Here is a 115343-nt window from a genome sequence, read left to right as displayed (position 1 = left end):
AGCGAGTGCGTAAGGGCGATTGTCGACGTACCGAATCCGCTTGCGGGCCACAGCCAGGCCACCATCAGGCAGGGCAAGCGCATGACGGACGTGTGGGGGCGGCTCGACGATGGAGACGGTGATCTCCTGCCGAGGGGACTGCCCATCTAGCGCTATGGCGCTTGCCCACTGGTCACCCGCCGTCTGACCGTCGATGGCGTTCTCGTGGCGACTCCGACTTTCCAGAGTCGACCAGTTCCACACCACAGGTGGGTAGTTCTCGCGGACGTATTTTCCCTGACCCCACCCGGTGACGACCAAGCCCTCTTCAACAAGGGCCCGGACGCCGGCGCGTACGGTCTCGCGGCTGTAGCCGTAATGGCTCATCAACTGCGACTCGCTAGGTAGCACAGCCCCAGGGGCTAGCTCTCCCTGCTCGATCTGCCTGCGCAGGTCAGCCGCGATCTCCTGCGCTTTGGTCATTCCGCGTCGCACGGGCATCTCCAACCCTTCTGCTCTAGCTCCTCCGTACAAGTTAGACGAGAAGGCTTGACTAGCCAAGGTGGCACTGTGCAGACTCAGAGCACGGCACTCCTCCAGACAAGTCGTACGGGGTGTCACGTACGTTGCTGTGCCTGCTTGGTGCGGCATGCACGACCACAGAGCGCCCGGCGGGTCTCGTGAGGACGAGAAAACCCCTCTCACCAGGGATTACCGCGCTTGTCGGGGAGCGACTGGCTTTTGTTGAGAACTGAACAGTGAACTCAGGCGAGGTGAGAGTCCTCGCTCCCGTGGCGGCCGGGTGATGTCGTCGGCAGTGGTGCGGCGCGTCGGTGCCGTACGCACGATCCTGCGGCCCTGGAGAACACCCCCGGGTGCCACCCGCAGTGAGCTGCCCTGCTGAGTGCCAGGCAGAGACATGGCGCATGACCTTCGCGGCAGTTGCTGCGCCGGTTGCCTCCCCCGCCCGTCCGGGCCCCTCGCGGGCCGCGTACGGGCGGGGTGGCAGGGAGCCGGACGACGACTCCAGCTGTGGAAGCACAAGGCAAGGCGGGCCCGGTGTTGCAGCACCGGGCCCGCACCCCGCACACCTTCCTGCCGTTCATGAGGAGCCACGATGACCGTTTCCACGTTCGCCGCCGTGTTCGTCGCCCTGTACGTCGCTCACAGCGTGGGTGACCACTGGGTGCAGACCTCGTGCCAGTCCGCGAACAAGGGCAAGCCCGGCTGGACCGGGCGCCTGGCCGGTGCCCGCCACGTCGGCACCCTGACCGCCACCAAGCTCGTCTTACTCCTGCCCGTCGCCGCGCTGCTGGGACTGGACCTGTCCCTGCTCGGCCTGGTCGCCGGTATGGGCGTGGACGCGGCGACGCACTGGTGGGCCGACCGCCGCAGCACTCTCGCGTGGCTGGCCAGGGTCACCGGCAAGGCGGAGTTCTACCGGCTCGGTGCCCCGCGCGCCGGCCACGACGACAACCCGCACATCGGGACCGGCGCCTACGCGCTCGATCAGTCCTTCCACCACCTGTGGCTGCTGATCGCCTCGGTCCTCATCGCCACTGTCTGACCCACCACATCCCATGAACGGCGCACGGCCCCGGTGTTCGAGCACCGGGGCCGCAGTTTCGGGCCGTCCCACGACTAGGAGAAAACGACCCATGAAGACCATCGCTGCACTTCAGAACCTTGTTACGGCGGCCTCGCTCGACGGTGAGCCGTCGGCGGCTGAGCTGGACGCGATCGAGGCGGAGATGCCGCTCATCCGGGCGGAGGTCGAGCTGCTGGACGCGCAGATCATGACGCTGGACCGGGCCCCGACCGAGCTGGACGAGCGGCGCATCCGGCGGGCCCGCCGCCGGGTCCTGGCCGCGCGCCGCACCCTGGCGAACACCACCGCTGGGGAGGTGGCGTGATGCTGCCTCAGGCATCCATGGCCACGGGGGTGTACGGCACCTGGGAGCTGTACGTCGTCACCGACGCCCGACCGGTGGAGTGGCCCAAGTACGAGTTCCGCCACCTCGCCTCGGTCCCGACCCCGGAGGAACGCGCACAGGCGCTGGCCGACCTCGGGTACGTGACCGAGGACGGGGCCGAGTGGGAGTGGCGCGAGACGCGCCCCACCCCAGTCGCCTCGGTCCTCATCGCCTCCATTCCGGTCCGGCCCCTGGCCGACCGGCCCGGGGCGGGTTCCTCGGGGGTGGCGTGATGACTTCGTTCGCCGAGGACCGGCGCGCGGACCGTGCGGCCGAGGCCGAGCAGCGCAGGATCGACCAGGCCGCAGCCGAGGCCCGCCGAGTGGAGCGGGTGCGGGAAGCGGATGAGCGGGCGGCCCGGCTGCGCGGTCAGCAGCGGGCCGAGAAGGACGCGGCCCGTAAGGCGAGGGCGGAGCGGCGTGCGGAGCTGGGCGCCTCCCTGACGGCGGGCAACGTCTACCGCAAGGGCACCCTCGCTCTGGTCACCGCTTCCGCGCTCGGTTCCCTGCCCGCTCAGGTTCTCCACTTCGCCGGTATCTCCCCGATGCTGTTACCGCTTCCCCTGGCGATCGAGGGTGCGGCGTGGGTGATGGCGGCCGGTGTCGCCTACGCCGACGAACGGGGTCTGCCCGGCTGGGTTCGCTGGTTCCTGCGGCTGCTCGTGGTCGCGGCGGCCGGTTTCGCCGCGTCCATCAACTACGACTACGGCACGCACCTGCCCGGCCTGTCCGCATCGGACGCGCGGGCCGCCGGCATCGGGCTCGCAGCGGTGACCTTGCTCGGTCCGCTTCTGTTCGAGATCCGGCAGTGGGTGACAACCCTGTCGGCCAAGGCCGGTAGCACCGACGACAAGGCGCGCCGCAGGCACGACCGGAGGCGCCGCCGCCAGCACCGATCGATCGCCTTGCTGGCCGACCGGTTCGTGTCGGCCGCACCGTTCGGTGAGCTGTCTTTTGAGGACGCGTTCGCTCACGCATGGGAGATCGAGACCGGTACCGACACCCCCGGCATGACACCCAAGCTGCACCGCCGAGCCGTCCGTCCGATCGATCGCCGCTCTCGCGGATGCCCAGCGCCCATCAGCCATTCGGCCCCGCGTCGGAGGGCGGCGCGGCGGTTGGTTTCTTCGGCGCCGACCGATTGACCCCGACTCCATCACTGAATCGGTCGATACATCAGCAAATCGGTCTACCGTTGACCTGGAAGAGTCGACCCCGGCCCCCGTCGTGCCGATCGAAGCTCCGGTGGCGCTTCCCGCTCCGGTGGTCATCGATCTGAAGAAGGCAGTCGAGCCGGTACCAGTCGGCGCGGTCGCTGCTGAGTCGGTTCGACCGCGTCGGGCGACTGGCCGCGTGCCGGATGTCGCCCGGTCGAGTCGCACCGTCCGGACCGCTGACGAACTCCTCGACGAGGCCCGATCGGCTACTGCCGACTGGTCGATCGGGGAGCTGACAGCGGAAGGCATCCGCAAGGCCGTCCGCACCTCTCCCGCCAAGGCACGCGTGCTGCGCGAGACCCTGCGCGCGGAGCGGTCGGCCGGCACGGATGAGGCGGCGGCGTGATGGCCGCGCTCCCGAAATACGCATGGCGGCTGGCCCCGGACGGCTACGCCACCCGCCGCCAGCTCCGCGCTCTGGGGCTTCGGCCCGGCGGCCAGGGCGTCGCCGCCCAGCTCGAACGGCCCCGACGGCGCCGGGGCCCGCTGGTCGCCTACCTCTACCGCATCGACCGCGCCAAGCCCGTACGGCCCATGACACCGGCACGCCGGGCGGCGCTGGCCAAGGCCATGCTCGCCCGCCGAATCTGCCCGAACTGCCGCCGCGATGCCGGGTACTGCATCCCGCGCTCACTCGGCATGTGTGTCCCCTGCGCCTACCCCGAAGAACAGCGCGCCGCCTGAAACCGCTGCTCAAACCGTGTTCCACACCTCTGAAGGAGAACCCAGATGTTCCGCAAGTCTGACAAGCGCTGCGCCCAGATCGCCGTTGCCGCCGCGATGGCGGGCCCGACCGACGCCGACACCCGGTTCCTGGTCGGCCAGACCCTGACCCGCGACGAGATGCGGCGCGCGAAGGCGTACATCGAGTCGGGCAAGCCGATCCGCGGCCGCGCCTGACCCTCACCGCCCTGGAACACGCCGGCGCCGGATCGAATCCGGCCCAGGGCACTCCCCGCACCACTTCCACGCCGACGCTGCTTCCGCCGTCGGCGGTCCCACTCCTGCCCGGATTCGAGGAGACCTGTGTCCCGCGACGAAGAGTTCATCGCCTACATGCGCGCGTTCGAGGCGTCCACGACGCACCTCGGTTCCTGCGCCGCCTGCCAGAACGACCAGCCGTGCACCGACGGCGCCCCGATCGATGCCGAGTTCATCGCCCGTCAGGACGCCTGGAACGAGCGCATCCGGACCGAAAGGAAGCAGCCGTGAACAACATCCCCGAGCCCGTCCGGGCGGTCACTGTCGTCCAGCTCCCGGACGGCACCTACACCTACGCCGACGCGGCCCACCTGCCCGCACCTCAGCAGGCCCAGCCGATCGTTCAGCACATCCACCAGGCCCCGCCCGACCGCACCGTCCAGCGCATCGCGCTCGGCTCCGGTGTCGGCGCCGGGGCCGTCGCGGCCGGTGTCTACTTCGGTCCCCTCCTCGTCGGTGTCCTGACCGCCATTGCCGCCAACCTCGCGATGCTCGCGTTCCTCGCGGCCGTCATGGCCTGGGGCGTCGTGACCGTCGTGAAGTCGGTCGGCGGCAACGACGGCAAGACCGCCACCAAGTCCCTCACCAAAGCCCGTCGTCGCTGACCCGAAAGGAGCCCGTCATGCCGTTCACGGCAGGCGACAAGGTGCGGATCGTGTCATGTCAGGACGACCCGCGCGCGGCCGGCAGAACCGGCCGCATCGTCGACGCAGCACCGCCCGGCCCGCTCACCGAGGGCCGGTGGACGGTGAACCGGATCAGTCCCCTGATCGGCACCGTCCTGTGCCACACCCACGAGTTGCGGCCCGCCTGACGGTCCTCTGCCCGCCCGGTCTCGTACCGGACGGGCTGAGGACCGGACAGTCCGGCCCGACCGAGGAGGACACCGTGGAGAGCTACACCCCCGCCGAGAAGCGCGAGCGCAACCGCCTGTTCCGCAAGGGCTTCCGCCAGGCCCTCGCCGACTGCGTCGACCCGAAGGTCGAAGCCGCGATCGAGCGGATCGACCAGCGCGCGGCCGAGCGTGGCGCGCAGGAGCTGCGGGCGCTGCACCAGGTGCAGGCCGACGCCCGGCAGACGCTCGCCAACGCCAAGGCCGCTGAGCGGACCGCCGCTCGCACCGACCGCCCCGCCGCCCGGCAGGCCCGCAAGCAGGCCGAGGACGCCGTGCGCCGCGCCGAACGCGCCGTGCTGCGTGCGGAGCGCTGAAGAGACCACAACCCGTCACCCGATCCAGGCAGGAGCACAGTCATGACCGAACTCGCCACCGAGGGGGCCGACATGGGCACCCTGCACCACCTGGACGACCACCGCACCGCCCACGTGGACGCGGGCCCGGTCGACCTGACCAAGACCGCCCCCGATCCCGCGCAGGACGAAGCCCCGGTGGTCAAGGCCCCGGTGTCGCGGTGGGTGCGGTCCGGCCGCGCAATCCGGCGGGCGGTCACCCACGAGCGGACCCGTACCGCCGGGCGTCTGACGGTGCGGCACGGCATGTACGTCGTGGGCGGGGGCCGGATCGTGGCCCGCCGCACCTGGGAGGGCCGCACCGCCGCCCGCTACGAACGGATGCTCCGGGCCGCCGAAGCTGCGGGGAACCTGGACCTGGCCACCGAGTGGGAGGAACGCGGGGCAAAGTTCCGTGCCGCACGCCACCAGCGGCGCATGGACCTGCTCACCGCCCCGGTGAAGTTCGCCAAGGGCGCGGCGGCAGGGGTCGGGGTGACGGCCGGCGGGCTGCTCCTGCTCGGCATCATCCTGGCCATCGCGAACAAGGACTTCACCGACCTCGCCACGCCGACCATGGCGTTGATCGAACTGGTGCAGTGGATCGTCCTGATCATCTCCGTGGTCTGGGGGCCGCTGGTCACCCTGGGCCCGTGGGCGGCCGTGCTGGGCCTGTGGGCGGTCGGCCGTCACCAGAAGGCCGCCCCGCAGTGGGCCCTGCCCGCCAGGGACCGCAGCGGTGAAGGGGCGCCGATCACTCCGTCGATCGTGGTCACCGCCATGCGGGACCTGGGAGTGGCCACCCTGAAGAAGGCCATCAAGGAGATGGGCGACGTCGGGGCGCAGATGCTCAGCCCGATCGTGATCGCCGGGTGCGGTGTCGAGGTCGATGTGCACCTGCCGTCCGGTGTCAGCACCGAGGAGATCCAGAACCGTCGCAGGAAGCTCGCGGAGAACCTGAACCGCCACGAGCACGAAGTGTTCATCACCATCCCGCCGTCCCCGCGCACGGTCCGCCTGTGGATCGCGGACAGCGGCGCCCTGGACGAGCCGATCGGGCCTTCCCCGCTGGTCACCGACCCCGACGTGAGCGCCAACTACAAGACCGGGCGAGCTCCGTGGGGGCAGGATCTGCGCGGTGACGCCGCCCTGGTCAGCCTGTTCCAGCGGATGCTTCTCATCACCGGCCTGTCGAACCAGGGCAAGACCGCGTCCCTGCGGGCCCTGGCCCTGTGGCTGGCGTTCGACCCGAAGGTCGAGTTCCGTATCGGGGATCTCAAGGGTGTGGGTGACTGGGCCATGTTCGGCGGCCTGGCCAGGGTCCTGATCCAGGGGCCGACCGACGACCACGTCCTGAAGGTGACGGAGATGGTCGAGGACGCCGCCCGGGAGATGAACCGGCGACTCCAGCTCAAGGGCGAGACGTTCCCGCCGCTGGTCGTCATCGTCGACGAGGCGCAGGTCGCCTACGGGTCCGGGGCGGTCGACAAGAACAAGATCCCCCTCGGGGGAGCCAAGGCCACGTCCCGGTACTTCCGTGCCATCAAGGCGATCCACGACCAGGGGCGGGCGGTCAACGTCACCACCTGGGAAGGCACGCAGGACCCGACGAACGAGAACCTTCCCAAGCGGTCCCGCGAGGGCAACCACATCCGGTCGTCGCTGGTTCTCGGGACGGAGTCGCAGGCCCGCATGGCGATCGGGGACGCGGCCATCGACGGCGGTGCGGCACCGCACAAGCTGCGGCAGGGGCTCGACAAGGGCACGGTCGTCGTCGCGGGCGACGGCCTCAAGCTCGCCCCTGGCCAGACCTCGGTGACCGTGCGCACGCACTACATCGACACCGACCAGGCCGCCGAGATCGCCGACCGGGCCAAAGCCGCACGCAACGGTGTCACCACCCTCCACGTCGTCGAGCGGGACGAGGAGCGTGACCCGCTCGCCGACATCGCCACCGTGCTGGGCAGCGACGCCCGCGTGCGTACCCAGGAGGTCATCACGCGGCTGGCCGCGCTGGACGAGGACGCCTACAGCGGTTGGTCGTTCATCGACCTCAAGCGCGTCCTGGACGACGCCGGCGCCGAGCCGTACAAGTCCGACGGCCGCATGGTCGTAGCCCGCGACCGCGTCACAGCAGCCCTCGCCAACCGCGACGGCGACGGTTCCGCTTCCGCCTCGGAGTAGAGGGAGGCGGACCCCCACGGGCCAGGGAGGCAGGGAGAACTCCCTAACCGCCTCCCTGCCCCGCCTCCCTGGCTCTGACCAGCACAAATGATCAGACAGGGAGGCAGGGAGGCGCGCACGTCAGCGCCCCTAAATCCCCCTCTGCAGGCACCCCGGCAGGGGGTGCCCCAGCCTCCCTGACCGACTCGCGGCAGGGATTCCGCATCACGCCGGACAAGCCGAGAGCGGCCCCCCTCTCACGCCAATGAATCGGGGCCGCTCTCGTCTGCCAGCACACACAGAACTGGAGACACCCAGCATGACCCATTCGATCCCGATCCGGCGAGACGGCCGTCACCTCGCCACCGCCCTGTACCTCGCAGCGGGCAACGTGCCGGTGCTGCCGCTGCGGGCGGGGAAGGGCCCGTTCGGCAACTGCCCCGACTGCGCCGACAACGCGTGCGGCGGCCGACCGAACATGAAGACCCCCGGCACCTGCCGGTGCCCGCAGCCATGCCACGCCTGGGCCGCCGCCACCACCGCCCCCGCCACACTCCAGTCCCCAGCCTGGGCCAAGGCGTGGCGGCAGGCCCACGCGGTTGCCTACCACCCCGGCGGCGCCGGTCTCACCGTCGTTGACCTCGACAACGCCGACGCGGTCACCTGGGCCCGCGAAACCCTGCCCGCGACCAGGACCGTGCCCACTACGCGCGGGGAACACTGGATCTACCGGGGCGCCATGCGCTCCGTGAACGGCGTCCGAGACGGCGTGGACATCAAGTCGTCCATGTCCTACGCCCGGTGGCTCGGTCCCGGCGCCGGCACCATGACCGATCTGCCCGAAGCCGTGCGCGCCCTGGCAATCATGGAGTCCTCCACGGCCCGGGAGGCGCCGCAGGCTATCGCCATGCCCGCACGGGCAGGGGATGGCGAGTGCCCCCACCGCATGCCCGCCTATCTGGACCGTGGCATCGCCATGGCCGAACAGCGCATCACCGAGGCCCGCAGCGCAGTCCACACGACCGTCTACCGGACGTTCCTCGCCGTGCTGTCCGCCCATGGCCGGTGCGGCTGCCTCACCGACACCCACATCGCGCGGCTGTTCACCGCCGCTCAGGCCAAGGGCGAGGGCCCTCGGCACTGCGCGGACGCGTGGGCCAACGCCCGCACCGCACTGGGGATGTGAGCCATGTCCGAGGACGAGAAGACCCCGGCCCGCGAGATCATCACCGAGTACGCGCAGGCGCACTTCCGGTACTTCCGCACCACCGAGGGCACCGTCTACGCCCAGCGGATCGGCCACCCCGTGGCCCGCCCGATCCGCTCCCAGGGCACGACCGGCAGCCACCGGCAGGAACTCATGGTCGACCTCTTCAACGACGGGGTCGGCGTCTTCAACGGGACCTCGCTCAAGGAGGCGTTGGACTTGATCGAAGCACTCGCACTGAGCCAGGACGTGCAGCCCACGCACATCCGCGTCGCCCCCGGGTACGACGGGGCGACGTGGCTGGACCTGGGCCGCGACGACGGGCAGTCCGTCCGCATCCACCCCAACGGCTGGACCGTCGCCGTTCCCGACCCGCGTGAGGTGTGCTGGCGGCGCACCCAGCTCACCGGCGAACTCCCCCTGCCGGCCAAGGACACCGAGGGCAAGGGCATCGATCAGCTGTTGCGGCTGACGAACTTCGCCACCGCCGAAACCGAGAGCCTGGCCCTGGCCTGGCTGATCGGCTGCCTCGGCCCGTCCGTGCCCGTCCCCGCCCCGTTCCTCACCGGCCCCCAGGGCGCGGGCAAGTCCACGGCGGGCCGGATGCTGGTGCGGATCATCGAGGGCATGACCGGGGACCTGCGCCGGGCCCCGAAGGACGAGGAGAACCTGATCACGGCCGTCGCCGCCGGATGGGTCACCGCCCTGGACAACCTGTCCCACCTGGCTCCGGACCTGTCCGACCTCATGTGCTGCATCGTCACCGGAGCCGAGAGCATCAAGCGCGCCCTCTTCAGCGACGGCGACGTCGTCCGCTCCCGCTACCGCCGCCCCCTCCTCCTGACCGGCATCGACGTCGGCGTCATCCGCCCCGACCTCGCCGAACGCCTCCTGCCGCTACGCCTGGAGCGGCCCAGCGTGCGGCGGACCGAGGCGGAACTCTGGCGGGAGTTCGAAGCAGCCCTGCCCGTCATCCTCGGCTCCCTCCTCGACCTCACCGTCAAGGTCCGGGCGACCGAGGCCGACATCCCCAGCGACCTGCGGATGGCGGACTTCGCGCACCTGTGCGCGCAGATCGACGCCGCGACCGGCTTCGGCACGCTCTCCGCCTACCGCAGCAGCCTGGACGACCTCAACGACGACGTCATCGAAGGCGACCTGCTCGCGCAGACCGTCCTCAAGCACGCCGCCACCCTCGACCCCGGCACCGAGACACGGATGACGTCCTCCGAGTGGCTGCAACGCCTCACCGGCCTCTACACGGGCGACGACTGCCGCCCCCTGCCCAAGGGGTGGCCCACGACCGGGAAAGTCCTCTCCGACCGCCTCAAGCGCCTTCAGCCCACCCTCGCCGCCCGAGGCGTCCTCATCGACTGGGGCCGCACCAAGGAAGGCCGGTACATCGAAATGACCCGACGTCCGGCCCTACCGCCTCACGAACAACAGTCGTTCTGACCGGCACTGGCGACCGGCACGGACAAGCAAGAGGAGCACCCCAGCCAACGGGGGGCGGGTGCTCCTCTTGCTGTTCGGCGGAACGCCGCCCTGTGGTCGCGCCGCGAAGCGGCTCCCCATTCACGCCCTGAGCCGCACCACACCACAACAGACACCCCCTCTCTTTTTTCTTAAGAAAGGGAAGGCTGCGTCACCCGCGTCACCAGAGACCCCGAAACGGCCCCTGAGCTGCCGCAACGGGGATGACGCAGGACGGCTTCGGCTGCGTCACCCCGCGTCACCTGCGTCACCCCATGACGCACGCCTGCGTCACCGGTGACGCACCCCCAACTGCCTGCGTCACCACGTAACCGCAGGTCAGAGGCCATGAGTGACGCAGATGACGCGATGACGCAGAAACCACAGCCTCGGACAGGTGCGGCCCCGAAGAGCCCTGGCCCGAAGCCTCCGGCATCAAAGCGATGGACGACAAAAGGAGCGCCACATGGAGACCGCCCGCCTCGCTCAGGGCGATGACAGCACCCTCGTTCTCCTCACCGTTGAAGAAGCCGCGCGCCGCCTCCAGATCGGCCGCACCACCTGCTTCACCCTCATTCGCGCGGGGGCTCTGGAGTCCTTGATGATCGGCCGACTCCGCCGGGTGCCTGCCGACGCCCCGGCCGCGTATATCGCGCGCCGCCGTGCTGAGGGCTTCGCAGCCTGACCTGCTCAACGCCGGAGCGCCGCCACCCACTGGGGGCGGCGCTCCGGTCGTTCCACCCCACCGACTCCAAGGAGATGCCGCCCGTGGCGGAGAAAAAGCGCACTCGCCGGGCGAACGGCGAAACGGCCGTCTACTTCGGCAAGGACGGTCGTTGGCACGCCCGGGTACCGATGGGCTACAAGGACAATGGCGAGCCCTACCGTAGGCACATCACCCGCCCGTCCGAAGACGCCTTGGCCGCAGAGGTCAAACGGCTGGAGAAACAGCGTGACCAGGGGACTGCACAGCAGCCCGGCAAGCTGTGGACGGTTGAGAAGTGGTTGTGGCACTGGGTCGAGAACATTGCCAAGGACGTCGTTAGCGAGAACACCTACGACGGGTACGAAGTAGCAGTTCGCGTGCACCTCGTGCCCGGCATCGGCAAGCACCGCATTGACCGTCTGGAGCCGGAGCACCTGGAGAGCCTGTACCGCCGGATGCAGAAGAACGGCAGCAAGGCAGCCACGGCTCACCAGGCTCACCGCACCGCCCGTACCGCCCTCGGTGAGGCAGTGCGCCGTGGCCACGCCGCGAAGAACGCTGCCGCCCTGGCCAAGCCGCCACGCGTGGAGGAGCCGGAGGAGGAGATTGAGCCCTACTCGGTAGAGGAGGTGCAGAGTCTGCTCATCGAGGTGAACAAGCGCCGCAACAGCGCCCGTTGGATGCTGGCGTTGGCGCTCGGCCTGCGGCAGGGGGAGACCCTGGGTCTGCGCTGGGTCGACGTGGACCTGGACCACGAGTATCTGAAGCTGCGCCGGAACCGGCTGCGCCCCAAGTACGACCACGGGTGCAAGGAGGCAGCTCCCTGCGGCCGGAAAGCCGGTTACTGCCCGGACCGCAAGCAGGTACGGCGCGAGACGAAGAACACCAAGTCGCGCGCCGGCCGCCGTGCGGTTCCCCTGCCAGGCCCCCTGGTCGTGATGCTGCGAAAGCACAGGGAGGTCCAGGCCCGGGAGCGCAAGACCGCCGGCAACCTGTGGACCGAGTCGGACTACGTGTTCACGAAGCCGCTCGGTGGCCCGCTCAGCCCGAACACGGACTACCACGACTGGAAGAGGCTGCTGGAGGACGCCGGGGTGCGTGACGCGCGGCTGCATGACGCCCGTCACACCGCTGCCACCGTCCTCATGCTGCTCGGTATCCCGGACCGCGTGATCGACCAGATCATGGGCTGGGAGGCAGGCACGTCCTCCCGGATGCGCGCACGGTACCTGCACGTCCCCGACGCCATGCTGAAGGAGGTGGCACAGAAGCTCGCGGATGCCATCTGGGGCCCCGCACCGAGCGCGCCTGTGGACAAAGACCAGGACAACGAGGGCTGAGACAACGCCGAAGGGCCCCACCGCGAACGGTGGGGCCCTTCAACGTATTGCCCGGTGAGAGCAATGGCGGAGGATACGAGATTCGAACTCGTGAGGGGTTGCCCCCAACACGCTTTCCAAATGTTCGTCTGGAGGTACACCGTTGGTCAGAGGTGTTCTGGCCAGCGGCGCAACCCTCGTGGGAATGGGTCGTGAACGGGGCTGGACAGGCGTGAATGAGACTCGAACTGAGACCACGCTCCCGCCGCCTTATTGGGTAATCGCTGACGCCTCCATGAGCGTCGCGGGTAGCGTTGATGACCCGAAGTAACTAGCGGCCCCGCTGACAGGAATGCCGGAGTGACCGTGGCCGAGCCCTTCCTACCTCAGCAGCCGTCATGGTCCCCGCTGGACGAGTGCCTCTGTCACTCGCCCGGCGCCCCGTGGTCGCCACAACGGCAAGACTCGGGTCTGGTGATCGGCTGCAGGACTTCGACACCGCTGCCTCGCCGACCTCGCGGACAAGGGATACATCGACCGCGCCGGCCTTTCCCGCTCCTACGCGGACACCGAACAGGCCTTCCGTGACGGCAAGGGCGCGATGCAACCAGTCGCTCCGAAGTGCCTCAGACGCCGGAGAGCAGCGCCGCGCTCACGGCCGTGACTGCTGGCAGCAGCATGAGGACGGCGCCGTGCACGCATCTGTTCTTGGTACGGGCGATGCGGCTGGTTACTGTCAGGGCACGGAACAGGCGGGGGTGCGGATCGGAGCTGCTCAGGAGGAGTCCGGACGACAGTTCCGCACGCTTCTCCGCCCGGACCACGTCCTCGTAGTAGGCGAGGATGCGGGAGCTCTCCCTGAGTCTCGGTCCGTGGCGGGGCAGCAGCGCCGCCAGGAGAAACAGCAGGGCTACGGTAGTGGTGACCGCCGCCGTCCACCACAGCGGGTGGGGCCAGGAGGTGCCGGGCGGGCGGCGGATCAGGAGGAGTCCGAGCATCGATCCCCCGGTGGCGAGCAGGACGGCGGCCTTGCCGTCCGCCCGGCCTATCTCAATGTGGTTCTGGGCGATCAGCTCGCGTGACAGTTCCACCACGTCCTCCGGCTCGGCCGCTTGTGGCGGGCGGCGGGCGAAGGGCAGGCGGGGGATCACCGGTGATCCCCGTACGGGCCGTTCCCGTCCTCCGCCGCGTCGGTGTGGCCGATTCTGCGCAGAATCTCGTCGCCCTGCGGGACCCCCACGTCACTCAGGACACGCGCCAGGTTGACGCCGACGAAGCCCCGGTCCTCAGGTGTCAGTGACTGAAGCGTCGCCGCGAGGGTGCGTTCCCAGCCGTCCCGGTCGGAGAGGAGATTGCGGTGAGTCACCGTCCAGTCGAGCACGTCCCTCGCCTGTTCCGGCTGGTGCAGGAGCCAGAGGGCCGCCAGGCTGACGGGACCGCCCGCGACAACCTCCTGGTAGAAGCGGTACGCCTCGCGGTGGGCTTCGCCGAAGCCCGGCGGAAGGGTGGGTTCCGCACCGGTGCCGGGGGTAGGCAGAAGCGCGGCCGGCGGGTCCAGAAACCAGTACGTGAGGCCGAAGTCGTCGATCACCTGTGGCCGCCCGGGCGGTTCGACCTCGGTCGTACCGAAGTGGGGTGGGGGCTTCCGCAACGGGTCGGCGGTGCCGGGCAACGTGGCGTTCTCGCTGATGTGGCCGACCACCAGGTGTCGGGCCCGTTCCTCGGTTATCCGGTTCCTCGCCGCGATGACCGGGTTGGTGATCTTCCAGGCGACCCCGTAACGGGCAGGGGGTTTCGGCGGCCGGCGCGGGATGTCGACCGAAATCCGCCGTTCCGCGAGCGAGACCCACACGATGTCGAAGAAGTCCCCCTGACGTACCGCGCGCGCTGTCGGTCGCGGATAGCCCCAGTAGTCGCCGCCGCGGGGCGGCACCATTCCATCGGCCCCGTCGTCCGCGAGAAACACCAGGGCGCGGTCCTCCGGGGAACCGAGGCGCAGGCGGAACAGCTGCCAGGCCGGCGAGGAGTTCAGAGGTGTGATGAGCGGGCCGGTCATGAGGCGAACCCTTCTGCCGGGGAGGCCGTACGGACGCGATGGCGGCGCAGGGCGAATCGCATGACGCCACGGTGGCTCCGGGCCTTGCCGGAGAGTGAAGCGAGGAAGTGCGGGAAGGCAGTCCGGTGCCGTAGGTCCGGGTCGCTCTCGATCAGGGACAGGCCCGCCGCTGTCGCTTCGTGGGTGGCAGGGTCGTCCAGGGCTGTGACCACGAGGTCGAAGGCCAGCTCGGGGTGGTTCACGAGCAGGTCGGCGAGACTCACGCGCCGTACGCCCGGCGCGCCGGGCCGGGGGAAGGCCGTCTGGCTCATCGATTCGATGGCATGCACCGCCATGGCGTGACGCTGTGTGCCCGGATCGGCCCCCTGCCACTCCCGCAGGCGGTCGAGGACTGGGGCGTGGTTGGCGTCCTCGGAGAGAAGGGTGCTGAGAGCGAAGGACACCGCTGTACGCAATCCGCGCTCCAGGTCTTTGTCCGACTCGTCGAGTACGGCGTCCAGGAGTTTCAGGGCGACGGCGGGCCGGGCCAGGCCGTAGCTGCCGCCGCAGGTCTCGGCCACGGTACAGCGGAGGGTGACGATGGTGGCCCGGCTCCATTGCCGTAACTGATCCCGTACCGCGCCCGTGAGGGCGGGGTACTGGACCATCTCCCCGAGCGCGTAGGCCACCAGACGGCGGCGCCAGCGCTTGTCCGACGCGGCGAAGGGGTGCAGCTGGCGCAGAGTGTCCGGGCCGGTCGCGTGGGCCAGTACCTTCCCGATCGCCTGACCCGCCGCCAGTTCGATGCCGGAGCGGTGGGGGGCCTCGTCCAAGGTCCTCCACAGCAGGCCCGCCATGCCCTCGTAGTCCAGCCACAGGCACCGGAGCAGGGCGTCCGACCGGTGCCGGCCGGAGAAGACGACCGGCTGGACCGGATAGCGCTCGAAACGGGGCGGCAGCAGGCGTGCGCCGACGGCCGCCAGTCGGTCCTCGAAGGCCGGTCCGAGAACGTCGCGCCGCGTCTGCGGCCCTTCCGTGACCAGTCCGCGCGTATCGATACGCTCCGGCCGCCCGGCGGTGACCGGTGCCGGGCCGCCGCGTTCGTCGATGTGGGGGCGGAGAATCGCGCTGAACTCCTCAAGGACCGTACGGTCCTGTCCGGACAGCAGCGAGATCGCAGCCATCAGGGAGAGACTGTCGGCCCGGTGGCTCGATTCCGCCAGCGCTTTGCGGGCCGCCGCGGGACTGCCGGTTTGCAGTTCGTCGAGTACGGAAGCGGCGGGCTTCCCCGACACGACGAGGTCACGCAGTCCCTCCGCCACGTCGACACCGTCCCGGGGCAGCGGGTGAGCGTGCAGATAGCCGGTGAAGTCTGGGGAGGCTAGGTGTCCCAGTGTGTCAGCCCCCTGCTCAGAGGTGAGCTCACCCGCCTCGGCCATGGTGTTCAGGCGCTTCGTGGCCACCTCGGCCGACGGCGGCGGGCGGTGCACAACCTGCCAGGGCACCGTGTCGCCGGGAAGCGCCATCTCCGCCCGGACGGTGACGACCAGATGGGAGCCCGATCGACGCAGCAGCGCGGCCAGCGCGGTGAGCGCGACTTCGCCGAGCGAGGCGGCGGCCGCCGGGGACAGACCCTGGAGCAGATAGCCGCGCCCCTCCTTGGGGCGCCAGCGTGAGAGGTCATCCGGTGAGTCCAGGCCGGTGATGCCGCCGGCTCCGTACCGTTCTGCCAGCAGTGCGAACGCGGCGGTGCTCGCGCCTGTGCCGCTGCTGGCCCTCAGCATCAGGATGTGGCAGTCCAGCACCTTCCGGCACTGTGCGTAGGCCGGTGGCTCGACGAATCCGCGCAAGCGGGCGTGGACGTCGTCCGCAGGGTACGGACCTTCCCGCAGGCGAGGTTTGACGATGTGGTCCGTGGCGGTCTCGTTGAGCGGGGCGCCGATCATCACGGTGACGTCGCCGGCGATTCCGCCCATGACCGCCATGCCCTGGTCCAGCCGCTGCTGGTTGTCGCGGTAGGAGTTCCTCGGATCCGGTCGGCCGTCGGCGTCCGGACCGTCCGGGCCAGGAGAGGTGTCCGCGTCGGCGCTCACCGGTGGTCTCCGGCTCCGCCGACCCGCTTGTCGCCCGCCACGTTGTCGCCGCCGCCCCAGTGCTGGTTGGTGCCGCGGTACGAGGTGGAACCGCCGGTGTACGTGATGTCCCGTCCGACGTCCCCCATCACGGCAGCGCCCTCGCCCACATGCTGCGTGTTGCCGCTGTAGTGCGTGCCGGGCCGCGTCACCGGGTCCTGTTCCTGATCGGTGGATGCGCCGGCCGGTGCTACGGATTCCTCGCGCGGTCGCACACCGGCCTGTACGAGGTTTCCGGACGGCGACGGGACGTACAGCCATGCCCGCTGCGAGAAGTTCTTTCCCTCCACGGTGGCCGGGACCTCCACACAGCGGTCGGGGTGCAGCCCGGTGTACGCGCCGAGCACGACGTCCTCGTAGACGCGCTGGGAGATGACCGCGGCCAGGTGGGTGACCTGCTCACTCGCCGCAGCCAGGATGGCCTTGACCGGACGGGAGTCCAGCAACCGGTGCGTGTCGTTGCGGGCGGTGCCGTTGCCGTCGCCGGGACCGCCCGTGTCCGGCAGCGGCCCGACGTGGACGCTGGCCCGGAGCCGGATGCGAGGGCCCACGCACTGCCTGTTGTACGCGCCAAGGATGTCGTCCAGCACGCCCAGGAACGGCCAGAGGACAAAGGGCAGCAACGCCGGATCGAAGCCGAACACCACGCCGTCCCCGGTGTTGGCCGGAAACTGCTTGGAGTCGCGCAGCTCGTGGAGCCCGGCTCGCTCCAGCGCCTGGTCGACGAGTTCGGGGATCAACTGGCTCACCGGACCGTGCTGCACGGCGGGAAGACCGGTGAAGTCCTTTGCGTCGACAGCGAACAGGGCACGGTAGGGAGGAAGCGGTCGGCTCTCGGTGTACGGGGCGGGAACGGGCGTGGACATGCGTGATCTCCTCGTGGACGGTGGGACGGCGACGAAGCCGGTGGCCGGCTGATTCGAGGTTCCGTCGGTTCGGTCCGTCCGACTGCACAGCGCAGGGCACTCCGCGGGTGTCCCACGTCACAGCGTGGGCATGCTCAGGCGACGGTTCCCACTCCCGGCGCAGGCGCGTTCATTCAGCCGGGGGCGGCGAGAAGGGTGACGCGGGCGTGGTCCTCGGTGCGGTCGTCGCCCAGTCGCGCAGCGCCCTCATGTCCTTGATGACGATCACTCTGCGGGCCGTCTCCACTGCGCCGGACTCCCTCAGCCGTTGCAGTCCGGTGGTGACCGCGTTGCGGGTCACCCCGGTCGCCTGGGCGATCTCCTCCTGGCTCAAGCCGGTCAGGCGTACGACATCCGATTTGGTGCCGGGCGCGGTGAGTTCGGCAAGGCGCAGGAGTGCCCGCGCCAGCCGGACGACCAAGGGAAGGGTCAACAGTTCGGTGCGGTGGGCGTCGGACTCTCGCAGTCGGGAGAGGGCCTGGCGCATCAAGTCCATGACGAGCCCACGCTGTTCGACAAATCGGCGGAACCGTTCCGCCTCCAGCACGACAGCCGTGCAGGGGGTGAGTGCGACCACTTCCGCCGTGCGCGGGGTGCCGTGGAAGACGGACACCTCGCCCAGCAGGTCGCCCGGCCCTCGGAAGGCCAGCCAGGTCACGACTCCGTTCGGTTCCCGGCACACGACCTTGGCGAGGCCGTCGGTGAGGGCGAGCAGGTGCGTTCCCGCAGAGCCCTGTCTCAGCATCACGCTGCGTTCGCGAAAGCTGCGGGTCGCACCTTGGTCCCGTAGCTCGCGCCACGTCTCGTCCGACAGCACTCGTCGCCTTCCCTGTCCGCCCTGTACGCGGCCTCGCTCTGCCCGTACGCGGCCTCGTCGGCCTCGCCCACCGTCATAATTTCTACGTCGGGCCGGCCGCTCCCGCCGCCAATCGGGCGACCTTGTCCGAGAACGGCTGCCCGTCCACACGCCACCACGCACAGGTGCGCGCGAGTGTCGAACAGTCCGGCGGCTGGCAGGAGATCTGCACCCCGGACGCCTGAGGACAATCTCGCGCGAGGCCGCCCTCGCGTCATCAGCAGACGCAGGGATGGCCTCGTGCGACTGGCCGCTGTCAGCGCCGACCTGTTCAAGGTTCTTTTCCCAAGCTCTCTGCGGCGAGCGGGTGTCACGGCCGGTCAGCGAGGGAGGCAGCCGATCGCGGCTGGATTGAGGACTGCCTGCATGCTCGAAAAGTTGTGGGATGCGCTGTCCGACACTGCGCTTGTCGCCGTGCTCCTGGTGATCGCGGGGCGGCCGACCTGCGCGCGGCAACTGCGACCACGCGACGCCGCAGGCTCGCTGACACATGGGCCGAGTGTGCGATGCCCGCTCAACTTGCTGCCACACCAATCCGGGCGTACGTGCTCGCGATCGCTCGCCACTTGGGTGGGAAGGTCCTGCGGTGCGTACTGGTCCAGCACATGAGTCTCGGCAACTCGGGATGCTCAGTAACCTTGGTGGCCTATGCTGATGACCGGTCAGACGGGCGGGGGGCGATGGCAGCGCCGGGTGAGACGAGGCCAGAAGCAAGGGCCGAGCGACACGAGTTCGCACTAGAACGGTACCGGTACATTCTGCAGCAGATCCACGCAGTGAATGAGAATGCGCACCGCTTCCTTGCGATCTATCAGACGCTTGCTACCACTCTGGTCGGCGCGACTCTTGCCCTGTTCGTTGGGTACCGCAAGTGGGGGGTAGCGCCAGCCACCGCGCGGGGCGGAGTGATTGGGTTACTGACCCTCACTACGGTGGTCGCTGCATTCACCATCACGCTGATAGTGGTGGGTGCCTTCGCCTGGCTCGACTACCGCAACGAAGAGTGCGACATCACCGATGAGATGGTCGGGCCCGGCTTTCGTAAGCGCCCACGTCCAGGCAACCTCACGCGTTGGTACGAAACTTACGTGCTGTTGTTCATCACCGTCTCGGTGATCACTATGTGGGTGCTCGCCGGATTCTTTGTTCTGCCGGCAATGAGGTGACCGTTCCCAGTGTCCGAGCACGACTTCGCCAGCACACCCCTGTGGCAGGAGACCCTTGCCGTGCGTCCGCGCAAGGACGATCACCACAGCCAACGGGAGCGATTGCGCGCGTCGTATCTGACGCTGCGAGACAATGCGGCTTTACTGCTCGCGGAGAATGCGCGTAGTTTGCCCGACTTCACGGTCCACGACATCAGCCACGTGGACGCGCTGTGGGAGACGGCCGGTCTCATGTGTGGTAACCAGATCGGGCTGAACCCGGCTGAGGCATACGTGCTGGGCTGTGCCTTCGTGTTGCACGACGCCGCGATGGGGGCGGCGGCATACGGGATGAGTGTGCCCGAAGCGCTGGGCCAACAGCGGTGGCGCGATCTGGTGTCAGTCGCCTACTTCCACCGGCAAGGATGTTGGCCGGATCAGGAGCAACTGGACGCCCCGCCTGCCGAGATCGCCGAAGCGTGTCAGGCCACCGCGATCCGCGAAACGCACGCGGAGCAGGCCCGGCGGCTGGTGGATCAGCCGTGGCGGTCCAGTGCGGGCAACGAGATCTTCCTCATCCAGGACGTTCAACTCCGCGAAGCGTACGGTCCGCTAATCGGCGATCTGGCAGCCAGTCACTGGTGGTCGGTGGACAAGCTTGCCGATCAGTTCCGCCAGCCGAAAGGCTCGCTGACCTGGCAGCCAGCGGAGTGGACCATCGAACCGCTCAAGCTGGCCTGCATCCTGCGGCTTGCCGACGCAACCCAGATCGACAGCCGCCGTGCCCCGACGTTTCTGTTCTCCCTGCGTAAGCCGCAAGGTATTGCCCGTGCACACTGGCGATTCCAGGAACACATCAGCCGCCCGCACCTGGACGGCGACCGGATCACTTACACCTCGCTGCGCCCATTCCCCCCACACGATGCTACCGCCTGGTGGCTGGCCTTGGACTACCTGCGCAGCGTCGACCAGGAGTTGAAGAAGGTCGATGCCCTCCTGTACGACCTCGACCGCAACCGACTCGCGGCTCGCGCAGTTGCCGGAGTTGATTCCCCCGAGCGCTTCGCTGAACTCTTCCCGGTGTCGAACTGGCGGCCCATTGATGCCACCGTCAAAGTCTCCGATGTCCCTGCTCTGGTAGAAACACTGGGCGGAGAGCAGCTATACGGCAAGGAACCAGAGGTGGCCGTTCGCGAGCTGATCCAGAATGCCCAAGACGCCATCCTCGCTCGCTACGCTGTAGAACCTGACTTCACCGAGGGCTGCATCGACGTACGTCTCACTGAGACCGACGGCTCCTGGTGCCTGGAGATCTGCGATAACGGCATCGGCATGGACGAGGAGACCCTCGTCCGTGGACTGCTCGACTTCGGCACTAGCGGCTGGAGTTCCACCCGCATCCGCAGTCGGCTCCCCGGCCTGGCCAGCGGTGGATTCCAGCCCACGGGTCGGTTCGGCATCGGCTTCTTCTCTGTCTTCCTGCTCGGCGACCAGGTCGAACTGATCACCCGTCGCTACGACGCCTCCGTGGCAGACGCGCGCCGACTAACCTTCGACAGCGCAGCTCGGCGGCCGCTGCTTACGCCACTGCCCGAACGCGGCCGTGCTGCGCCGGGCACAACTGTGCGCGCAACGCTCAAGGCGAATCCCTACGATATCCAGGGGCCCCTCTCCAGGACCAGCGACGACAGACTCGGTCAGCTCATCCGACGGCTGGTCCTGGAGAACGCTGTCCCAATCCGTATTTGGGAGCCCGGCGCGGCCGAACATGAGACGGTTCTTCCCTTCACGCTGGACTCGGGATCACCGGATGAAGTCTTCGATCGCCTCTACCCATCCCTGACAGACAGCTGGCGCGTTGGGCAAGAGAAGCAGCGCCTACAATTGCGCGACGCCTTCGCCGAACGGGCAACCGAAGTGCTGGACGAATCGGGGCGACGCATCGGACTGGCCACGCTCTGGACTGACCTGAATTACCAAGGGCGAGGCGACTTCCGTGGGATCGTCCCAGTCAACGGCTTTCTGGCTGACCAGACGTACGCCTTCGCGGGATATCTCGCCGGTCAGCCCAGCCGGGCCTCGCGGGACAAGGCAGGTCTGGTCGCCAATCAGGACCAGATTCGTCGATGGCTGCACACCCAGGAAAAGAAGCTGCGCGATATCGGGCACTTCGGCGACGCAGTTCAGCTGGAGCTGGCCGGAATGCTGCACAATGCTTTCAAACGCCTATCCGACGACATCGCCTTTGCAATAACAGCGCAGGGCCTGCTCCGCCCGGCGGACGTCGCCGCATGGGCCACACAGCGGAACGAAGTCTTCATTGCCTCAGGACCGAACGTGGCCGTCAGAACCCGCCCTCCGCAGGTTTATCGCTACCTGTCCGGGAAAAATGTACTGCTCCCTGATAATTGGGTCGTTCTCTCCCAAAGATCGGCCTATCCGCCATTGGCTGATGCATTCCCAGATGTCCTGAATCGTGATGCTGAATATGAGTTCGCGCGCAACCACCCTTCGCTCACGTGGGAGAAGCTCTGGTGGCGAATGTCAGGCGGCCTTTATGCGCCGTTCATGCATGCCCTATGCAAAGCATGGTCGTGCACTATCGAGGAACTCCTTGCCCCAGTTGAGCAGCGCCACTGGTCGGACTCCTGCTATCTGGATGATGAGGAACTAGATCCTGTATGGGGCTATCTGCTCCATCGACCTACGATCGCCAGCTGAAAGCAACTGAATTCGGTCGTCTATATGCGTGTGACGGGGCGCTCCGTGGCGGCCACCCCGGTCCCCGGCCGTCAGCGATGCGCGGCTGTAGGTGCAGGGTTGGCCGTGTGGCTGAAGTGCCCCGGGTTCTCGCTGACCCACCCGCCTCCTGTAGCAGCTCATCCCAGTCGGTCTGGGGCAGCCATGTTGTGTCCGCGAAGCGGGCCGCGTCCACAGGACGAGGTCTGCCCAGCCGCGACAGCGGTGGACTTCGATGGCGTACGCGTTGTGGCTCGCCCAGAATGAAAACTCGGGTGGCGCCGTCTTGGTCTTCCCGTTGCTGTGTACCCAATGGCTGAGAACGCAGGGGACCGGACAGTCTTCTGGACTACGCGGGGGCCATCTGGGCAGAATCCCGGTCGTGGATGGATCGATGGTGGGCTGGGCGATACGGGTCGGTGAGACGGAACTCAGTTCTGTGCTTCCTCGGCGATGGGCGCATTCCCAAGGGGTCGCGCGTCGCGTGGCCGGCCTCGGGAGGATTCTGGGGAGTGATTCCGGCCTTCTGGCTGCTGCCGCCGCGCTCCACGACGTCGGATACGCGCCACGCCTGGCGGCTACGGGATTCCACCCTCTCGACGGTGCGCGGTTCCTCCGTGACGCTCACTGTGCCGATAGGCGGCTGGTGCGACTTGTAGCGAACCACTCATTTGCGGCATTGGAAGCCGAGGAACGCGGACTGAGGGACGTGCTTGAAGCTGAGTTCCCAGTTCTTGAGGATCAGCGGCTCGTGGATGCGTTGGTCTACTGCGACATGACGACGACGCCCGACGGCGAGCGGACCACCGTGCAGGACCGGGTGGCGGAGATTCTGGGCCGCTACGGGGCCGACAGCGTAGTGGGGCGATTCATTCGTCGGGCGAAGCCCGAGATCTTCGCTGCGGTGGGACGGGTGGATGGGGAACTCGCGGCTCAGCCCAGGTAGGGGTAGGTGCCGGCGAGGTAGTCGCCGATTTGCTGGCGCATGCTGGGGTGGATGTCGTACTGGTCCAGGTCGGATGGCTGGACGTAACAGACGCCGTCAGCTTCGTCGTTGATGGTGGGCTCGCCACTCACTGGGCGGCCGATATACGTGTTCTCGTACTGCTGGCGGATCTCACCATCGGTGTAGGCCACGATGTGGTTGGGGTTCGTATAGACCCCCAGGAAGCCGGTGATCTCGGCGATGATGCCGGTCTCTTCGAGGCATTCGCGCACGGCGCACTGTGCCGCCGTCTCCCCGATGTCCTGGGCGCCGCCCGGCAAGGCCCACTGGCCTGTGTCTCGACGGCGCTGGAGCAGGATGGCGCCGCTGTCGTCGACGACGAGCAGGTTGTTGGCGGGAATGAGCGTGTTTGCCTTGGGGGCCTTGGGATCGTTGTAGTACTCAGTCCTGCCCATGTGACGAGGGCCCCTCCTGGTCTGGCGTCCAAGGCCGCGCGGTGGCCCAGACAGCTTCGAAACTCTGAGCGTAGTTGTCGAACCACCCTGCAGCATCGGCTCTCTTGAGATGGAGCAGAGGGTTGGCACTGGCTGGCTGGCCCCAGACATGCGGGTTGACCAGAAGGTCGTCGTCGTAGCGGAACAGGGAGGTGTAGAGGGTGGTGTCGTGCAACCTGACCTCGCAGCCGGCCTCAGCCAACAGGGGACGGTAGTAGGTCAGGGAGGCGCGAATCTTTGCCGCGAGCGTGTCGCCAATGCCCTCCTCGCGCCCTCGGATCGCCGCCGCGTGCCCCTTCGAGTCACCGAAGCAGAGCCGTACTTGAATCCCGGCTGCCGCGCGCTCGGCAAGCATTTTTGCGACATGAGGGTTGGACTGGGCAAAGAAGGTGCCGGAGAAGACGAGCACGCTGATCTGCTCCTGGGCCCCTTGGAGCAGCGAGAGCCACATGTCGCGGGGCACGCTGGCGCGGTTCTGATAGGTCCCGACCAGCTCCACCCCTGATCCGGCGCTGGGCTGGTCGGCGCTCGGCACGGGTGCCGGCCACAGGAACAGTTCCTCCACCCGCAGATGTTGGGCAACCCGGAACCGGTGGCGCGGGTGGGGAACGCGCCCACCAAGCCATCGACTGACCGTCTTGGGATCCACCTCGCAGGCTTCGGCGAGTGACTCTGGCGAGACCCCACGCTGGGCGAGTACGGAGTGCAATCGCTCGTTCACAGTCGCCATCCAAGCCGAGGCGGCCACGAGCAGGCAAGGACGTTACGGGACCTTCCTCGGCCCGAGGCTTCGACCACGGAACTTACGCTTCTTGGTATGGAGCTCATCGTCCTGTGGGATATCGACCACACGCTCATCGAAAATTCCGGGGTCAGCAAAGAGATCTACGCCGCCGCCTTTGCAGCGCTGGCAGGAGCCGACCCTGCTGAGCCCGCGCGAACGGAGGGACGCACGGATCGCCTCATCATGCGCGACATGTTCCAGCGGAACGGCCTGCCCGAGCCCTCCTGGGCTGTTGTCGAGGCGGCCCTTGCCCGCGCAGGGGAGGATCGCCTTCACGAGCTCAGTCGGCGTGGGACGGCGCTGCCCGGCGTGCGCGACGTTTTGAAGGAAGCTTCGGTACGGGAAGGCTGGGTGTCCTCGGTTCTCACGGGCAACATTGCGGCCAACGCTCGCGTGAAGGTGTCGGCCTTCGGCCTTGACCCCTTGCTGGATCTGTCTGTCGGCGCGTACGGCGCTGACTCCCTCCAGCGTTCCGGATTGGTCGCTGTGGCTCGGGAGCGTGCCCAACGTCTGAGGGGCGCGCGAAGTGACGTGCCCGTCGTGCTCGTAGGCGATACCCCGAGGGACGTTGAGGCAGCCCTCGACTCCGGATCCGGGATCGTTGCGGTGGCCTCTGGCCTGCATGGTGCCGAAGAGCTGGCCGATGCAGGCGCCCGCGTAGTGCTGCCCGACCTGACGGACACTGCGCGTGTGATCGGAATCCTGGAGACCTTCGCGGCGCACTGAAAACGTCCCAGGACGTCCTCGTAGCGTCCGGATACGCGGTGATGCGGTCCGAAGCTTTTCCGCGAACATCAGGTCTCCTACCAGGCAACTGCCAGAAGGAGACCCACGTGATCGGGGAAATCACCGGGATCCGCAGGATCCGGATGCTGTACCTCCAACTGTTGTACCGCTGCAACTTCGAGTGCCTGCACTGCTTCCACGGCAAGCGGCTCCAGCACGCCGATGCCTTCACCGCGGATGAGGCAATCAACCTCCTGACCCTGATGCGCCAGCAGTACGGCACAGAGGCTGTCACCCTGCTCGGCGGGGAACCGTTCGTCTACAAGGACCTCGCCCAGGTCGTCCGGTACGCCAAACAGGACCTGGGCATGCAGGTCGAGATCTGCACCAACGGCTACCGGATCGAGCGCCGGCTCGCCGAGATCGCCCCTCACCTGGACCTGCTGCGGGTATCGCTGGAGGGCATCGGCTCGACCAACGACCACATCCGCAAGTTCGGGAGCTACCAGAGTGCGCTGAGCGCCCTCGACATCGCCCGGGGACTCGGGGTTCGCACCGGCGCGACCATGACGGTCACCTCCCGCAACATCGACGAGGTTCTCCCCCTGGCGCGCACCCTCCAGCACTACGGGGTAGAGCAGTTGAAGCTTCACTGCCTCCGGCCGGTCGGCAATGCGGCAGACCACCCCGAGCTCCTCGTCACCGACCCTGCCGCCTATGTCCGCCTCCGAGACCAGCTCCAGACCGCCCAGCTGACCATCGAAGTGATTGTCGACGAGGACTTGTCCGAGCACGGCGCCCCGGAGATCTGCGCCCCTGCGGGCGGCCCGAAACAGATCGAGCGGATCGAGGCCGACCCGCGTGGCGCTCTCACCATGTCCTGCAAGGCGGTCGGCCGGGACTCACACGCCTTCTGGTACGACAAGCTCGCCGACCACATCGCCCACCGACCGTCAGACAACGACGAACTCACACTCGCCGTCCCGGACGTGGTGTACGGACGTGCCTGACCAGGCACCGTTCGAAAGCCTCGAAGGACTCCGCGGCACCGGCAAATCAACCCTCGCCCCCATGCTTGCGGCCGCACGCGGCGCCGTGCTGGTCCCGACCGTGCCACCCATCCACCAAGCCCTACGGCGCGAGGTGGACCGGATGGGGAATACCGAAGCCCGAATGTGCTTCTACCTCTCAGCCCTGTTCACTGCGGCTGATCAGATCCAGCGCTACCTGTCTGCCGGCACCCCGGTCGTCGTCGAAAGCTACTTCGCACGCTGCCTGGCCAACCACCGCGCCTTCGGAGCCGAGCTCTCCGTAGTCCTGCCGGCTGACCTACCGCACCCCGTCACCTACTACCTCGTCTGCGAAGAAGGCGAGCGTCAACGCCGCCTCGCCAGGCGTGAGAAGCCCGTCTCCCGTTGGGACGCCCTCGCTGAAATCACAGCCGATCAGATCACCGACGCCTACACCTCGTTCCAGATGCACCGCGTAGAGACCACCGGACTCAACCCTGACGAGGTACTCCAGACCGTCCTGACCACCAACCCGAAAGGAGAGCAAGCCAGTGCAGACACCAAGCATGTGGCGGCACACCCTCACCTTCTTCCCGCAGTTCCTCGCCGCGCTGAAGGAGCATGCGGAGCCTGACTCCACCGTGACGGTCATCGGCGCGAGTGACGGCAGACTCGTCGTGCCGCTAGCCGCCGCCGGCTACCGCGTCATCGCCATCGAACGCAACCCGATCGCCCTGCACGGCGGCGAGGTCCAACTTCCGGGTGATAAAACCGGTCACGCAGTGGGGCTGATCGACCGGCTGAAGCACGAAGGGCTCTACGACCGCGTCCAGGTCGTAGAGGACGACTTTCTCGCAGCCGAGCCCGCCGCCACGCGCTGTGATGCGGTCTGGACGAGTTGCTCGTGGCACTACAGTGCCAACCACCACCAGCCGTTGGGCGAGTTCGTCAACCGCATGCAGCGTCTGGTCCGGCCCGGCGGACTGTTCGGCGCGGAGTTCATGATGCCCATCACGCAACGCCACCACATGCTTGAGCACTACACCTCCCCCGAGAGACTCCGGCAGTACTTCATCGGCGACTGGGACGTCCTGCTCACCCTGCGGACCAACGAATTCGCCGAACAGGCACACGTCGGACAGCTGCAGGACCACACCCACCGCATGGGCCTCCTCCTCGCCGCCCGCGCATCCACCCCCTCCTAGAGCTACAGGAAGAAGGACACATGAAGCACGAGTACGAGGCGAAGTTCCTCGCCATCGACGTCGACGGTCTCCAGGCCAAGCTGACCGCCCTCGGAGCCGTCCAGGCGTTCCCGCGCACGCTCCTCACCCGGAAGATCTTCGAGAACGACGCCCTCGAAGGTGGTGCCTGGATTCGACTGAGGGATGAGGCCACCCGCTCCACGCTCACGCTGAAACAGGTCACCGACGCTACGACGATCGACGGCACCACCGAGATCGAAACCGAGGTCTCGGACCTCCACGCCATGGCCGAGATCCTCCGCAACGTCGGACTGCGCGAGGTCCGCTACCAGGAGAACTACCGCGAGGAATGGCGCCTGGGCGAGGTCGCTTTCGACTTCGACACCTGGCCGGACCTCCCCACATTCGTCGAGATTGAAGGACCCGACGAGGCATCCGTCCGACAGGCAGCAGACCTCCTCGACCTCGACTACTCGGAAGCTCGCTTCGGCAGCGTCGACGAGATCTACAAGAGTGAGGCAGGCCGGGACATCCTCGCCGAGCCCACTCTCCTCTTCGCCGACGCGGGCAAGCAGGAGTCGGCCAAGGCGGCTGCCCCGAGCGAGTGATCGTGAGTACTGAGCTGTGTTTATGGAACTGGCCGTGACGCCTCAGGTCATACCCGGCATCGCCGAATTCGCGCGGGGCGGTCTGCCCGCGGCAGCGGACACCGATGACGGCAACACGTGGACTGACGGGTACTGCTGGCTCTACTGCGGGCAGCGGTGGACCCGTGTTCTATGGATTGGCCCCGTGAGTGTGGCTGGCGCCCAGGCAGCGATGTACGCCTGTGGCCCGTGCATCCGGGCCCTGCAAGAGCAGGTCTGGCAGGCCATCCTCCTCCACGATGAACCGACGTGTCCGGCCCCGTTGAGAACGTTCACGACGGCCGAGCAACCTGGCGGACGCCGCGTTGGGAAGCATCGCGCGCGGGGCAGCCTGTTGCGTCGTGGATGAGGCCGATGGGCTGAACTCAATAAGTCCGTAACGCCTCTTCACGACGAAGGCCCCGCGACAGAAGTACGTCGGCTGCTGGGCCGGTCACCATGCGTGGTGACCGGCCCAGCAGCCGTTGTTGCTACGGCGTCTTGCCGCGGCCTTCTAATGACGATGACGGCGTTGTCGATGTGCGGCTGCGGCAGGGGCCTTCGCTGCGGGCTCTGGCTTTGGGGCCTGCACCACGGCCGCCTGTGTCGTGGTTCGGCGGCGGGCTGCTTCCGCGCGGCGGTTGGGGGCGGGGTGGCGGCCGGTGTGCTGGATGCGGGTGATCAGGACGCGGGCGGGGCTGTGGGCGGTGCCGAGCTCGCGGCGGGCGGCGGCTTCCTTGAGAAGCTGATGGGGCTTGTGGCCTCCGTCTTCGGCGTCGGCGAGGACGGTGGCGAGGGCGGGCCAGCCGGGGTCGGCGAGGATCCGCTCGGCGTGTTCGGGAACGGCGGCGCGTACATCGTTGGCCAGTGCGCGACAGGTGTCGTTCTTGGGGCGGCGGGCTTCGAGGTCGGTGAGCGTCGGAGCGAGCGCGTCGTCGGCTGCTGACTGGAGGTGCTGGACGGCTCGGCGGGCGGCGTTGGTCTGGTGGGCGTGGCCCTTCGCCTCGTGCCAGCGTCCGGCGAGGACGGCGGCCCAGACGAGTGCGGCGACCAAGGCTGCGAGCGCGCTGCCGTCGGGGCCGGTGGCGGTGTTGGCGATGTCGCGGGCTGCGGTCCGCAGGGCGTGGGCGGCTCGGTCATCTGCCCGTATTTGAGAGCGCTGGGCACGGGCGAACGCCCGGCTGGCCGATTGCAGTTGGGAGCGGAGGTCGGCGGAGGCTTTCTGGGCGGTGGCTTCGATCAGTACGCCCAGGGCGGTGATGTGCGCCTGTGCCCGTGCGTCCCCGCCGCCGTCGGCGCTCGTGCCCGTGATCTCTGTGTGGAGGGTGTCGAGGGCCTCGGTTGCCTGATGCCAGGGAGTGATGGGTCGGTTGCGACGGGCTGTGGGGTGTTCCTCGGGCCCGCTCGTCTCCAGGCGTGCCTTCAGCTTGGGCAGGGACAGGTCGGGGGCGATCTTCCCGCCGGGGTGGTAGATCTGCTCGCCGTCCTTGTTCAGGTCGCCGGGCCGGCCGACGGCGTAGCCGAGTAGGTCTCCGGACGGACCGTGCCGGGGCTTGACCAGGATGTCGCCGGCTTCGAGGTAGGCGAGGAGTTCCTCGGCGCTGGAGGCGTGCGGGATGGCGGCGCGGATGCGGTCCTGGAGCCACTCGCGGCTGGTCTGCTCCCAGCCGAGGCGATCGGCTTTGTGCATCTCGGCCTGAGTGGGCCGCCGGGCGGCGGTGCGGTCGCCCTTCTTCAGGCGGCGCAGCCCATAATCCTGCTCAATCTGACGGCACTCGTCGCCGATGCGGATGCCGCTGTCGTGCAGCTTGGGGCGGCGGCCGTCTTCGCGGATGGTGGTCGCGAGGATGTGGATGTGGTCGTCGGCGTGGCGTACGGCGATCCAGCGGCAGGCCAGATCGTCATCGGCGGGGGCGATACCGGCTGCCTGGACGATGCGCTGGGCGATCTCGCCCCACTCGGCGTCGGAGAGGTAGCGGTCTTCGGGTGCGGCGCGGACGGGGCAGTGCCAGACGTGGTCGGTGACGGGTTTGCCGAACTCGCTGTTGCGCAGACGTACGGGCTCGTCGAGGTAGTGGCCGAGTTCGGTCAGGGTGGCGTTCTCGTCGCGGCCGGGGTCGGGCATGCCGAGCATGGCAAATCCGGCGACGAGGTGCGGATCGAGGTGTTCGTCGTGCCGACCGGGGCCGTAGAGGTAGGCGAGCAGACCGCGGGTGTTGGAGCCGGCGGCCTTGATGGCGGCGATCACGCGGCCTGGTCCTTCCTGGGGTCTGCCGGTTCGCGCAGTGCCTCGGCGATCAGCTCCAGCAGGCGGTGCAGCTCGTCGAGGCGCTGGCGGATGTCGGGCGGGGTGTAGTCGCTGTTGAGGGCGCGGGCGATCTGGTTGACGTTGACGCCGGTGCGGTTGAGGGCGCGCAGGACCTGGGCACGGAACATGTGGGTGCGGCGGCGATCCTCGGACAGCGGCAGGTTCGCGGTGAACCGACCGGATACGAAGGCGAGGACGATGTCGGCGGCGAAGCCGGATTCGCCCTTGTAGCCGTGCTCTGCTGCGGCCTCGCGTAGGCCGGTGCGCTCGTCGTCGGTGAAGCGCAATGGGCCGACGCGCTTGATGCGCTTGTCGCCGGTGAACCGGCGGATCGTTGGCTGGACGCTCTGCACGGAGGGCTCGCTGAGGGCGGGGGAGTCGGTGCGTATGGGGCGGAGGATCGCTTGCTGGGCGGCGTGAAGCTTGTCCGGGTCGAGGCCGCCCTCGGTCCCGACCATCTGGTCCGGCGCCCCCTGGCGCTGGGCCGTCTCCGCCACCCCCGGGGCGGAGATCCCCGAAGACCGGCCTTGAGTCGGACTCGGGGTACTACTGGCTCCGCCAGGGGCCGTCCGTCCAAACGCCCGCTGCAAACGTCCCAGCAGCGTAGGTGACTTCGCCAGTGACGGCAGCACGCCGGGGTTGTGATCGGTGTGGTGAGGGTCGTGCGTCACGATCGGGTTCTCCGGGAGGGGTGGGAGGATGGACGAGGTGGGCGTCAGCCGTCGCGGGAGGCGCTCAGTTCGGCCTTGACCGCGCGGACGATGGAGCCGGCGTCGTCGCTGGCGACCCTGTATCCGTCGTTGCGTACGGCCTGCTCCAGGAGGTCACGGGACAGGCGGCTGTGCTCGTCGTGGAGACGGTGGGCGTAGTCGCGAAGGATCTCGTCGGTGGCGCGGGGCTTGCGGTTTGGCCGCTTCGATTTCGGCGAGGTGGGCTTGGCCGGTGGGGTATGTGAGCCGCTGCCCGTGGGCGGCTGAGCCTCCTCTTGCCGGCGGGCTGAGCCTTCTGTGCGGGCTGTCGATCCCGGGCCGGAGCGGGCGGTGGGATTCGGGCGGGCGGATCGCGGACGGGCGCCCGGGCGGGATTCCTCGTCGCCTGGATCTGATGGGTGCGGGCGGGGCCAGTCTTCTGCCCGCCCGTCGCCTTCCGCCCGCTCGTCGGCGTCCGCCCGGGAGTGGTCGGGCTGCACTGCGGGCAGGCCGACAGGCTGCCCGGCAGGCGTGATCCATCGCCCAGGCAGGCCGATGGTCGCCAGGGCGGCTGCTTGGCGGCGGGTGGCGAGCTGGCGCAGGAGTTGCTCGTTGCGCCGCGGGTCGGCGTCGATGCCGGAGCGGGCGAGGGCCTTGGACAGGCGGCGCACGGTGCGCTGGTCGGCCCGTCCGGTGCGCTGCTCGGGCGTCATCTCGGCAAGGCGGGCGGCAAGGGCGACAGCCCGCTGAGTGGCCCGGTCGCGGATGATCTGGGCGGCGCCCTGGTCCTGCTCGACGATCCCCAGGCGGGCGAGCAGCCGCTCGCGGGCGTTCCGTGCGAGGACAGCGGCGAGTCCGCGGGAGGTGGCGTCGGGGGTCCGCTGGCGCAGTTCGATGCCCATGGCCAGGTGCCACAGCACGGCCGCCATCACCGGGCCGGTGAAGGCGCGCACGGTACCGCCGACTGGGCCGGCCTCGGCGTAGGCGGGGATGGTCTGTATGGCGGTGATCACCCAGACCAGGGCTCCGGGCAGGCCGGCTGCCTGCCTCGGTCCGTGCAGGTTCTGGCGGGCCATCAGCGCCATCGAGAACAGGGCGAGTTCTGCGGCGGCGAACATCGCGGTGCGTTCGGCGGTGTTGCGCATGTCGAGGTAGTGGGTGGCGAACCGCCAGCTTGTGTCCGCGCTGTAGGCGGTGCAAACGAGCGCCGCCACGGCGGCGGTGACCACTGCGGCCGAAAGGCGCCGCTTCCGATCGTGGGCGCGGCGTCGGCTGCGCCGGGCCCTCAGGCCCGCAAGCAGAGCGCCGGCGGCGACGGCCAAGACGGCCACGAGCAGGAGCGGATTATCGGCGTACGGGAGCGAAGTGGTGGCGAGCGTTTCGGATATGACGGGCGGCATGTACGGGTCTACTCCGAGGGAGGGGCTGGGAAGGTGATCACGGCGTTCACGGAGGGGGCGTACACGCGGGCCCCCTTCTAAAGGGGGCCCCGCGCGTGATCGCTTGGGTGCGTGTACGGCGTGGACGCTCGTGTGATCGCTCTACCTGCGGTTTTGCGGTGAGCGTGTGCGCTGTGAGCGGTTCACGGCGGTGTGCGGGCGTGGGGGCCGCGTGTACGGTCGCGTGAACGCTTCGAGGGGGGTGGTGAGGGGCTCAGCCGACGGAGGTGAGGTGGCGGGCGGAGGCGTAGTAGCGGGCCTGCTGGCCGCCCCCGGCCCCTCCGGCGACGCCGTCGGCCTTGGTGGCCAGGCCGCTGTCGACGAGGCGGCCGAGGTGGCGTCGCGCCTTCTCGATGTCGGCTCGTTCGGGGTCGCCCCCGCCAATGAGGACGGTCGCCAGGTCGCGTGCGGTCAGCCCGTTGGAGGCGTTGCGCAGCAGGACGACGGGGTCCTTGGTGGGGTCGACGGTGGTGGTGCCGCGTACGTGGTCGTGTGTGACGTCCAGGGGGCCGACTTCACCGGTGGGGGTCTTGAGGTGGTGCAGGGTGACTGCGGGGTCGCCTGCCCGGCCGGTGATGAACAGGACGCTGCCGGCGCCGGCAGTGAGCCAGGTGGAGCCGTAGACCTGGTCCAGGCTGGGGCGCTGGCCGCGCGGGGCGTCGGCGGTGGCCTTGCGCTGGTGGTGCAGCTCCATGATCTCCACGCCGTTGCGCAGTGCGCGCATGCGGGCGTTGTGGAAGGCGACCGCGAGGCTGTCGTCGACCATCGTGCTGACCGCGTCCTTGAGGCTGTCGATCACGATGGTGTCGGCCTGGTGGGCGGTGGCGAGGTCGGCGAGGAGGTCGGGCTCCTTGTCGAGGGTGGCGGGCAGCGGACCTTCCCAGACCACGAGCCGCTCGCGCAGGATCTTCTCGTCGGTGGGGAAGACGCGGCGGGCCATGGCTTTGGCGATCTGCTTGGGGCGGTCCATCGCCAGGTAGAGCACGCGCCTGCTGGGGGCGACGGGCATCTCCAGGGCGGTCTCCTGCAGGCCGAGGCGGGCGAAGATCACCTGATGGGCCAGGGTGGTCTTGCCGACGCCCGGTGCGCCGACGATCATCAGGCTCTCGCCGGGGGCCCAGATGGTCTTCTCACGGGTGCCCCACAGGGGCTCGGCGTCCGCACCGCTCTCTTTGACGAACGACCACCCGTCTGTGGCGAAGCGGGACAGGCACCCCTGTCCCGAGGCGAGCGCGCGTTCGCGTTCGGCGCGTACGTCCGCTTCGACCTCGCTGCGAATCGCTTCGGGATCCGCGCCGGGCTCCTGGGCCTGCTGGAGGGTGCGTACGGCGGAGGTCACCAGGCGGCGCAGGTCGGCTTTCGCGCGGACGATCTCCGCGTGGTACTCCGCGCTGCCGGTGCCGTAGGGCACGTTGGCGAGTTGGGACACGTAGGCGGGGCCACCCACGCGCTGCAGGTCGCCTTGCTGCCGGAGCAGTTCGGTGAGGACGATCGGGTCGGTCGGCCTGTCCTCGCGGTGCTGGGTGAGGAGCGCGCGCCAGATGGTCTCGTGCGCGGGCCGGTAAAAGGTGTCGTCCCCGAGGATGGGCCGGACCGCGTCGATGATGTCGGCTTTGTGCATGCAGGCGCCGAGGACCGCGCACTCGGCGTCCATGTTGAACGGAGGCTCCATTGGCATGGGGCCCTCGCCGAAGCGGGATGGCATCTGGGATGGCAGGGTCGTACCCTGGGGCATGGAGCTCCTCATCCGGCAGGCCATTACGGGGCGGCAACCCCGGCCTCCGGTTTCGATCGTTCAGGGATGGATGGTTGTGCGGTGGAGCCTCTACTTCGGCCCCGGTGTTCGTAGCACCGGGGCCGCTTGCTGTGCGGATCCGTCCGCCGCTGTACGGCGGAACACGACCATAGCCGAGATTTTTGGTAACGCAACGCCTTGCATTTCATTCCGCAACGATGTTTAGTTGCGGACGCTGGCCCCAGTGGACCCGTTGTCGCGTGAAGGGAGGTGCGAGTGAGCAGCGAGGAAGGCTCGGAGCGCGCCGGCCCCGGTCGTCCGGTGCCGGAGGATCACGTCGCCACACGCATCAAGCTGGAACGCGAGGTCCGCGGTTGGAGCACGGTGAAGCTCGCCGAGGAGATGGCCGCCGCCGGCCATCCGATCAACCAGTCGGCGATCTGGCGCATCGAGAGCGGCAAACCGCGTCGCAGGGTCAACCTCGACGAGGCGCTCGGCTTCTGCAAGGTCTTCGACCTCACCATGCAGGACCTGACCGGACCGCCAGGCGAGCTGGCCACGCCCCGCATCCGCCAACTCGCCCATGAGTACGTCCAGATGACGCTGGAGTACCGCCAACTGCGAGCGGCGATCGACCGGAACCAGATGCACCTGCACGAGATCCAGATGGAACTCGACGCTTACGGGGACAAGGGACCCGAACAAAGAGGACAGGTCGACGAACTCCTCCGGCTCGAAGAACGGGCCCTGCAGAGGAGCCTCCACCCGTCCCGGGCGCACCTACGAAACCAGGGGCAGCCACCCGTCGGCGAATAGCCGACCGCTGCCCCTCCCGCGGCGCTACGAACGCCGAGAAACCTCACGCGCGGCGACCTCCGTCGCCGACGATCACCCACCCATCCATCCCTGAACGACGCCACCGGCCAGGCCGACGGGAGTTGCCGCTCCCGCGACGCCGCGATGCCGGCGGGAGGAGTACCCCCCATGCCACAGCCCGCCCTGCCCATTTCCCAGATAGCCCAACTCCTGGACGTTTCCGAAGCCGCCCTGCGCACCCTGATGGCCGAGCGGCGATCCGCCGGCGACACGACCCTGGTCGCCCTCACCGTCACCGAAGCCGCCCGCCGGATCGGCATCGGCCGCACCAAGCTGTACGAGTACGTTTCCTCCGGCGAGATCGCCTCCGTCAAGATCGGCAGCTTGCGCCGCATCCCAGCAGAGGCGGTGAACGACTTCCTGGCCCGCCGTCTGTCGGCGGCCGACTTCGGGGCCGCCGCGTGACGCGAGCCTCCGCACCGAAGTCCCGCCAGCCCAACGGCGCCTCGTCCATCTACCTCGGCAAGGACAGCCGCTGGCACGGCCGAGTCACCGTCGGAGTCAAGGACGACGGCACCCCGGACCGGCGCCACGTCAGCCGCAAGACCCGCGCCGAGGTCACCAAAATCGTCCGCGAGCTGGAGCGCCAGCGCGACAAGGGCGCCGTCCGCAAGGCCGGCCAGTCGTGGACCGTGGAGACGTGGCTCACCCACTGGGTCGAGAACATCGCCGCCGTGCACGTCTCGGAGAACACGATCGACGGCTACCGGGTGGCGGTCTACCACCACCTCATCCCTGGCCTGGGCGCCCACCGCCTGGAGAAGCTGGAGGCGGAACACCTGGAGCGCTTCTACAAGAAGATGCAGGAGACCGGCAGCGCCGCCGGCACAGCTCACCAGACCCACCGCACCATGCGCACTGCCCTCAACGAGGCCGTGCGCCGTGGCCACCTCACCCGCAACCCAGCCACGATCGCGAAGGCCCCACGCCTCGAAGAGGATGAAGTCGAGCCGTACTCGGTCGAAGAGGTCCAGCGCCTCTTGGCAGAAGCGGGGAAGCACCGCAACACAGCCCGCTGGGTCATTGCCCTGGCGCTCGGCCTCCGTCAAGGCGAGGTTCTCGGCATGCAGTGGACCGACGTTGATTTCGAACTCGGCGTCATCCGCGTTCGCCGAGGCCGCCTGCGGCCCCGCTACCAGCACGGCTGCGGCGACCGCTGCGGGCGCAAGCCCGGCTTCTGCCCGCAGAAGGTCAACATCCGGCGGGAGACCAAGAACGTGAAGTCCCGCGCAGGGCAGCGGCCCATCGGCGTCCCGGACGAGCTGATGGACCTCCTCCGGCAGCACAAGGAAGACCAGGCCCGCGAACGGGCCCTTGCCCGCGACCTCTGGACGGAGAAGGGGTACGTCTTCACATCGCCCATCGGCGAGCCCTTGAACCCGAACACGGACTTCCACAAGTGGAAGGACCTGCTGAAGTCAGCGGAAGTCCGCGACGGCCGCCTCCACGATGCCCGCCACACCGCAGCGACGGTTCTGCTCATCCTCGGTGTCTCCGACGCTGTGGTCGACGCCATCATGGGCTGGGAACCCGGTAAGTCCGCCCGGATGCGCCGCCGCTACCAACACCTGACCAGCCGCGTCCTCAAGGACACCGCCGACAAGATCGGCGGCCTCCTGTGGGGCGTGGATTCGACCCAGGTCTCTGGAGGTGTCGTCCCCGACGCCGACCGGAGTCCCGTTCCCGCCGAGATGATGCTCCACGTCGCCCGCCTCGGCGAGCGACGCGTTCCCTTCCTGCACCGCGAGCATGCCGACGAGGTCGTCGCGCAGTGGAGCGAGGACTGGCCGGACCGAACGGCGGAAGTTGAAGAGTGGGACCGCGGGCGCTGGGAGCGCAACGGCCCGAGCGGCGCACGCGCCGTCCGCGATCGGATGCCCGAGCGGGCCGTGGTCTTCTACGCCCGAGCCCTCTTCCTCACCACCGGAGAGCGTGAGTCGACAACGCTCCCCGAACAATGGGCGGTGCCTGCCTGGGAGTTCGAGACCGATGCCTACACCAGCTACCCGTCTGTCTGGCGCACGGTCCGGCTCCACGGCGAGGGCCAGGAGGTCGAGGCCAACGCACGCGGCACGGACAAGGAGGCCGTAGAAGGAGCGTTCGCCGAGGCGTGCGCACAGGCAGTGAACCGCGCCCAAAACCCGGGGAAGTACGGCGATACGGACGACTGGTAGTCGGACGTCTACGTGACGGGCCTGACCGTGGTCGGTCAGGCCCGTCGTTTCCGCAGCGATCTGCTCCAGCAGACAAATGAGTCGGTGCAGTGCCTATTTCGTCGGTATCCGACACATGGCTGAGTCGGTGGCTTCCAGTGCTGGAACCTCTGGAGGTAACACTGTCGCTACCGATCACTGCGGCGTTGACGGGTGTGGACCCGAAATCGACATCCAAGCGGCGATGGTCGTTGAACACCAAAGAGGCGCAAAATGGACTGAGTTGACTTCTTCTCACTCGTCTCGCGAGCCTGACATACTCCTCAAGTCATGATCGGCAGTACGTGGGGGTGCGGCAGTGACGCAGGAGCAGTTCGGCTGGCTCTCGGAGGCCATATCGACCTTCGGCGCGTCGTGCAAGGACATGGTGAACGGACCGGGCGACCCCGAGGCGTCCATCCGCCCGCCGATGCAGAAGCTCCTAGAAACCGTGGGCAGCCACGATGCCATGGACGGCGTTCTGTGGCACTCCGAAACGCCTCTGCGTGATGTGGGTGTGCGCCCCGACTATGCGGTCGAGGTACACGGCGACATCGTCGGCTACATCGAAGTCAAGCGCCCTGGTCACCCTGTTGATCCGGAGAAGTTCACGGGGCGTAACAAGAAGCAGTGGGAGCGACTGCGCGACCTGCCGAACGTGCTCTACACCAACGGCACGGACTGGCGGCTCTTCCGCACCGGGGAGCCGATCGGCACTCCGGTCGTCTTCGAGGGCGATTTGGCCAGTGCAGGACGGTCGTTGACCGCCCGTGAGCCTGCCGCGTTCAACAGTCTCCTGCGGACCTTCCTGCACTGGGTTCCCGAGCCCATCCGCCAAGCCTCTGCTCTGGTCCGGCGCACTGCGCCGCTGTGCCGCCTGCTGCGCGCGGCGGTCCTGGAGCAACTGGAGTTCGAGGGGCGGTATGCGGCGGAGGGCGCGCGTCCTGAGGAGCTGCGGTTCACAGGGCTGAAGAACGACTGGCGCAAGCTGCTCTTTCCGACGGCCGATGATGCCACCTTCGCCGACGGCTACGCCCAGGCAGTGACTTTCGCGCTGTTGCTGGCGCGCACCGAGGACATCTCCTTGAAGGGGGTGGGGCTGCATGAGGTTGGTCGGCGGCTGGATGCCGGACATGCCTTGATGGGCAAGGCCCTTCAGCTCCTCACCGACAACATCACGGTGAGCTTCGAGGTCAGCCTCGATCTGCTCATCCAGGTGATCGACGCGGTCGACTGGGCGGCGATTCGTAAGGGTCGGCGGGATGCGTATCTGCACCTGTACGAGTCGTTCCTGGAGGTGTACGACGAGAAGCTGCGGCAGAAGAGCGGCTCGTATTACACCCCGCGCGAGGTGGTCGAGGAGATGGTGCGTCTCACCGAGGACGTGCTGCGCACCCGCTTGGGCCGCTCGGACGGATATGCGGACGAGAGCGTGCGCATCGTCGATCCGGCAATGGGGACTGGCACGTACCTTCACGCGGTCATCGAGCATGTCGCCGCCTGGGCGGCGGAGAAAGACGGCCCCGGAGCACCGCCGGATGCGATAGGCGATCTGGCGAGTCGCCTGATCGGTTTCGAGCTGCAGATGGGACCCTTCGCTGTCGCCGAGCTGCGGACCTCGGATCTGCTCAAGCGGCATCAAGCGGTCGCACCGCCGGATGGAATGAAGCTGTTCGTCACCGATACGTTGGACGACCCCTATCTGGCCGAGGAAACCCTCGCTTCGACGTACGAGGTGATCTCAGAGTCCCGTAAGCGGGCGAACCGGGTGAAGGCCAGCACGCCGGTCACCGTCGCGATCGGCAACCCGCCCTACGACGACAAGGCCAAGGGCCGCGGCGGCTGGGTCGAGAAGGGCACACCCGCACAGGGCGTGGCTCCCATCGAGGCTTTCAAGTGGCCTGGCAACGGCCGCTATGAGCACGTGCTGAAGAACCTCTACGTCTACTTCTGGCGCTGGGCGACGTGGAAGGTCTTCGACGCCCATCCGCAGGACCAGCAGGGAGTCGTCTGCTTCATCACGCCCTCCGGCTTCACCACCGGGCCCGGCGGGCGTGGCATGCGGGACTACCTGCGGCGCACCTGTGACGAGGGCTGGATCATCGACCTGTCTCCGGAAGGGCACCGCCCGGATGTGGCAAGCCGGATCTTCCCGGGTGTCGCCCAGCCGCTGGCCATCTGCGTCTTCGTCCGCAGCAAAGACACCGACCCTGAGCGGCCCGCCCGTGTTCATTACCGCGCCGTGCACGGCAAGCGAGGCGTCAAGTATCGCCAGCTCAAAGAGATCCAACTGGACGACGACGGCTGGCAGGACACGCACTCGGATGCCATCCGCCCCTTCCGCCCGACCACCGAGACGGGGTGGGAGGACTACCCCGCTCTCGACGATCTCTTCCGCTGGGGAAGCCCGGGCATCAAGGCCAACCGCTCCTGGGTCAACGGTCCCGGCAAGCAGGTGCTTGAGAAGCGATGGGCGCGTCTGATCCACGAGAACGACTCGGTCAAGAAAGCGGAGCTACTCAAGGAGACAAGAGACCGTTCGCTGCACGCCAGCAGGGCTCCGTTGCCCGGACAGCCTGAGCACACCCAGAAACTCGCGGACGAAACAGTCCTGACACCTGACCTGGTACGCATCGCCATGCGCAGTTTCGACCGGCAGTGGCTGATCTCCGATAGCCGTGTCATCGACTTCGCCCGGCCTGCGTTGTGGGAAGCCATGCAGCCAGATCAGCTCTTCCTGAACCAGCAGTCCTCGCACGAGATCGAAACCGGGCCAGCGATTGTCGCTACCTCCCTGCTCCCCGACACTCACCATTTCAACGGCCGCGGTGGCAAGATCATGCCGATCCTCCATCCGGACGGCACCCCCAACGTGCATCCGCGCCTTCTCGCGCACCTCGCCGCCGAACTCGGCCTCGACCACATCACGGTGCACGATCTGGCCGCATACGCGGCGGCCATCGCCGGGCACGCCGGATTCACCAAGCGGTTCACCGAGGAACTACTCACCCCGGGCGTGCGGCTGCCGCTCACCCGCGATCCCGCCCTGTGGCACGAGGCGGTGCACCTGGGCAAAAACCTCCTGTGGGCCTCGACGTACGGGGAGCGCTATGCCGATCCGGAAGATGACCGACCGGCCAAGAACATCCTCTTCCCGCCAGGCGATGCGCGACGGCTCCGTTACGACCAGCACATAGGGGCGGAAGTCCCCGCCGAAATCCGGTACGCCGAGATGACCGGTACCCTGCACCTGGGCGGCGGGCACCTCAGCCCTGTCCCCGCCGACGTATGGAACTACGACGTCGGCGGCATGCAGATCATCAAGAAATGGTTCGGCTACCGAAAAGCCAACCCCAACAGCCGCAAGACCAGCCCCCTGGACGACCTGCACGTCGAATCCTGGCCAGCTGAGTGGACGCGGCAGCTCATCGAACTGCTCTCTGTGCTGCGCCGGCTTGTCGACCTTGCCCCCGCACAGCAGGACCTGCTGGACCGCGTCCTTGCCGCTCCCACGGTTACTGCAGCCGACCTTGAGAAGGTCGGCATCCTGCCGGTCCCCGACAAGGCCCGCAAACCCCACCGCCGAGTCGAACTCCCCATTGAGGCCGGCGAGGAGGCGTAGGGCCTGTTCAGAGTGCCCTGCGCTCCACGTACGCCGTCGCCTCCGTCACGCTCCATGCCCCCTCGGCGAGCTGGCGGAGCGCGTGCAGTTCTGCACCGAGTGAGGGCGTGCGGCGCTGGAGTTCGTCGGCGAAGACGCTCACCGCGACCAGACGCGCCGAGAGCACGGCGCACTCGGCTTCGAAGTGCACCGCCGTCCCGCGCGGCGTGATGGCCAGACGCTCACCCACAACCTCCAGCAGACCCATCCAGCTGAGAGTTCGCACGTCGTCCGTGATGCTCGCTTCTTCGAGGTCTCGGACCGCCACCGCCACGGGATCCGTATCGGGGTGTGGAACCTCGGCGAGCATGAGGTGTTGCAGAAGTTGAAGCTGCGAAGGGGAGAGAGCTGAGTGCACGGTTGCATGTCTAGCAGCACAGGGGGCAGTCCCGTGCATCAGGACCGATTTCGACCAAATCCCACCTGAATCAGATCAATATTTCCAGTCTGCCCAGGGGTCTGTGCGCACGGCCCGTCCGTGAAGGCGCCGCCCTCACCAACGGCTACCCGCCTGCGCTCATGCCCCTTTTTCGCCGTGAAGAGGGCGCGCCTCGGGCCGCGGTGCTCTACGCGATCAGCTGTTTGAGCGTAGTGAGGGCTTGGAGTGCGGGGTCGGGCTGAGGCGCGGAAGCGGAACTGAGACCAAAACTGAGACCACGCAACGACGAAGGGGTCAACGCGTAGCAGCGTGTGACGTCCGGCTGCCCTGGCTCGGGCCGACGAGCGAAGAAGGCCCTGACCAGCAGAAACGGGTCAGGGCCTTCTTCGTATTGCCCGGTGAGAGCAATGGCGGAGGATACGAGATTCGAACTCGTGAGGGGTTGCCCCCAACACGCTTTCCAAGCGTGCGCCCTAGGCCACTAGGCGAATCCTCCGCGGCAAACAATACAAGACGTTGAGGAGTGCTCGCGAACCCGTTCCCCTCCGGCTCCCCTCCGGCTCGTCCGGGGAGGTTCCGGAGGATGGGGCAGTGGACTGGCAGGGGTGGGGATCGGCTAAGGTGGGGTTCAGCCCCTCACGTGGCGCTATCTGACTGAACTCCCCCAGGGCCGGAAGGCAGCAAGGGTAGGTCGGCTCTGGCGGGTGCGTGGGGGGCCCTTGTGTTTCGGAGGGTGTGACGCTTCGCCGGTCCGGGGCCGGTTGTCGGTCCGCCCGGATAACCTCGTATGTGTGTCGTCCCTTGCGCTGTACCGCCGCTATCGCCCCGAGTCGTTCGCCGAGGTCATCGGGCAGGAGCATGTCACTGACCCGCTGCAGCAGGCCCTGCGGAACAACCGGGTCAATCACGCGTACCTGTTCAGCGGTCCGCGCGGCTGCGGCAAGACGACCAGTGCGCGCATCCTCGCCCGCTGTCTGAACTGCGAGCAGGGGCCGACGCCCACGCCGTGCGGCGAGTGCCAGTCCTGCCGGGACCTCGCGCGCAACGGGCCGGGATCGATCGATGTCATCGAGATCGACGCCGCATCGCACGGTGGCGTGGACGACGCCCGTGATCTGCGGGAGAAAGCGTTCTTCGGGCCCGCGTCGAGTCGTTACAAGATCTACATCATCGACGAGGCGCACATGGTCACATCGGCGGGCTTCAACGCCCTGCTGAAGGTGGTCGAGGAGCCGCCGGAGCACCTCAAGTTCATTTTCGCGACCACCGAGCCCGAGAAGGTCATCGGCACGATCCGGTCGCGTACGCACCACTACCCGTTCCGCCTCGTGCCGCCGGGGACGCTGCGCGAATATCTCGCCGAGGTCTGCGGCAAGGAGAACAGCTACGTCGAGGACGGCGTGCTGCCGCTGGTCGTGCGGGCCGGGGCCGGGTCCGTGCGTGACTCGATGTCGGTGATGGACCAGCTGTTGGCCGGCGCGGGCGACGACGGTGTGACATACGCCATGGCGACCTCGCTGCTCGGTTATACGGACGGCTCGCTGCTCGACTCGATCGTGGACGCCTTCGCGGCGGGCGACGGGGCCGCGGCCTTCGAGGTCGTGGACCGGGTGATCGAGGGCGGTAACGACCCGCGCCGCTTCGTCGCCGACCTCCTGGAGCGACTGCGCGACCTGGTGATCCTCGCCGCCGTGCCGGACGCCGGGGAGAAGGGCCTGATCGACGCACCCGCCGATGTCGTCGAGCGGATGCAGGCCCAGGCGTCCGTCTTCGGTGCCGCCGAGCTGAGCCGCGCCGCCGACCTGGTCAACGAGGGGCTGACGGAGATGCGCGGGGCGACCTCGCCGCGCCTCCAGGTAGAGCTGATCTGCGCCCGGGTGCTGCTGCCCGCGGCCTTCGACGACGAGCGTTCGCTGCAGGCCCGGCTCGACCGGCTGGAGCGCGGTGCGTCCTTCGCGACCGCCGGTACGGGGCCCGCCATGGGGTACGTACCCGGGCCGGAGGCTCTGGCCCATGCCCCCGTTCCCGTCGCTCCGGCCGTGCAGCCCGGCGCCGGACCCGCCGCCGCGCGTGCGGCGGCGCGGGGAGAGGCGCCCGCCCCCATGGCGCCGCCCGCACCCGCCGCAGCGCCTCCGGCCCCCGCGCAGCCCGTGGCCCCCGTCGCTCCGGCCGCTCCGCAGCCGCCGGCCGAGGCCCCGGCTCCCGCGGGCGGTCAGCGCCCCGGTGCCTGGCCCACCGCCGCCGCCCCGGATTCGGGCCGCCGTCCCGGTGGCTGGCCGACCGCTTCCGCCCCCGGCCAGTCGCCTGTCCCGCAGGCAGCCCCGGCCGCCGCCCCGGCCCAGGCCGTGCCCGCGGCACCGGTGCCCGCCGCTGCCGAACCGAGCCCGGGAATGACACAGGGCGCCGGCCAGGTACGGAACATGTGGCCGGACATCCTGGAGGCCGTGAAGAACCGCCGCCGGTTCACCTGGATCCTGCTCAGCCAGAACGCCCAGGTCACCGGCTTCGACGGCACCACCCTGCAGATCGGCTTCCTGAACGCGGGCGCGCGTGACAACTTCACGAGCAGCGGCAGCGAGGACGTGCTGAAGCAGGCCCTCGCCGAGCGGTTCAACGCGCAGTGGAAGATCGAGGCGATCGTCGACCCGTCGGGCGGTGCGGGCGCACCCCCGCAGACCGGTGGCGGCCGCCCCTCCGCCGTCGCGCCCGCGCCGCAGCGTCCGGCCCCCGCGCCCCAGCAGAGTTACGAACCCCGGCCCGCCCCCGCCCCGCACCAGCAGCCGAGCGCCGCACCCGCCGCGGAGTCCGTACCGCAGTCGTACTCCGCGCCCGAGCCCCCGCGATCGGTCGCTCCCGAGGACGACACCCCGGAGGCGGACGACCCGGACCTCGTCGACTCGGCGCTCTCCGGACACGACCTGATCGTCCGCGAGCTGGGCGCCACGGTCGTCGAGGAGTTCACCAACGAGTAGCAAGGGCGGGGCAGGGCCGCGGTACACCTCACGGACTGTCCACGGAGCGGCGTCCGTCAAGGCAGCCGCGCCCCGGCGGCTAGGCTGCACCCCGTGAAGGTCCTCGTCATCGGCGGCGGCGCCCGCGAACACGCCCTGTGCCGCTCTCTCTCCCTCGACCCCGACGTCACCGCTCTGTACTGCGCTCCCGGCAACGCCGGCATCGCGGAGGTGGCCGAACTGCACCCGGTCGACGCGCTCGACGGCGACGCCGTCGCGCGCCTCGCCACTGACCTGGGCGCCGAGCTGGTGGTCGTCGGCCCGGAGGCACCGCTCGTCGCCGGCGTCGCCGACGCCGTGCGCGCCGCGGGCATCCCCTGCTTCGGCCCGTCCGGTGAGGCGGCCCAGCTGGAGGGCTCCAAGGCGTTCGCCAAGGACGTGATGGCCGGGGCAGGCGTCCCGACCGCCCGCAGCTACGTCTGCACCACCCCCGCCGAGATCGACGCCGCCCTCGATGCATTCGGTGCCCCGTACGTCGTCAAGGACGACGGGCTCGCCGCCGGCAAGGGCGTCGTCGTCACCGACGACGTCGAGGCGGCCCGCGCCCACGCCCTGGCCTGCGACCGCGTGGTCATCGAGGAGTTTCTCGACGGCCCCGAGGTCAGCCTCTTCGCGATCACGGACGGCACCACCGTGCTGCCGCTCCAGCCCGCGCAGGACTTCAAGCGCGCCCTGGACAACGACGAGGGCCCGAACACCGGTGGCATGGGCGCATACTCCCCGCTTCCGTGGGCCGACCCCAAGCTGGTCGACGAGGTCATGCAGTCGGTGCTCCAGCCGACCGTCGACGAACTCCGCCGCCGCGGCACCCCGTTCTCCGGTCTGCTGTACGCGGGCCTCGCGATCACCTCGCGCGGAGTCAGGGTGATCGAGTTCAACGCCCGTTTCGGTGACCCCGAGACCCAGGTGGTCCTGGCTCGTCTTAAGACTCCGCTGGCCGGTGTCCTGCTGGGCTCCGCCAATGGCACCCTGGACGAGCTGCCCCCGCTCAAGTGGCGCGACGAGGCCGCCGTCACCGTGGTCATCGCCTCGCACAACTACCCGGGTACGCCGCGCACGGGTGACCCGATCCACGGCCTCGACGATGTGGCGGCGCAGGATGCCCCGCATGCCTACGTCCTGCATGCCGGGACCAGGCGCGACGGCGACGAGATCGTCAGCGCGGGCGGACGGGTGCTGTCCGTGACCGCGACCGGCAAGGACCTCGCCGGTGCCCGTGAGCGCGCCTACACGGCGGCGGCCCGGATCCGGCTCGACGGATCGCAGTTCCGTACGGACATCGCCCAGAAGGCCGCGGAGGCCTGAGGCCGGTACGGAACGGTATGGAACGGTATGGAACGGTACGGAGCGGACTGGACGGGAGTCCTCCGGACCGTACGGGTCCGCCCCGGTCCGGGGCGCGGGGCCGGGTACGTCACCCGATCTGCCCGCCCCCGGCTGCGGATCGAGTCCACCCCTCCTGAACCCCCGTCGACACCCACCGACGCGCCGCTGCGCCAAGGACAGCGGCGCGTCAGCACCTTTGCCCAAAGCCATTCCATCGAGTGACGGCTGAGCTATCCGGATGACGCCCGCCGAGCCCCCAACTAGGGTGCGGCGCAAGCATTCCGGCACTTGGCCCACTGGCATTGCGATGTCAGTGACGGGTGCCACAGTGGGGGAGTGAACAACACCGCCGCGGGGGCAGAGGGGGTGACGTCCGGTCGTGTCCGGTACCGGTACAAGTGAGGAGCTGGGTGCGCAGAGTGCGCGCGCCCGCGCTCTCGCTCTGCTGCGCATCCGCAGCAGGGCGACCGCCGCAGCCATCCTGCCGGCGGCGGTGGCCGTCGTGCTGCTCGTCGCGGGCGCACAGGGGCATGCCGTCGGCAGCGGCTGGGACACGGCGCGCTGGGCCGTGACGGCCTGCGCGGTCGTCGTGCTCCTGCTCGCCGCAGCGGTCGCGGTCGCGATCGTACGGGCGAGGCCGGCGGTCAGCCCGACCGTTCCGCTCCCGGAGGACGCCGCCCCCGATCTCTACCGCCTGGTCAGGGACCTCGCCGACCGGCTCGGGGTTCCCGCGCCCTCGGCGATAGCGCTCACGCCCGACTGCGACAGCTGGCTGGAGGACCGCACACACCCCTCGGCACAGCCCGCGGCAGGACCCGGAGCGGATCAGGGAACGCGTTCCGCTGCCCGGACCCGCCGCAGGGTCCAGGCAGCGCCCGTGCTGGTCATCGGTTCGCCGTTCCTGTGGTGGATGCGGGTCGCGGAGCTACGGGCGGTGCTCGCCCCGGTCGTCGCGGGCACGGGCCCCTCGGCGCATCCCGACATAGCCGCGGCGCGTCGTTTCGTACGGGGGCTGGACGGAGCGGTTGCCGACGCGGCCGCGCCCGTTTCCGGGCCGCTGTCCCGGGTGCGCAGAGTGCCGCGGGCCTTCGTCGGCTGGGTCGCCCTTTTTCTGCTGCGCAGCTGTCGCACGCATGCTGCGGAGATGGAGCGGGGCGTCGCCGCCGCCGCGTCGGTTCGTGCACAGGGTGTGGATTACGGGCTGCGGATCGTCGCCCAGGAGCAGGTCGGCCTCGCCTACGCGGGCTGGGACCGGCTGCTCACCCGCGTCGCGCTGCCCGCCTGGCAGATGGGCCGCTGGCCGTCCCGACTGGACGCGGGGGTCGTGTCCGCCCTCACCGAGCTCTCCCGCCGCGACCGGCTTGCCGACGGATTCACCTCGCGGCTCGGTGAGCGCCCTGCCTGTGACCTCCTGGAGGAGCCGGGTGCGGCCGACGAGGCGGCATCGCTGCTGGCGGCACGGCTCTTCCACGGCGGCCCGGCAAGGACCGGTCCCGACTGGTCGCCGGTCGACTGGCAGCAGTATCCGGAAGAGGTGGTCGACCGGAAGTGGCGCACCGAGGCCGCACGCCTGCACCGTGTCCTCGACTCGATGGGTACGGCGCCCGCGTCGCCCGACGACGGCGCCTCGGACGATCCCGACTGCCCGGTATTTCCCATCGACGCCACAGTGCCCACGCTGGCCCGGGTCGTCGAGCATCTGGCAGGCCGGTGCGGGAGCGGCGAGGAGCTCGCGGCCGGGATCAGCGCCGCGGTGGCCCGTGAGGAGGCGGCGGCCCAACAGACCCCGGCCGGCGGCACATCGGGCCCGGCGGCCACCCGGAGCGTCGCTCACTCGGGCGCGGACGTCCTGGACTTCTGGGGTCCCGGCCCCCTCCCGCTCTTTCCGCTCCAGCCGCCCCGTACGGGTACGGAACTGCTTGCCGACCATGTCGCGGCGATGGTCTGCTGCGCCGCCGTCGACACGGCGGGTGCGGCGCCCGGACTCGACTGGCTCGACGGTCCCGCGCTGTTGGTCGGCGGCGAGCGCCGGGCGGATCTGGGCAGTCCCGTCCTCAGCCTGATCGAGGACGGGGACGCGGGGCCGCTGAGTTCCTGGCTCGCCTCGGTCGGCGTACGCACCGACAAACCCGTCCGTCTCGTCTGAGCCACGGACCTCGACGGCCTCGACCACAGAGCTGAACAACAGCATCCCCACCCTGCTCAGAGACAACGCCGTCGGGGGCACCGCACCCCCAATACCCGGAAGGAAGCGTTCCGTTCACGTCAATTAGCGACGAACGGTGACGGAGTGCATGCGTTATGTGATGTGCTGGGGATCGACGCTGACAGTCGGCGCATCACTGTTGGCGCCCCGATGACGCACGGCCGGTGACGATCGCAGTTGATCACCGGTGACGATCAACTTTGTCTCACTGTTGTCTCGGGGGACTAGAGGGAGGGAAACGGTATGGGGGCGGAGCAGATTCGTCGATGGGAGTCGGGTGCCCTCGCGCACGCCGTCTCCGACCCCTTCGGGCAGGGCCCGCTGCCCTGGTTGCGCGGCAGTGAGAACTACTTCGACGACACCGGACATGTCGTCCCCTGGTATGTGGACCCCACCCTGGCCCGCAGCTCCACCGACGGCGGCACCCGTACGGCCGACGATGTGCACCGCCAGATCAAGGGCTTCACCTCCACGGGCGCCGCGGCCCCCGGAGAGGCGATCGACTTCCACATCACCGTGGACCCGCCCCAGCAGTTCTCCGTGGACGTCTACCGCATCGGTCACTACGGGGGCGACGGCGCCGCCAAGATCACCACGAGCCCCCGGCTCTCCGGCATCGTCCAGCCGGCCCCGCTCACCGCGGACCGCACGGTCTCCTGCCACCACTGGTGGCAGTCCTGGCGGCTGCAGATCCCCACCTACTGGTCGATCGGCGCGTACGTAGCCGTGCTCACCACGGTCGACGGATACCGCTCCCACATCCCCTTCACGGTCCGCGACGACCACCCGGCCGATCTCCTGCTGGTCCTGCCGGACATCACCTGGCAGGCGTACAACCTCTACCCGGAGGACGGCCGCACGGGCGCCAGCCTCTACCACGCCTGGGACGAGCAGGGCCGGCTCCTCGGCGAGGAGGACGCAGCGGTCACCGTCTCCTTCGACCGTCCTTACGCGGGCGCCGGTCTGCCGCTCCACGTCGGTCATGCCTACGACTTCATCCGCTGGGCCGAGCGGTACGGCTACGACATCGCGTACGCCGACACACGCGATCTGCACGCGGGCCGGATCGACCCCGGCCGCTACCGGGGCCTGGTCTTCCCCGGCCACGACGAGTACTGGTCGGTGCCCATGCGCCGTACCGCCGAACTCGCCCGCGACGACGGCACCTCGCTCGTCTTCCTCTCCGCCAACACCATGTACTGGCAGGTCAGCCTCTCCCCGTCGCCGTCCGGCGTCCCGGACCGGCTGCTCACCTGCCGCAAGCGCCGCGGCCCGGGCAAGCCCGCGCTCTGGCGCGAGATCGACCGTCCCGAGCAGCAGCTTCTCGGCATCCAGTACGCGGGCCGGGTCCCCGATCCGCACCCCCTGGTCGTACGGAACGCCGAGCACTGGCTGTGGGACGCGACGGGCGCCGGCGAGGGCGACGAGATCGACGGCCTGGTCGCGGGCGAGGCCGACCGCTACTTCCCGCGCACCGCACTCCCCGAGCACGAGAACCGCATCCTGCTCGCCCACTCCCCGTACCAGGACAGCGAAGGAGTCAAGCGTCACCAGGAGACCTCCCTGTACCGGGCCCCGTCCGGCGCACTCGTCTTCGCCTCCGGCACCTTCGCCTGGTCTCCGGCGCTGGACCGCCCCGGCCATGTGGACCCCCGCATCCAGCGGGCCACCGCCAATCTCCTCGACCGCATCTGCAAACGCGCCTGAAACGCCTCCGGGGCCACGGCACTCGGCGCCACGGACGCCCCCGCTCCGCCCCACCGCACCCCGATACGGGAGAATCAGTACGACTCCTGGATCAACCTACGCGGAGGCAGCGTGTCCGGATTTGTAGAAAAGCCCGAGCCAGTGCAGGTCCCGGGGCTCACCCACCTCCACACCGGCAAGGTGCGCGACCTGTACCGGAACGAGGCGGGCGACCTCGTCATGGTCGCCAGCGACCGTATGTCCGCGTACGACTGGGTCCTGCCCACCGAGATCCCCGACAAGGGCCGGGTGCTCACCCGGCTCTCGCTGTGGTGGTTCGACCAGCTCGCCGATCTCGTACCGAACCACGTCCTGTCCACGGAGCTCCCCGCCAAAGCCCCCGCGGACTGGGCCGGCCGGACGCTGATCTGCAAGTCGCTGCGGATGGTCCCGGTCGAGTGCGTCGCCCGCGGCTATCTCACCGGCTCGGGCCTCGTCGAGTACAACGAGTCCCGCACGGTCTGCGGCCTCGCGCTGCCCGAGGGCCTCGTCGACGGCTCCGAACTCCCGGCGCCGATCTTCACTCCCGCCACCAAGGCGGCTGTCGGCGACCACGACGAGAACGTGAGCTACGAGGAGGTGGCCCGCCAGGTCGGCGCGGAGACCGCCGCCCAGCTGCGCCGCACCACACTGGACGTGTACAGCAGGGCCCGTGACATCGCGCGAGCGCGCGGGATCATCCTCGCCGACACGAAGTTCGAGTTCGGTTTCGCTCCCACGGCCGACGGCGGCGAGGAGCTGATCATCGCGGACGAGGTGCTGACCCCGGACTCCTCGCGCTTCTGGCCCGCGGCCACCTGGGAGCCGGGCAGGGCCCAGCCCAGTTACGACAAGCAGTTCGTGCGCGACTGGCTGACCTCGCCGGCCTCCGGCTGGGACCGCAAGAGCGAGCAGCCGCCCCCGGCGCTGCCCCAGGAGATCGTGGACGCGACCCGGGCGAAGTACCTGGAGGCGTACGAACTCCTCACCGGCACGCCCTGGCAGTAAGCAGCTCCCGGAACACGAAGAAGCCCCCGGCCGAAAGACCGGGGGCTTCTTGCTGTACCGAGCGGACGACCAGGTTCGAACTGGCGACCTCAACCTTGGCAAGGTTGCGCTCTACCAACTGAGCTACGTCCGCAAGCGCCGAAGCGCGATGACCACTATACCCATCCGCGCTCGCGTGCGAGACGCACCGCCGCATGACGGTTCTCCGCGCCCAGCTTCGAGGCGGCCGCCGAAAGGTAGTTCCGCACGGTTCCCTGCGACAGCGACGCCCGCTCCGCGATCTCCGCGACCGGCGCCCCGTCGGCCGCCAGCTCCAGCACCTCGGCCTCGCGCGCCGTCAGCGGCGAGTCCCCGGCGGAGATCGCATCGGCCGCCAACTCCGGGTCCACATAACGGTTTCCGGCGTGCACGGTACGGATGATCCCGGCCAGCTGCCGGGCGCTGACGGTCTTCGGCACGAAGGCCCGCACGCCTGCCGCGAGTGCCCGCTTCAGATGTCCCGGCCGGCCGTGACTCGTCACGATCATCGTCCGGCAGCCGGGCAGTTCGGCCCGCAGGGATGTGGCAACACTCACACCGTCGGCGCCCGGCATCTCCAGATCGAGGACCGCCACATCGGGACGATGGGCCCGCGCCATGGCCAGCGCCTCCGGACCGGTCGCCGCCTCCGCGACCACCACGAGGTCGTCCTCCAGGGCGAGGAGTGCGGCCAGCGCGCCCCGGATCAGATGCTCGTCGTCGGCGAGCAGCACCCGTACAGCCGTCATCGTCGTTCCTCCTGAAGAGCAAGAGCCGTGCGCGACCGCGGCAGCGGGATCGTGGCCGTCAGCCGGAACAGCCCGTTTTCCGCCGGACCTGCGTCCAGTGAACCGTCGAGTGCGTGAAGCCGCTCCCGCAGCCCGGCCAGTCCGGAGCCGCCCGGCCCGGCGACGGCCTGCGGTGCCCCGTCGTTCTCCACATCCAGCACCACCGCGTCCGCCGAAGCGCGCAGCCGGATCGTGCAGTGCCGCGGATCGCCGTGCCGCAGCACATTGGTCGCCGCCTCCCGCACCACCCAGCCGAGCGCCGACTGCACGGGCGCCGGCAGCGGACCGCCCTCGTGGCCCTCCACCGCGCACTCGATCCCGGCCGCCCGCAGCACGCTCTGCGCGCCCACGAGTTCGGTACTCAGATCGGCCTCCCGGTATCCACGTACGACATCGCGCACCTCCTGCTGGGAGGCGCGGGCGATGCGCATCACCTCGACCATCTGGTCCACCGCCGCCGGCTTGCCGCGCTGGGCAAGCTCCACCGCCAGCTCGCTCTTCAGCGCGATCACGGCCAGATTCCGGCCCAGGACGTCGTGCATGTCCCGGCCGAACCGCAGCCGCTCCTCGGCGACCGCCAGCCGCGTCTCCACGTCCTGCGCCTCACGGAGCTTGAACATCACGCCCAGCGACCAGGCGGACATCCGCGTGGTGACGGACATTATTCCGCCGCCGAACGCCGTGGCGACGAACGCAGACGCCACCGACGCACCGCCGCCACCGAGCAGATCCACCACGGCGCACACCCCGACAGCGACGACGAGCTGCTGAAGCAGTGCCACCCACTTCTGGACGAAGAGTGCGAACGCGCAGGAGAAAGGCACCACGCAGGCGCTGAGCACAAGCTCCAGCTGCGGGAATTCACGCACGCCGGTGAACGAGGCGAGGGCCAGCACCGCCGCCGCGTTCGCCACCAGCAGTACGGCTCCGACGGCGACCAGCCGCCGGTCCACGGTTCCCCGGCCCAGATACTCCTTGAGCCCCCCGGCGGTCAGCGCCGTCCCGCAGACCCCCTGGGCGACGGCGAGGAGGATCGCTGCGGCGATCAGCACCGCGGGCGCCGTGGCACGCACGGGCCGTGTCACCGGCATCAGGGTCTGCACCACCGCCGCGCACCACACCAGGCTGTACAGCGTGCCGCGCGTATACAGGTCGATCTTGTCGAAGCCGCTGCGGCCGCGCCAGCCCCGTACCCGCCACTGCATCCGCACGGCACAACCCTCCTCAGCGTCGAGGTTCCCAGCGGAACCACCGCTGCACAGCAAACAGGGCGAGCACCGTCCAGGCCAGCGCGGTCAGCCCCGCCCCGAGCAGGTCATGCCCGTCCGCCCCGCCGAGCCAGCCCGCCCGTACGAGCGTCATCACCCCGGTCACCGGCAGCAGTTCGCACACGGACGCCACCCGGTCCGGCAGGATCTCCAGCGGCACGAAGATCCCGGAGCCCATCATCGAGACGAGGAACAGCGGCAGCGTGGTGATCTGCGCCGTCTGTACGGTCCGGGTCACCGCGGACGTGGCGGCGGCCAGCGCCGCCAGCAGCACCACACCCAGCAGCAGCCCCGCGACGAGCAGGTCGGGCCGCTCGGGCGCACCGAGACCGAAGAGGACCGCACCGGCCAGGACCACCAGCACCGCCTGCGCCAGCGCCAGCGCGACCGACGGAAGCGCGGTCCCGGCGAGGATCTCCCGGTCGGCGATCTCGCCGGTACGCAGCCGCTTCAGCACCAGGTCCTCGCGCCGCGCCACATAGGCGGCGACCAGGTTCATGTACACGACCTGCATCAGCACCATGCCGATGCCGCCGGTGAGCGCCGCCCCGGCCACGGTCAGCCCGGTCCCGCCCAGATCGACCTGTTCCAACGTCGACTTCATGGCCGCGACCATGGCCAGGGGCACCAGCAGCGCGACGAAGACCGCCGTCCTGTTCCGGGCGAGCAGGGTCAGCTCGGCCCGCCCGAGAGCGTTCAGCCGCCCGGACATCGTTGTGCTCGTCATGCGGCAGCCACCTTCTCCGACTCCGACGCGCTCTGCGCGATATCGAGAAATGCTTCTTCGAGCGAGGCCGACCGGGCATCGAGCCCGAGCAGCGTCACATCGGACTCCCGGGCCCAGAGCAGCAGTTCACTCAGTGCCTCCTGCAGCCGGTGGGTGCGGATCTCGACCCTGCGCCCCTCGGCGGCTGCTTGCAGCGGCAGCGGAAGCCATGCCGCCGGGACTCCTTCGGGCAGCTCGAACCGGATTCGGGCGGGGCGGGCCGCCGTCACCTCGGCGGTGGTACCCGCCGTCACGATCCGCCCCCGGTGCATGATCGCCAGCCGGTCGGCGAGCGTCTCGGCCTCCTCCAGGTAGTGCGTGGTGAGCAGGACGGTGATCCCGCCGTCGCGCAGCGCCCGTACCAACTCCCAGGTGTCGCGCCGCCCCTCGGCGTCGAGCCCGGTGGTCGGCTCGTCCAGGAACAGCACCTCGGGCCGGCCGAGCAGGGCCAGTGCGAGGTCGAGGCGGCGCCGCTCGCCGCCGGAGAGCTGCTTGACCCGTACGCGCGCCCGGTGGGTGAGCCCGACCAGGTCCAGCGCCTCACCGGTCGGCCGGGCGCCGCTGGTGCAGCCCGCCCACATCCGTACGGTCTCGGTGACCGTCAGCTCGGACGGGAAGCCGCCCTCCTGGAGCATCACCCCGATCCGCGGCCGGACCGCGCCGCGCTCGCGGTACGGGTCGTGGCCGAGCACCCGCACCGTGCCGCCGTCGGGCCGGGCCAGGCCCTCCAGCAGTTCGACGGTGGAGGTCTTTCCGGCGCCGTTCGTACCGAGCAGGGCGAAGAGTTCGCCGCGAGCCACCGAGAAGGAGACACCGGTCACGGCCTCGAAGCCGCCGGCATAGCGCCGCCGCACACCGCTCGCCTCGATCACGGGATCGATCACGGGGTCGGTCGCGGAAACGATCTCGGAGTGCGTCGTGAAACCGGTCGCGGGATCGTCCGTGTCCGCCACGGCGCCGCCCGCACGGTCGCTGGGAATGTCGTCGCTGGTCATGCCTACAGATTTCCGCCGGATCGTCGCCGCGAGCAGTGCGAGCTGTCACCACTGCTCATGACAAACGTCATGAGCATGAGGCGAGGAGCGCGGACGGGAATACGACGAAGGCCCTGGTCGATATCGACCAGGGCCTTCGAACAAACCGATCAAGAGCGGACGACGAGATTCGAACTCGCGACCCTCACCTTGGCAAGGTGATGCTCTACCAACTGAGCCACGTCCGCATTGCTGCCGCTCATTGTACCCCCTTGAGGGGATTCATCGGGCGGTGCGAGCAACACTCTACCCGAACCACTGAAGTGGTCGATAAGAGCGATGCAGAGCGGGTGACAGGAATTGCACACTGCGCCTTCCCCCTGGAAGGGGGATGTTCTGCTACTGAACTACACCCGCACGCTGCGTGAGGTTCGGCTTTGCGGCCTTGCCCCTCGGCGTGCTCCAGACTTTAGCCGACCTGCAGGGGTGTAGCGCAAGTCGGTGGCCGCGGGGTGTCGCCGAGAGGTGCGCCGGAGCGTTGGCGAGCGCTCACCGGCCGGACCCGGCGACCGGTCCGGGCGATCCGGCCGCGGGCCGGGTTCTCAACTGGCTTCGCGGAACGCCTCGTAGACCTTCTTGGGGATCCGGCCGCGGGCCGGCACCTCCATCCGGTGGGAGCGGGCCCAGGCACGCACGGCCGCCGGGTCGGGTGCGAGTGAGGTGTGCCGGTACGACACAGGGGTCTTGCCGTGCTTACCGGCATTTGTCTGCTTTCGACCGGCCGCCATGTACGGCGCCAGGACCTTGCGCAGTTTCTTTGCATTGGACGGATTGAGGTCGATCTCGTACGACTTCCCGTCCAGGGCGAAGGTAACCGTTTCCGCCGCTGCTCCCCCGTCGATGTCGTCGGAGAGCGTGACCACTACGCGCTGAGCCACGGATATCGGTCCTTTCCTACGGCATCGGCGCGTCTGACATGCGCTGATGCCGGCCTTCCGGCTGTTAGGCGGATGCGAGTCGACCGGTGTCGACTGTTTAGGGGCAATGCTGCATTCCCCGGTAATCATTTGTACAGCGGTGGGTGCCGCATTGTGAAGCCCAGCCAATTACCTCCGCGTGTCAGCCTTCTATGTGTGCTGCCGGTGAGGATTTTTTTTGCAGGACTTTCCCCATGTGTTGTCACGGCCGATATCTGGGCGTGATCAAGGGCGCTCGATATCTACCCGCGTAGAATTTCTGGCCAGGTAGGCTGAGGGGACCTGCGGGGGTCTGGGGAGCCCCCCGGAGAAACAGCCGCACCACACCACCACCGGGAGTGCCAGTGGCACGCGTCGTAGTCGACGTCATGCTCAAGCCCGAGATCCTCGACCCGCAAGGACAGGCGGTGCAGCGTGCACTGCCCCGTCTCGGCTTCGAGGGAATCGCGGACGTACGTCAGGGAAAGCGTTTCGAGCTCGAGGTCGAGGGGCCGGTCGACGACGCCGCCCTCAGCCGCATTCACGAGATGGCCGAGACTTTCCTCGCCAACACCGTCATCGAGGACTTCACCGTGAAGGTGGAGAAGGCCGAGGAGTCGAAGTGACTGCTCGTATCGGAGTCGTCACCTTTCCCGGCACGCTCGACGACAAGGACAGCCTGAGGGCCGTACGGGTCGCGGGCGCCGAACCCGTATCGCTGTGGCACCGCGACAAGGACCTGCACCAGGTCGACGCGGTCGTCCTGGCGGGCGGCTTCTCCTACGGCGACTATCTGCGGGCCGGAGCCATCTCCCGCTTCTCGCCGGTCATGGAGACGATCATCGAACAGGCCAGGGCAGGGATGCCGGTCCTCGGTATCTGCAACGGCTTCCAGATTCTGACCGAGGCGCATCTGCTGCCCGGCGCGATGCTGCAGAACAACCACCTGCACTTCATCTGCCGCGACCAGAAGCTGCGTGTCGAGAACGCGGAGACGGCCTGGACCTCGGACTACTCCGCGGGCCAGGAGATCTCCGTACCGCTCAAGAACATGGACGGGCGTTACGTCGCCGACGAGCGCGTCCTGGACGAGCTGGAGGCGGAGGGCCGCGTCGCCTTCCGCTACCTGGACGTGAACCCCAACGGTTCGCTGCGCGACATCGCCGGCATCACCAACGCCGCGGGCAATGTCGTCGGTCTGATGCCGCACCCGGAGCACGCCGTCGAGCCGCTGATCGGAACCGGTCGCACCGACGGCCTCGGTTTCTTCACCTCGATCATCAAGAAGCTGGTCAACGCATGAGCCTGGATACGGTCAAGCACGCGGCCGAGACCCCGGACGTCGCGCAGCCCTGGAAGGAGCTCGGCCTCAAGGAGGACGAGTACGCCCGGATCCGCGAGATCCTGGGCCGCCGTCCCACCGGCGCCGAGCTCGCCATGTACTCCGTGATGTGGTCCGAGCACTGCTCGTACAAGAGCAGCAAGGTCCACCTCAAGCAGTTCGGCGAGAAGGTCCCGGCCAACGACGCGATGCTCGTCGGCATCGGTGAGAACGCCGGTGTGGTCGACGTCGGTCAGGGTTACGCGGTCACCTTCAAGGTCGAGTCGCACAACCACCCCTCGTACATCGAGCCCTACCAGGGCGCGGCCACCGGCGTCGGCGGCATCGTCCGCGACATCCTCGCCATGGGTGCCCGCCCGGTCGCGGTCGTCGACCCGCTGCGCTTCGGCGCGGCCGACCACCCCGACACCAGGCGGGTCCTGCCCGGCGTCGTCGCGGGCATCGGCGGGTACGGCAACTGCCTCGGTCTGCCGAACATCGGCGGCGAGGTCGTCTTCGACGCCTGCTACCAGGGCAACCCGCTCGTCAACGCCGGCTGCATCGGCGTGATGAAGCACGAGGACATCCACCTCGCCAAGGCCTCCGGCCCCGGCAACAAGGTGATCCTCTACGGCGCCCGCACCGGCGGCGACGGCATCGGCGGCGTCTCGGTCCTGGCCTCGGAGACCTTCGAGTCGACCGGCCCGGCGAAGCGTCCGGCGGTCCAGGTCGGCGACCCGTTCCAGGAGAAGCTCCTGATCGAGTGCACCCTGGAGATCTTCGGCGAGAAGCTCGTCGCCGGTATCCAGGACCTCGGCGGTGCGGGCCTTTCCTGCGCCACCTCGGAGCTGGCCTCCGCGGGCTCCGGCGGTATGCGCGTCGAGCTGGACACCGTGCCGCTGCGCGACTCCTCCCTCTCGCCCGAGGAAATCCTCATGAGCGAGTCGCAGGAGCGCATGTGCGCGATCGTCGAGCCGCAGCACGTCGAGCGTTTCCTGGAGATCTGCGAGAAGTGGGACGTCATCGCCACCGTCATCGGTGAGGTGACCGAGGGCTCGCAACTGGAGATCTTCTGGCACGGCGAGCAGATCGTGGACGTGCCGCCGCGGTCCGTCGCCCACGAGGGTCCGACGTACCACCGCCCGTTCGCCCGCCCGTCCTGGCAGGACGCGCTGCAGGCCGACGACGCGGGCAGGCTGGCCCGTCCGGCGAACGGCGCCGAGCTGCGCGAGCAGGTCCTCAAGCTGGTCGCCTCGCCGAACCAGGCGTCGAAGTCCTGGATCACGGATCAGTACGACCGGTTCGTGCAGGGCAACACCGTGCTCGCGATGCCCGAGGACGCCGGCATGGTCCGGATCGACGAGAAGTCGAACCTGGGCGTGGCCATGGCGACCGACGGCAACGGCCGGTACGCCAAGCTCGACCCGTACACCGGTGCGCAGCTGGCGCTGGCGGAGTCGTACCGCAATGTCGCCGCCTCCGGCGCCAAGCCGCTCGCGATCTCGGACTGCCTGAACTTCGGTTCGCCCGAGGACCCGGACGTCATGTGGCAGTTCGCCGAGGCCACCCGTGGTCTCGCGGACGGCTGCCTGGAGCTCGGCACCCCGGTCACCGGCGGCAACGTGTCGCTGTACAACCAGACCGGTGAGACGGCGATCCACCCGACGCCGGTCGTGGCCGTGCTCGGTGTGATCGACGATGTCACCCGGCGTACGCCGGTCGCCTTCGCGGAAGAGGGTCAGCTCCTCTACCTGCTGGGCGACACGCGCGAGGAGTTCGGCGGTTCGGCCTGGTCCGAGGTCATCCACGGTCACCTGGGCGGCATGCCGCCCAAGGTCGACCTGGGCCGCGAGAAGCTGCTCGGCGAGATTCTGATCTCGGCTTCCCGCGACGGCATGATCGACGCGGCGCACGACCTCTCCGACGGCGGTCTGATCCAGGCGGTCACCGAGTCCTGCCTCCGTGGCGGGAAGGGTGCCCGGCTGGTCGTGCCGGACGGTCTGGACGCGTTCACCTTCCTCTTCTCCGAGTCGGCGGGGCGCGCGGTCGTCTCCGTTCCGCGCAGCGAGGAGCTCCGCTTCAACGACATGTGCGGGGCGCGGGGACTGCCCGTCACCCGGATCGGTGTCGTGGACGGCGAGGAGATCGAGATCCAGGGCGAGTTCAGCATTCCGCTGAGCGAGCTGCGCACGGCGCACGAGGAGACCATTCCGGCTCTGCTCGCCTGACGCCTGATCCCGTTCGAGGACGGCCCCGCCCGGTTCATGGGCGGGGCCATCCTTGTTCCGTCAGGTTCGGCGGGTCCGGAGCTCCGGGAATTCCGCCGAGCCGCATGTGCATTCCCTGCTGATGGACTATCGGGGTGCGGACGTGGGCAGCCCGCGGAATTCCGTTCAGCCGGTGAGGGAGCGATGTTCCGGTGAATCGGCAGGCATTCACCTTCGGCCCTGCTGGTGGGCGTGGCCGGTCGGCCGATGGTGCTTGTCGTGCCGCCCGGCCCGTGGGCCGCGTACACCCGGCTGAGTACGGTGCCGAAGGCGGCCGCGCCCGGTGCACCGCCGAGGGCCTGGAGAAACCGGACCCCGGTGGTGACCACGCCCAATTGGTGGGCCGGGGCGGTGTCCTGGATCAGCTGGATCAGCTGGCCCATGCTGTCAGAAGCCGATGCCCATCAGCAGCATGGCGGCGCGGACCGATCGTCCAGAGGCCGGTGCCCGTGGAGAGCGTGGCGAGCAGTGCCAGGGCGGCGGACGCGCAGACCGTACCGCTGACGGCAAAGGCAGCCGTACCGCAGCTCACGGACCTTGAACAGGGAGAGCGGAAGCACCGGTTCGGCCGCGGTGGCCTGGCGCCGCTGGAAGAGCGCGAATGCGCCGACGGTCATCACGATCAGGCTCACGATCGGCAGCGCAGTGCTGCCGCGGCCGCACCACCATGCCACGAAAATGTGGCAGGTCAATATTTAATCTAAGTATAATCTTCATCCTGGTACAGTGATGCCATGACTGAGGGGATGAGCCTGCGCGAGCGCAAGAAGCTCCGGACGCGTCACCGTCTGCTGACCGCGGCCACCGAGCTCTTCGCCGAGCGCGGCTTCGACAAGGTCTCGGTCGCCGAGATCGCCGAGGCGGCCGAGGTGTCGAAGATGACCGTCTTCAACTACTTCGCAGGCAAGGAGGACTTGGTCCTCGCTCCAATGGAGGAGCACATCGGTGATGTCGCGCGGGTGGTACGGGACCGGGGCCCCGGCGAGTCCGCGGCGGCCGCCGTCCGGCGTCAGTTCCTGGCCGCCATCGAGGCCCTTGACCCCTCCGTCGGGTTGAGCGACGCGCCGGTGGTGCTCGGGCTGCGCCGGCTGATCCAGGAGACCCCGGCGCTGCTCATCCGGGCCCACGCGCTCTCCATGCGCTCCTTCGACCTGCTCGCCGATGTCCTGGTCGAGGAGGGGGAGGAGCCGTCCATCGCCCGGATCGCGGCCGCCCAGCTGATCGCCACCCGCAACGCCCTCATCTCCGCGAATCAAATGCGGCTGCTGGCGGGGGAGCCGGCGGAAGCGGTGGCGCCGGATGCCGTCGCGCTCGCCGAGCGCGGTTTCGATCTGCTCGACAAGGGCCTGGGCGACTTCGCGACCAGGCCCTGAGGCAGCCGGTCCGACAGGGCTCGGGGCCTGTCCCACCCTGAGCCGCCGGACACCCCTTAGGCTCCTGGACCATGCCGCCGTCCCAGAAACGAGCCCGCCGCTACGACCCGGTCAGGACCCGCACAGCGGTCCTGGCGCAGTTCGCCCATGTCCGGGAAACCGTCCGCACCCTGACGCCCGAACAGCTCGCGCTGCCGACCCGGCTCGGGGACTGGACCGTGCGTGAACTGGCCGTCCATCTGACCATGGCGCTCTCGCACGTCACGCGGAATCTGGAGCTGCCCGAACCCGCCTCGCCCAAGCCCGATCTGACGCTCCTCGAATGGCCGTTCTCGACCGCGGACCGGGCCGGGCGCATCGCCGACGACACCAAGGCGCTCGCCGCGGACCGTCCGGACCTGGACGCGCTGTACGGGGAGGTTGCCGGGCGGTTCGAGGAGCTGGTGTCCGACGCTCCGGAGGACCGGCTGCTGCCGACCCGGGTCGGCGCGATGCGGCTGGCCGACTACCTGGTCACCCGCACCGTCGAACTCGTCGTGCACACCGACGATCTGAACGAGGCGGCCGGCCTCGGTATCCCGTACGACCGGCAGGCGCTCGCCGCCTGCACCCGGCTGCTCGCCGACGCCCTCGCGGAGAAGGCACCGGGCGGCTCGGTCGAGGTGCGCGTCCCGCCGTTCGCCGTCGTCCAGTGCGTCCAGGGCCCCAAGCACACGCGCGGTACGCCGCCCAATGTCGTCGAGACCGATCCGCTCACCTGGATCCGGCTCGCCACCGGGCGTACGGAGTGGGCCCAGGAGCTCGACGCGGCGAAGGTCGGCGCCAGCGGTGAGCGGGCCGATCTCGCCGCGCTGCTGCCCCTGATGGGGTGAGAGGGGAACCGGACGACTGCCCGGACCGTCCCAGGGCCATGCGGAAACAAGGTACGGCCGTCGGAGCCCTGGCCCTCCTCGCCCTGGCCGCCTGCGGAACGGAGACGGGAGCAGGGGCAGGTTCGGGGTCCGGTTTTGGCGGTGGCGCCATGCGGACCGATCTGCCCGTCATCGGTGTCCGCTGGGGCGTCGAATCGGTGACGGTCGACGGGAAGCGGACCGCCGCCCCCTCCGGCGCCCATGTCGAGATCGACTCCAAGGGCCGGGCCACCGGGAACTACGGCTGCAACCACTTCACCGCCGATGTACGCATCGACGGCGAGACGATCACGGTCGGGCCGGGCACGAGCACCTCGATGGCCTGCGAGAAGGACGTCCAGCGGTTCGAGGCGGCCATGTCCGGCGCGTTCAGCGGCGAACTCACCGCGGCCGTGGCGAAGAAAACTCTCACCCTGACCGCGGAGAACGGCGACTCCGTCGCCCTCACGGCGCAACAGCCGGCCCCGCTCACCGGCACCACCTGGACGGTCACCACCCTGGTCTCCGGCACGGTCGCCTCGTCGCTGCCCGCTGGTGCGCAGGAGAAGGCGCAACTGAGCTTCGGCAAGGACGGCTCCGTACAGGGCACCCTCGGCTGCAATCGGTTCCGCGGCACCGCGGCGGTCTCAGGTTCCACCATCACGTTCGGCCGGATCGACGGCACCAAGATGATGTGCCCGGCCCCCCGGATGAAGCTGGAGCGCGAACTGCTCGCGATCCTGGACGGCAGGACGACGTACCGGATCGATCACCGCGCCCTGTCCCTCACTGCGGAGAACGGCAAGGGACTCGGCGCATCGGCCACCGGGACAAGGGGCTGACTCGGAAACCCGTCGGGTACGGCAGCAGGCCGGCGTCCGTCGGCAGACGGCGCGGACCCCCGGACCGGCGCCCGTAACTCACCGCGGGCTTCGCGGCGCCGCCTCGGCCGAGGCTTCCGAGAAGCCGCATACCGGGCTCCCAGGTGTGAGGCTCACCACGAAACGGACGTTCGGCTGGACTCCGCGCCAGAGCATCGATCGACTCACCGAGCGCCACCATTCGGACCGGCTGCCCCCCATGCCCCGAGTGGCCGGAACTAGCCGGTAACCGGCCGCTGGTCCGGGCGACCGCCGCCCTGTGGCCGGTCCGCACCCCGTCCCCCACCCCACCGCGACCCGGAGACGATCACTCCGAGTGACTGCCCGAACCGGCCTGCGAACCGCCCCTGGGAGCGCTTCCCCGGTGCTCGGGCCCGGTATCCCGAATTCGGACCAGTGGTCGATCTCGCCTACACTCGGTGGCGTGCCCCGTGGTGATGGACGACTCAACCACGACCTGCTCCCCGGAGAGAAAGGCCCCCAGGACGCTTGTGGCGTCTTCGGTGTCTGGGCTCCGGGTGAAGAGGTCGCCAAGCTCACCTATTTCGGACTGTATGCCCTGCAGCACCGTGGACAGGAGTCCGCGGGCATCGCAGTGAGCAACGGGTCCCAGATCCTGGTCTTCAAGGACATGGGACTGGTCTCGCAGGTCTTCGACGAAACGTCTCTGGGATCTCTCCAGGGCCATATCGCGGTCGGTCATGCCCGCTACTCCACCACCGGTGCCTCGGTGTGGGAGAACGCGCAGCCGACGTTCCGTGCGACCGCGCACGGCTCGATCGCCCTGGGTCACAACGGCAACCTGGTCAATACGGCCCAGCTCGCCGAGATGGTCGCCGACCTTCCCCGCAAGGACGGCCGCGCCACCCAGGTCGCCGCGACGAACGACACCGATCTGGTGACCGCGCTGCTCGCCGGCCAGACCGATGAGGACGGCAAGCCACTCACCATCGAGGAGGCCGCCGCAAAGGTGCTCCCCGATGTGAAGGGCGCCTTCTCCCTCGTCTTCATGGACGAGCACACCCTTTACGCCGCCCGCGACCCGCAGGGCATCCGCCCGCTGGTCCTCGGCCGGCTGGAGCGCGGCTGGGTGGTGGCCTCCGAGTCCGCCGCCCTCGACATCTGCGGTGCCAGCTTCGTCCGCGAGATCGAGCCGGGCGAGCTCGTCGCCATCGACGAGAACGGCCTGCGCACCTCGCGCTTCGCGGAAGCGAAGCCCAAGGGCTGTGTCTTCGAGTACGTCTATCTGGCCCGCCCCGACACCGACATCGCCGGGCGCAACGTCTACCTCTCCCGTGTGGAGATGGGCCGCAAGCTGGCCGCCGAGGCCCCCGTCGAGGCCGATCTGGTCATAGCGACTCCGGAGTCCGGCACCCCCGCCGCCATCGGTTACGCGGAGGCCAGCGGCATCCCGTTCGGCGCCGGACTGGTGAAGAACGCCTATGTCGGCCGGACCTTCATCCAGCCGTCCCAGACCATTCGCCAGCTGGGCATCCGCCTCAAGCTGAACCCGCTCAAGGAAGTCATCAAGGGCAAGCGCCTCGTGGTCGTCGACGACTCGATCGTCCGCGGCAACACCCAGCGCGCACTGGTCCGGATGCTCCGCGAGGCCGGTGCCGCCGAGATCCACATCCGGATCTCGTCCCCGCCGGTGAAGTGGCCCTGCTTCTTCGGCATCGACTTCGCGACCCGCGCCGAGCTGATCGCCAACGGCATGTCCGTCGACGAGATCTGCACGTCGATGGGCGCCGACTCGCTCGCGTACATCTCGCTCGACGCGATGATCGAAGCGACGACGATCGCCAAGCCGAACCTGTGCCGCGCCTGCTTCGACGGTGAGTACCCGATGGAGCTGCCGGACCCGGAGCTGCTCGGCAAGCAGCTGCTGGAGACCGAGCTGGCGGCAGGCCCTGCGGCAACCGCCGCGTCCGACGCACTGCGTCGTCCGTGACGGCCCAGCCGTACCCCTCTGGCCACCAGCCCCGTATTTCCACACGAAAGATCCCAGGCAATGTCTGAGACAACAGGTGCTTCCTACGCGGCAGCGGGCGTCGACATCGAGGCCGGCGACCGTGCCGTCGAGCTGATGAAGGAGTGGGTGAAGAAGACGCAGCGCCCCGAGGTCGCGGGCCTCGGCGGCCTCGGCGGTTTCGCCGGACTCTTCGACGCCTCGGCCCTCAAGCGTTACGAGCGTCCGCTGCTCGCCTCCGCCACCGACGGCGTCGGCACGAAGGTCGACCTCGCCCGCAAGATGGGCGTGTACGACACCATCGGCCACGACCTCGTCGGCATGGTCGTCGACGACCTGGTCGTCTGCGGTGCCGAGCCGCTCTTCATGACCGACTACATCTGCGTCGGCAAGGTGCACCCCGAGCGTGTCGCGTCCATCGTGAAGGGCATCGCCGAAGGCTGTGTCCTCGCCGGCTGCGCCCTGGTCGGCGGCGAGACCGCCGAGCACCCGGGCCTCCTCGGGCCGGACGACTTCGATGTTGCGGGCGCCGGTACGGGCGTGGTCGAGGCCGACCATCTGCTCGGCCCGGAACGTATCCGTAAGGGTGACGTCGTGATCGCCATGGCGTCGTCCGGCCTTCACTCCAACGGGTACTCGCTCGTCCGGCACGTGGTCTTCGACCGGGCCGGCTGGGCGCTGGACCGCGAGGTCGAGGAGTTCGGGCGGACGCTCGGCGAGGAGCTCCTGGAGCCCACCAAGATCTATTCGCTGGACTGCCTGGCTCTCACCCGTACGACCGAGGTGCACGGCTTCAGCCACGTCACCGGCGGCGGCCTCGCCAACAACCTGGCCCGGGTCATCCCGGACGGACTGCACGCCAGGGTCGACCGTTCCACCTGGATGCCCGGCGCGGTCTTCGACCTGGTCGGCAAGGCGGGTCAGGTCGAGCAGCTGGAGCTGGAGAAGACGCTGAACATGGGCGTCGGCATGATCGCGATCGTCCCGGAGCAGTCCGTGGACGTCGCCCTGACGACGCTGGCCGACCGCGGGGTCGATTCCTGGGTCGCGGGCGAGATCACGGAGCGCGGGGCGCACACCTCGGGCGCCGAGCTGGTGGGCGGCTACGCGCGATAGGCACGGGCGGCCACACCGGGGCACCCGGTGACCGCTTCGTCCTCGGTCGCCGGGGTCTTTGACCCGTCCGGCGATCGAGGACACCGAAGCCCGCCTGAGCAGCCGGACCGGATCGGGGTAGCACAGAACCCGGTCCGGGACAGGCCCGGACCGGGTTGATGTGTCAGCGCGAGGTCAAGCGCCGCGGCGCTGTGACGACGGACCGGACTGATCGTCCTCGTCCTCGTCCTCGTCGTCGTTGTACAGATCCGCGTACTGTGCGTACGGGTCATCTTCCTCGTCGTCGTCCTCGAACGGCTCTGCGTTCGGTGGTTGACTCGAAGGCGATGCGCCCAGCTCATTGGCCAGACGCGACAGGTCAGTCCCGCCGCTGCTGTACTTCAGCTGGCGGGCGACCTTTGTCTGCTTGGCCTTTGCCCGGCCGCGCCCCATGGCTCGACCCCCTCGGTGACGGGGCTCGACGGCCCCAGAGTCTTGACACGCGTTCATGTTTCAGGACGGACTCTCGGTAGAGAGACCGTGCCCGTAGGGCTTTAACGGTACCTGCTTCCGCGGCCATACGGTACGCCGCCCGCATCACGTGCCCCGGAAGAGGACCGGCGAGAAGCCCCGTCCTCGCTGGTCAACTGCGATTTTAACCTCTTCTTGGCATGCGACCCGCCGACCGGCGTGAGTCTTGTCTCGCCGGTCGGCGGGTCCGCAGGCAGCAAGGGGCGTAAACGCCGGGTGATGCCCCCGCGACCGTCAGCTACGGCGTGCTTCGGCCATCCGCTGCTCGGCGATCCGGTCGGCCGCAGCGGCCGGCGGAATGCCGTCATCCTTCGCACGTGTAAATATGGCGAGCGTGGTGTCGAAGATCTTCGACGCCTTGGCCTTGCACCGGGCGAAGTCGAACCCGTGCAGCTCGTCGGCGACCTGGATGACACCGCCCGCGTTCACCACATAGTCGGGTGCGTACAGGATCGACCGGTCCGCGAGGTCCTTCTCGATGCCGGGGTGCGCGAGCTGGTTGTTGGCCGCGCCGCACACCACCTTGGCGGTCAGTACCGGAACGGTGTCGTCGTTCAGCGCGCCGCCGAGCGCGCACGGGGCGTAGATGTCGAGTCCCTCGGTACGGATCAGCGCCTCGGTGTCCGCGGCGACGGCGACCTCGGGGTGCTCATCGGTGATGCGGCGGACGGACTCCTCCCGCACATCCGTGATCACGACCTCCGCGCCGTCCGACAGCAGATGCTCGACGAGGTGGTGTCCGACCTTGCCGACGCCGGCGACCCCCACTTTTCGGCCACGCAGCGTCGGGTCGCCCCAGACGTGCTGGGCGGAGGCCCGCATGCCCTGGAAGACGCCGAACGCGGTGAGGACCGAGGAGTCGCCGGCGCCGCCGCTCGAAGGGGAGCGGCCGGTGGTCCACCGGCTCTCGCGGGCGACGATGTCCATGTCGGCGACATACGTGCCGACGTCGCAGGCGGTCACGTAGCGGCCACCGAGCGAGGCCACGAACCGGCCGTACGCCAGCAGCAGTTCCTCGCTCTTGATCTTCTCCGGGTCGCCGATGATGACGGCCTTGCCGCCGCCGTGGTCGAGGCCGGCCATGGCGTTCTTGTACGACATACCGCGCGAGAGGTTCAGCGCGTCCGCGACGGCCTCCTCCTCGGAGGCGTACGGATAGAAGCGGGTGCCGCCGAGGGCCGGGCCCAGAGCGGTGGAGTGGATGGCGATGACGGCCTTGAGGCCGCTGGCACGGTCCTGGCAGAGCACGACTTGCTCGTGGCCCCCCTGATCCGAGTGGAACAGGGTGTGCAGTACATCGCCAGGCGCGCCGGTCACATCGGTCACTGTGGTGACTCCCAAGTACGAAGCGGCGGAGGACCCTCCTGAAGGTGGGGAGGGCCGCGGACCGGCCGGCACGGCCGGTCCGACTGGGCAAGAGCGTAAGTCCTACGCGGACGTAGATCTGTTCCAGTGCCGAGGATCACCCCCCGGCGGAGTACGGGCATGACACGATTTGCTGCATGTCGGTGGTGTCTTCAGTGCTCGTCCCTTACGCGTCCTACCTCCGGGTGTACGAGCCGCTGGCCGCCTTCCCGGAGCCCGAACGCGGCCACTGGGCCCGTTACGCAGGGCGTTCCCGTATCCCGACGGCCCAGGACGAACTGCGCCGTTCGCTCGCCGACTTGGTGGCCACACCGCCGGTCGGCGTGCCGGTGCACGAGAGCGGGGACGCGTTCGTAGCCGAGATGGACGGCGTGGTGTGCGTCTGCCCGTGGCGGACCAGGCTGCGCGGCTGGCTGGCGCTGGACGAGCTGATGGAGATGTTCCCCGGGCCGGTTCTCGACGCGGTGCTGCCGCCGGTGGTGCGCGGGCAGGCCGTCGCGGACCACGAGCGGTGGGCGGAGCGCAATCCGGACGCCAGGCCCTGGATCCTCACCTCGGTGTGGCAGGTCCCGGTGCGCTGGTTCGTGCTCTTCGCCGACGAGGAGCGGGAGTACGCGGAGGCGGGCGAGGGCGGGGAGCCGCCCGTGCTGCGCTACCGGACGCCGATGGTCCAGGCCCGGCGCCGGCTGGCCCGGGCGCTGAAGACACTGCGGGAGGCCCTGGACGAAGGGCCTCTGACCGAGGGGCTCGTGGACGTGGGGCGCTGGCTGGAGGAGTTCCATCCGCGCGCACTGGTCGAACTGGACTACGCAGGTCTGGTGCACGCACTGCCGGCGGCACAGCTCGCCGGGGACCGCTCGGCCGCCGATGTGGCCGAGGGCATCGCGGCGCTGCAGGCCGGCGACGCCGAAGGGGCGAGTGAGGCGTACGGGCGGCTGGCGGAGCGCTGGCGGGCGGTAAGGGATCGTCAATTCGCGAACTGACAAGGCCTCATCCGCGTCTGAACCTGTGACCCGTGTGGCACGTGAGGATGAAGAGGCGGAAGCGTACCTCGGTGGTCCTAGGACCTACGTCCCGAACCGGGCCTTTGCCTCAAGCGTGACGGATAGCACTAACTGGGCCCTTGCGCCCTTCCCCACTCCTCGTGCCAAAATAGGACAAGGAGTCCGGGGAGGGCTCCTTCCGTCCAACTAGGGGCGGATTGCTCTGCATTGCACGCTATGGGGGGTCTGATGGCTCCTGATCGCTCTGTGACTGATCGTCACGGTGGTGTGACTGTCCGCTATGGCATGGTCCATCGGCTTCCGTCGCTGATGAACACCTGGGAGGGCAATTCCATCGGTTTGGCCGACGTGGCTGGACGGATGGTGTAGTTGTAGTGCCGAGGACAAGCCGTTCGTCCTATAACCGACTCGGCCCGCGTCCGCCATTTCGGGCAACGCGGGTCAAGGTGCAGAATTTAGAGGAAAGAACCGAGATGGTTCGGTTCTCCCGAGGAGGCCGCTCATGACCGCTCGCACCCCTGATGCCGAGCCGCTGCTGACCCCGGCTGAGGTTGCCACGATGTTCCGCGTGGACCCGAAGACGGTTACCCGCTGGGCAAAGGCGGGCAAGCTCACGTCCATCCGCACGCTCGGTGGACATCGCCGGTACCGCGAGGCAGAGGTCCGCGCACTGCTTGCGGGTATTCCGCAGCAGCGCAGCGAGGCCTGACACACCCCCTGTCGCCGCGTCATAACTGGGCTTCCGGGTCCCCCAACCCGTACAGGCCCACCCATAGCTCCAAATGACGGGCGCCCGCCCCAACGGGCGCCATACCTGTGCAATACGGGTGCGTCGTTCGATCGCGCTGGACTCCGCCGGGTCCAGCGCGATCTTTTTTGTGCTCTCAGGGACCGGAGACCTTCCCCGATCGCGCCGCCCCGGTCGGCTCGGACGTCGCTGAAAACCGGGCGTCCGGTTGGCTCCGGCCGGGCTGCCGTGCGAGCTTGCGCGGGTCTGTGCGGGACTGTTCCCACCCGTCCCGGGGAAGCCGGGCCGGGGCGGTTCGAAGGTCCCGAGGCGCTCCCGCCCGAGTGGTGCAATTGCACATATTAAATTCGCCAGTTGTAGGAAGGGTGTAAAGTCACCCCTTCTCAAAACTCATTCGGTGACTCCCGTCACACTGCATGAGCCTTGCCAAGTACGAGCCTGCCACCTTCAGGAAGCGGAATGCCGCGCCATTGGTCACCTGGTCGAAGGACTTTCGTCCCGGGTCTCCTGGTCTTCCAGGGTGCCGTCCAGGCGCCCCGCGCACAGGATCGGCGGTTCGGGCCGGGAAGCGGCCCGGGAGGCCGCCACGGGCTCCATGGCGAGCCGCAGGAGCCGATGGCAGATCGGGCAGTGGTGAGTGAGGTGGCGGTAGCCGGAAGCGGCGGCCAGGTGGGCGCGCAGGAGTGCGCGGGTCTCGTGCCCAGCGGACACAGTCATACGTGCCACCTCCCGGTGGACTGCCGCCCCGCGCCGGGGAACAGGGGCAGCCCCTGCTGTCTGAGTACTCGTCGGCAGTTGCCGGAGTCAAGACGCACGAAAGCCCGGATCCAGAAGGATCCGGGCTTTCGTTACTGCGGTCCTGACGGGATTTGAACCCGCGGCCTCCACCTTGACAGGGTGGCGAGCACTCCAAACTGCTCCACAGGACCAGGTTTTCGCGGCTGCCTTGCGGCTGGCTGCGAAGACAGACTCTACAGCAGGTCAGAGGGTCTGGTCGACCTCACCGAAGGTGGTGGTTCCGTTACGGCTCCGACCGGGGCCGTCTCATGGGGCCGCCGCGTCGATCGCCTTCACGATCCGCTTGTCGGAAACGGGGTAGGCCGTCCCCAGGGCGTGCGCGAAATAGCTGACCCGGAGCTCCTCGATCATCCAGCGGATGTCCAGGACCTCCTGCGGAACGGGCCTGCCCCGCGGCATCTGTTCGAGCAGCCAGGCGTACTCGTCCTGCATCTCGTGGACCTTCTCCATACGCGTGGTGTCGCGCTGGACGGCCGTCGGCATCTGCTGGAGCCGGCGGTCCACGGCGACCAGATAGCGCATCAGGTCGGGCAGTCGGCGCAGCCCGGTCGCGGTGACGAAGCCCGGCGGCACGAGGGCCGCGAGCTGGTCCCGTGCATCGGTGACGTTGTTGACCAGGACGAGGCTGTTGGTGGCCTTCAGACGCCGCTCGCAGGCCTGCCAGGCGGCCAGTACCTGCTGCACCTGCTTGACCGTGTGCTCGGTCAGCGCCACGAGGTCGGCGCGCACCTTGTCGTACAGCTTGCGGAACGATTCCTCGTCCCAGGCCGGGCCGCCGTGCGCACCGATCAGCCGGTCGGCGGCCGCAGTCGCGCAGTCCTCGAAGAGCGCCTGGATGGAGCCGTGCGGATTGCGGGAAAGGGCCAGCTTCTGCTGGTTCGTCAGCTTGTCCGAGGCGAACTTCGCCGGGTTCACCGGGACGTTCAGCAGGATCAGCTTCCGGGTGCCGCGCCACATCGCCTGCTGCTGCTCGGCCTCGGTGTCGAAGAGCCGTACGGCCACTGTCTCGCCCTGGTCGACGAGAGCCGGGTACGCCTTGACCGGCTGGCCGGCCCGGCGGGTCTCGAAGACGCGGTTCAGGGTGCCGATCGTCCAGTCCGTGAGGCCCGAACGCTCGATGGACTCGCCCGAGGGCCCCGCAATGGCCGCAGCGGCCTTGGAGAGGGCCTGACGGGCCTTGGGGCGCAGCTGGAGCTTCAGCGCCTCAAGGTCCTTGTCCTCGGCCACCTTGCGGCGCCGCTCGTCGACGATCCGGAAGGTGATCTTCAGATGGTCCGGGATACGGGTCAGGTCGAAGTCGTCGGCGCCGACCGGGACGCCGACCATGCGCTGGAGCTCCCGGGCCAGTGTGACCGGCAGCGGCTCCTGGAGGGGGACCGCCCGGTCCAGGAACTTGCCCGCGTAGTTCGGCGCGGGGACGTAGTGCCGGCGGATCGGCTTGGGCAGCGAGCGGATCAGCTCGGTGACCACTTCCTCGCGCAGGCCCGGGATCTGCCAGTCGAAGCCCTCGGCGGTGACCTGGTTGAGCACCTGGAGCGGGACGTGGACGGTCACACCGTCCGCGTCCGCACCGGGCTCGAACTGGTACGTCACCCTGAACTTGAGCTTCCCCTGCCGCCAGGAGTCGGGGTAGTCGTCCTTGGTGACGGCCCCGGCCTTCTCGTTGATGAGCATCGAGCGCTCGAAGTCCAGCGCGTCCGGCTCGTCGCGGCGCTTGTGCTTCCACCAGGAGTCGAAGTGCGCCCCGGAGACCACATGATCGGGGATGCGCTGGTCGTAGAAGTCGAAGAGCGTCTCGTCGTCCACGAGGATGTCGCGGCGCCGCGCGCGGTGCTCGAGCTCCTCGACCTCGCCGAGGAGCTTGCGGTTGTCGTGGAAGAACTGATGGTGCGTCCGCCAGTCGCCCTCGACCAGGGCGTTGCGGATGAACAGGTCGCGGGAGGTCTCGGCGTCGATCCGGCCGAAATTGATCTTGCGCTGGGCGACGATCGGTACGCCGTACAGCGTGACCCGCTCGTACGCCATCACCGCCGCCTGGTCCTTCTCCCAGTGCGGTTCGCTGTAGGTGCGCTTCAGCAGATGCTGGGCCAGCGGCTCGATCCACTCCGGCTCGACCTTGGCGTTGACCCGCGCCCACAGCCGGGACGTCTCGACCAGCTCGGCCGACATCACGAACCGCGGCTGCTTCTTGAAGAGCGCAGATCCGGGGAAGATCGCGAACTTGGCGCTGCGGGCCCCCAGGTACTCGTTCTTCTCGGTGTCCTTCAGCCCGATGTGCGAGAGCAGCCCGGCCAGCAGTGAGGTGTGCACCGACTGCTCGGGCGCGTCCTCCTCGTTCAGGTGGATGCCCATCTGCTTGGCGACGGTACGCAGCTGCGCGTAGATGTCCTGCCATTCGCGGATGCGCAGGAAGTTCAGATACTCCTGCTTGCACATCCGGCGGAAGCTGGACGAGCCGCGCTCCTTCTGCTGCTCGCGGATGTATCGCCACAGATTCAGGAACGCCAGGAAGTCGGAGGTCTCGTCCTTGAAGCGGGCGTGCTGCTGATCGGCCTGTGTCTGCTTGTCCGAGGGCCGCTCGCGCGGGTCCTGGATGGAGAGCGCGGCGGCGATCACCATGACCTCGCGGGCACAGCCGTTGCGCTCGGCCTCGATGACCATGCGGGCCAGGCGCGGGTCGACGGGCAGCTGCGAGAGCTTCCGGCCGAGCTGGGTGAGCCGCTTCTTCGGATCCTTTTCGTCCGGGTCGAGCGCACCGAGTTCCTGGAGGAGCTGAATGCCGTCGCGGATGTTGCGGTGGTCCGGCGGATCGATGAAGGGGAACTTCTCGATGTCGCCGAGGCCGGCCGCGGTCATCTGGAGGATGACGGAGGCCAGGTTCGTACGCAGGATCTCGGGGTCGGTGAACTCCGGACGGGTCAGGAAGTCGTCCTCGGAGTACAGCCGGATGCAGATGCCGTCCGATGTACGCCCGCAGCGGCCCTTGCGCTGGTTGGCGCTGGCCTGCGAGATCCGTTCGATCGGCAGCCGCTGGACCTTGGTGCGGTGGCTGTAGCGGGAGATCCGGGCGTTGCCCGGGTCGATCACGTACTTGATGCCGGGGACGGTCAGCGAGGTCTCGGCGACGTTGGTCGCCAGGACGATCCTGCGGCCCGTGTGGCGCTGGAAGACGCGGTGCTGCTCGGCGTGCGAGAGGCGGGCGTAGAGGGGGAGCACCTCGGTGTGGCGGAGGTTCTTCTTGTTCAGGGCGTCCGCCGTGTCGCGGATCTCGCGCTCGCCGGAGAGGAAGACCAGGACATCGCCGGGGCCCTCCGACTGGAGCTCGTCGACGGCGTCGCAGATCGCGGTGATCTGGTCGCGGTCGGAGTCGTCGCCCTCCTCTTCGAGGAGCGGGCGGTAGCGCACCTCGACCGGGTATGTACGCCCGCTGACCTCGACGATCGGCGCCTCGCCGAAGTGGCGCGCGAATCGCTCGGGGTCGATCGTCGCCGAGGTGATGACGACCTTCAGGTCCGGGCGCTTGGGCAGCAGCCTGGCCAGATAGCCGAGCAGGAAGTCGATGTTCAGCGACCGCTCGTGGGCCTCGTCGATGATGATCGTGTCGTACGCGCGCAGCTCGCGGTCCGTCTGGATCTCGGCGAGCAGGATGCCGTCCGTCATCAGCTTGACGAACGTCGCGTCGGGGTTCACCTGGTCGGTGAAGCGCACCTTCCAGCCGACCGCCTCGCCCAGCGGGGTCTTCAGCTCGTCGGCGACACGCTCGGCGACCGTACGGGCCGCGATCCGGCGCGGCTGGGTGTGCCCGATCATGCCCCGGACACCGCGCCCCAGCTCCATACAGATCTTCGGGATCTGCGTGGTCTTGCCGGAGCCGGTCTCCCCGGCGACGATCACGACCTGGTGGTCGCGTATCGCCTTCAGGATCTCGTCCTTCTTCTGGCTGACCGGGAGCTGTTCCGGGTACGACAGGGCGGGCATCCGCGTGGCACGCAGCGCGAGCCGCTCGGCTGCCTTTCCGGCCTCGGTGGCGATCTCGTCCAGCACGGTCTGCCGGGCCTCGGGCTTACGGATGCGGCGCGCCCCTTCGAGACGGCGGCCGAGCCGGTGTGCATCGCGGAGCGAGAGCTGTCCGAGCTGGGACTGGAGATCAGCGAAGGAAGTAGACATACGGAGCCCAGGATCTCACCCGGGCCCGAAGAACGGCGAACATATTTCGTGCGGTCCGGGTCACCACGTCGGCACTGCGCGGAAGCGCGGGATCACAGCACGTACCATTTCCGGCAGCTGACCACCCGTTGCCCCGTCCGGAAAGGCCGGTCGCCGTGTCCCGTACGCAGTGGTGCTGCCTGGTGGCGGTGCTCGCGGTCGCGCTGGGGCTGTTCTGCGGTCCGGCGACGGCTGCCGCGGGTGATGCAGGACGTACGGCGGTCGCGGCTGCTGAGGCCGGCGCCGAAAGGGCAGCCGCTTCGGCCACCCTCGGCAGGGATGTCGCGTCCATCGGCCCCGCCCCGGTCGCCGCGTCGGCGGTGGACGGGCACGGGGCCCCGGGGTGCGGCAAGAGCCGGAAGCACGAGGACGGCGAGCCCGCTCTGCCGGGCCGGGCCCGTGCGGCACACGACCAGGCGCCCGGTCTCGCCGGGTGGGGCCTGCCCGCCGCCACCGGACAGGGACCCGTCCGCCCGCCCGTACGGATAAAGCTGCGCGGCCCCGCGGCTGCCGCGCCCACTCCGGTCGAGCTCTCCGTACTGAGGGTGTAGACGGCCGCTCTTCCGACCGGCCGTCCTTTCCTCCCGTATCACCAGCACGGAGTCCCGCATGCCCAAGTCCACGTCCTCACGTACGCCGTCGTCCAGGAAGCCGCTGATCTACGGCGCCGGAGTCGTAGTCGCCGCAGTCCTGCTCGGCTTCGTCTCCTACCGGGCCACCGCCCCCGACCACTCGGCTTCTTCCTCTTCCTCCTCGTCGGTCGCCGATGTCACTGCGGACCCGGACACCGGCGTCTATCCGGAGCTGGCGAAGCTCGCTCGTCGCGACGCCGGTGACAAGCTCGCGCAGGGCAGGGTGGACGCGCCCGTCGTCCTCATCGAGTACGCCGACTTCAAGTGCGGCTACTGCGGCAAATTCGCCCGCGACACCGAACCGGCCCTGGTGAAGAAATACGTCGACAACGGCACCCTGCGCATCGAGTGGCGCAACTTCCCGATCTTCGGCGCCGAGTCCGAGGCAGCCGCCCGCGCCGCCTGGGCTGCCGGGCAGCAGGGCCGCTTCTGGCAGTTCCACCGTGCCGCGTACGCCGAGGGGGCCAAGGAGCAGGGGTTCGGCAAGGACCGGCTGAAGGCGCTCGCCCAGCAGGCCGGGGTCGCGGATCTCGACCGGTTCGTGCGTGACGCCGACAGCTCCGCCGCCTCCGCCGCGGTGGGCAAGGACCAGGAACAGGGGTACGGGATCGGTGCGACCTCCACCCCGTCGTTCCTGATCAACGGCCGCCCGATTGCCGGAGCCCAGTCGGTGGAGACCTTCACCCGGGCCATCGAGGCGGCGGCCGAGAAGGCCCGCAACACCGAGGACGCCAAGGGCGGCGAGGATGCCGAAGGCGCCGAGGGCAGCGCGAAATGACGGCTGACATCGGCTACTTCGCGGCCTTCCTCGGCGGGCTGCTCGCCCTGGTCAGCCCGTGCAGCGCGCTGCTGCTGCCCGCCTTCTTCGCGTACTCCATCGACTCCACCTCGCGGCTCCTGGCCCGCACCGGCATCTTCTACGCCGGTCTGGCCACCACCCTCGTCCCGCTCGGCGCCGCGGGCTCGTACGCCGGACGGCTCTTCTACAGCCACCGCGACGCGCTCGTCCTCGGCGCCGGGTGGCTGATCATCGCGCTCGGCATCGCGCAGATCGTGGGTCTGGGCTTCGCCTCGCGCCGGATCGCCGCACTCAGCGGCCGGATCCGCCCGACCACCGCCGCATCCGTCTATGCACTGGGCGCTGTATACGGACTGGCCGGTTTCTGCGCGGGCCCGATCCTCGGCAGCGTCCTCACCGTGGCGGCGGTCAGCGGCAGCCCGGTCTACGGCGGACTGCTGCTCGCCGTCTACGCCCTCGGCATGGCGGTCCCGCTCTTTCTGCTCGCGCTGCTCTGGGAACGCTTCGACCTGGGCCGACGGGCCTGGCTGCGCGGTCGCACCTTCCGGCTCGGCCGCTTCGAGCTGCACACCACGACGCTGCTGTCGGGGCTTTTCTTCATCGGCCTCGGCGCGCTGTTCCTCGCGTACGACGGGACGACGGCGCTGCCCGGACTGCTGGACGTGGACGAGTCGTTCGCCGTCGAGCAGTGGGCCCAGCGCATCGGAGAGCATGTGCCGGACGCCATGGCGCTGGTGGCCGCGGTCGCGGTGGTGCTGCTCGTTCTGGCGGTACGGGCGTGGCGTGGCCGGGGCGTGAACTCGGCGGACCGGGAACAGGCCTGACACGGCGAAGGCCCCGTCCATCGGACGGGGCCTTCGGGTGGTGGCTGGGGCCGGGATCGAACCGGCGACCTATCGCTTTTCAGGCGATCGCTCGTACCAACTGAGCTACCCAGCCACGCAGCTCATAAGGGCTGCAGCGGTCCTGACGGGATTTGAACCCGCGGCCTCCACCTTGACAGGGTGGCGAGCACTCCAAACTGCTCCACAGGACCAAGCTTTTGTGCGACTAAGTGTCGCACAAGGTGGTGCGTGCCCCCAACGGGATTCGAACCCGTGCTACCGCCTTGAAAGGGCGGCGTCCTGGGCCACTAGACGATGAGGGCAGAACTGCTAGTGCTTCTGCTTCTGCGTCTGTCGCCCGAGGGGACGTGAGAAGCATGTGACTCCGCTTTCCCCCGAGAGGTTCCGCTTCTCCTTCAACCTCTAGGGTCTCAGAACGGTCAAGCCCTGACCGGCGCCCTTGGGCACGTCGGAGACTGTACTACGGCGTTTCGGCGTCAGCCAAACCGAATAGGCGAAGGGGTCGCTCCGGCCGGGTTCTCCTCCGGCAGATGGCGGATGACCTCGGCCGTCGTGGGGCCAGGACCGCCCGGGGCGATCTCGGCCCGGCCTGTGGGCGGTGGCGACCGGGCCCGGCGCGTGGCCGTACGGGACAATGGCGGGGTGCTGGAGATGACGCGCGAAGAGTTCGAAGAACTGGTCGCCGAGGCGCTGGACCGGATCCCGCCGGAGCTGACGCGGCTGATGGACAACGTCGCGGTGTTCGTCGAGGACGAACCCGACCCGGGCGATCCGGAGCTGCTCGGGCTCTACGAGGGGACGCCACTGACCGATCGCGGTGAGTGGTACGCGGGGGTGCTGCCGGACCGGATCACCATCTACCGCGGGCCGACGCTGCGGATGTGCGAGTCGCGCGAGGACGTCGTCGCCGAGACCGAGATCACGGTCGTCCATGAGATCGCCCATCACTTCGGCATCGATGACGAGAGGCTGCACGCGCTCGGTTACGGATGAGCGCGCGAGCGCCGTGCGGGTGGCGCGCAGGAGGCGTGCGGGAGGTGTGCGGGCCGGGCGCGGGGCGTGTCCCCTGCGGGGCAACGGGAGTTGGGCACGACGCCCCCGCTTTTTCCCGTAACGCTCCGCCCCTTTTTCGTACCCCGGAGGTGCCTCCCGTGCGCCAGTTGTCCGCCCCCGTCCGATGGGCGGCCGTCATCGCAGTGACGGTCGCCGCGTCCACAGGCTGTATGAGCGTCGGCGACGACGGAGGGAAACCGGCTCCGTCGCCGTCGTCCGAGCCGAAGGGGAGCACGGCGGGGCCGGACGGCACCACCGTGGCGGGCACCGGCGGCGCCCGCCACGGCGGTGGCGGTGCCGAGGCCCATTCCGAACGGGAGGCGGCCGAATCGGCGGAGCCGAGCGGCTCCGCCGGCCCTTCGGGCTCGCCCGGCGGCGTACGCCCCGGCGCGAAGCCGGGTGGTCCGGGGCCGACGGGAGATGGCGGGCTGCCGGTGCCCTCGGTCTCGCAGCCGGGGCCCGGGGTGCCGCAGCAGCCCGAATCCCCGCCGCCGTCCCAGCCGGCCAGCCCCGAGCCGCCCGCCTCCCCGGAGCCGGAGCCCTCGGAGCCGGCGCCGCAGTCGTCCGCCTCGTCGGCGGCTCAGCTCCGCCACGATGCGATGAGTGCGCTCAGGGAGCCGTCGGTGCTGCGGACACCGGATGTCTCGCCGCAGGTGGGGCCGGTGTAGCAGGGGGGTGAGGGAGGGCGGTTTGCGCAATGTGGGGGGGAGTGCGTATGGTGGTAGATCGTTTGATCCCATTGCCCGGCGCCGAAACAGAAGCGCGCCGTGTGGCGCGTACTCTCCCTTGCCGTGGCTGGACCGCATTGAGGCGGTCGAAATTGCGAATCACGGAGTTACGGGCGCGTGCCGAGACTCCGGAAGGTTTCGCATTTCGCATGTCAATTTCCAGTTCTGACTACACCGTCATGCCCGAGAACATCGAGAACGACGAGCTCGTCGAGGCCGCACAGGCCGTCGTAGCCGAGTCCGCCGACTCCATCGAGGCAGACGCCATCCAGGCCGAGCAGGCCGACACCGACTCCGCCGTCGACGCGGATGACGACGCGGACGCCGAGCCGACCGTCACCTTCGGCGACCTGGGCCTGCCCGAGGGCATCGTCCGCAAGCTCGCGCAGAACGGTGTGACCGCGCCCTTCCCGATCCAGGCCGCGACCATTCCGGACGCCCTGGCAGGCAAGGACATCCTGGGCCGTGGCCGTACCGGCTCCGGCAAGACCCTCTCCTTCGGTCTGCCGACCCTGGCCTCGCTGGCCGGCGGCCACACCGAGAAGAAGAAGCCCCGCGCGGTCATCCTCACTCCGACCCGTGAGCTCGCAATGCAGGTCGCGGACGCGCTTCAGCCGTACGGCGATGTGCTCGGTCTGAAGATGAAGGTCGTCTGCGGCGGTACGTCGATGGGCAACCAGATCTACGCGCTGGAGCGCGGTGTCGACGTCCTCGTCGCCACCCCGGGCCGGCTGCGCGACATCATCAACCGGGGCGCCTGCTCCCTGGAGAACGTCCAGGTCGCCGTCCTCGACGAGGCCGACCAGATGTCCGACCTGGGCTTCCTGCCCGAGGTCACCGAGCTGCTCGACCAGGTTCCGGTCGGCGGTCAGCGCATGCTCTTCTCCGCCACGATGGAGAACGAGATCGGCACACTGGTCAAGCGCTACCTGAACAACCCGGTGAGCCACGAGGTCGACAGCGCCCAGGGCAACGTCACGACCATGACGCACCACGTCCTCGTCGTGAAGCCGAAGGACAAGGCGCCGGTCACCTCCGCCATCGCCGCCCGCAAGGGCCGCACCATCATCTTCGTCCGCACCCAGCTGGGCGCCGACCGCATCGCCGAGCAGCTCGTCGAGGCTGGCGTCAAGGCGGACGCACTCCACGGCGGCATGACGCAGGGTGCCCGTACCCGCGTGCTCGCCGACTTCAAGGACGGTTACGTCAACGCGCTCGTCGCGACCGACGTCGCCGCCCGCGGTATCCACGTCGACGGCATCGACCTGGTGCTGAACGTGGACCCGGCCGGTGACCACAAGGACTACCTGCACCGTTCGGGCCGTACCGCCCGTGCCGGCAAGTCCGGTGTCGTCGTCTCGCTGGCGCTGCCGCACCAGCGCCGCCAGATCTTCCGCCTCATGGAGGACGCGGGCGTCGACGCCTCGCGTCACATCGTGGGCGGCGCGGGTGCCTTCGACCCGGAGGTCGCCGAGATCACCGGCGCCCGTTCGCTGACCGAGGTCCAGGCCGACTCCGCGAACAACGCCGCCAAGCAGGCGGAGCGCGAGGTCGCCGACCTGACCAAGCAGCTGGAGCGCGTCCAGCGCCGCGCCGGTGAGCTGCGCGAGGAGGCCGACCGCCTGGTCGCCCGTGCCGCGCGCGAGCGGGGCGACGACCCCGAGGCCGCGGTGGCCGAGGCCGCCGCCGAGGCGGAGGCCGCGATCGAGGCCGCCGTCTCCGTGCCGGAGCAGCCCGCCGCCCGTGACGACCGTCGCGACGACCGAGGCAACTTCGACCGTCGGGACAGCCGCGGCGGCGACCGTGGTGGCTACCGCGGTGGCAACGACCGTCGTGACGACCGCGGTGGTGACCGTGGTGGCGACCGTGGTGGTTTCCAGCGTCGTGACGACCGTCCGTCGGGTGGCTTCCGCCGCGACAACGACCGTCCGTCGTTCAACCGCGACCGTCGTGACGACCGTCCGTCGGGCGGCTTCCGCTCCAACGACCGTCGTGACGACCGTGGTGGCCGTTCCTTCGACCGCCGCGACAACGACCGCCCGTCGTTCAACCGCGACCGTCGTGACGACCGCCCCTCGGCCGGCTTCCGTTCCGGTGGCAGCGACCGTCCGTTCAACCGCGACCGTCGTGACGACCGTCCCTCCGGCGGCTTCCGTTCCGGTGGCAGCGACCGTCCGACCGGCCGCCGCGACGACCACCGTGGCACCGGCACCAACACCGGTTCCTTCGGCCGCCGCGACGACAAGCCGCGCTGGAAGCGCAACGGCTGAACGCCGTGAAGCAGACCTGCTGAAGGTCTGCTGAGGTTCTCCGAAGGCGGGCCCGCTCTTTATGAGTGGGCCCGCTTTTCTTTTCGCTTCCACTGCATGGGCAACGACTGCTGACAGCCGACAACTTGCCTGGGGGCACGCATCGGTGGGGCCCGACTCGGCATTGACGCGTACGCGGATCGCCACCGGCCGGCAGACGTACCAGGGCATTTTCCGGGTACGCGGCCGGGTACCCGGCGCGGGGCGTCGTATCTGGGACAGGATCCGGCACATGTCATGCCCCCAGTGGGGGAATCGCTCGGGGCATGACAATCAACTCCCCAGTGCCACCGGCGAGTTCATCGGGATCCGATGAAGCGAGGCTCGCCGAACTCGGATACACCCAGGTTCTCGCCCGCCGGATGTCCGCCTTCGCCAACTACGCCGTCTCGTTCACAATCATCTCGGTGCTCTCCGGCTGTCTCACGCTCTACCTCTTCGGCATGAACACGGGCGGGCCCGCCGTCATCACCTGGGGCTGGGTCGGCGTCGGCCTGATGACGCTGTTCGTCGGCCTGGCGATGGCCGAGATCTGTTCGGCGTACCCGACCTCCGCCGGCCTCTACTTCTGGGCCCACCGGCTGGCCCCGCCGCGCTCGGCGGCGGCCTGGGCCTGGTTCACGGGCTGGTTCAACGTCCTCGGCCAGGTCGCCGTCACGGCCGGGATCGACTTCGGGGCGGCGTCCTTCCTGGGCGCGTATCTGAACCTCCAGTTCGCCTTCGAGGTCACTCCCGCCCGTACGATCCTGCTCTTCGCAGCGATCCTGCTGCTGCACGGCCTGCTCAACACCTTCGGGGTGCGGATCGTCGCGATCCTGAACAGCGTGAGCGTGTGGTGGCACGTCCTCGGGGTCGCCGTCATCGTCGGCGCCCTCACCTTCGTACCGGACAAGCACCAGTCGGCGTCCTTCGTCTTCACCGAGTTCGTGAACAACACCGGCTGGGGCAGCGGCTTCTACGTCGTGTTGATCGGCCTGCTGATGGCCCAGTACACCTTCACCGGCTACGACGCCTCCGCCCATATGACGGAGGAGACGCACGACGCGGCCACAGCAGGCCCGCGCGGCATCGTCCAGTCGATCTGGACCTCGTGGATCGCGGGCTTCGTCCTTCTCCTCGGCTTCACGTTCGCCATCCAGTCGTACGACGGGGCGCTGGACTCCCCGACCGGCGCCCCGCCCGCCCAGATCCTCCTGGACGCACTCGGCGCCACCACCGGCAAGCTCCTGCTGCTGGTCGTGATCGGCGCGCAGCTCTTCTGCGGAATGGCGTCCGTGACCGCCAACAGCCGCATGATCTACGCCTTCTCCCGGGACGGGGCCCTTCCCTTCTCCCGTGTCTGGCACACGGTCAGCCCCCGCACCCGCACCCCTGTCGCCGCGGTCTGGCTGGCCGCCCTCGGCGCCCTGGCCCTGGGCCTCCCGTACCTGATCAACGTCACGGCGTACGCGGCGGTGACCTCGATCGCCGTGATCGGCCTGTACATCGCCTACGTCATCCCCACTCTGCTCCGCCTGCTCCGGGGAGACGACTTCACCCCGGGCCCGTGGCACCTGGGCCGCTGGTCCCGTCCGATCGGCGTGGTCGCGGTGGCCTGGGTCGTGATCATCACGGTGCTCTTCATGCTGCCGCAGCTCTCGCCGGTCACCTGGGAGACGTTCAACTACGCCCCCATCGCGGTCCTGGTGGTCCTCGGCTTCGCCGCGACGTGGTGGCTGGCCTCCGCCCGTCACTGGTTCCTCAACCCGAATCACAAACGCACTACCACCCCCGACGAACCTCGTGGAAGCTCCGCCGACACTCCGGTGAAGCCCCTCTGATGCCTCCTGATTCCTTCGCGACGGGGCCCGGCAACCGATACCCGATCGGCGGCCGGGCCCCGGCGGGCTATGCTCAGGGGTGATTCGCCGGGGGCCGTTAGCTCAATTGGCAGAGCAGCGGACTTTTAATCCGTTGGTTGTGGGTTCGAGTCCCACACGGCCTACGCGTGGCGGGCGAGGGGGGAACCTCTCTGACCTGCGGCTCAGCGCCCCGACCGGTTTCTGCCGGGCGGGGCGCTTCGTCGTACGGGGGTTCTTGCGCCAGTCCCCGTTCCGCTTCCCTGGGCAGACCGAACACCAGGTCACCTCCCGGGGCTTGGACGCTCCAGGTGCCTGTGCTTTACGAAGTGACGTCTCGGAGTGCCGGACGAGCCGTTGCGGTCGCGCACGACGAAGGAACGTGTGGTTACGACGGCTGGGCGTCGCGTTCGCCCCGTTGGGTGGCGTTCTTGCGCTCCTGCACGTGGGCGCAGGTCATCAGGCCGAGAAGGGCGACCAGGAGTACGGCCGAGGAGCCCGGTGTGCCGAGATCGAGGCCACCCTTGGCGGCAGGCTTGGTGAGGAAGTCACCGGCGGTGGCGCCCAGGGGGCGGGTGAGGACGAAGGCGATCCAGAACAGCGCGACATTGGGGACGGCCGGCACGCGCATCAGGGCGGCGAGTACGGCCAGGAGCGCTGCGACGAGCAGGGCGCCGCCTGCGTAGCCGAGGCCGGAGCTGTCGGAGAGGAAGTCGCCCATGGATGTGCCCAGTGTGTTCGACACCAGGATCGCGGACCAGAAAAGGGCCTCACCGCGGAAGGTGACGATGTCGCGGATGGCGAAGGTCTGTCCGGTGAGCCTCCAGACGATGAAGATGGCGGTCAGCAGGGAGACCAGGATCGCGGCACCCGCGGGGTATCCCATGCCCAGGCCCTGTGGGCCCCAGCCCAGTGAGGTCGTGCCCGCCGCGAGGTACTCGGTACTGGCGTCACGGTTCATGAAGTCCGACATCGTGGTGCCGGCCATGCTCGTGGACAGGATGACCGTCCAGTAGAAGAACGGGTTGTAGCGCTTGGACCGCAGCTGCACCACCAGCGTCAATACGAACACCAGGAACAGTGCGACCGTGGTGAGGAAGTAGCCCACTCGCAGCGTCTGGGAGAAGAGATCTCCCGCCGTCTCGCCGAGGGTGGTGGCGGCGATCTTCATGATCCAGAAGGTCAGAGTGACCTCGGGGAGCTTCTTCATCACGTACCGGCGCTCACTGGTGACATCCACCGCGGTGAGGAATTCCGACTGTTCCAAGGCGCACTCCTGGTCGACCGTTCGGTGCTTCACTGCGTGGGCAATGGGCGACCGGTTGTCGTGGGACAGCGGTGAACGGCATCAGGCGCCCCATTCGCACCGGTGCGCCGGCTTCTCGCCGCATCCCCACGTCTACGCAACGTAGACCGTCTACAGCAATGTAGACGGTGTGACACTCCCGCCCGAAGGTCACGCCGCCCACAGAGAACGGGCGTTCCGGTCCGGTCGGCCCGGTGCTCTCCGTGAGCTGGCAGAGTGATCATCATGTCCTCGCCAAACAGGCGCCTTGCCGCCCGCGCCGCCCTTCTCACGCTGCTCATCGTTCCTGTCTGGGGCTGCTCGGCAGGGACGGAACCCGTTCGTGGATCCGCCGGAGGGAAGCCCTCGCCGTCGTCGCCGATGAGTACGGGGCACGAGGGGCTGGGCGACATCTTTGTCGACGGGCGGGCCGTCACCGGGTCGAAGCCGTCCGGGAACGCGAAGATCCCGTACCGGCGCACGTACGTGGACGGTGGGCTGTACGCGGCCGTTACCGGATACCGGTCCATGGCCTTCGCGCGTGCGGGGCTCGAAGGGGTCTACGACGATGTGCTGACGGCCGGTCTCGTTGACGGCGGGTCAGGTTCCGGCGATGTGATGACCACCATCGATCCGGGTGTGCAGAAGGCGGCCGGCGATGGGCTGAGGGGCCACCAGGGTGCCGCTGTCGCCATGGACGCAGAGAACGGGCACATTCTGGCTCTGGTGAGTGCGCCCTCGTACGATCCGTCGTCGTTCGCCGGCAACGCAACGGCGGACGCCGAGGCGTGGAAGAAGCTGACGGGCGGCAAGGGCAAGCCGTTGCTCAACCGGGCACTTCACGAGGCCGTGGCGCCGGACGAGACGTTCGAGGTCGTCGTGGCGGCCGCCGCCCTTGAGCGGGGTGTATACGCGTCGGTGGACGAGAACACCCGCAGCCCGCTCCCGTACACCTTGCCCGGAAGCAGCACGGAGCTGCCGAGCGATCCCGCCCATTGCCCAAACGCCTCCATCCGGACGGCTCTGCGGTACTCGTGCCGCAATGTCTTCGCGGCCATGGCTGTTGAGGTGGGGCAGTCCCGTCTCGCGTCGACGGCGGAAGCCTTCGGCTTCAACGATGACGGGTTGCTCGTCCCCGTACGTGTGGGGAGAAGCAGTTGTCCCGAGGGTGATGTCAGCGAAACGGAGGCGGCGCTCACCGGTACCGGAGGAGGTGGAGTCACTGCCACGCCGGTCCAGATGGCCAGGGTCATGGCCGTGATCGCCAACGGCGGGAAGCGCGTCGACCCCCAACTGGTCGCGAAGGTGGTCCGTGCCGACGGGAGTGTGGAGAAGCCGAGGAGTGCTGCCGGCGCGCACACCGGGCGGATCATCGGTCGGAGGACGGCCGAGCAGCTGCAGTCGGCGCTGGAGACATCGGTATCCGGCGCAGTGGCCGAGCGTGGCGGTGCGCCGGGCGCGGTGATCGGCGGCAAGGCCGGATGGGCTCCGCCCGCGCGTTCGTACGGGGGCGAATCGAACGCGTGGTTCATCTCTTACGCCCGCTCGGGGCAGGGAAGGCTGGTCGCGTTCGCCGTTCATGTCGGAGACCCCGACGACAGGATCGATGAGGCCGCTGGTTCACAACCGGCTGTCCGTGTCGCGGAGGGGATGAGCAGGGCGGCCGCGAGGAGCTGACGGCCGTGTCCGACGGCGCCGTACGCCGAGTGATGGGGGCGGCAGCTCAGGCCGCCGGCTCGATGTTCTGGTTGGTGTGGAAGAAGTTGTGCGGGTCGTAGGTGCGCTTGATGGCCGCGAGGCGGTCGTAGTGGTCGCGGTAGGTGGCGCGTACCCGGTCCTGGGTCTCGCCCGCGCCGATGAAGTTCACGTACGTACCGCCCATGGAGTGCGGGTTCAGCTCCTCCCAGTAGTCCACGCACCACTGCCTCAGCTTCTCGGCGTTGTCCGGGTCCGGGTCGATGCCCGCGATGACCCCGGACCAGACCGCGTCCCGGTAGGCCCAGGCGGTGTCGTCGGGGCCCGGTCGGTGGGCGGCGCCGTCGACCGGGTACAGGTGCATGGTCGACAGGTCGGTGGGGAGGTTCTCGGCGTACTTGGCGTGGACGGCGATCGCGTCGTCGGTGATCCGGTCGAAGAAGTTGCCGCGCCAGTACCACTGCAGGCCGGTGGGGAGCAGCTCGTCGAACATGGCCTGCAGGGCGGTGTAGGGCATCGGCGCCGTGAAGTGGAAGGCGGGCGGCCCGGGGTCGTTCACGGGTTTCAGGGTGGCTTCGAGGAGGTCTGGGTCGCCCGTCCAGCACCACACGACACCGCACATCTTCTGACCCTGGACCTCCTCCGGGAAAGGGGGACCGGGCGGCACGGTGAGTGCGGCGAAGAAGCCGTTCAGGTCCTCGGGGGCCTGTGGCAGGAAGTCGCGGTACCAGCGCAGTATCTCGGGGGTCCGGTCGAGCGGCCAGAGGGTGATGGCGACGCCCACGGTGTCCACCGGGTGCATCCGGAAGGTGAAGGAGGTGACGATGCCGAAGTTGCCGCCCCCGCCGCGCAGCGCCCAGAACAGGTCGGGGTGGGTGGTGCCGCTCGCCGTCACCGCAGTGCCGTCTGCCAGGACCACGTCCGCGGCCAGCAGGTTGTCGGCCGTCAGGCCGTATCTGCGGGTGAGGTGGCCGTGGCCGCCGCCCAGGGTGAGGCCGCCGACGCCGGTGGTCGACTGGATTCCGGCGGGGGTGGCCAGTTGGAAGGCGTGCGCTGCGTGGTCGAGGTCGCCGAGCGTGGCGCCGCCGCCGACCGTGGCCGTTCGCGCGGTGGGATCGATGTGCGCCCAGCGCATGGGTGACAGGTCGATGGTGACGCCGTCGTCCGCCAGACACAGGCCGGCGCCGCTGTGTCCGCCGCCGCGGACCGCGAGCACGAGACCCTCGTCCCGGACGAAGTCGACCGCGGCCATGACGTCCGCTGTGTCGCTGCACCGCACCACGGCCGCCGGACGTTTGTCGATCATGGCGTTGTAGATCGTGCGGGCGGTTCGGTACTCCGGGTCCTGCGGACCGATGACGGGACCGCGCAACGCGCTCCGCATCGCGTCCAGGGTTTCGGGCGTGGTGCCGTTCATGGTCCGGCCATCTCCCTGCTCGCCGAGATGGGGACCGCACTCCGTCCGGCCCGCCCTGTCGGGCCGTCGGAGTGTGCAGATGTACGCCGGCGCTCCGGCGCCCCCAGAACCGCGGGCGGAAGCGGCCACCGTGGGCTGATGTCTCAAGCCTCCCCGCGGTCCGGGAGCCGTGCCAGTTCGCCGAACCGGGTGGAGGGAGACATACGCGTCACGGCTGCGGGGACGTGCTCAGACGAGGAGCTTCGTCTTCGCCCGCTGGTACTCCTCGTCCGTGATGGCGCCCCGGTCCTTCAGTTCGGCGAGTTTCGCCAGGTCGTCGACGTGACCGCCCTTCTTCGGGGCGCTCGCGTCCGAGGTGCCTGCGGCTTCCCGTACGTACGCCTTGAAGGCCGCATCACGTTCCTGGACCTCCTTGATGTCCCGCTTCCCCATGGATTTGCCGCGCACGATCACGTACACGAGGACGCCGAGGTACGGCAGCAGCAGGGCCACGATCAGCCAGCCGGCCTTGCCCCAGCCGCCGAGGTCGTCGCTGCGGAAGATGTCCGAGACGACCTTGAAGAGCAGGAACAGCCACATGATCCAGAGGAAGAACCAGAGCATGGTCCAGAAGAGGTTGAGCAGGGGGTAATCGTCCACTGTCGGCTCCCTGATCACCGCGAGTCCATCGCGTCGACTGGCTGAATGGTAAAACAGTCATATCACCACATAACTACCCTCGCTCGTTGTCGTTCGGGGCCGTCCTTCGGAGCGATCCTCCGGGGCGGGCCCGGAGTACCGTGGAAGTGTCGAGGGAGGCTCAAGCCTCCAGGAGGCGGGGTCGCCTCGTGTTCATGGAGCGGCGTGAGAAACGGCGTGGGCAGCGGCGTGAGCGGTGGTGTGAGCAGGCGTACGCAGGGACACTCGCGAGGGCGCATGCACACGGCGGATGAGTCCGCCCGGAGCCCGGTCGGGGCGCTCGGGCGCGTCACTGTGCCGATTCCCGCCGATGGTCCGGGCGAAGTGCTGGTGGCCGTACGGGGTGGGTCGGAGGCCTACACCGCATGGTCGGCGACGTCGATCGACAGGGACGTACGCGTCGTTGTCGTCGACTCGGTCTCGGCGCGGGGCGTGATCGTGGAACGACTGCCGTCCTGAGCCGAAGCAATGACGTCACTACGCCGAGCAGTGAGGTGTCTGCGCCGAGCAGTGGCAGTGACGTAGGCAGGTCGTGCAGTTACGTACGGCAGGAGTCTTCCGATGTTCTTCTGGCACGTTCCCGCCCCCAACGAGGCGATGCTCATATCCGGTTCCAAGGGGCAGAAGCTGGACACCCAGTTCCGGATCGTCACCGGACACGGCAGTTTCGTGCTCCCCGTGAAGCAGAAGGCGCGCATGCTCTCCCTGGCGCTGCGCGAGGCGGAGATCACCGAGGACTGCGTGACGCAGCAGGGCATCCGCCTCAACGTCCGGGCCGTTGCCGTCTTCAAGGTCGGCGACGACGCCGTGTCCATCGCCAACGCGGCGCGCCGCTTCCTGACCGAGCAGGAACAGATGGAGGAGCTCGTCGGCCGGATCTTCGCAGGCCACCTGCGTTCCATCGTCGGCGGACTGACCGTGGAGCAGATCATCCGCGAGCGCAACCGGGTCTCCCAGGAGGTCATCGCGGGCAGCCACGGCGAGATGGAGAAGCTCGGCATCGTGGTGGATGCCCTCCAGATCCAGGAGATCGACGACGCCACCGGCTACATCAACAACCTCGCCGCCCCGCACGCCGCCGCGGTCGCCAGCCAGGCCCGGATCGCCGAGGCCAGGGCCGACCAGGAAGCCAGCCAGCGCGAGCAGCAGGCCGCCGCGCTCAAGGCGGAGTACGAGCGTGACACCGCGATCAAGCGGGCCGGCTTCCTCGCCGAGACCGAGCAGTACAACGCCCGCGCCGCGCAGGCCGGACCGCTCGCCCAGGCCAGGGCCTCGCAGGAGGTCATCGAGGAGCAGACATCGCTGGCGGAGCGGCAGGCCGCTCTCGCCGCGCAACGGCTCGAGGCGGAGGTCCGGCGGCCGGCGGATGCCGAGGCGTACCGGCAGCGCACTCTCGCGGAAGCGGCCCGTGACCGGGTGAAGTTCGAGGCCGACGGCAGCGCGTACACCGAACGGACCCTCGCCCAGGCGCAGGCCGACGCCAACAGCGTGCGCGCCACCTCGCTGCGCGACGGCAACCAGGAGCTCATCGCGGCCAACCGCATCGTGGAGAACCTGCCCGCCCTGGCCGACGCGGCCGCCCGCGGCATGTCGGGGGCCGACCTCACCGTTCTCAACGGCACCAACGGTGTCAATGAGATGGCGGCGGGCGTGGTCGGCCAGGGGCTGGCGATCCTTCACTCGCTGCAGCGCGGCGCGAAGCCGATGAAGCCCCCGGCGGTCGACGGGAAAGCCACTCCTCGCATCACCGAGACGCACTGAGGGGGCGGGGCCACGCGGTTCGGCGTCACCACGTCGGGGGGCACGGACCGGGCGCCGAGTGGCCATGATTCGCCGAGTGGTCATTCGCGCGCCGAACATGCCGTAGAGTTGTGTTTACCGACGCGGGGTGGAGCAGCTCGGTAGCTCGCTGGGCTCATAACCCAGAGGTCGCAGGTTCAAATCCTGTCCCCGCTACTGAAGAATCAGGCCCGGCACGCATGCAGCGTGCCGGGCCTGATTCATTTCGCGTCGCGTTCCGGGACGTGGGACGGCCGGCCTGCGGGCCCATGAAGGAGCAGGTCCGGGCGGTGTGTGACCTGTACCACGTATGTACCCCCATTGGTCGATGAGGAGTCGCCGCACGGCTCCGCTCCGGCGAGCCTGGGGGTGGGGCGCGGTACCGTCCGCAGCCGCGCGCGTACCGGGCAGGAGACCACAGGTGTGGAAGCGGCTGAAGCGGCGCGGCAGACATGCCGAGGGTGGCACCCGTTCCCGGCGGTTCGTCCGCATGCTGCCCGCCCTGATGATCCTCGGCGGGCTGGTGTTCGATCTCTTCACCCCGCCGGTCTTCACTGCCATTCCGCTGTTCGTGGCGGCCCCGCTGATCGCCGCGCCGTTCTTCTCGCTGCCCAGCACCATCTGTACCGGCATCGCCTCGATGCTGGCCGTCACCGTGCTGCGGCTGTACAGCAACCCGTTGCCGTTGGTCGTGCCGTTGATCGAGCTGCTCACCCTGGCCACCGTCTCGGTCCTCGCGGTCGTGATCAACACGGTCGTACGGCGCGGCAATGAGCAACTGGCCTCCGCGCGGGTCATCGCGGAGACCGCCATGCGGGCGGTGCTGCCGAAGCCGTCCGACCGGATCGGCGGGCTGCATGTGGCGGCGCGGTACGAGGCGGCGCAGGCTGACGAGTTCGTCGGCGGAGATCTGTTCGCCGTGGCGGACACCCCGCAGGGGGTGCGTCTGGTGGTCGGGGACGTACGGGGGAAGGGGCTCGACGCCGTGGAGTCGGTGGCGGTGGTCATCGGGGCGTTCCGGGAGGCGGCCGAGCAGGAGCGTTCGCTGGAGGGCGTGGCGCAGCGGCTGGAGCGGGCGCTGGCGCGGGAGGGGGCGAGGGGCGGGCTGGACGCGGTCGAGGGCTTCATCACGGCCGTACTGGCCGAGATCCCGTCCGGGGTGTCCCGGGTGCGGATCGTCAACCGCGGTCACCCCGAGCCGATCCTGCTGCACCCGGACGGGGCGGTGGAGGTGCTGGGGTCCACGGTGCCGGCGCTGCCGCTCGGGATGGACCTGGGGGTGTGGCCCGACCGGGCGGACGAGTGGGATCTGCCGGCGGGGACGACTCTGCTCCTGTACACCGACGGTCTCTCCGAGGCGCGGAACTCGGACGGGGTCTTCTACGACCCGGCGGCCCGGTTGCGCGGGCGGATCTTTCCGGGGCCCGAGGAGCTGCTGTCCGCGCTGACCGATGACGTGCGGCTGCACACGGGCGGTGAGACGACCGACGACATGGCGCTGCTCGCGGTCGTACGTCCCGCAGAGGGGCAGCCGGACCGGCGCAGGACCGTGAAGATCGTGGGCCAGGAAACGACGTGACGGGTGGGGCGGGTGCTTCGTGTGGATCGGGTGCTTCGTGCGGGTCGGGTGTCTCGCGCGGGTCGAGTGTCTCGCGCGGCCTGGGGCGCGGCCTCGGTCCGGGATGCCACCGTACGTAACCGAAAGGCGTCGCTCCGCATAACATTTGACGCAACGTCAGAAACCGGGTAATGGCTGAGGGTCGATCAACTCGTCCGATTCCACCCGGTTGTGTCCCGTAAAGTCCAGGCCAAAGACCTGAACGATCAGTGGGAACAGCTTGGAATCAGACCCGTGTGTCTATTAACGTTCGATAACGCAGCGCGGTCGTCCCAGCCGTCGTCAGTGGCGGCACCGTGCGCGAGCGCCGAATTCCGCAAGGGAACCGGGGAACCACCTACATGGGGTGAATCGGACACCTGTGTCTCGTGAGAGGCAGAGGGGCCCGTAGGAGACCTTCCTGCTCCGAACCCGTCAGCTAACCCGGTAGGCGAGAAGGAAGGAAAGGAGTGCGCCCCCGTGGCGTCCAACAAGCCTGCCCCCGAGGCCCCCTCTCGGTTCAACCCCGAGTTCAGTTCCGACTTCGGTGCCGACTTCGGATCCGATTTCGGCTCCGACTACGGAACCACCGGGACGGGAACGGCGTTCGGCGCCGAGACGGGCGGCGACTTCGCCGGTGAGTTCGGCAGCGAATTCCGCGCCGACGTCAACGGCGAGCCCGACAGAAGCTGGGACGAGTGGAACCCCACCGAGGAGTCCGTCCGCCCCGTACGCGGCAAGCATCGCGTCGCCAAGCAGCGCAACGGACTTGCCCGTAGCTCCACGGTGCTCGGGGTCGGTGTCATCGCGGCAGTCGGCGCGGGCGGCATGGCCACCGCGCAGAGCAAGCCGCCGGTCTCCATCTCCCTTCCCGACTCCATCTCGGACAACCTCCCCGACGCCAAGTCCCTTCCCGGCGTGGGCTCCCTGTTCTCCGGCGAGTCCGATGCCGACAAGGCCGCCGCCGTCGCTGCCGCCCCGCTCACCACCGCCGGCCTCACCACCGCCGAGGCCGAGCAGGGCACGGCGGACGCGGGCGAGGCACTCCGCGCCCGCATCCTCCAGCAGGCCGAGCAGCAGCAGGACGCCGCCGACGCCGAGGCCAAGGCGGCCCAGGAGAAGGCGGCCGCGGAGAAGGCCGCCGCCGAGGCCAAGAAGCAGCAGGACGCGGCCGAGGCCAAGGCCGCCGCCGAGAAGAAGAAGGCGGAGGAGGAAGCCAAGGCGAAGGCAGAGGCCCTGCGGCTCGCCAAGCTCGCCGCCAGCTACGCCATCCCGACCTCCTCGTACACGATCACCTCGACCTTCGGCCAGGCCGGCTCGATGTGGTCCTCCGGCTACCACACCGGCCTCGACTTCGCGGCGCCGACCGGCACCCCGATCAAGGCCGTACACGGCGGCACCATCAAGTCGGCAGGCTGGTCCGGTTCGTACGGCTACCGCACGGTGCTGGAGCTCGAGGACGGTACGGAGCTGTGGTTCTGCCACCAGTCCTCGATCGGCGTCAGTGTCGGCCAGAAGGTCACCACCGGTGAGACCATCGGCCGGGTCGGTGCGACCGGCAATGTCACGGGCCCGCACCTCCACCTGGAGGTCCACACCCCCGACGGTACGGGCATCGACCCGATGGCCTGGCTGCGCGACAAGGGCCTCAACCCCTGATCCGCCGGCCGCCTCCCGGCCTTCGTGATCCGAGCCCATTCACAGGCCGTTGAACCCCGGCAGTCCTGACGCTCACCCCCCGACGTCAGGGCTGCCGGTCTGCCGGAATAGCGGACCTGCCGGAATCCGTTGATCCAGTTATGACTTCTCTTCGTAAGCTGGGCCCTTCCGGCCTCCAGGTCTTTCCGCTCGCCCTCGGCGGCAACGTCTTCGGCTGGACCGCCGACGAGGCGCAGTCGTTCGCCGTGCTGGACGCCTACACCGCGGCGGGCGGCAACTTCATCGATACCGCCGACGCCTACTCCGCCTGGATCCCGGGCAACGAGGGCGGCGAGTCGGAGACCGTCATCGGCAAGTGGCTCGCGGCACGCTCCAACCGTTCCGACATCGTCGTCGCCACCAAGGTCGGCGCCCACCCCTCGTACAAGGGGCTCTCCGCCGCGAACATCAAGGCCGCGGCCGAGGAGTCGCTGCGCCGGCTCGGCACCGACCACATCGATCTGTACTACACGCACTTCGACGACGAGACCGTCCCGGTCGAGGAGATCATCACCGCCCTCGACCAGCTGGTGAAGGAGGGCAAGGTCCGGGAGATCGGCGCCTCCAACATCAGCCCCGAGCGGCTCCAGGCGTCCCTGGACTTCTCGGAGCGCGAGGGGCTGGCCCGTTACGTCGCCCTGCAGCCGCACTACAACCTGGTCTCCCGCGACACGTATGAGGGAGAGCTCCAGGACACGGCCGCCCGGGCCGGGCTCGCCGCCGTCCCGTACTTCTCCCTGGCCTCCGGCTTCCTCACCGGCAAGTACCGTCCGGGTGCTTCGGTGGAGAGCGCGCGGGCCGAAAGGGCCGGTCAGTACCTGGAGTCGGAGCGGGGACAGAAGGTCCTGGCAGCACTCGACAAGGTCGCCCGGGAGCGCGACGCGGAGATCGCGACCGTCGCGCTTGCGTGGCTCGCTTCCCGGCCGACCGTCGCCGCGCCGATCGCCTCGGCCCGTACGGTCGAGCAGCTGCCCGCGCTGGTGGCCGTCGCCGACCTCTCGCTGACCGAGCAGGAGCTGGCGGACCTCACCGAGGCATCCGCCTGACGCGGGGCGGCCCGGCCTTCCGGATCGCGGACGACTGGCCGTTAACGCCCCTGGAGCGCTGTGCTACTGCTGTGGCGGCGGCCGGTGCGGGGCCAGATAGGGGTTGTAGCCGTAGCCGCCGTACTGCGTGTGCTGCGGGAACGGGTGTGCGTAAGGGGCCGTCGGCAGGCGGTGGGGGCGCAGGCGGCCCGTCGCCTGCGCCGCGTACGTCAGGGCGGGAGCGGCCACGTCCCTGCGCTGCCAGAGATGATGCAGCAGCTCCAGCTCGCGCTCGGCGAAGTCCGGGCCCGCCGCCCCGCGGCGGGCCTGCCGGCGCAGCGAGGCCAGTGATGTCGCGAACGATTCGTACTCGGCGACGGCGCGGGCGGCAGCCCTGCCGCGGGCCTTGGCCCGTGCTTTGGAGTGAGCCCTGACCTGGGCCGACGGCCCGCCTCCGGGCGACGCAGGTCCTGGCCCGAATCCCGGCGCGTATCCCGGTCCGTATCCCTGCGGGTATCCCGGTCCGTAAGGGTTTCCCCAGGCTGCGGCGACGTGTCGTTGGCGTGCCGCGTCGCGTGCCATGCCGCGGGCCCGCATCGAGGAGAGGGCGAGCGGTTCGGCGGGGGTCAGCCAGCCCGCCGCCGCATAGGCGGGCAGCTCGGCCGAGAGCGTACGCAGCTCCCGCTGGCGCGACCAGATCGCCAGCCAGGTGACCAGGCCGAAGACCGGGACCATGAACACCCCGTACACGGCATAGAAGCCGTACGGGCCGAATGACGCCGATCCGTTCCACAGGGCGTGCATGCCCATGGCGAGGACAAGACCCAGCAGCGGCAGCGCGATGCGGCGGATCCGGCGGTGCCGCGCACTGACCGCGGCGAGCCCGAAACCTATTCCGGTCAGCACCGTGAAGAGCGGATGCGCGAACGGCGACATCACCGCCCGTACGAAGAACGTCGCTGCGGTCACCGAGACGACGCCCGAGGTGCCTATCTGCTGGTCCTCACCGAAGGCGGTGCCCAGGTAGAGGATGTTCTCGGTGAAGGCGAAGCCGCTCGCGGTGAAGCCGGCGATGACGACACCGTCGACGATTCCGTTGAACTCCCGCCTTCGGAACAGGAAGATCAGCAGGACGGCCGCGGCCTTGGCGCTCTCCTCGATGACCGGTGCTATGACCGTGGCGCCGAGGGTGTCGGCGTCCGACGGGTCGGCGGTGGCCGTGGCTATCCAGCGGGTCGCGAACGAATTCGCGATGATCGCGACCAGGGCGGCCGCGAACGCACCCCAGGCGAAGGAGAACAGCAGATTCCGCCACGGCGCCGGTTCGACCCGGTCCAACCAGCGGAACGCCGCCATCAGGAGCGGGACGGGCAGCACGGCGAGACCCAGACCTACGAGAAACCCCTCGGTGCCTGTCTGATCGCGGACCAGGGCCAGGATCGCCAGACCGCACAGCGCGAGCGCCGTGAACACGGCCGCGAGACGGAATGTCCTGCTGCGCCACACCATGCCGACGCGGCGCGGCCGGTAGCGCCAGTGCCTGCGCTCCGGCACGGCAGCCAAAATCTCGCCGACCCGCTGCTCCTCGAGAAGCGGAACGGCCGGCTGCGACTGCCGCTGCTGGACAGACCCGTCGGACACCACCCGATGACCCTAACGACCAGCACTGACAGCTGGCCATGGGGCGACGGGTCCGTCAGGTCCCGTCACCGGCTCCGCGAGCAGGTCTCAGCGGCGGGCGAAGAGCAGGTCGTGCACGACATGGCCCTTGTCGAGGCCCTGCCCCTCGAACCGGGTCAGCGGCCGGAACGCCGGCCGCGGCGCGTAGCCGCCGTCCGCCAGGGTGTTCTCGAAGAGGGGGTGCGCGGTCAGCACCTCCAGCATCTGCTCGGCGTACGGTTCCCAGTCGGTCGCACAGTGGATCACGGCCCCCGGCTTCAGCCGCTGCGCCACCAGATCGAGGAACTCCGGCTGGATCAGCCGACGCTTGTGATGGCGCTTCTTGGGCCACGGGTCGGGGAAGTACACCCGCAGCCCGTCCAACGAGTCCGGCTTCAGCATCTCGCGCAGCAGGATGATCGCGTCACCGTTGGCGACACGGATGTTGGACAGGCCGTTCCGGTCCGCGAGACCGAGCAGATTGCCCTGGCCCGGGGTGTGCACATCGACGGCGAGAATGCCCGTACCCGGGTCGTCGGCCGCCATCTGCGCTGTGGCCTCACCCATTCCGAAACCGATCTCCAGCACGGCCGGGAGCCCGTCGAACAGCTCGGGCAGGTCGAGGACGCGCTGCCCGTCGATGTCCAGGCCCCACTTCGGCCAGAGCCGCAGCAGGGCGTCTTCCTGGCCGGGCGTGACGCGGCTGCGGCGCGGCTGGAAGCTGCGGATCCGGCGCTCGTGGTGCGATCCGGCCGGATCGATCGCGGGTCCGCCGGGGAAGCGCGGCTCCTGGCGCAGCCTGCGCTGCCGCTCGAAGGAGGCGGCGCGCAGATCGTCCGGAATCCCGGCGGCGGCGGAGGCGGGGGCGTGGACCGAGGAGACGGTGCCCGTCCCGGCTGCGGAGCTGCTCGCCCCGGCCGCGGCCTCGCCGGGCGTCGGAGCGGAAGGATTCGCGGAAGGATCTGCGGAGGGATTCAAGGACTCAGACACAATGCCCCGATTCTACGGCGGGCGGCTTCCACCCCGTCCTCCGTGCCCGGAGCAGCGCCCTGCGTGCCACCTCCCGCCCGATGGGCAGGGAGGCCGTCGCGGCGGGCGACGGAGCATTCAGCACATGCACGGTGTGCGGGGCCTCGCGGATCAGGAAGTCGTCCACCAGGGTGCCGTCCCGCAGCACGGCCTGGGCCCTGACCCCGGCCGGGGCCGGGCGCAGATCGGACTCCGTGACCTCGGGCAGCAGCCGCTGCACGGCTGCCGTGAACGCCCGCTTCGACAGCGAACGGCGCACCTCGCCCGCCCCGTACCGCCAGTGTCTGCGCGCGATCTGCCAGGTGCCGGGCCAGGCCAGGGTGTCCGCCAGCTCACGGGGGCGCACGACGGGCCAGCCGTACCCCTCGCGGGCCAGCGCCGGCACCGCGTTCGGCCCGACGTGGACGCTGCCGTCGTGGCCACGGGTCAGATGCACGCCGAGGAACGGGAACGCCGGATCGGGCACCGGATAGACCAGGCCGCGCACCAGCTCCGGCCGCGCCAGCTCGTAGTACTCCCCCCGGAAGGGCACGATCCGGACCCCCGGGTCGTCGCCCGCGAGCCGCGCCACCCGGTCGCAGTGCAGCCCCGCGCAGTTGACCAGCACCCGGGCCCGCACCACCGGACCGTCCGCCGTACGCACCGCCACACCCCAGGGGCGCCGGTCGATCGCGGTGACCTCCGCCCCGTAACGGATCACTCCGCCCGCCCTGCTCACCTCGGCGGCGAAGCGCGCCGCGACCGCCCCGAAGTCGCACACCCCGGTCGTCCCGACGCGGATCGCGGCGAGGCCGTGCACCTGCGGCTCGTACTCCGCGATCTGGGCGGGCCCCAGCTCGCGCACCGGCAGCCCGTGCTGCCGGCCGCGCTGGACCAGTGCGTGCAGCCGGGGCAGCTCGGACCGCTCGGTCGCGACGATCAGCTTGCCGGTCACCGCGTGCGAGATGCCGTGCTCGGCGCAGAAATCGACCATTTCGGCGGCGCCGCGCACCGCGTAACGGGCCTTGAGCGAGCCGGGGCGGTAGTAGATGCCGCTGTGGATCACTCCGCTGTTGCGCCCGGTCTGGTGACGGGCGGGGCCCCACTCCTTCTCCAGCACCGCCACCCGGGTGCCCGGAGCGGTGCGCGTGATCGCATACGCCGTCGACAGGCCGACGATCCCGCCGCCGATCACCAGCACATCGCAGTCGTACGCCGCGTGCGTCATCATCACGCCACCTCCCACCCCGATAGTGCACTGACCCACTGACATCGCATTCAAACCAGCGAAGCCCAGCGTGGCGCCGAATCCTTACGCCTGGCGGCGGCCGGATGCCGCCGGGACGCCGCCCGGACACTGTTTGTATGCCGCAAGGACGTCATGGCGACACGGTGAGGAGGTGCGTGGGTCCGTCCCGCGCGGTCCGGCTACGCGGGCGCCACCAGCAGCGGCCGGGCCCTTTCGCGCAGCTCGGCGACGCGCGGCTCGTGCCCGTACGGTTCGAGCCGGTGCAGCAGATCCCGTACGTACTCCGTGGTCCGCGCCGAGGAGATGCGGCCCGCCACCTCCACCGCCCGGGTGCCCGCCGCGCAGGCCGCGTCCAGATTCCCCGACTCCAGCTCGGCCACCGCCGACACCACGAGGCGCAGTCCGTGCGAGCGGACGAATTCCTCGGTGGGTCTGGACAGTGCCTGCTCGGTGAAGCGCCGCACCTGCCGGGGCGCCTTCAGATCGAGGTGGCACTCCGCGGCATCGGCCGCGAACCTGTCGTACGAGTAGAAGCCCAGCCAGGAGGGGTCCGCATCGCCGTCCCTGGACCGCTCCAGCCAGCCCTCGGCGGCCTTCAGCGCTGCCCCTGCGGCCGGTGCGTCACTCGCCTTCGCATGGGCGCGCGCCTCCACCAGGCGGAAGAAGCTCATGGTGCGGGCCGTGGCGAGCCCCCGGTTGCGTTCGACGGCGGCCTGCGCGAGGTCGACCCCCTCGTCGGCGAAGCCGCGGTAGGTCGCCTGCAGTGACATCGAGGCGAGCACATAGCCGCCGAGAGGTACGTCGGCCGCGGCCCGCGCGAGCCGCAGTGCCTGGATGTAGTAGCGCTGCGCGGCCTCCTGCTGGCCGGTGTCGAAGGCCATCCACCCGGCGAGTCTGGTCAGTTCGGCCGCCGCGCCGAAGAGCGCCCGGCCCACCTCGTCACTGTACGAACCGAGCAGCAGTGGCGCGGCATCCACGCGTAAGCACTCGGGGACCATGGAGGAACGCCAGTCCCCGCCGCCGTACTTGGAATCCCAGCGGCGGGCGTCCTGGGCCGCCTCGCGCAGCTTGGAGACGTCGCTGTGGCCGACCCGCAGCGGGGAGATGTCGCTCGTGATCGTGTTCGCGCTGGTGGGCGTGGGCGTGGGCGCGGTCTCCGGGCCCGGCTGGGCGGGGATGGACGCTGTCCGCTGTGCCCCCAGGGTTACCGGCATCGCCTGAGTGGCCAGGGCCCCCGCCGCGCCGGATGTGCCCGCCGTTCCTGCCACGCCCGGCGCGCCGGACTCCGCCTCCGCGCTCTGCCCCGCTGCCGCGCCCGCCGTGCCCGGCGCCCTCTGCGCCCCTGCACCGGGGCGTGCGCCCCTTGCGGCCTGGGTGCCGAGGATGGCTGCCTCGGCGGCTGTCGAGTCGCGCGCCACCGACGGGTCGGCGGGGGATATCAGCCAGCGGGACGCGGGCGTCGCGTACGCACTCACCGAGAACGAACCCGCCAGCGACTGCCAGATCCCGCCGCTGCCCGCCCGTCGCCCGGCCAGATCCAGCCGGTACAGCTCGGTCGCCGAACGGACGGCCTCGGACACATCGCGCGGAAAGGCCAGTCCGACCTCCGGCGCCGGATCGGCGTCCGCGAGCCCGATCTCGTGCAGCGGGACCGGCCGGCCGAGTTTGGCGCCGATCGCCGCCGCGATGAGATGGGGCGCGGCGCCCTGCGGCACCATGCCCTTGGAGACCCACCGGGCCACCGAGGTCTTGTCGTAGCGGAGTGTCAGACCGCGCTGCGCCCCGAGGTCGTTGACCCGCCGGGCGAGCCCGGCGTTGCTGATTCCCGCGAGGGCGAGAACGGTTCCGAGCTTCTCGTTCGGTCCGCGTTGCTCCCTGGACATGCGCCACCCCTCGACACACAGACGGCAGCCGCGTCACCGTTGCGGCGCGCGGCATTCGTACCGTGTCCTCCCCAGGGACGAACCCCGGCACTCCGGCCGCACACGCATTTGGCCGAGCCCCGAGGAATATGCCTCCTGCCGAGAACCTCAGTAAACCCAGCGTAGTTCGCCGCATCCCTACCGTTAAGGGGCAGACGTCCGTATGGCGGGATTGTTGTCCGTGCGGACGCGAGCGGCTTCGCGGCGCCGCTCCGGTGGCCGCCGCGGTGCCGCTCCGGTCGCCGCGCGCAGCGCCCCGGAAGCCGGCTCGGACCCGTCCAGGGACCCCGCTCGACACCCTGTTCGTGCGCTCCCGGAGGCACCGTTCGCATGTGGCGGCGACACCGCCCACCGAGCCCTGTACGTGCTCCTGGTGTGTGGCCGTGCGCCCGGCCGTGCGCTCTCGTACGGCCGTTTCGGAAGCGCTTCCATGGTTGCTGCGTGGGTCGGTCCACTGCATTGGACTCAGTGGGCTGGGGGACACTGCCGCCTCATTCCCCGCAGGCGGCGGACCGGTCCGGGAGGTGAACAGCACCTCCCGGACTGTGCGTCGACAGCGGTACGGGACCGGGTGCGGGGCCTGTACCGGGGCTGCCCGCCGCCCCGGTGGCGATCTCCTGCGACCGACGGAGGATTCCAGGAGGGATTCGGGAAAAATCGGGGAATGAAGTGGGGCGAAAAGGGACTTCTGATGCGTCGAGTTCCCTGTCGCCGGGTTGCAGTGTGCTCTGAGAATGGCTGAATGTCGTCGGTCGACCTAGGTTGGGCCGACCGATTCACGGACATCGCGTCGACCGTTCGGAGGTCGTCCGCCACCGGTCCGTGGGCGGTCCGGGGTGTGGCTGGATTTCGGCTGGTGGATCTCGCGCGTACGGGGAACGCAACACGCCCAATCCGTAAGCCCGTTGGCGCATGAACCGCCTCGCGCGGGCCGCGTGTCGGTCAGCCCTCGGGAAACCCGCCGCCGATTGCCGCCCCGACGTGCGTCCGTCCGCACCCGGCCGCCGTCCGTCCCGGCCCGGCCTTTGCCAGGGGCGCATGCGCTTCCGACGTGCGCCGTCCGTAGCCCCTCCTGCGCGCCTTTGTCGTGGCAGCATGTTCGCAACGGCGCCGCGCGTTACCGCAGTTCTCCCGGTACTTCCCTGCTGCGCCGTTTTGTCCACAGCCTGTGGAGGCGGCGATGCGTTGGTTGGTGGGGTGGAGCAGTATCGCCGCGAGCTTCGGCACGGCGGGTGCCGTCGGCGCCGCCGGCGAGGGGCGCACGATGCACCCCGTCGGATCCCAACTCCTGTGGGGAGACCCCGATCCTCTCTGGGCCGTCGGCGACTGGCGCCCCGACGAGATCCGTATCAGCGCGGCCGAAACCGCCGAAGGCGCGCCCACCGCCCGGCTGGCCGTCCTCGGCTGCTGCAGCGCCACCGACGAACAGTTGCGCACCGGCCTCCTCGCCGCCCGCGGCGGAGCCCTGCGCCATCTCACCTCCTGGCCCGGCAGCTACACGACCGTCGTCCAGGTCGGCCGCCGGATCACCGTCATCGGGGACCTCGCCGGAGCCCGCCCGGTCTTCTACACACCCTGGGCCGGCGGTACGGCGTACGCCACCGCCGCACTCCCGCTCGCCGACCTCATCGAAGCCCAGCTGGACATCGGTCACCTGGCCGCCCTGCTCGCCTGCCCCGAAACACCGGAGGCGCTGCGCGACGGCACCCCGTACGCGGGAGTGAAGCGCATCCCGCCCGGGCACGCGCTCATCCTCCGCGAGGGCTCGCGCGAGATCACCGGGTACGAGGCGGTGGCGTCCCTCGCCGTCGCCGCGCCCCAACTCGACCCGGTCAGCGCCGTCGACGGGGTGCGCGACGCACTGGTCGAAGCCGTACGCGCCAGACTCACCGCCCCGCGCCATGCACCCGAAACCCTGCCGCCCGACCCCGGACCGGTCCCCGGCATGGGGCCCGCCGAACGACGCGCCGCCCGCGGCGCACCCGTACCCGGCATCGGCGCCGACCTCTCCGGAGGCAGCGCCTCCGCCACCCTCGCCCTGCTCGCCGCCGGACTGCCGGGCCTGCCCGGCACCCTCCTCGGCCACGGCACGGGGGCGGGGGAGCGGCTGCTCGCCGTCACCTTCAACGACCTCACCGCACGCGGACACGAGGACGAACTCGAACGCGCCCGGGTCATCGCTGCCAACCCGCGCCTGCACCATGTCGTCGTCGCCGCCGGGGAAGAGGCCCTGCCCTACGCCGACCTGGGCGGCGGCCCGCTCACCGATGAACCCGCCCCGTCCCTCGTCGTGGCCGAGCGCCACCGCCGCCGCCTCGCCTCCGGCAGCGCCGACCACTTCGTCGGCGGCGGCGCCCGGCAGGTGCTCGACGCCCACCCGGCCCGCCTCGCCGACCTGCTGATGGACCGGCGCCGACGCCATCTGCTGCGCCCGGTCGCCGCACTCGCCAAGGCCGAGGGCCCGACCGCGCACTCCCTCTTCGTCCCGTTGACCGTCTACCGCGCGGCCCGCCGCCTGTCCCGTACGTCGTACCGCACCGGCCTGGAAACGGCGGCCGACCGGCTGCCGGACGCCAACCGCCACACCCCCGACCTCGACACCCCCGCCGACGCCTCGCTCGCCGCCCTCGCCTGGTCGCGGCCGGGGCCCGCCGCGCGCTGGCTCACGGGGGAGGCGCTCGCCGAAGTATCGGTTCGTCTGCAGGAAGCGGCGATCCGCCCCACCTCCGTACAGCGCCCGGGCGAGGCCCGCGCCCGGGCCGCCCTTGCGCGGTACGCCGCCGACCACCGGATCCTGGAACAGGCCGCGGAGAACCGCAGCCAGCGGCTGCACGCCCCGTTCCTCGACAATCAGGTCGTACGCGCCGCCCGCGCGCTCCCCGAATCGCTCCGGGTCCAGCCGGGCGCCCGCGCCGCGGTTCTGCGCCGGGTGCTCGCGGGCGCGGGCATCCACGAACTGCCGCCCGGCTGGGGCGCCCCTTCCCACGCCACCTCGAACGCGACCGCCCGCACCGGACTGCGCGCCGCCCTCCCCGACCTGATCGCCCTCTTCGACGCACCGCTGCTCGCCGACGCGGGCCTGGTCGAGGCCCGTGTCGTACGGAAGGCCCTGCGCGCGGCCTCCGAGGGCGAACCGCTCCCGCTGGACGGCCTGGCACACCTGGCGGCCACGGAACTCTGGCTCCGCCGCCTCGTCTCGCGGCGCGGCACCTGCTGGACGGGCACGGCGGCACCCCGCCAGCGTGCGGTCGCGGGCGGAGTCGTCCCCATGAGGCCGACGCTGCAGCCGTAGTAGCTGCAGCACCCGTTGTCGGTGGGCGCCTGCTTCCGGCCGCCCCGCGGGACAGAATGGCCGGGTGCGGTATCTGATCCTGGGCGTCACCGAGGCGCGAGACGAGAACGGCAGTGCGCTGCCCGTGGGCGGTACACGGCTGCGCGCCCTCCTCGCCGCCCTCGCCCTGCGTACGGGCCGGCCCGTCCCCGTCGCCGATCTCGTCGACGACGTATGGGCCGGCGATCCCCCGTACGACGCTCCCGCCGCGCTCCAGGCCCTCGTGGGCCGGCTGCGTCGAGTCCTGGGCAGGGATGCGATCGCGAGCGCCCAAGGCGGCTACCGCCTGGAGGCCGCGCCCGACGAGGTCGACCTGCATGTGTTCGAGCGGCTGTACCGGCAGGGGGCCGCCGAGCTCGACGCGGGCGACCCCGTGACGGCGGCCCGCACGCTCCGTACCGCGCTCGCATTGTGGCGCGGCCCGGCCCTGGCCGACCTGCCGGACCGGGACCACGGCCACGGCCACGGCCTGCGCCCGCAGGCCCACCGCCTGGCCGCGCTGGAGCGCCGCATCGAGGCCGACCTGCGGTGTGCGGCGACCGGTGCCGGTGCGGGTGCCGCTGTCGGCGTGGGGCCTGTTGCCGGCCCGCGCACCCTCGTACCGGAGCTCAAGGAGCTGACCGCCGCCCACCCGTACGACGAACGCTTCCGGGCCCAGCTGATCCGCGCCCTGCGAGCCGATGGCCGCCAGGCCGACGCGCTGGCCGCCTACGAGGACGCTCGCCGCGCCCTCGCCGACCGCCTCGGCACCGATCCCGGACCGGAACTGATCGCACTTCACCGGGAGTTGCTCACTCCTCAGCCGGGCGCGTCATCCGAAGCAGCCGCACCGGCCGCGTCAGGCTCACCCAACACACCGAAACACGCCCCCGGCCTCCGCCCCCGGCTCACCTCATTCGTCGGCCGTGAGCCCGAACTGCGCTCCATCCGCACCGATCTGACCCGATCCCGTCTGGTCACCCTCACCGGCCCCGGCGGCTCCGGCAAGACCCGTCTCGCCGAGGAGGCCGCCGCCCGGGGAGGCCTGGCGGCCTCGGCCCCCACGGACGCCTGGATCGCGGAACTCGCCTCCGTGGACGACCCCGTAGATGTTCCCGGAGCCGTATTCTCCGCTCTCGGTCTGCGTGAGACGACCCTCCTCCGGGACAGCAACCGCGACGGGCAGCCACTGCGCACCGACCCGACCGGCCTTCTCGTCGAGCACCTGGGGCACGGCTCACGCATCCGCCCCTTCCTGCTCATTCTGGACAACTGCGAACACGTCATCGACGCGGCCGCCGGCCTCGCCGAGACCCTGCTCACCCACTGCCCGCAGCTGCGCATACTCGCCACCAGCCGCGAACCCCTCGGCGTCCCCGGCGAATCCGTACGCCCGGTCGGCCCGCTCCCGGCCGACCCCGCCCACCGGCTGTTCGCCGAGCGCGCCCGCGCCGTACGTCCCGACTTCGACCCCGAGCAGGAGGCCGCACACGATCCGGATGCCGTCGCCGAGATCTGCCGGCGGCTCGACGGACAGCCGCTCGCCATCGAACTCGCCGCTGCCCGGTTGCGACTGCTCAGCCCGCGCCAGATCGCGGACCGGCTCGACGACCGGTTTCGTCTGCTGACCGGCGGAGCCCGTACCGTACTGCCGCGTCAGCAGACGCTGCGCGCGGTCGTCGACTGGTCCTGGGACCTGCTCGACGAGGACGAACGCGCGGTTCTGCGGCAGGTCTCCGTCTTCGCGGGTGGCTGGGACCTGCCCGCCGCGGAAGCCGTCACCACGGCTGGAGCAGCTCCGGCCGGCGAGGCACCGGACGCGGCTCCCGCCCGGAATGCCGTCGCCGACCTGATCGGCGCTCTCGTCGACAAGTCCCTCGTCGTCGCCACCCCGACCGCCTCGGGTGAGATGCGCTACCGCCTCCTGGAGACCATCCACGAGTACGCCACCGAACGCGCAGCCGAGACCCCGGACGTCCGCTCCGCCGCCGCGAGTGCGCACACCGAGTACTTCGTCGCACTGGTCGAGGAGGCCGAGCCCCGCCTTCGCTCCGGCGACCAGCTTCCCTGGATCGAACGCCTGGAGACGGACCTCGACAACATCCGGGCCGCCCTGCACCGCACCATCGTCACCAGCCCGTCCGAACCGGATGCGGTGCGCCTGGTTCTCGGTATGGGGTGGTTCTGGTTTCTGCGGAACTTCCGTCCCGAGGGCCTCACCTGGGCCGAGCGGGCCGTGGCGCTCGGACCGGAACCGGCCGACGGCAGCGACCCTCGCTTCTGGCCGCGCATGCATCTGGAGGTACTGCGGTACTTCCTCGCCGCGGAGAGCCGCCCGGCCGACGACATCCGCGGTGATGACCGGCGCCGGGCCCTGATGGGCCGCGTGGGCGACGCGTTCAGGTCGTCCGGTCCGCAGTCCGCTCGTTTCCCGGGACTGATCTGGCCGATCACCTTGTTCGTGAGCCGCACCACCGCCGAAGCGCACGAGATGATCGATGTGGCGGTCGCCAACGCCCGTATCCACGGCGGCGGCTGGGAGTACGGCGTCACGCTGTTGTTCCGTACCCACATGGTCGTCGACCTGCCCGGCGGCATGCCCGGTGTCGACGACGATCTCGCCGAGCTGCGCGAGCTGGGCCGCCGCGTCGGCGACCGCTGGCTGCGTGCGCAGGTCGCGGGCGCCGCCGCGGAGGCCGGAATGATGCGCGGACGGTACGAGGAGGCGCGCGCGGCGTACGAGGAGGCGTTGCTGCTCGCCCGCGAGGTCGGAGCGCACGCCGAGGGACCGTTCCTCCTCGCCCGCCTCGCCGAACTCGACTACCGGACCGGAGACATGGTGGGCTTCGAGCGGACTCTGGCCGAGTCGGAGACCGAGGCGGAGCGCTACCAGGTGCACGACGCCCGCGCCTACGCCCACTTCCTGCGCGCCACCCTGGCCCTGGACCGCGGCGAGATCGCGAAGGCGCGACGGCTGGTCACCGAGGCGCAGGCCTCGGCCGGAAGCGGCAGCCCGCCGTCGCACTTCACCGCGGTGGTCGAGGGGCTGGCTGCCCGGATCGCCGTGCATGAGCCGGGGCCCGAGGGCGGCCCGGTGGCCGGGGTACGGGGTCTGACGCTCGCACTCCGCGTGGCGCGGGACGCCCAGTGCGCCGAGCTCGTCACCGGACATCTGGCGGACGGCGTGGCGAGCGTGCTGCCGAGGGTGGGCCGCTACGGAGCTGCCGTACGGATCCTGGCGGCAGCCGATGGCTGGCGTCTGTCCGGCTCCCGGACCGAGGCACAACAGGCCGAGGCGGACGAGGTCGAGCGACAGGCGCGCGAGGAACTGGGACCTCAGCTGTACGAGTCGGAGCACGCCGCAGGCCGCACGCTTACGGTCGACGACGTCATCGAGCTCCTGACCCGCATCACCGCAGAACTCCCGGGCTCCCTCACCGACAACTGATGGTCGAATCCGCCCAGTCGGCGAGAGCCGCGCCGCCGCCCGGCCGTACCCGCTCGACGACGAGCCGGATCCTTTCCTGACCGGTGATACCGACCCCGACGGGTACGGCAGGGTCGTTGCCGTTCATCACCGGGGACTGCCACAGCCGCGTCCCGGCACCGTTGAAGACGGAGAAGCGCAGCGGACCGAGCCCCATCGTCATGTCGTCGACCCCGACCATGGCCTCGTACCGAGTGCACTGCCGGTTCAGCTGGATGGTGACCGAGGACTTGCTGTGGACGGTCACCCCGTGCGCGTACCGCGTGCCGCCGATCGACAGGTTGGAACGCTGCCAGACCCAGTTGCTCTCACCGATCACCACCTCCGGTCGGGTGTGGTCACCCAGCATCGAGTAGCTCAGCTCGCTGACCTGGTAGACGGTCGGCGGTGGCGGTGGCGGTGGCGGCGGTGGCGGGGTCGGGGCGGGCGGTTTCGACGTGGCAGGTGTGGAGGGCTCGGGCGGCGATGTCGGCTTGGGGGTGGGCGCCGTCGGCGGCGTCGGAGCAGACGTCGGCTTCGGTGGGGGAGTCGGGGACGGGGCAGGCGGTGCGGGCGGCGCCGGGGCATCGGGCTTCGGCGGCGGTGTCGGCTTCGGCCTCGACTTCGGCGGTGCGGGCGTCGGCACCGCGGGCGCCACGGCAGCCGGCTTGGCCGTATGCCTGGCCTCGGGCTTCGGTTGGTCGTTGCCGACCAGTGCCCAGGCCAGTCCGGCCGTCACGGTCACGGCAACCGCTGCCGCGATACCGGCCTTCGCCGGGGCACCGAGCCCTTCCGAGAGCGCGGCACCACCGGCCGTGCCTCCGGACGAGCCTCCACCGGTCGCGGCTGCGGCGGCACCCGCGCCCGCGGCTCCCGCCGCGCCACCAGTGACGATTCCGGCAGCCTTGAGCGCATACCCGGCGGCGAACCAGCCGATGACCGCGACCGGCAGCAGCGCAGGAATCCCGGCGTTGACATGGGCCAGTTCACCCGCTGCGAGCCGGCACTTCACACACTCGTCCAGGTGCCCCCGCAACCCGCGCTCGGCGCGCATCCGGAGTCCACCCCGGGCATACGCGCCGAGGCGGTCGGCGTAACGCGCACAGTCGCCGCCCGAGGTGAGCGCCTGGCTCACATGCGCCTGCAGGTAGGCCTGCTTGAGCCCTTCGCGGGCCCGGCTGGCCAGAACCGCCGTGGCATTGGCGGTCAGTCCGAACAGCGGGGCGATGTCGCTGGGCGACTCCTCCTCGACGGTGGTGTGCCACAGCACCGCCTGCCAGCGCTCCGGCAGACTGCGGAACGCCTGCATCGCCATCGACTGCTCGGCCCCGTGCATCGCCAGCACATCGGCACCGAGGTCGAGCGTGTCCGCGTCCGACACCTGGGAGGACTGGGACGCCTGGGCGGCGAACACCGCGAAGTCATCGACCAATCGCTCCCGCTTCGCGGTCTTGGTCCACGCGGCTCCGACATGCCGGACAGCCGTCATGAGGTAGGCCCGTACCGCTTCTTCCGGCCCCTTGCCTCTGCGTACCGCCTGCAGTGTGCGGGCGAAGACCTCCGCCGTCAGGTCGTCGGCGGTGTGCGCGTCCCGGCAGCAGGTCCGCGCGTAACGGCGCACCGCGTCCGAGTGCCGCCGGAACAGCTCCTCGTACGCGAGATCGTCGCCGTCCCGCATCTGCCTGATCAACTCGGCGTCGGAGAAGGCGGAGCCGGACGCATCGGCGGCGGTGGTTCGGCCGCCCTCCCGCTGCATCGGCACCGCGACGTCGGCCTCGACAGGTCCCGGCCACGGACCGGGCAGGACGGCACCGCTCCCGGCGGCACCACCCGACCGCCCGGGTCCGCCCTGACTCGGTACCTGCCGGGAGGACAGCCCACCGGCCTCCGCTACACCACCACCCACGGCGGAAACGTCGTCGAACGACTCTTCCTGCTGCCCGTCACCGCTCATCGCGGAAGCCCCCGTATGCGCTTTCGGACCCGAACACCGGGCAAGAGTGCCACATGGCGCAATCACGCCGAACCTTCAGCCCCGGCAACCACTCATCCGGGGCGTTTTCCCGAATGTGAGCACTAGCGGCCACTCGTTCGGGGAAGGATCAATGAGCTTTTTTTGCCCGGGTGGGTTCCAGGCCAAGGGCAGCGCCCCACCGACAAGAGCCGATCAAGCGCCGAGGAAACTCCCGTCAAGAGCCATTCAAGCGACGCGCGAGAGCCGGCCAAGGACCGGAGGGGAGCCGAGCCGGCGCCACGGAGAGCCGGTCGGCGGGCAGAGAGAGCGCCCGGTCCGGGCCCGGTCGAGAGGACGGACGCGGAGGCCGGAAGGGGAGGGGGAGGGCGAGCGGTGCACGAGCGACGACGGGCTGCCGAGCGGGACCCACCTGAACGGGCCACGCCCACCACTCAACGCCCAGCGCATTCACGCCGGGTCAATCGCGCCGAAGGCGCACCCCAGCCACCCGGTCCGATCCGACCGCTCACCCCAGCCACCCGCCCCGAAGAGCCGGCGCACTCGCGCACAACACGCCCGCGCACCGGCACCCTCGGGGCGTCACCGCGTGCCGCCACAGTCACCGCGCTCACGCGCCGGCACGCACGCGCACCACGCTCACATGCCGGCGCGCACGGCATTCCGCTACCGCGAAGCCCTCTCACGCGACCGGTCGTGAACGCAGCCCTTCCAGCAGGATGTCCAGCAGTCGACTCGAAGCCGCAGCCTGCTGATCCGCATCGGGCAGCGAAGGCGCCGCCGTCGCGATGACCAGCAGCACATCCGCCACCGTCACATCACGGCGCAGCTCACCGGCTGCCCGTGCCCGGTCCACCAGCCGGCCGACGACCTCCAGCAGTTCGCCGGCTCCCGTGTCGTCCTCGATGCCGGTCTCCGTGACGGAAGGCCCGTCGTCCGGCCGGAGGTCGGCCTGACCCGCGCCCTGCCGCTGCTGAGGCACCCGTGTCTCGTCCCGGGCACTGCCAGGACCCGAGTCCGATACGGAGGCCGCTATGGCCCCCGACTCCCCGACCGCGTTCGAGTCGTCGGCGTCGGCATCGACCCCGACCCGGAGCACCTGCGGCGGCAGCAGCCGCCCCGCGCCCGAGGCCACGGACGTTCGCAGGAAGCGCGACAGCGCCGACCACGGCTCTTCCTCCTGGCCCAGCGCGGTCCGCGCCTGGTCCGTCAGCCGGGAGGTCTCCTCCTCGGCTATCCGCCGCACCAGCACGTCCTTGCTCGGGAACCGCCGGTACACCGTGCCGACTCCGACCTTGGCGCGACGCGCCACGTCCTCCATCGGAGCCCCGTATCCCAGCTCGCCGAACACCTCGCGTGCGGCTCGCAGTACATGCTCCAGATTGCGCTGTGCGTCCACGCGGAGCGGAGCCGAGCGACCGTTCGCTCCGGCGGCCCCGGCTGTTCCGGCCGTGCCGCCTGTTCCGGCCGCCACGACCGGACCCACCGTGTCCACTGTCCCCACCGCTCCGTTTCGTCCGTTTCCGTCGGACGAATGGGACGTAACTGCCGCAGCAGTCTGCCAATGAGAATCCTGAATGTGCATAACTGTTCCCCCGGTTATGACGTCTCCCCCCGGAGACTTCCCGCCGTTTAGTCAGAGTGTGGATCATGACCCCAACCCGACACCCCGACGACATACGAACATAGTTGAGCCCGGGTCAATTCAGAAGGGGGTAGTTCCGCACGGAGCGCCCCCCGATCGGAGCAAGGACCGGTTGGTTACTGATTCGACCCCCGCCGACGGCCCCCACTCCAACCCTTGACCTGCGCAGCTTCCGTGTTGTCGCCGCGATCAGCAGCACCGGCCCGTCCAGAACCTCCGGTCACACAATTTGCCGGGGCTGTGGACAAACCCTTGAACACGTTGCGTCATGGGGTGGTGATGGCTTCAGATTCCGGGGGAACACCCCCCGGCCCCCCGCCGGGCGTGCGCATTCTCGTCGTCGGCGGCGGCTACGTCGGGATGTACACAGCGCTGCGTCTCCAGCGGAAGCTGAAGCAGAGACTCAGAAACGGTGAGGCCGAGATCGTCGTCGTCACGCCCGAGCCTTATATGACGTATCAGCCATTTCTGCCCGAAGCGGCCGCCGGTTCGATCTCACCGCGCCATGTCGTCGTGCCGCTGCGCCGGATCCTGGCGCACTGCAAGATCGTGATCGGTGAGGCACAACGCATCGACCACGCCAAACGCACGGCGACCGTCACCACCCTCGCCACCGGGGAGGACGGCACCGGCGCCGTAGAGATCCCGTACGACGAACTCGTCCTCGCACCGGGCTCCGTCTCGCGCACCCTTCCGGTCCCCGGCCTCGCCGACCACGGCATCGGCTTCAAGACCATCGAGGAGGCCATCGGCCTGCGCAACCATGTCATCGAGCAGATGGACATCGCCTCCGCCACCCGCGACCCGGCCATCCGCGACGCCGCCCTCACCTTCGTCTTCGTCGGCGGCGGATACGCGGGCGTCGAGGCCCTGGCCGAGCTGGAGGACATGGCCCGCTACACCTCGCGGTACTACCACAACATCAAGGCAGAGGACCTGAAATGGATCCTCGTGGAGGCGACCGGCCGCATCCTTCCCGAGGTCGGCGACGCCATGGGCACCTACGCGATCCGTGAGCTGCGAGGCCGCAATATCGACGTACGTCTGGACACCCGGCTGGAGTCCTGCGAGGACCGCATCGCCGTCCTGAGCGACGGTTCCCGCTTCCCGACCCGCACCCTCGTGTGGACCGCGGGCGTCAAACCCGCGCCGATCCTCGCCGCCACCGACCTGCCGCTCAACGAGCGCGGCAGGCTCACATGCACGGCGGAACTCACCGTCGAAGGGGTCGAGCACGCCTGGGCCGCCGGGGACGCCGCGGCCGTACCCGACCTGACCGCCGCGGAGAAGGGCAAGGAGACCGCCCCCAACGCCCAGCACGCCGTGCGCCAGGCCAAGGTCCTCGCCGAGAACGTCCTCGCGTCGATCGACGGCGAACCCCTCAAGGAGTACCGGCACAGCTACGCGGGCTCCGTCGCCTCACTCGGTCTCCACAAGGGCGTCGCCCATGTCTATGGCCGTAAGCTCAAGGGCTACCCGGCCTGGCTGATGCACCGCACGTACCACCTCAGCCGCGTCCCGACGTTCAACCGGAAGGCCCGTGTCCTTGCCGAATGGACCCTCGCCGGGCTCTTCAAACGCGAGATCGTCTCCCTCGGTTCGCTGGAACACCCGCGCGCCGAATTCGAACTCGCCGCAGGAGGCAGACGCCCGGGGCGGACCGGCCCACCGAACGCCGACGGCACGCCGGGGCCCGGCCACCCACCAGGGACCGACGGCCCGCCGAGGAACGGCGGCTGACTGCCCGTCGGCCCGCCTGCGTGCCCACCCGGGACCCGGCCGTACCGACAACTGTCAGTACGGTCCGTCACACTGGACGTGTGACCATGGGTGGACCCACACCTGCACAGAGTGACCCGGCCGGCAGTGACCGACAGTGAGCAGCCCGCCCGAGCGGACCAGACCGACACACGAGGCCAGAAATTCCGTGAACTTCACGCGTTGGAGCGCCCGCCTACCCGGAACGCAGCGCCGCGCCGCCGCACGGGACGACCGCAGTCCCTTGCCCTCGGCCCGCGCCGAGTACGCACAGCCCGAGACCGGGCCCTGCCCGCCGGACGGCGACACGCGCAGTGACACGCCTGGTGACAAGAGCGGCGACACGCACCACGACACGCACGGCGAACCTCCCGGGGACCGCGGCCCCGCCCTGGAGGATCTCTCCGCCCGGGACATCCTCGGCCAGCTGCCCGCTCCGGTGGCCCTGGTGTACGGCCCCGACCACCGGATCGCGTACGTCAACGACGCCTACGCCGCCGCCTTCGGACCGCGCCGGGCCGGCGTCACCGCCGCCGAGGCCATGCCCGAGCTCACCGAGCTCAGCCTGCTGCCTCTCATGGACCAGGTCCTGCGCAGTGGCACACCCCGTACGGTCAAGTCCCGCAAGGTCCGCAACGGCAATTCGTACACCGTGACCTGCACCCCGGTGCACAGGGACATCGACGGCGAAACCGACGGCGCCGACGGGAACAAGAAACAGAACAAGGGCAACCGGAGCGGCAAGAGCAGGAACAAAGGCAGCGAAGGCGGAGTGCTCGTGTACGCCGTCGATGTCACCGACCACGCCGAAGCGGCCGAACGGCTCCGTGCCAGCGAGCGCCGCCACCGCGAAACGGCCGTCACCCTCCAGCGCTCCCTGCTCCCGCAGGAGCTGGAGCAGCCCGACGACCTGCGGATCGCCGCCACCTACCAGCCCGGCGGCACGGACGCCGCGGTCGGCGGCGACTGGTACGACGTCATCACTCTCGGCGCAGGCCGCACCGCCCTGGTCATCGGGGATGTGATGGGCCGTGGGGTGCGAGCCGCCGCCGTCATGGGCCAGCTCCGCACGGCCGTGCGCGCCTACGCCCGCCTCGACCTCCCGCCGCACGAGGTGCTCCAGCTCCTCGACGGTCTCGCCGCCGAGATCGACGCCAGCCAGATCGCCACCTGCGCCTACGCGGTCCACGATCCGAACGAGGGCAGGCTCGTCTACGCCTCCGCCGGGCACCTCCCGATCCTGGTGTGCCACGAGGACGGTACGGTCCACCGCGCCGAGGACCCGACAGGACCGCCGCTCGGCACCGGCGGCTGGATCCACGCATCGGGCACGATCGCGCTGCCGCCCGGCTCCACCGCGGTCCTCTACACGGACGGCCTGGTGGAGCGCCGTAGCGAGGACATCGACGAGGGCGTCGCCTCTCTGGAACGCGCCCTGTCCGGTGCCAAGGGTTCCCCCCAGGTGGTCTGCGACCGGCTGATCCGCTCCCTCGGCGTCACCGCGGAACACGACGACGACGTGGCGGTGCTGGTGGTCCAGCACCCCGCCCGAACGGGGGCGAACGCGGAGCTGTTCCACAACGCCTCGCTCGATCTTCTCGGCGGCATCGAAGCGGCCCCGCGCGCTCGCGCCTTCGCGACCGGCGTCCTGACGTCGTGGCGTTTCCCGGTCGAACTCTGCGATCTGGGCGTCCTGGCCGCCGGCGAACTCGTCGCGAATTCCCTCAAGCACGGCACCCCGCCGATGCGCCTGGGCCTGCGCCGCACCGATCGCCGCCTGATCATCGAGGTGACCGACGGCGACGACCACCTGCCGCGCCGCCGACGAGCCGCCCCGGCGGACGAAGCGGGCCGCGGCATCTCCATCGTCGCGACGATCGCCACGTCCTGGGGCAGCCGCCGCACACCGGGCGGCGGCAAAGCGGTCTGGTGCGAATTCACCCTGCCGCAGTAGGGGCCCTGCCGAAGCAGGACCCCTACTCGTCTCTACCGCTCTACCGCTCTACCGCCTCAGCGAGTGGTGACGGCGGAGGCAACCACGGGCTCGGCCTCCGGCAGTGACACGGCCACCACCCTGGACGGCACCGTCTCGATCGAAGGCTGATCCTGTACGGGAGTGAGCTGCCGGCCGAGCCGCAGCGCCAGCACCGTGATGCCCAGCGAGAACAGCACGAACGTCACGATGTAAGGGCCGTGCAGCGTCGCCCCCATCGGCCCGCCCACGGCAGGACCGACCGCCAGCGCGAGCTGCTTGCAAAGGGCGAACGCGGAGTTGTACTGCCCGACCATCGACTCCGGCGCCAGATCGGCGACCAGCGGCGCCACGGTCGGCGACAGCATCGACTCACCGAGCCCGAACAGCGCGTACGTGGAGATCATCGCGGCCGTCGCCATGGTCTGGCTGCCGTGCCCGAGCCCCGCGTACCCCGCCACGATCCAGGCGAACGCCCAGATCAGACCGACCGAGGCGATGACCCGGCTGCGCCTGCGGCGCTCCACCAGACGCAGCACGACGAACTGAGCCACGACGATGACGGCGGTGTTGGCGGCCAGCGCGATACCGAGCGTCGAGGGCTGGATTCCGGCGGCCTCGGTGCCGTACGCCGCGAGCCCGGACTCGAACTGTCCGTAGCAGGCGAAGAACAGCACGAAGCCCAGCACGCACAGTTGCACCATGGCCCGGTGCGAGAGCAGCGCCCGCAGCCCGCCCGGCGCCTTGGACCCGTCGGTCGGCCTGGCGTCGGAGAAGGAAGGCGTACGGGACAGCCGCACCGTGGAGGCGATGACACCGAGCACGATGAACATCGCGGCCTCGATGAGGAACAGCAGGGTGAAGGTCTCCGGCCGGCTCGTGTCGACGATCTGCCCGCCGACCAGCCCGCCGATGCCGAGCCCGAGGTTCTGCAGGAAGAACTGCATGGCGAAGGCACGAGTACGGGTGGCGGTGCTGGAGCACCACACGAGCATGGTGGCGAGCGCCGGCTGCATGACCGCCGTACCCGCGCCGAGGACCGCGGCCGACAGCACGGAGGCGGTCACACCCGAGGACAGGCCGAGGGCGGCTGCGCCCAGGGAAGCGACGACCGAGGCGACGACGAGTACGGGCAGCGGACCGCGCCGGTCGATGGCACGCCCGGTGAACGGCAGAACGGCGAGCGCTGCCATGGCGAAGACCGCCAGCACGACTCCCGCCGTACCGGCACCCAGATCCCGTACCTGTGCCACATAGACGTACAGATACGGAACGGTGAACCCCAGCCCGAACGCGCTCAGCGCGCTCCCCAGCTGGATCCGCCGCAGTGCTGCACCCATCTCCCTGGTCACACTCACCTACCTCAAGGTCTCGAAGTGTCTTGTCGAGCCTTCCGAACGACTCGAACCCGAAGACTTTAGCACTAAAGTTAGAAGCTCAACAATTCAGACCGAAGGACTTCGACGGCTTTGGAAGGCGTGCGATACTGCCCGCCATGCCTGACACCACCGAGCAGCCCGGCCCCCAGGAGCCGAGCCTCGACGAGCAGATCGCCGCCTATCAGCGCGAGTTCCGTGACCTGGACCCCCAGGTCGAGCAGGTCGTCTCGGCCCTGGGCCGACTGAACCGCCGGATGAACGTGGCGTACGGACGCCAGGTCGCCGCCCTCGGCATCAGCAACGCCGAGTGGGAAGTCCTCAAGACCCTGGTCTTGTCCGGCTCCCCGTACCGTCTGGGCCCGGGAGAGCTGGCCAAGCGCCTCGGTCTCACCCCGGCGGCGATGACCCACCGCATCGACCGCATGGCGGGCGAGGGCCTGGTCACCCGCGACCGGGACGAGAACAACCGGGTGCGTGTGATCGTCGAGCTGACCGACGAGGGCCGTACGAAGTGGCTGGAGGCGATGCGCATGGCCTCCGACTTCGAGGAGGACCTGCTCCAGGACCTCACGGGCGACGAACGCGGTGTCCTCGGCGACATGCTGATCCGCCTCCTGCGCCGCGTGGAACACGCCCAGCCGGACGCCGGCGGCCGCCTCACCGACCTGGGCTGAACTCCTGTCGGACACGCGGTAAAACGGCTTGACCTGGCGAGGTTGACACGTCCCTCCTCGATCCGTAAGGTTCTTCGAGTTGTCACGGAGCCGGAACGGTTCTGCGACAACCGATCCCGCCGCGAATGCGGCAACCAAAACTCAGCACGATCTCCCACTCGGGAAAATTTCGGCATGCCGAAATTGATTTCGAAGACTCGATTATGAGTCGCCGGGAAAATCCGCTAGAGTTTGGACGTCGGAACGGCCCAACGGCCGGGAAGACAAACCCCGCTGACTGGGAATCAGGCCCGAAAGGATCTGATAGAGTCGGACTCGCCGGAAAGGGAAA

General features: G+C 69.5%; 94 protein-coding genes, 10 tRNA genes, 1 other RNA gene and 1 riboswitch (1 of these 106 running past the window's edge). Of the genes, 64 read left to right on the top strand and 41 right to left on the bottom strand.

All coding sequences use genetic code 11. The features are described from left to right. A protein-coding gene (locus ACFVYE_RS23520; RefSeq protein WP_389607237.1) for a GntR family transcriptional regulator crosses the window boundary here: on the bottom strand, nucleotides 1-462 show its 5' portion. 297 nt of this gene lie to the left of the window's left edge; the window shows 462 of its 759 coding nt (coding positions 1-462); the start codon lies at nucleotides 460-462; its stop codon lies beyond the left edge, outside the window. Between the two features lie 634 nt (nucleotides 463-1096). On the opposite strand from ACFVYE_RS23520, the gene ACFVYE_RS23515 reads away from it, so the two are divergent. From ACFVYE_RS23515 to ACFVYE_RS23440, 16 genes are all read left to right on the top strand, one after another. Next, entirely contained in the window at nucleotides 1097-1546 is a 450-nt protein-coding gene (locus ACFVYE_RS23515) for a transcriptional regulator (protein WP_389607235.1), read from the top strand. 91 nt (nucleotides 1547-1637) lie between these two features. After that, nucleotides 1638-1892: a DUF6284 family protein gene (locus ACFVYE_RS23510; protein WP_389607233.1), complete on the top strand. Its 255-nt coding sequence runs from the start codon at nucleotides 1638-1640 to the stop codon at nucleotides 1890-1892. Then, nucleotides 1892-2185, top strand: a complete 294-nt coding sequence (locus ACFVYE_RS23505) for a DUF6303 family protein (protein ID WP_389607231.1) — start codon at nucleotides 1892-1894, stop codon at nucleotides 2183-2185. Before ACFVYE_RS23510 ends, ACFVYE_RS23505 begins: the two co-directional genes overlap by 1 nt. Continuing rightward, nucleotides 2185-3096 (top strand): hypothetical protein, encoded by a 912-nt coding sequence (locus tag ACFVYE_RS23500; protein WP_389607229.1) that lies wholly within the window; start codon nucleotides 2185-2187, stop codon nucleotides 3094-3096. Before ACFVYE_RS23505 ends, ACFVYE_RS23500 begins: the two co-directional genes overlap by 1 nt. 208 nt (nucleotides 3097-3304) lie before the next feature. Beyond that, complete coding sequence (locus ACFVYE_RS23495; RefSeq protein ID WP_389607227.1) at nucleotides 3305-3514, top strand: hypothetical protein; 210 nt, start codon at nucleotides 3305-3307, stop codon at nucleotides 3512-3514. Further along, a complete protein-coding gene (locus tag ACFVYE_RS23490; protein ID WP_389607225.1) occupies nucleotides 3514-3852 on the top strand; it encodes an RRQRL motif-containing zinc-binding protein in 339 nt (112 codons plus the stop codon). Before ACFVYE_RS23495 ends, ACFVYE_RS23490 begins: the two co-directional genes overlap by 1 nt. Nucleotides 3853-3897: 45 nt before the next feature. Continuing rightward, nucleotides 3898-4068 (top strand): hypothetical protein, encoded by a 171-nt coding sequence (locus ACFVYE_RS23485; RefSeq protein WP_389607223.1) that lies wholly within the window; start codon nucleotides 3898-3900, stop codon nucleotides 4066-4068. Between the two features lie 126 nt (nucleotides 4069-4194). Beyond that, entirely contained in the window at nucleotides 4195-4380 is a 186-nt protein-coding gene (locus ACFVYE_RS23480; RefSeq protein ID WP_389607222.1) for a hypothetical protein, read from the top strand. Further along, on the top strand, nucleotides 4377-4754 hold the full coding sequence (locus ACFVYE_RS23475; RefSeq protein ID WP_389607221.1) for a DUF6251 family protein: 378 nt from the start codon (nucleotides 4377-4379) through the stop codon (nucleotides 4752-4754). Before ACFVYE_RS23480 ends, ACFVYE_RS23475 begins: the two co-directional genes overlap by 4 nt. Nucleotides 4755-4771: 17 nt before the next feature. Continuing rightward, nucleotides 4772-4963, top strand: a complete 192-nt coding sequence (locus ACFVYE_RS23470; protein ID WP_389607219.1) for a hypothetical protein — start codon at nucleotides 4772-4774, stop codon at nucleotides 4961-4963. Nucleotides 4964-5037: 74 nt separating this feature from the next. Further along, on the top strand, nucleotides 5038-5358 hold the full coding sequence (locus ACFVYE_RS23465) for a hypothetical protein (protein ID WP_389607217.1): 321 nt from the start codon (nucleotides 5038-5040) through the stop codon (nucleotides 5356-5358). Nucleotides 5359-5400: 42 nt separating this feature from the next. Next, complete coding sequence (locus ACFVYE_RS23460; RefSeq protein ID WP_389607215.1) at nucleotides 5401-7560, top strand: ATP-binding protein; 2160 nt, start codon at nucleotides 5401-5403, stop codon at nucleotides 7558-7560. A gap of 298 nt (nucleotides 7561-7858) precedes the next feature. Further along, complete coding sequence (locus ACFVYE_RS23455) at nucleotides 7859-8725, top strand: DNA primase (RefSeq protein WP_389607213.1); 867 nt, start codon at nucleotides 7859-7861, stop codon at nucleotides 8723-8725. A 3-nt stretch (nucleotides 8726-8728) separates the two neighbouring features. Then, nucleotides 8729-10201: an ATP-binding protein gene (locus ACFVYE_RS23450; RefSeq protein WP_389607211.1), complete on the top strand. Its 1473-nt coding sequence runs from the start codon at nucleotides 8729-8731 to the stop codon at nucleotides 10199-10201. A gap of 484 nt (nucleotides 10202-10685) precedes the next feature. After that, entirely contained in the window at nucleotides 10686-10904 is a 219-nt protein-coding gene (locus ACFVYE_RS23445; RefSeq protein ID WP_389607209.1) for an excisionase family DNA-binding protein, read from the top strand. 83 nt (nucleotides 10905-10987) lie between these two features. Next, the gene (locus ACFVYE_RS23440) at nucleotides 10988-12265 is read left to right on the top strand and encodes a tyrosine-type recombinase/integrase (protein ID WP_389607207.1); all 1278 of its coding nucleotides are present in this window, start codon (nucleotides 10988-10990) and stop codon (nucleotides 12263-12265) included. 605 nt (nucleotides 12266-12870) lie between these two features. Here ACFVYE_RS23440 and ACFVYE_RS23435 read toward each other — a convergent pair. The 5 genes from ACFVYE_RS23435 to ACFVYE_RS23415 all read right to left on the bottom strand — a co-directional run bounded on the left by ACFVYE_RS23435 (nucleotide 12871) and on the right by ACFVYE_RS23415 (nucleotide 18133). Continuing rightward, nucleotides 12871-13395, bottom strand: coding sequence for a Pycsar system effector family protein (locus ACFVYE_RS23435; RefSeq protein WP_389607205.1), 525 nt, complete (start codon nucleotides 13393-13395; stop codon nucleotides 12871-12873). Next, nucleotides 13392-14300 carry a hypothetical protein gene (locus ACFVYE_RS23430; protein WP_389607203.1) on the bottom strand — a complete coding sequence of 303 codons (909 nt, stop codon included), beginning with the start codon at nucleotides 14298-14300 and terminating at the stop codon, nucleotides 13392-13394. Before ACFVYE_RS23430 ends, ACFVYE_RS23435 begins: the two co-directional genes overlap by 4 nt. Then, nucleotides 14297-16372: a hypothetical protein gene (locus ACFVYE_RS23425; RefSeq protein WP_389607201.1), complete on the bottom strand. Its 2076-nt coding sequence runs from the start codon at nucleotides 16370-16372 to the stop codon at nucleotides 14297-14299. Before ACFVYE_RS23425 ends, ACFVYE_RS23430 begins: the two co-directional genes overlap by 4 nt. Further along, a complete protein-coding gene (locus ACFVYE_RS23420; RefSeq protein WP_389607199.1) occupies nucleotides 16369-17277 on the bottom strand; it encodes a hypothetical protein in 909 nt (302 codons plus the stop codon). Before ACFVYE_RS23420 ends, ACFVYE_RS23425 begins: the two co-directional genes overlap by 4 nt. 169 nt (nucleotides 17278-17446) lie before the next feature. Next, complete coding sequence (locus tag ACFVYE_RS23415; RefSeq protein ID WP_389607197.1) at nucleotides 17447-18133, bottom strand: Crp/Fnr family transcriptional regulator; 687 nt, start codon at nucleotides 18131-18133, stop codon at nucleotides 17447-17449. Between the two features lie 815 nt (nucleotides 18134-18948). Here ACFVYE_RS23415 and ACFVYE_RS23410 point away from each other — a divergent pair. The 3 genes from ACFVYE_RS23410 (at nucleotide 18949) to ACFVYE_RS23400 (ending at nucleotide 23002) form a co-directional block, all read left to right on the top strand. Beyond that, nucleotides 18949-19338: a hypothetical protein gene (locus ACFVYE_RS23410; protein ID WP_389607195.1), complete on the top strand. Its 390-nt coding sequence runs from the start codon at nucleotides 18949-18951 to the stop codon at nucleotides 19336-19338. Between the two features lie 9 nt (nucleotides 19339-19347). After that, a complete protein-coding gene (locus tag ACFVYE_RS23405; RefSeq protein WP_389607193.1) occupies nucleotides 19348-22038 on the top strand; it encodes an ATP-binding protein in 2691 nt (896 codons plus the stop codon). Between the two features lie 412 nt (nucleotides 22039-22450). Beyond that, on the top strand, nucleotides 22451-23002 hold the full coding sequence (locus ACFVYE_RS23400) for an HD domain-containing protein (RefSeq protein ID WP_389607267.1): 552 nt from the start codon (nucleotides 22451-22453) through the stop codon (nucleotides 23000-23002). Here the strand turns inward: ACFVYE_RS23400 and ACFVYE_RS23395 are convergent. Continuing rightward, nucleotides 22990-23457, bottom strand: coding sequence for an NUDIX hydrolase (locus ACFVYE_RS23395; RefSeq protein ID WP_382218536.1), 468 nt, complete (start codon nucleotides 23455-23457; stop codon nucleotides 22990-22992). The genes ACFVYE_RS23400 and ACFVYE_RS23395 overlap by 13 nt on opposite strands. Beyond that, on the bottom strand, nucleotides 23444-24217 hold the full coding sequence (locus tag ACFVYE_RS23390) for an XRE family transcriptional regulator (protein ID WP_389607191.1): 774 nt from the start codon (nucleotides 24215-24217) through the stop codon (nucleotides 23444-23446). Before ACFVYE_RS23390 ends, ACFVYE_RS23395 begins: the two co-directional genes overlap by 14 nt. A 96-nt stretch (nucleotides 24218-24313) precedes the next feature. On the opposite strand from ACFVYE_RS23390, the gene ACFVYE_RS23385 reads away from it, so the two are divergent. The 5 genes from ACFVYE_RS23385 (at nucleotide 24314) to ACFVYE_RS23365 (ending at nucleotide 27829) form a co-directional block, all read left to right on the top strand. After that, the gene (locus ACFVYE_RS23385) at nucleotides 24314-25006 is read left to right on the top strand and encodes an HAD family hydrolase (RefSeq protein WP_389607189.1); all 693 of its coding nucleotides are present in this window, start codon (nucleotides 24314-24316) and stop codon (nucleotides 25004-25006) included. A 107-nt stretch (nucleotides 25007-25113) separates the two neighbouring features. Then, complete coding sequence (locus tag ACFVYE_RS23380) at nucleotides 25114-26016, top strand: radical SAM protein (protein ID WP_382218533.1); 903 nt, start codon at nucleotides 25114-25116, stop codon at nucleotides 26014-26016. Further along, on the top strand, nucleotides 26009-26650 hold the full coding sequence (locus ACFVYE_RS23375) for a hypothetical protein (protein ID WP_389607187.1): 642 nt from the start codon (nucleotides 26009-26011) through the stop codon (nucleotides 26648-26650). Before ACFVYE_RS23380 ends, ACFVYE_RS23375 begins: the two co-directional genes overlap by 8 nt. Further along, on the top strand, nucleotides 26568-27221 hold the full coding sequence (locus ACFVYE_RS23370; RefSeq protein WP_389607185.1) for a class I SAM-dependent methyltransferase: 654 nt from the start codon (nucleotides 26568-26570) through the stop codon (nucleotides 27219-27221). Before ACFVYE_RS23375 ends, ACFVYE_RS23370 begins: the two co-directional genes overlap by 83 nt. Before the next feature lie 20 nt (nucleotides 27222-27241). Beyond that, complete coding sequence (locus ACFVYE_RS23365; protein WP_382218530.1) at nucleotides 27242-27829, top strand: class IV adenylate cyclase; 588 nt, start codon at nucleotides 27242-27244, stop codon at nucleotides 27827-27829. Nucleotides 27830-28361: 532 nt separating this feature from the next. Here ACFVYE_RS23365 and ACFVYE_RS23360 read toward each other — a convergent pair. The 4 genes from ACFVYE_RS23360 to ACFVYE_RS23345 form a co-directional block, all read right to left on the bottom strand. Then, nucleotides 28362-30095, bottom strand: coding sequence for a relaxase/mobilization nuclease domain-containing protein (locus ACFVYE_RS23360; RefSeq protein ID WP_389607183.1), 1734 nt, complete (start codon nucleotides 30093-30095; stop codon nucleotides 28362-28364). Further along, on the bottom strand, nucleotides 30092-30652 hold the full coding sequence (gene mobC / locus ACFVYE_RS23355) for a plasmid mobilization relaxosome protein MobC (RefSeq protein WP_389607181.1): 561 nt from the start codon (nucleotides 30650-30652) through the stop codon (nucleotides 30092-30094). The genes ACFVYE_RS23360 and mobC overlap by 4 nt, the downstream gene beginning before the upstream one ends. A 218-nt stretch (nucleotides 30653-30870) precedes the next feature. Continuing rightward, on the bottom strand, nucleotides 30871-32244 hold the full coding sequence (locus ACFVYE_RS23350; RefSeq protein ID WP_389607179.1) for a hypothetical protein: 1374 nt from the start codon (nucleotides 32242-32244) through the stop codon (nucleotides 30871-30873). Between the two features lie 253 nt (nucleotides 32245-32497). Further along, on the bottom strand, nucleotides 32498-34018 hold the full coding sequence (locus ACFVYE_RS23345; protein WP_389607177.1) for a DnaB-like helicase N-terminal domain-containing protein: 1521 nt from the start codon (nucleotides 34016-34018) through the stop codon (nucleotides 32498-32500). 321 nt (nucleotides 34019-34339) lie between these two features. On the opposite strand from ACFVYE_RS23345, the gene ACFVYE_RS23340 reads away from it, so the two are divergent. The 4 genes from ACFVYE_RS23340 to ACFVYE_RS23325 all read left to right on the top strand — a co-directional run bounded on the left by ACFVYE_RS23340 (nucleotide 34340) and on the right by ACFVYE_RS23325 (nucleotide 40708). Further along, nucleotides 34340-34834: a helix-turn-helix transcriptional regulator gene (locus ACFVYE_RS23340; protein ID WP_389607265.1), complete on the top strand. Its 495-nt coding sequence runs from the start codon at nucleotides 34340-34342 to the stop codon at nucleotides 34832-34834. Between the two features lie 168 nt (nucleotides 34835-35002). Then, on the top strand, nucleotides 35003-35299 hold the full coding sequence (locus ACFVYE_RS23335) for a helix-turn-helix domain-containing protein (RefSeq protein ID WP_389607175.1): 297 nt from the start codon (nucleotides 35003-35005) through the stop codon (nucleotides 35297-35299). After that, nucleotides 35296-37068, top strand: a complete 1773-nt coding sequence (locus ACFVYE_RS23330; RefSeq protein ID WP_389607173.1) for a tyrosine-type recombinase/integrase — start codon at nucleotides 35296-35298, stop codon at nucleotides 37066-37068. The genes ACFVYE_RS23335 and ACFVYE_RS23330 overlap by 4 nt, the downstream gene beginning before the upstream one ends. Nucleotides 37069-37405: 337 nt before the next feature. Next, complete coding sequence (locus ACFVYE_RS23325) at nucleotides 37406-40708, top strand: type ISP restriction/modification enzyme (protein ID WP_389607171.1); 3303 nt, start codon at nucleotides 37406-37408, stop codon at nucleotides 40706-40708. Nucleotides 40709-40715: 7 nt separating this feature from the next. On the opposite strand, the gene ACFVYE_RS23320 is transcribed toward ACFVYE_RS23325, so the two are convergent. Together ACFVYE_RS23320 and ACFVYE_RS23315 are read right to left on the bottom strand one after the other, a co-directional pair. Continuing rightward, the gene (locus tag ACFVYE_RS23320; RefSeq protein WP_389607169.1) at nucleotides 40716-41105 is read right to left on the bottom strand and encodes a hypothetical protein; all 390 of its coding nucleotides are present in this window, start codon (nucleotides 41103-41105) and stop codon (nucleotides 40716-40718) included. Nucleotides 41106-41534: 429 nt separating this feature from the next. Next, nucleotides 41535-41622: transfer RNA gene (locus ACFVYE_RS23315), tRNA-Ser, on the bottom strand. 131 nt (nucleotides 41623-41753) lie between these two features. Here ACFVYE_RS23315 and ffs point away from each other — a divergent pair. The 6 genes from ffs to ACFVYE_RS23285 all read left to right on the top strand — a co-directional run bounded on the left by ffs (nucleotide 41754) and on the right by ACFVYE_RS23285 (nucleotide 50402). Then, an RNA gene (gene ffs, locus ACFVYE_RS23310) (signal recognition particle sRNA small type) lies at nucleotides 41754-41850 on the top strand. Nucleotides 41851-41917: 67 nt separating this feature from the next. Next, the gene (locus ACFVYE_RS23305; RefSeq protein WP_383966138.1) at nucleotides 41918-44098 is read left to right on the top strand and encodes a DNA polymerase III subunit gamma and tau; all 2181 of its coding nucleotides are present in this window, start codon (nucleotides 41918-41920) and stop codon (nucleotides 44096-44098) included. Nucleotides 44099-44191: 93 nt separating this feature from the next. After that, nucleotides 44192-45442 carry a phosphoribosylamine--glycine ligase gene (gene purD / locus ACFVYE_RS23300; protein WP_327274005.1) on the top strand — a complete coding sequence of 417 codons (1251 nt, stop codon included), beginning with the start codon at nucleotides 44192-44194 and terminating at the stop codon, nucleotides 45440-45442. A 400-nt stretch (nucleotides 45443-45842) separates the two neighbouring features. Further along, nucleotides 45843-47609 carry a hypothetical protein gene (locus ACFVYE_RS23295; RefSeq protein WP_383966140.1) on the top strand — a complete coding sequence of 589 codons (1767 nt, stop codon included), beginning with the start codon at nucleotides 45843-45845 and terminating at the stop codon, nucleotides 47607-47609. 303 nt (nucleotides 47610-47912) lie between these two features. After that, entirely contained in the window at nucleotides 47913-49376 is a 1464-nt protein-coding gene (locus ACFVYE_RS23290) for a N,N-dimethylformamidase beta subunit family domain-containing protein (protein ID WP_383966142.1), read from the top strand. Between the two features lie 111 nt (nucleotides 49377-49487). Further along, nucleotides 49488-50402 carry a phosphoribosylaminoimidazolesuccinocarboxamide synthase gene (locus ACFVYE_RS23285; RefSeq protein WP_383966145.1) on the top strand — a complete coding sequence of 305 codons (915 nt, stop codon included), beginning with the start codon at nucleotides 49488-49490 and terminating at the stop codon, nucleotides 50400-50402. 60 nt (nucleotides 50403-50462) lie between these two features. Here the strand turns inward: ACFVYE_RS23285 and ACFVYE_RS23280 are convergent. From ACFVYE_RS23280 to ACFVYE_RS23245, 8 genes are all read right to left on the bottom strand, one after another. Next, a tRNA-Gly gene (locus ACFVYE_RS23280) sits at nucleotides 50463-50535 on the bottom strand. Between the two features lie 22 nt (nucleotides 50536-50557). Continuing rightward, a complete protein-coding gene (locus ACFVYE_RS23275) occupies nucleotides 50558-51169 on the bottom strand; it encodes a response regulator (RefSeq protein WP_383966148.1) in 612 nt (203 codons plus the stop codon). Then, nucleotides 51166-52413: a sensor histidine kinase gene (locus ACFVYE_RS23270; RefSeq protein ID WP_383966182.1), complete on the bottom strand. Its 1248-nt coding sequence runs from the start codon at nucleotides 52411-52413 to the stop codon at nucleotides 51166-51168. The genes ACFVYE_RS23275 and ACFVYE_RS23270 overlap by 4 nt, the downstream gene beginning before the upstream one ends. A gap of 19 nt (nucleotides 52414-52432) precedes the next feature. Continuing rightward, on the bottom strand, nucleotides 52433-53203 hold the full coding sequence (locus tag ACFVYE_RS23265; RefSeq protein WP_389607165.1) for an ABC transporter permease: 771 nt from the start codon (nucleotides 53201-53203) through the stop codon (nucleotides 52433-52435). Further along, nucleotides 53200-54237 carry an ABC transporter ATP-binding protein gene (locus ACFVYE_RS23260; RefSeq protein ID WP_389607163.1) on the bottom strand — a complete coding sequence of 346 codons (1038 nt, stop codon included), beginning with the start codon at nucleotides 54235-54237 and terminating at the stop codon, nucleotides 53200-53202. The genes ACFVYE_RS23265 and ACFVYE_RS23260 overlap by 4 nt, the downstream gene beginning before the upstream one ends. A gap of 154 nt (nucleotides 54238-54391) precedes the next feature. After that, nucleotides 54392-54464 (bottom strand) — tRNA-Gly (locus tag ACFVYE_RS23255). A gap of 97 nt (nucleotides 54465-54561) precedes the next feature. Continuing rightward, a tRNA-Gly gene (locus ACFVYE_RS23250) sits at nucleotides 54562-54633 on the bottom strand. 185 nt (nucleotides 54634-54818) lie between these two features. Beyond that, nucleotides 54819-55154 carry an Lsr2 family protein gene (locus ACFVYE_RS23245; protein ID WP_383966155.1) on the bottom strand — a complete coding sequence of 112 codons (336 nt, stop codon included), beginning with the start codon at nucleotides 55152-55154 and terminating at the stop codon, nucleotides 54819-54821. A gap of 383 nt (nucleotides 55155-55537) precedes the next feature. On the opposite strand from ACFVYE_RS23245, the gene purS reads away from it, so the two are divergent. Genes purS through purL form a run of 3 tightly spaced genes read left to right on the top strand, consistent with a single transcriptional unit; the run spans nucleotide 55538 to nucleotide 58721 of the window. After that, nucleotides 55538-55798, top strand: a complete 261-nt coding sequence (gene purS, locus ACFVYE_RS23240) for a phosphoribosylformylglycinamidine synthase subunit PurS (RefSeq protein ID WP_176729353.1) — start codon at nucleotides 55538-55540, stop codon at nucleotides 55796-55798. Then, nucleotides 55795-56475, top strand: coding sequence for a phosphoribosylformylglycinamidine synthase subunit PurQ (gene purQ / locus ACFVYE_RS23235; protein WP_383966157.1), 681 nt, complete (start codon nucleotides 55795-55797; stop codon nucleotides 56473-56475). Before purS ends, purQ begins: the two co-directional genes overlap by 4 nt. After that, nucleotides 56472-58721: a phosphoribosylformylglycinamidine synthase subunit PurL gene (gene purL / locus ACFVYE_RS23230; protein ID WP_383966160.1), complete on the top strand. Its 2250-nt coding sequence runs from the start codon at nucleotides 56472-56474 to the stop codon at nucleotides 58719-58721. Before purQ ends, purL begins: the two co-directional genes overlap by 4 nt. A 443-nt stretch (nucleotides 58722-59164) precedes the next feature. Here purL and ACFVYE_RS23225 read toward each other — a convergent pair whose 3' ends face one another. Further along, nucleotides 59165-59392 (bottom strand): hypothetical protein, encoded by a 228-nt coding sequence (locus ACFVYE_RS23225; protein ID WP_383966162.1) that lies wholly within the window; start codon nucleotides 59390-59392, stop codon nucleotides 59165-59167. A gap of 102 nt (nucleotides 59393-59494) precedes the next feature. On the opposite strand from ACFVYE_RS23225, the gene ACFVYE_RS23220 reads away from it, so the two are divergent. The 5 genes from ACFVYE_RS23220 to purM all read left to right on the top strand — a co-directional run bounded on the left by ACFVYE_RS23220 (nucleotide 59495) and on the right by purM (nucleotide 64989). Next, entirely contained in the window at nucleotides 59495-60133 is a 639-nt protein-coding gene (locus tag ACFVYE_RS23220) for a TetR/AcrR family transcriptional regulator (RefSeq protein WP_389607160.1), read from the top strand. 71 nt (nucleotides 60134-60204) lie between these two features. Further along, nucleotides 60205-61005: a sterol carrier family protein gene (locus tag ACFVYE_RS23215; RefSeq protein ID WP_383966168.1), complete on the top strand. Its 801-nt coding sequence runs from the start codon at nucleotides 60205-60207 to the stop codon at nucleotides 61003-61005. Between the two features lie 38 nt (nucleotides 61006-61043). Further along, nucleotides 61044-61865, top strand: coding sequence for an META domain-containing protein (locus tag ACFVYE_RS23210; RefSeq protein WP_389607157.1), 822 nt, complete (start codon nucleotides 61044-61046; stop codon nucleotides 61863-61865). Nucleotides 61866-62328: 463 nt separating this feature from the next. Further along, complete coding sequence (gene purF, locus ACFVYE_RS23205; RefSeq protein ID WP_383966174.1) at nucleotides 62329-63855, top strand: amidophosphoribosyltransferase; 1527 nt, start codon at nucleotides 62329-62331, stop codon at nucleotides 63853-63855. A 60-nt stretch (nucleotides 63856-63915) separates the two neighbouring features. Then, entirely contained in the window at nucleotides 63916-64989 is a 1074-nt protein-coding gene (gene purM / locus ACFVYE_RS23200) for a phosphoribosylformylglycinamidine cyclo-ligase (protein WP_383966176.1), read from the top strand. A gap of 174 nt (nucleotides 64990-65163) precedes the next feature. On the opposite strand, the gene ACFVYE_RS23195 is transcribed toward purM, so the two are convergent. Next, entirely contained in the window at nucleotides 65164-65421 is a 258-nt protein-coding gene (locus ACFVYE_RS23195) for a DUF3073 domain-containing protein (RefSeq protein WP_030929682.1), read from the bottom strand. 312 nt (nucleotides 65422-65733) lie between these two features. Beyond that, the gene (locus ACFVYE_RS23190; protein WP_383979360.1) at nucleotides 65734-66825 is read right to left on the bottom strand and encodes a Leu/Phe/Val dehydrogenase; all 1092 of its coding nucleotides are present in this window, start codon (nucleotides 66823-66825) and stop codon (nucleotides 65734-65736) included. 176 nt (nucleotides 66826-67001) lie between these two features. Between ACFVYE_RS23190 and ACFVYE_RS23185 the strand changes: the two genes are divergently transcribed. Together ACFVYE_RS23185 and bldC are read left to right on the top strand one after the other, a co-directional pair. After that, nucleotides 67002-67847 carry a hypothetical protein gene (locus tag ACFVYE_RS23185; RefSeq protein ID WP_383979363.1) on the top strand — a complete coding sequence of 282 codons (846 nt, stop codon included), beginning with the start codon at nucleotides 67002-67004 and terminating at the stop codon, nucleotides 67845-67847. 523 nt (nucleotides 67848-68370) lie between these two features. Continuing rightward, a complete protein-coding gene (gene bldC, locus ACFVYE_RS23180; protein WP_003949541.1) occupies nucleotides 68371-68577 on the top strand; it encodes a developmental transcriptional regulator BldC in 207 nt (68 codons plus the stop codon). A gap of 513 nt (nucleotides 68578-69090) precedes the next feature. Here bldC and ACFVYE_RS23175 read toward each other — a convergent pair. From ACFVYE_RS23175 to hrpA, 3 genes are all read right to left on the bottom strand, one after another. After that, nucleotides 69091-69333, bottom strand: a complete 243-nt coding sequence (locus ACFVYE_RS23175) for a DUF6274 family protein (RefSeq protein ID WP_383979365.1) — start codon at nucleotides 69331-69333, stop codon at nucleotides 69091-69093. Between the two features lie 137 nt (nucleotides 69334-69470). Then, nucleotides 69471-69545: transfer RNA gene (locus tag ACFVYE_RS23170), tRNA-Asp, on the bottom strand. A 115-nt stretch (nucleotides 69546-69660) separates the two neighbouring features. Next, nucleotides 69661-73581 (bottom strand): ATP-dependent RNA helicase HrpA, encoded by a 3921-nt coding sequence (gene hrpA, locus ACFVYE_RS23165; protein WP_389607154.1) that lies wholly within the window; start codon nucleotides 73579-73581, stop codon nucleotides 69661-69663. 155 nt (nucleotides 73582-73736) lie between these two features. Between hrpA and ACFVYE_RS23160 the strand changes: the two genes are divergently transcribed. The 3 genes from ACFVYE_RS23160 to ACFVYE_RS23150 are packed head-to-tail and all read left to right on the top strand — an operon-like array spanning nucleotide 73737 to nucleotide 75875. Further along, nucleotides 73737-74171, top strand: a complete 435-nt coding sequence (locus tag ACFVYE_RS23160; protein ID WP_383972605.1) for a hypothetical protein — start codon at nucleotides 73737-73739, stop codon at nucleotides 74169-74171. A gap of 58 nt (nucleotides 74172-74229) precedes the next feature. Continuing rightward, nucleotides 74230-75030: a DsbA family protein gene (locus ACFVYE_RS23155; RefSeq protein WP_383972603.1), complete on the top strand. Its 801-nt coding sequence runs from the start codon at nucleotides 74230-74232 to the stop codon at nucleotides 75028-75030. After that, nucleotides 75027-75875 carry a cytochrome c biogenesis CcdA family protein gene (locus tag ACFVYE_RS23150; RefSeq protein WP_389607151.1) on the top strand — a complete coding sequence of 283 codons (849 nt, stop codon included), beginning with the start codon at nucleotides 75027-75029 and terminating at the stop codon, nucleotides 75873-75875. Before ACFVYE_RS23155 ends, ACFVYE_RS23150 begins: the two co-directional genes overlap by 4 nt. 38 nt (nucleotides 75876-75913) lie before the next feature. On the opposite strand, the gene ACFVYE_RS23145 is transcribed toward ACFVYE_RS23150, so the two are convergent. The 3 genes from ACFVYE_RS23145 to ACFVYE_RS23135 form a co-directional block, all read right to left on the bottom strand. After that, nucleotides 75914-75990, bottom strand: a tRNA-Phe gene (locus ACFVYE_RS23145). 22 nt (nucleotides 75991-76012) lie between these two features. Further along, a tRNA-Asp gene (locus tag ACFVYE_RS23140) sits at nucleotides 76013-76087 on the bottom strand. A 38-nt stretch (nucleotides 76088-76125) separates the two neighbouring features. Next, nucleotides 76126-76198 (bottom strand) — tRNA-Glu (locus ACFVYE_RS23135). Between the two features lie 340 nt (nucleotides 76199-76538). On the opposite strand from ACFVYE_RS23135, the gene ACFVYE_RS23130 reads away from it, so the two are divergent. From ACFVYE_RS23130 to ACFVYE_RS23110, 5 genes are all read left to right on the top strand, one after another. Then, the gene (locus tag ACFVYE_RS23130; protein WP_030929660.1) at nucleotides 76539-76889 is read left to right on the top strand and encodes a metallopeptidase family protein; all 351 of its coding nucleotides are present in this window, start codon (nucleotides 76539-76541) and stop codon (nucleotides 76887-76889) included. Between the two features lie 158 nt (nucleotides 76890-77047). Then, nucleotides 77048-77617 (top strand): hypothetical protein, encoded by a 570-nt coding sequence (locus tag ACFVYE_RS23125; protein ID WP_389607149.1) that lies wholly within the window; start codon nucleotides 77048-77050, stop codon nucleotides 77615-77617. A gap of 209 nt (nucleotides 77618-77826) precedes the next feature. Continuing rightward, nucleotides 77827-79947 carry a DEAD/DEAH box helicase gene (locus ACFVYE_RS23120; RefSeq protein ID WP_383972598.1) on the top strand — a complete coding sequence of 707 codons (2121 nt, stop codon included), beginning with the start codon at nucleotides 77827-77829 and terminating at the stop codon, nucleotides 79945-79947. 305 nt (nucleotides 79948-80252) lie between these two features. Beyond that, nucleotides 80253-81806: an amino acid permease gene (locus ACFVYE_RS23115; RefSeq protein WP_383972597.1), complete on the top strand. Its 1554-nt coding sequence runs from the start codon at nucleotides 80253-80255 to the stop codon at nucleotides 81804-81806. Nucleotides 81807-81897: 91 nt separating this feature from the next. After that, nucleotides 81898-81970, top strand: a tRNA-Lys gene (locus ACFVYE_RS23110). A 242-nt stretch (nucleotides 81971-82212) separates the two neighbouring features. Here the strand turns inward: ACFVYE_RS23110 and ACFVYE_RS23105 are convergent. Then, nucleotides 82213-83091, bottom strand: coding sequence for a hypothetical protein (locus ACFVYE_RS23105; RefSeq protein ID WP_389607146.1), 879 nt, complete (start codon nucleotides 83089-83091; stop codon nucleotides 82213-82215). Between the two features lie 399 nt (nucleotides 83092-83490). On the opposite strand from ACFVYE_RS23105, the gene ACFVYE_RS23100 reads away from it, so the two are divergent. Further along, nucleotides 83491-84786: a penicillin-binding transpeptidase domain-containing protein gene (locus ACFVYE_RS23100; RefSeq protein WP_389607144.1), complete on the top strand. Its 1296-nt coding sequence runs from the start codon at nucleotides 83491-83493 to the stop codon at nucleotides 84784-84786. A 46-nt stretch (nucleotides 84787-84832) separates the two neighbouring features. Here ACFVYE_RS23100 and ACFVYE_RS23095 read toward each other — a convergent pair whose 3' ends face one another. Together ACFVYE_RS23095 and ACFVYE_RS23090 are read right to left on the bottom strand one after the other, a co-directional pair. Further along, on the bottom strand, nucleotides 84833-86221 hold the full coding sequence (locus tag ACFVYE_RS23095; protein ID WP_383972591.1) for an FAD-binding oxidoreductase: 1389 nt from the start codon (nucleotides 86219-86221) through the stop codon (nucleotides 84833-84835). 228 nt (nucleotides 86222-86449) lie between these two features. Further along, nucleotides 86450-86860: an SHOCT domain-containing protein gene (locus ACFVYE_RS23090; RefSeq protein WP_383972589.1), complete on the bottom strand. Its 411-nt coding sequence runs from the start codon at nucleotides 86858-86860 to the stop codon at nucleotides 86450-86452. A 276-nt stretch (nucleotides 86861-87136) separates the two neighbouring features. On the opposite strand from ACFVYE_RS23090, the gene ACFVYE_RS23085 reads away from it, so the two are divergent. The 6 genes from ACFVYE_RS23085 to ACFVYE_RS23060 all read left to right on the top strand — a co-directional run bounded on the left by ACFVYE_RS23085 (nucleotide 87137) and on the right by ACFVYE_RS23060 (nucleotide 93019). Next, nucleotides 87137-87358 carry a hypothetical protein gene (locus ACFVYE_RS23085; protein ID WP_383972587.1) on the top strand — a complete coding sequence of 74 codons (222 nt, stop codon included), beginning with the start codon at nucleotides 87137-87139 and terminating at the stop codon, nucleotides 87356-87358. 102 nt (nucleotides 87359-87460) lie between these two features. Beyond that, entirely contained in the window at nucleotides 87461-88660 is a 1200-nt protein-coding gene (locus ACFVYE_RS23080; protein WP_389607141.1) for an SPFH domain-containing protein, read from the top strand. Nucleotides 88661-88781: 121 nt separating this feature from the next. After that, nucleotides 88782-88855 (top strand) — tRNA-Met (locus ACFVYE_RS23075). A gap of 313 nt (nucleotides 88856-89168) precedes the next feature. Continuing rightward, a complete protein-coding gene (locus ACFVYE_RS23070) occupies nucleotides 89169-90257 on the top strand; it encodes a PP2C family protein-serine/threonine phosphatase (protein ID WP_383972609.1) in 1089 nt (362 codons plus the stop codon). Nucleotides 90258-90591: 334 nt separating this feature from the next. Beyond that, a riboswitch (cyclic di-AMP (ydaO/yuaA leader) is annotated at nucleotides 90592-90744 on the top strand. An 11-nt stretch (nucleotides 90745-90755) separates the two neighbouring features. After that, on the top strand, nucleotides 90756-91934 hold the full coding sequence (locus ACFVYE_RS23065) for a M23 family metallopeptidase (protein ID WP_383972583.1): 1179 nt from the start codon (nucleotides 90756-90758) through the stop codon (nucleotides 91932-91934). Nucleotides 91935-92074: 140 nt separating this feature from the next. Beyond that, nucleotides 92075-93019 (top strand): aldo/keto reductase, encoded by a 945-nt coding sequence (locus ACFVYE_RS23060; protein ID WP_389607139.1) that lies wholly within the window; start codon nucleotides 92075-92077, stop codon nucleotides 93017-93019. Nucleotides 93020-93082: 63 nt separating this feature from the next. Here the strand turns inward: ACFVYE_RS23060 and ACFVYE_RS23055 are convergent, their stop codons facing one another. The 4 genes from ACFVYE_RS23055 to ACFVYE_RS23040 all read right to left on the bottom strand — a co-directional run bounded on the left by ACFVYE_RS23055 (nucleotide 93083) and on the right by ACFVYE_RS23040 (nucleotide 98797). Next, the gene (locus tag ACFVYE_RS23055; RefSeq protein ID WP_389607262.1) at nucleotides 93083-94639 is read right to left on the bottom strand and encodes a PrsW family intramembrane metalloprotease; all 1557 of its coding nucleotides are present in this window, start codon (nucleotides 94637-94639) and stop codon (nucleotides 93083-93085) included. An 87-nt stretch (nucleotides 94640-94726) separates the two neighbouring features. Next, nucleotides 94727-95635 (bottom strand): tRNA (guanosine(46)-N7)-methyltransferase TrmB, encoded by a 909-nt coding sequence (trmB, locus tag ACFVYE_RS23050; RefSeq protein ID WP_389607137.1) that lies wholly within the window; start codon nucleotides 95633-95635, stop codon nucleotides 94727-94729. 4 nt (nucleotides 95636-95639) lie between these two features. After that, nucleotides 95640-96896 (bottom strand): L-2-hydroxyglutarate oxidase, encoded by a 1257-nt coding sequence (gene lhgO / locus ACFVYE_RS23045; RefSeq protein WP_389607135.1) that lies wholly within the window; start codon nucleotides 96894-96896, stop codon nucleotides 95640-95642. 197 nt (nucleotides 96897-97093) lie between these two features. Next, nucleotides 97094-98797 (bottom strand): sporulation protein, encoded by a 1704-nt coding sequence (locus tag ACFVYE_RS23040; protein ID WP_383972898.1) that lies wholly within the window; start codon nucleotides 98795-98797, stop codon nucleotides 97094-97096. Between the two features lie 1219 nt (nucleotides 98798-100016). On the opposite strand from ACFVYE_RS23040, the gene ACFVYE_RS23035 reads away from it, so the two are divergent. Next, nucleotides 100017-102128 (top strand): asparagine synthase-related protein, encoded by a 2112-nt coding sequence (locus tag ACFVYE_RS23035; RefSeq protein WP_383972900.1) that lies wholly within the window; start codon nucleotides 100017-100019, stop codon nucleotides 102126-102128. Nucleotides 102129-102192: 64 nt separating this feature from the next. Further along, nucleotides 102193-105594: an ATP-binding protein gene (locus ACFVYE_RS23030; RefSeq protein ID WP_389607133.1), complete on the top strand. Its 3402-nt coding sequence runs from the start codon at nucleotides 102193-102195 to the stop codon at nucleotides 105592-105594. Here ACFVYE_RS23030 and ACFVYE_RS23025 read toward each other — a convergent pair. Both ACFVYE_RS23025 and ACFVYE_RS23020 read right to left on the bottom strand, forming a co-directional pair. After that, nucleotides 105581-107566 carry a sigma-70 family RNA polymerase sigma factor gene (locus tag ACFVYE_RS23025; protein WP_389607131.1) on the bottom strand — a complete coding sequence of 662 codons (1986 nt, stop codon included), beginning with the start codon at nucleotides 107564-107566 and terminating at the stop codon, nucleotides 105581-105583. The genes ACFVYE_RS23030 and ACFVYE_RS23025 overlap by 14 nt on opposite strands. A gap of 700 nt (nucleotides 107567-108266) precedes the next feature. Next, the gene (locus ACFVYE_RS23020; RefSeq protein ID WP_389607129.1) at nucleotides 108267-109169 is read right to left on the bottom strand and encodes a TetR/AcrR family transcriptional regulator; all 903 of its coding nucleotides are present in this window, start codon (nucleotides 109167-109169) and stop codon (nucleotides 108267-108269) included. Nucleotides 109170-109508: 339 nt separating this feature from the next. Here ACFVYE_RS23020 and ACFVYE_RS23015 point away from each other — a divergent pair, with 339 nt between their 5' ends. Next, complete coding sequence (locus ACFVYE_RS23015; RefSeq protein WP_383972909.1) at nucleotides 109509-110969, top strand: NAD(P)/FAD-dependent oxidoreductase; 1461 nt, start codon at nucleotides 109509-109511, stop codon at nucleotides 110967-110969. Between the two features lie 187 nt (nucleotides 110970-111156). Beyond that, nucleotides 111157-112941, top strand: coding sequence for a SpoIIE family protein phosphatase (locus ACFVYE_RS23010; protein WP_389607127.1), 1785 nt, complete (start codon nucleotides 111157-111159; stop codon nucleotides 112939-112941). 56 nt (nucleotides 112942-112997) lie between these two features. Here the strand turns inward: ACFVYE_RS23010 and ACFVYE_RS23005 are convergent, their stop codons facing one another. Then, entirely contained in the window at nucleotides 112998-114299 is a 1302-nt protein-coding gene (locus tag ACFVYE_RS23005) for an MFS transporter (protein ID WP_383972917.1), read from the bottom strand. Between the two features lie 155 nt (nucleotides 114300-114454). Between ACFVYE_RS23005 and ACFVYE_RS23000 the strand changes: the two genes are divergently transcribed. Continuing rightward, entirely contained in the window at nucleotides 114455-115012 is a 558-nt protein-coding gene (locus ACFVYE_RS23000; protein WP_383972913.1) for a MarR family winged helix-turn-helix transcriptional regulator, read from the top strand. The last annotated feature ends 331 nt before the right edge of the window (nucleotides 115013-115343 follow it).

The sequence above is a fragment of the Streptomyces sp. NPDC058239 genome (assembly GCF_042882185.1).
GTDB lineage: Bacteria > Actinomycetota > Actinomycetes > Streptomycetales > Streptomycetaceae > Streptomyces.
This window is presented reverse-complemented; position numbering and strand designations above follow the sequence as displayed.

Coding starts and splice junctions, on each gene's coding strand:
- ACFVYE_RS23515 (WP_389607235.1), top strand. CDS start 1,097: ATGACCGTTTCCACGTTCGCCGCCGTGTTCGTCGCCCTGTACGTCGCT.
- ACFVYE_RS23510 (WP_389607233.1), top strand. CDS start 1,638: ATGAAGACCATCGCTGCACTTCAGAACCTTGTTACGGCGGCCTCGCTC.
- ACFVYE_RS23505 (WP_389607231.1), top strand. CDS start 1,892: ATGCTGCCTCAGGCATCCATGGCCACGGGGGTGTACGGCACCTGGGAG.
- ACFVYE_RS23500 (WP_389607229.1), top strand. CDS start 2,185: ATGACTTCGTTCGCCGAGGACCGGCGCGCGGACCGTGCGGCCGAGGCC.
- ACFVYE_RS23490 (WP_389607225.1), top strand. CDS start 3,514: ATGGCCGCGCTCCCGAAATACGCATGGCGGCTGGCCCCGGACGGCTAC.
- ACFVYE_RS23485 (WP_389607223.1), top strand. CDS start 3,898: ATGTTCCGCAAGTCTGACAAGCGCTGCGCCCAGATCGCCGTTGCCGCC.
- ACFVYE_RS23470 (WP_389607219.1), top strand. CDS start 4,772: ATGCCGTTCACGGCAGGCGACAAGGTGCGGATCGTGTCATGTCAGGAC.
- ACFVYE_RS23460 (WP_389607215.1), top strand. CDS start 5,401: ATGACCGAACTCGCCACCGAGGGGGCCGACATGGGCACCCTGCACCAC.
- ACFVYE_RS23455 (WP_389607213.1), top strand. CDS start 7,859: ATGACCCATTCGATCCCGATCCGGCGAGACGGCCGTCACCTCGCCACC.
- ACFVYE_RS23450 (WP_389607211.1), top strand. CDS start 8,729: ATGTCCGAGGACGAGAAGACCCCGGCCCGCGAGATCATCACCGAGTAC.
- ACFVYE_RS23445 (WP_389607209.1), top strand. CDS start 10,686: ATGGAGACCGCCCGCCTCGCTCAGGGCGATGACAGCACCCTCGTTCTC.
- ACFVYE_RS23430 (WP_389607203.1), bottom strand. CDS start 14,300: ATGACCGGCCCGCTCATCACACCTCTGAACTCCTCGCCGGCCTGGCAG.
- ACFVYE_RS23420 (WP_389607199.1), bottom strand. CDS start 17,277: ATGTCCACGCCCGTTCCCGCCCCGTACACCGAGAGCCGACCGCTTCCT.
- ACFVYE_RS23400 (WP_389607267.1), top strand. CDS start 22,451: ATGGTGGGCTGGGCGATACGGGTCGGTGAGACGGAACTCAGTTCTGTG.
- ACFVYE_RS23395 (WP_382218536.1), bottom strand. CDS start 23,457: ATGGGCAGGACTGAGTACTACAACGATCCCAAGGCCCCCAAGGCAAAC.
- ACFVYE_RS23385 (WP_389607189.1), top strand. CDS start 24,314: ATGGAGCTCATCGTCCTGTGGGATATCGACCACACGCTCATCGAAAAT.
- ACFVYE_RS23365 (WP_382218530.1), top strand. CDS start 27,242: ATGAAGCACGAGTACGAGGCGAAGTTCCTCGCCATCGACGTCGACGGT.
- ACFVYE_RS23350 (WP_389607179.1), bottom strand. CDS start 32,244: ATGCCGCCCGTCATATCCGAAACGCTCGCCACCACTTCGCTCCCGTAC.
- ACFVYE_RS23345 (WP_389607177.1), bottom strand. CDS start 34,018: ATGCCCCAGGGTACGACCCTGCCATCCCAGATGCCATCCCGCTTCGGC.
- ACFVYE_RS23335 (WP_389607175.1), top strand. CDS start 35,003: ATGCCACAGCCCGCCCTGCCCATTTCCCAGATAGCCCAACTCCTGGAC.
- ACFVYE_RS23290 (WP_383966142.1), top strand. CDS start 47,913: ATGGGGGCGGAGCAGATTCGTCGATGGGAGTCGGGTGCCCTCGCGCAC.
- ACFVYE_RS23275 (WP_383966148.1), bottom strand. CDS start 51,169: ATGACGGCTGTACGGGTGCTGCTCGCCGACGACGAGCATCTGATCCGG.
- ACFVYE_RS23270 (WP_383966182.1), bottom strand. CDS start 52,413: ATGCAGTGGCGGGTACGGGGCTGGCGCGGCCGCAGCGGCTTCGACAAG.
- ACFVYE_RS23265 (WP_389607165.1), bottom strand. CDS start 53,203: ATGACGAGCACAACGATGTCCGGGCGGCTGAACGCTCTCGGGCGGGCC.
- ACFVYE_RS23260 (WP_389607163.1), bottom strand. CDS start 54,237: ATGACCAGCGACGACATTCCCAGCGACCGTGCGGGCGGCGCCGTGGCG.
- purL (WP_383966160.1), top strand. CDS start 56,472: ATGAGCCTGGATACGGTCAAGCACGCGGCCGAGACCCCGGACGTCGCG.
- ACFVYE_RS23220 (WP_389607160.1), top strand. CDS start 59,495: ATGACTGAGGGGATGAGCCTGCGCGAGCGCAAGAAGCTCCGGACGCGT.
- ACFVYE_RS23215 (WP_383966168.1), top strand. CDS start 60,205: ATGCCGCCGTCCCAGAAACGAGCCCGCCGCTACGACCCGGTCAGGACC.
- ACFVYE_RS23210 (WP_389607157.1), top strand. CDS start 61,044: ATGCGGAAACAAGGTACGGCCGTCGGAGCCCTGGCCCTCCTCGCCCTG.
- purM (WP_383966176.1), top strand. CDS start 63,916: ATGTCTGAGACAACAGGTGCTTCCTACGCGGCAGCGGGCGTCGACATC.
- ACFVYE_RS23195 (WP_030929682.1), bottom strand. CDS start 65,421: ATGGGGCGCGGCCGGGCAAAGGCCAAGCAGACAAAGGTCGCCCGCCAG.
- ACFVYE_RS23185 (WP_383979363.1), top strand. CDS start 67,002: ATGTCGGTGGTGTCTTCAGTGCTCGTCCCTTACGCGTCCTACCTCCGG.
- bldC (WP_003949541.1), top strand. CDS start 68,371: ATGACCGCTCGCACCCCTGATGCCGAGCCGCTGCTGACCCCGGCTGAG.
- ACFVYE_RS23175 (WP_383979365.1), bottom strand. CDS start 69,333: ATGACTGTGTCCGCTGGGCACGAGACCCGCGCACTCCTGCGCGCCCAC.
- hrpA (WP_389607154.1), bottom strand. CDS start 73,581: ATGTCTACTTCCTTCGCTGATCTCCAGTCCCAGCTCGGACAGCTCTCG.
- ACFVYE_RS23155 (WP_383972603.1), top strand. CDS start 74,230: ATGCCCAAGTCCACGTCCTCACGTACGCCGTCGTCCAGGAAGCCGCTG.
- ACFVYE_RS23150 (WP_389607151.1), top strand. CDS start 75,027: ATGACGGCTGACATCGGCTACTTCGCGGCCTTCCTCGGCGGGCTGCTC.
- ACFVYE_RS23120 (WP_383972598.1), top strand. CDS start 77,827: ATGTCAATTTCCAGTTCTGACTACACCGTCATGCCCGAGAACATCGAG.
- ACFVYE_RS23115 (WP_383972597.1), top strand. CDS start 80,253: ATGACAATCAACTCCCCAGTGCCACCGGCGAGTTCATCGGGATCCGAT.
- ACFVYE_RS23100 (WP_389607144.1), top strand. CDS start 83,491: ATGAGTACGGGGCACGAGGGGCTGGGCGACATCTTTGTCGACGGGCGG.
- ACFVYE_RS23095 (WP_383972591.1), bottom strand. CDS start 86,221: ATGAACGGCACCACGCCCGAAACCCTGGACGCGATGCGGAGCGCGTTG.
- ACFVYE_RS23085 (WP_383972587.1), top strand. CDS start 87,137: ATGCACACGGCGGATGAGTCCGCCCGGAGCCCGGTCGGGGCGCTCGGG.
- ACFVYE_RS23080 (WP_389607141.1), top strand. CDS start 87,461: ATGTTCTTCTGGCACGTTCCCGCCCCCAACGAGGCGATGCTCATATCC.
- ACFVYE_RS23070 (WP_383972609.1), top strand. CDS start 89,169: ATGCTGCCCGCCCTGATGATCCTCGGCGGGCTGGTGTTCGATCTCTTC.
- ACFVYE_RS23060 (WP_389607139.1), top strand. CDS start 92,075: ATGACTTCTCTTCGTAAGCTGGGCCCTTCCGGCCTCCAGGTCTTTCCG.
- lhgO (WP_389607135.1), bottom strand. CDS start 96,896: ATGATGACGCACGCGGCGTACGACTGCGATGTGCTGGTGATCGGCGGC.
- ACFVYE_RS23040 (WP_383972898.1), bottom strand. CDS start 98,797: ATGTCCAGGGAGCAACGCGGACCGAACGAGAAGCTCGGAACCGTTCTC.
- ACFVYE_RS23035 (WP_383972900.1), top strand. CDS start 100,017: ATGCGTTGGTTGGTGGGGTGGAGCAGTATCGCCGCGAGCTTCGGCACG.
- ACFVYE_RS23025 (WP_389607131.1), bottom strand. CDS start 107,566: ATGAGCGGTGACGGGCAGCAGGAAGAGTCGTTCGACGACGTTTCCGCC.
- ACFVYE_RS23020 (WP_389607129.1), bottom strand. CDS start 109,169: ATGCACATTCAGGATTCTCATTGGCAGACTGCTGCGGCAGTTACGTCC.
- ACFVYE_RS23015 (WP_383972909.1), top strand. CDS start 109,509: ATGGCTTCAGATTCCGGGGGAACACCCCCCGGCCCCCCGCCGGGCGTG.
- ACFVYE_RS23005 (WP_383972917.1), bottom strand. CDS start 114,299: ATGGGTGCAGCACTGCGGCGGATCCAGCTGGGGAGCGCGCTGAGCGCG.
- ACFVYE_RS23000 (WP_383972913.1), top strand. CDS start 114,455: ATGCCTGACACCACCGAGCAGCCCGGCCCCCAGGAGCCGAGCCTCGAC.